100 protein-coding genes, 1 pseudogene, 1 riboswitch and 1 other annotated feature (1 of these 103 running past the window's edge) are annotated in these 115,343 nt (G+C 53.7%); of the genes and pseudogenes, 37 read left to right on the forward strand and 64 right to left on the reverse strand.

Translation table 11 applies throughout. From position 1 onward, the window contains the following. The 3 genes and pseudogenes from C5687_RS24555 to C5687_RS02995 form a co-directional block, all read left to right on the forward strand. Positions 1-444: pseudogene (locus C5687_RS24555) on the forward strand (AAA family ATPase); the annotation flags it as partial. A gap of 30 nt (positions 445-474) precedes the next feature. Beyond that, on the forward strand, positions 475-1,305 hold the full coding sequence (locus tag C5687_RS02990; RefSeq protein ID WP_087450423.1) for a DNA adenine methylase: 831 nt from the start codon (positions 475-477) through the stop codon (positions 1,303-1,305). Between the two features lie 7 nt (positions 1,306-1,312). After that, on the forward strand, positions 1,313-2,053 hold the full coding sequence (locus tag C5687_RS02995) for a hypothetical protein (protein WP_087450422.1): 741 nt from the start codon (positions 1,313-1,315) through the stop codon (positions 2,051-2,053). Positions 2,054-2,164: 111 nt separating this feature from the next. On the opposite strand, the gene C5687_RS03000 is transcribed toward C5687_RS02995, so the two are convergent. The 6 genes from C5687_RS03000 to C5687_RS03025 all read right to left on the reverse strand — a co-directional run bounded on the left by C5687_RS03000 (position 2,165) and on the right by C5687_RS03025 (position 9,263). After that, complete coding sequence (locus tag C5687_RS03000) at positions 2,165-2,719, reverse strand: recombinase family protein (protein WP_085036383.1); 555 nt, start codon at positions 2,717-2,719, stop codon at positions 2,165-2,167. 499 nt (positions 2,720-3,218) lie between these two features. Continuing rightward, complete coding sequence (locus C5687_RS03005; RefSeq protein ID WP_133060311.1) at positions 3,219-3,614, reverse strand: hypothetical protein; 396 nt, start codon at positions 3,612-3,614, stop codon at positions 3,219-3,221. Between the two features lie 126 nt (positions 3,615-3,740). Beyond that, complete coding sequence (locus C5687_RS03010) at positions 3,741-4,058, reverse strand: hypothetical protein (RefSeq protein ID WP_024558698.1); 318 nt, start codon at positions 4,056-4,058, stop codon at positions 3,741-3,743. A gap of 70 nt (positions 4,059-4,128) precedes the next feature. Beyond that, positions 4,129-5,142, reverse strand: a complete 1,014-nt coding sequence (locus tag C5687_RS03015) for a hypothetical protein (protein WP_104556385.1) — start codon at positions 5,140-5,142, stop codon at positions 4,129-4,131. A 978-nt stretch (positions 5,143-6,120) separates the two neighbouring features. Continuing rightward, complete coding sequence (locus C5687_RS03020; protein ID WP_087450419.1) at positions 6,121-7,563, reverse strand: DEAD/DEAH box helicase family protein; 1,443 nt, start codon at positions 7,561-7,563, stop codon at positions 6,121-6,123. Between the two features lie 143 nt (positions 7,564-7,706). Further along, a complete protein-coding gene (locus tag C5687_RS03025) occupies positions 7,707-9,263 on the reverse strand; it encodes a recombinase family protein (protein WP_104556386.1) in 1,557 nt (518 codons plus the stop codon). A gap of 41 nt (positions 9,264-9,304) precedes the next feature. Here C5687_RS03025 and ppdD point away from each other — a divergent pair, with 41 nt between their 5' ends. Genes ppdD through hofC form a run of 3 tightly spaced genes read left to right on the forward strand, consistent with a single transcriptional unit; the run spans position 9,305 to position 12,273 of the window. Then, on the forward strand, positions 9,305-9,706 hold the full coding sequence (ppdD, locus tag C5687_RS03030) for a prepilin peptidase-dependent pilin (RefSeq protein ID WP_104556387.1): 402 nt from the start codon (positions 9,305-9,307) through the stop codon (positions 9,704-9,706). A gap of 10 nt (positions 9,707-9,716) precedes the next feature. Beyond that, positions 9,717-11,099, forward strand: coding sequence for a type II secretion system protein GspE (gspE, locus tag C5687_RS03035; RefSeq protein WP_104556388.1), 1,383 nt, complete (start codon positions 9,717-9,719; stop codon positions 11,097-11,099). After that, positions 11,089-12,273, forward strand: coding sequence for a protein transport protein HofC (hofC, locus tag C5687_RS03040; RefSeq protein WP_104556389.1), 1,185 nt, complete (start codon positions 11,089-11,091; stop codon positions 12,271-12,273). The genes gspE and hofC overlap by 11 nt, the downstream gene beginning before the upstream one ends. 41 nt (positions 12,274-12,314) lie before the next feature. Here the strand turns inward: hofC and C5687_RS03045 are convergent, their stop codons facing one another. Continuing rightward, the gene (locus C5687_RS03045; protein WP_104556390.1) at positions 12,315-13,358 is read right to left on the reverse strand and encodes a GMP reductase; all 1,044 of its coding nucleotides are present in this window, start codon (positions 13,356-13,358) and stop codon (positions 12,315-12,317) included. 228 nt (positions 13,359-13,586) lie between these two features. Here C5687_RS03045 and coaE point away from each other — a divergent pair, with 228 nt between their 5' ends. Genes coaE through yacG form a run of 3 tightly spaced genes read left to right on the forward strand, consistent with a single transcriptional unit; the run spans position 13,587 to position 15,154 of the window. Continuing rightward, entirely contained in the window at positions 13,587-14,207 is a 621-nt protein-coding gene (coaE, locus tag C5687_RS03050; protein ID WP_047957755.1) for a dephospho-CoA kinase, read from the forward strand. Continuing rightward, on the forward strand, positions 14,207-14,950 hold the full coding sequence (zapD, locus tag C5687_RS03055; protein ID WP_104556391.1) for a cell division protein ZapD: 744 nt from the start codon (positions 14,207-14,209) through the stop codon (positions 14,948-14,950). Before coaE ends, zapD begins: the two co-directional genes overlap by 1 nt. A 9-nt stretch (positions 14,951-14,959) precedes the next feature. Beyond that, positions 14,960-15,154: a DNA gyrase inhibitor YacG gene (gene yacG / locus C5687_RS03060; RefSeq protein WP_104556392.1), complete on the forward strand. Its 195-nt coding sequence runs from the start codon at positions 14,960-14,962 to the stop codon at positions 15,152-15,154. Positions 15,155-15,188: 34 nt separating this feature from the next. Here yacG and mutT read toward each other — a convergent pair whose 3' ends face one another. From mutT to leuO, 23 genes are all read right to left on the reverse strand, one after another. Continuing rightward, positions 15,189-15,581: an 8-oxo-dGTP diphosphatase MutT gene (gene mutT / locus C5687_RS03065; protein ID WP_025756761.1), complete on the reverse strand. Its 393-nt coding sequence runs from the start codon at positions 15,579-15,581 to the stop codon at positions 15,189-15,191. Positions 15,582-15,638: 57 nt separating this feature from the next. Beyond that, positions 15,639-18,344, reverse strand: a complete 2,706-nt coding sequence (gene secA, locus C5687_RS03070) for a preprotein translocase subunit SecA (RefSeq protein WP_025756760.1) — start codon at positions 18,342-18,344, stop codon at positions 15,639-15,641. A gap of 58 nt (positions 18,345-18,402) precedes the next feature. Further along, positions 18,403-18,906, reverse strand: a complete 504-nt coding sequence (gene secM, locus C5687_RS03075; RefSeq protein ID WP_162299935.1) for a secA translation cis-regulator SecM — start codon at positions 18,904-18,906, stop codon at positions 18,403-18,405. A gap of 280 nt (positions 18,907-19,186) precedes the next feature. Continuing rightward, complete coding sequence (gene lpxC / locus C5687_RS03080; RefSeq protein ID WP_025756758.1) at positions 19,187-20,104, reverse strand: UDP-3-O-acyl-N-acetylglucosamine deacetylase; 918 nt, start codon at positions 20,102-20,104, stop codon at positions 19,187-19,189. A gap of 101 nt (positions 20,105-20,205) precedes the next feature. Then, a complete protein-coding gene (gene ftsZ, locus C5687_RS03085; protein WP_008501978.1) occupies positions 20,206-21,357 on the reverse strand; it encodes a cell division protein FtsZ in 1,152 nt (383 codons plus the stop codon). A 63-nt stretch (positions 21,358-21,420) separates the two neighbouring features. Beyond that, on the reverse strand, positions 21,421-22,677 hold the full coding sequence (gene ftsA, locus C5687_RS03090) for a cell division protein FtsA (RefSeq protein ID WP_025756757.1): 1,257 nt from the start codon (positions 22,675-22,677) through the stop codon (positions 21,421-21,423). Beyond that, positions 22,674-23,516, reverse strand: a complete 843-nt coding sequence (gene ftsQ, locus C5687_RS03095) for a cell division protein FtsQ (protein WP_025756756.1) — start codon at positions 23,514-23,516, stop codon at positions 22,674-22,676. Before ftsQ ends, ftsA begins: the two co-directional genes overlap by 4 nt. 1 nt (position 23,517) lies before the next feature. Beyond that, entirely contained in the window at positions 23,518-24,438 is a 921-nt protein-coding gene (locus C5687_RS03100; protein ID WP_047957753.1) for a D-alanine--D-alanine ligase, read from the reverse strand. Continuing rightward, positions 24,431-25,906: a UDP-N-acetylmuramate--L-alanine ligase gene (gene murC / locus C5687_RS03105; protein ID WP_025756754.1), complete on the reverse strand. Its 1,476-nt coding sequence runs from the start codon at positions 25,904-25,906 to the stop codon at positions 24,431-24,433. The genes C5687_RS03100 and murC overlap by 8 nt, the downstream gene beginning before the upstream one ends. 56 nt (positions 25,907-25,962) lie before the next feature. Then, entirely contained in the window at positions 25,963-27,027 is a 1,065-nt protein-coding gene (murG, locus tag C5687_RS03110) for an undecaprenyldiphospho-muramoylpentapeptide beta-N-acetylglucosaminyltransferase (RefSeq protein ID WP_059385853.1), read from the reverse strand. Continuing rightward, positions 27,024-28,268, reverse strand: coding sequence for a cell division protein FtsW (ftsW, locus tag C5687_RS03115; protein WP_025756752.1), 1,245 nt, complete (start codon positions 28,266-28,268; stop codon positions 27,024-27,026). Before ftsW ends, murG begins: the two co-directional genes overlap by 4 nt. Next, positions 28,268-29,584 (reverse strand): UDP-N-acetylmuramoyl-L-alanine--D-glutamate ligase, encoded by a 1,317-nt coding sequence (gene murD / locus C5687_RS03120; RefSeq protein ID WP_047957751.1) that lies wholly within the window; start codon positions 29,582-29,584, stop codon positions 28,268-28,270. The genes ftsW and murD overlap by 1 nt, the downstream gene beginning before the upstream one ends. 2 nt (positions 29,585-29,586) lie before the next feature. Continuing rightward, positions 29,587-30,669: a phospho-N-acetylmuramoyl-pentapeptide-transferase gene (gene mraY, locus C5687_RS03125; protein WP_104556393.1), complete on the reverse strand. Its 1,083-nt coding sequence runs from the start codon at positions 30,667-30,669 to the stop codon at positions 29,587-29,589. Then, positions 30,663-32,021 carry a UDP-N-acetylmuramoyl-tripeptide--D-alanyl-D-alanine ligase gene (murF, locus tag C5687_RS03130; RefSeq protein ID WP_095441670.1) on the reverse strand — a complete coding sequence of 453 codons (1,359 nt, stop codon included), beginning with the start codon at positions 32,019-32,021 and terminating at the stop codon, positions 30,663-30,665. The genes mraY and murF overlap by 7 nt, the downstream gene beginning before the upstream one ends. Then, positions 32,018-33,505: a UDP-N-acetylmuramoyl-L-alanyl-D-glutamate--2,6-diaminopimelate ligase gene (murE, locus tag C5687_RS03135; RefSeq protein WP_104556394.1), complete on the reverse strand. Its 1,488-nt coding sequence runs from the start codon at positions 33,503-33,505 to the stop codon at positions 32,018-32,020. Before murE ends, murF begins: the two co-directional genes overlap by 4 nt. Continuing rightward, a complete protein-coding gene (locus tag C5687_RS03140) occupies positions 33,492-35,258 on the reverse strand; it encodes a peptidoglycan glycosyltransferase FtsI (RefSeq protein ID WP_047957749.1) in 1,767 nt (588 codons plus the stop codon). The genes murE and C5687_RS03140 overlap by 14 nt, the downstream gene beginning before the upstream one ends. 15 nt (positions 35,259-35,273) lie before the next feature. Further along, positions 35,274-35,639 carry a cell division protein FtsL gene (gene ftsL / locus C5687_RS03145; protein ID WP_025756747.1) on the reverse strand — a complete coding sequence of 122 codons (366 nt, stop codon included), beginning with the start codon at positions 35,637-35,639 and terminating at the stop codon, positions 35,274-35,276. Then, positions 35,636-36,577 (reverse strand): 16S rRNA (cytosine(1402)-N(4))-methyltransferase RsmH, encoded by a 942-nt coding sequence (rsmH, locus tag C5687_RS03150; protein ID WP_023310390.1) that lies wholly within the window; start codon positions 36,575-36,577, stop codon positions 35,636-35,638. The genes ftsL and rsmH overlap by 4 nt, the downstream gene beginning before the upstream one ends. A 2-nt stretch (positions 36,578-36,579) precedes the next feature. Continuing rightward, on the reverse strand, positions 36,580-37,038 hold the full coding sequence (gene mraZ, locus C5687_RS03155; protein ID WP_021240528.1) for a division/cell wall cluster transcriptional repressor MraZ: 459 nt from the start codon (positions 37,036-37,038) through the stop codon (positions 36,580-36,582). Positions 37,039-37,637: 599 nt separating this feature from the next. Then, positions 37,638-38,645 carry a catabolite repressor/activator gene (gene cra, locus C5687_RS03160; protein WP_014168621.1) on the reverse strand — a complete coding sequence of 336 codons (1,008 nt, stop codon included), beginning with the start codon at positions 38,643-38,645 and terminating at the stop codon, positions 37,638-37,640. 179 nt (positions 38,646-38,824) lie between these two features. Beyond that, positions 38,825-39,316: an acetolactate synthase small subunit gene (gene ilvN / locus C5687_RS03165; protein WP_014882536.1), complete on the reverse strand. Its 492-nt coding sequence runs from the start codon at positions 39,314-39,316 to the stop codon at positions 38,825-38,827. 1 nt (position 39,317) lies between these two features. After that, positions 39,318-41,042, reverse strand: coding sequence for an acetolactate synthase 3 large subunit (gene ilvI, locus C5687_RS03170; RefSeq protein ID WP_059385858.1), 1,725 nt, complete (start codon positions 41,040-41,042; stop codon positions 39,318-39,320). Between the two features lie 381 nt (positions 41,043-41,423). Next, entirely contained in the window at positions 41,424-42,368 is a 945-nt protein-coding gene (gene leuO / locus C5687_RS03175) for a transcriptional regulator LeuO (RefSeq protein WP_104556424.1), read from the reverse strand. Positions 42,369-42,973: 605 nt separating this feature from the next. Here leuO and leuL point away from each other — a divergent pair. From leuL to leuD, 5 genes are all read left to right on the forward strand, one after another. Further along, positions 42,974-43,060 carry a leu operon leader peptide gene (gene leuL, locus C5687_RS25320; RefSeq protein WP_071530973.1) on the forward strand — a complete coding sequence of 29 codons (87 nt, stop codon included), beginning with the start codon at positions 42,974-42,976 and terminating at the stop codon, positions 43,058-43,060. 90 nt (positions 43,061-43,150) lie between these two features. Beyond that, positions 43,151-44,722 carry a 2-isopropylmalate synthase gene (gene leuA / locus C5687_RS03185; protein WP_025758002.1) on the forward strand — a complete coding sequence of 524 codons (1,572 nt, stop codon included), beginning with the start codon at positions 43,151-43,153 and terminating at the stop codon, positions 44,720-44,722. Next, on the forward strand, positions 44,722-45,813 hold the full coding sequence (leuB, locus tag C5687_RS03190) for a 3-isopropylmalate dehydrogenase (RefSeq protein WP_025758003.1): 1,092 nt from the start codon (positions 44,722-44,724) through the stop codon (positions 45,811-45,813). The genes leuA and leuB overlap by 1 nt, the downstream gene beginning before the upstream one ends. Positions 45,814-45,815: 2 nt before the next feature. Continuing rightward, complete coding sequence (gene leuC / locus C5687_RS03195) at positions 45,816-47,216, forward strand: 3-isopropylmalate dehydratase large subunit (RefSeq protein ID WP_047957747.1); 1,401 nt, start codon at positions 45,816-45,818, stop codon at positions 47,214-47,216. A gap of 10 nt (positions 47,217-47,226) precedes the next feature. Then, positions 47,227-47,832 (forward strand): 3-isopropylmalate dehydratase small subunit, encoded by a 606-nt coding sequence (gene leuD, locus C5687_RS03200; RefSeq protein ID WP_025758004.1) that lies wholly within the window; start codon positions 47,227-47,229, stop codon positions 47,830-47,832. Between the two features lie 92 nt (positions 47,833-47,924). On the opposite strand, the gene C5687_RS03205 is transcribed toward leuD, so the two are convergent. The 3 genes from C5687_RS03205 to sgrT all read right to left on the reverse strand — a co-directional run bounded on the left by C5687_RS03205 (position 47,925) and on the right by sgrT (position 49,745). Beyond that, a complete protein-coding gene (locus tag C5687_RS03205; RefSeq protein ID WP_104556395.1) occupies positions 47,925-48,077 on the reverse strand; it encodes a Hok/Gef family protein in 153 nt (50 codons plus the stop codon). Between the two features lie 216 nt (positions 48,078-48,293). Beyond that, on the reverse strand, positions 48,294-49,472 hold the full coding sequence (locus C5687_RS03210) for a sugar efflux transporter (protein ID WP_104556396.1): 1,179 nt from the start codon (positions 49,470-49,472) through the stop codon (positions 48,294-48,296). A gap of 120 nt (positions 49,473-49,592) precedes the next feature. Continuing rightward, complete coding sequence (gene sgrT / locus C5687_RS03215; protein WP_032672519.1) at positions 49,593-49,745, reverse strand: glucose uptake inhibitor SgrT; 153 nt, start codon at positions 49,743-49,745, stop codon at positions 49,593-49,595. A gap of 88 nt (positions 49,746-49,833) precedes the next feature. On the opposite strand from sgrT, the gene sgrR reads away from it, so the two are divergent. The 4 genes from sgrR (at position 49,834) to thiQ (ending at position 54,912) form a co-directional block, all read left to right on the forward strand. Next, entirely contained in the window at positions 49,834-51,489 is a 1,656-nt protein-coding gene (sgrR, locus tag C5687_RS03220; protein ID WP_059385865.1) for an HTH-type transcriptional regulator SgrR, read from the forward strand. A gap of 36 nt (positions 51,490-51,525) precedes the next feature. Continuing rightward, positions 51,526-51,626: riboswitch (TPP riboswitch) on the forward strand. A 31-nt stretch (positions 51,627-51,657) separates the two neighbouring features. Further along, complete coding sequence (gene thiB / locus C5687_RS03225; RefSeq protein WP_104556397.1) at positions 51,658-52,641, forward strand: thiamine ABC transporter substrate binding subunit; 984 nt, start codon at positions 51,658-51,660, stop codon at positions 52,639-52,641. Beyond that, complete coding sequence (gene thiP, locus C5687_RS03230) at positions 52,617-54,227, forward strand: thiamine/thiamine pyrophosphate ABC transporter permease ThiP (RefSeq protein WP_104556398.1); 1,611 nt, start codon at positions 52,617-52,619, stop codon at positions 54,225-54,227. Before thiB ends, thiP begins: the two co-directional genes overlap by 25 nt. Next, positions 54,211-54,912 (forward strand): thiamine ABC transporter ATP-binding protein ThiQ, encoded by a 702-nt coding sequence (gene thiQ / locus C5687_RS03235; RefSeq protein WP_104556399.1) that lies wholly within the window; start codon positions 54,211-54,213, stop codon positions 54,910-54,912. The genes thiP and thiQ overlap by 17 nt, the downstream gene beginning before the upstream one ends. Positions 54,913-54,965: 53 nt before the next feature. Here the strand turns inward: thiQ and C5687_RS03240 are convergent, their stop codons facing one another. Next, the gene (locus C5687_RS03240; protein WP_104556400.1) at positions 54,966-55,733 is read right to left on the reverse strand and encodes a DedA family protein; all 768 of its coding nucleotides are present in this window, start codon (positions 55,731-55,733) and stop codon (positions 54,966-54,968) included. Between the two features lie 128 nt (positions 55,734-55,861). Further along, positions 55,862-56,707, reverse strand: a complete 846-nt coding sequence (araC, locus tag C5687_RS03245) for an arabinose operon transcriptional regulator AraC (protein ID WP_047957739.1) — start codon at positions 56,705-56,707, stop codon at positions 55,862-55,864. A gap of 337 nt (positions 56,708-57,044) precedes the next feature. On the opposite strand from araC, the gene araB reads away from it, so the two are divergent. The 6 genes from araB to rluA all read left to right on the forward strand — a co-directional run bounded on the left by araB (position 57,045) and on the right by rluA (position 67,187). Next, positions 57,045-58,754 carry a ribulokinase gene (araB, locus tag C5687_RS03250; protein ID WP_104556401.1) on the forward strand — a complete coding sequence of 570 codons (1,710 nt, stop codon included), beginning with the start codon at positions 57,045-57,047 and terminating at the stop codon, positions 58,752-58,754. Between the two features lie 10 nt (positions 58,755-58,764). Beyond that, the gene (gene araA / locus C5687_RS03255) at positions 58,765-60,267 is read left to right on the forward strand and encodes an L-arabinose isomerase (protein ID WP_104556402.1); all 1,503 of its coding nucleotides are present in this window, start codon (positions 58,765-58,767) and stop codon (positions 60,265-60,267) included. A gap of 86 nt (positions 60,268-60,353) precedes the next feature. Beyond that, positions 60,354-61,049, forward strand: a complete 696-nt coding sequence (gene araD / locus C5687_RS03260) for an L-ribulose-5-phosphate 4-epimerase (RefSeq protein WP_104556403.1) — start codon at positions 60,354-60,356, stop codon at positions 61,047-61,049. A gap of 74 nt (positions 61,050-61,123) precedes the next feature. Then, the gene (gene polB / locus C5687_RS03265) at positions 61,124-63,481 is read left to right on the forward strand and encodes a DNA polymerase II (RefSeq protein ID WP_047957737.1); all 2,358 of its coding nucleotides are present in this window, start codon (positions 61,124-61,126) and stop codon (positions 63,479-63,481) included. Between the two features lie 127 nt (positions 63,482-63,608). Further along, positions 63,609-66,515, forward strand: a complete 2,907-nt coding sequence (rapA, locus tag C5687_RS03270) for an RNA polymerase-associated protein RapA (protein WP_047957736.1) — start codon at positions 63,609-63,611, stop codon at positions 66,513-66,515. A 12-nt stretch (positions 66,516-66,527) separates the two neighbouring features. Further along, positions 66,528-67,187, forward strand: a complete 660-nt coding sequence (rluA, locus tag C5687_RS03275) for a bifunctional tRNA pseudouridine(32) synthase/23S rRNA pseudouridine(746) synthase RluA (protein ID WP_047957735.1) — start codon at positions 66,528-66,530, stop codon at positions 67,185-67,187. Between the two features lie 28 nt (positions 67,188-67,215). Here rluA and djlA read toward each other — a convergent pair whose 3' ends face one another. Beyond that, complete coding sequence (djlA, locus tag C5687_RS03280; RefSeq protein ID WP_025758016.1) at positions 67,216-68,031, reverse strand: co-chaperone DjlA; 816 nt, start codon at positions 68,029-68,031, stop codon at positions 67,216-67,218. 239 nt (positions 68,032-68,270) lie between these two features. Here djlA and lptD point away from each other — a divergent pair, with 239 nt between their 5' ends. The 6 genes from lptD to apaH are packed head-to-tail and all read left to right on the forward strand — an operon-like array spanning position 68,271 to position 75,000. After that, positions 68,271-70,622: an LPS assembly protein LptD gene (lptD, locus tag C5687_RS03285; protein ID WP_104556404.1), complete on the forward strand. Its 2,352-nt coding sequence runs from the start codon at positions 68,271-68,273 to the stop codon at positions 70,620-70,622. Between the two features lie 53 nt (positions 70,623-70,675). After that, a complete protein-coding gene (surA, locus tag C5687_RS03290) occupies positions 70,676-71,962 on the forward strand; it encodes a peptidylprolyl isomerase SurA (protein WP_104556405.1) in 1,287 nt (428 codons plus the stop codon). Then, entirely contained in the window at positions 71,962-72,948 is a 987-nt protein-coding gene (pdxA, locus tag C5687_RS03295; RefSeq protein WP_047957732.1) for a 4-hydroxythreonine-4-phosphate dehydrogenase PdxA, read from the forward strand. Before surA ends, pdxA begins: the two co-directional genes overlap by 1 nt. Next, a complete protein-coding gene (gene rsmA, locus C5687_RS03300) occupies positions 72,945-73,766 on the forward strand; it encodes a 16S rRNA (adenine(1518)-N(6)/adenine(1519)-N(6))-dimethyltransferase RsmA (protein ID WP_104556406.1) in 822 nt (273 codons plus the stop codon). Before pdxA ends, rsmA begins: the two co-directional genes overlap by 4 nt. A gap of 3 nt (positions 73,767-73,769) precedes the next feature. Next, the gene (gene apaG, locus C5687_RS03305; RefSeq protein ID WP_025758021.1) at positions 73,770-74,147 is read left to right on the forward strand and encodes a Co2+/Mg2+ efflux protein ApaG; all 378 of its coding nucleotides are present in this window, start codon (positions 73,770-73,772) and stop codon (positions 74,145-74,147) included. Positions 74,148-74,151: 4 nt separating this feature from the next. Further along, positions 74,152-75,000 (forward strand): bis(5'-nucleosyl)-tetraphosphatase (symmetrical) ApaH, encoded by an 849-nt coding sequence (apaH, locus tag C5687_RS03310; protein WP_025758022.1) that lies wholly within the window; start codon positions 74,152-74,154, stop codon positions 74,998-75,000. 40 nt (positions 75,001-75,040) lie between these two features. Here the strand turns inward: apaH and folA are convergent, their stop codons facing one another. The 3 genes from folA to kefF all read right to left on the reverse strand — a co-directional run bounded on the left by folA (position 75,041) and on the right by kefF (position 78,023). Continuing rightward, positions 75,041-75,520, reverse strand: coding sequence for a type 3 dihydrofolate reductase (gene folA / locus C5687_RS03315; RefSeq protein ID WP_008502023.1), 480 nt, complete (start codon positions 75,518-75,520; stop codon positions 75,041-75,043). A gap of 114 nt (positions 75,521-75,634) precedes the next feature. Continuing rightward, the gene (kefC, locus tag C5687_RS03325) at positions 75,635-77,500 is read right to left on the reverse strand and encodes a glutathione-regulated potassium-efflux system protein KefC (RefSeq protein WP_047957730.1); all 1,866 of its coding nucleotides are present in this window, start codon (positions 77,498-77,500) and stop codon (positions 75,635-75,637) included. Continuing rightward, a complete protein-coding gene (gene kefF, locus C5687_RS03330; protein WP_025758024.1) occupies positions 77,493-78,023 on the reverse strand; it encodes a glutathione-regulated potassium-efflux system oxidoreductase KefF in 531 nt (176 codons plus the stop codon). Before kefF ends, kefC begins: the two co-directional genes overlap by 8 nt. Positions 78,024-78,389: 366 nt before the next feature. On the opposite strand from kefF, the gene C5687_RS03335 reads away from it, so the two are divergent. Then, positions 78,390-81,302 carry an autotransporter family protein gene (locus tag C5687_RS03335; protein ID WP_104556407.1) on the forward strand — a complete coding sequence of 971 codons (2,913 nt, stop codon included), beginning with the start codon at positions 78,390-78,392 and terminating at the stop codon, positions 81,300-81,302. 47 nt (positions 81,303-81,349) lie between these two features. Here the strand turns inward: C5687_RS03335 and C5687_RS03340 are convergent, their stop codons facing one another. From C5687_RS03340 to ribF, 9 genes are all read right to left on the reverse strand, one after another. After that, a complete protein-coding gene (locus tag C5687_RS03340) occupies positions 81,350-81,583 on the reverse strand; it encodes a YgdI/YgdR family lipoprotein (protein ID WP_059385877.1) in 234 nt (77 codons plus the stop codon). Between the two features lie 139 nt (positions 81,584-81,722). Next, complete coding sequence (gene carB / locus C5687_RS03345) at positions 81,723-84,947, reverse strand: carbamoyl-phosphate synthase large subunit (RefSeq protein WP_025758027.1); 3,225 nt, start codon at positions 84,945-84,947, stop codon at positions 81,723-81,725. A gap of 18 nt (positions 84,948-84,965) precedes the next feature. Beyond that, entirely contained in the window at positions 84,966-86,114 is a 1,149-nt protein-coding gene (gene carA, locus C5687_RS03350) for a glutamine-hydrolyzing carbamoyl-phosphate synthase small subunit (RefSeq protein ID WP_104556408.1), read from the reverse strand. A gap of 454 nt (positions 86,115-86,568) precedes the next feature. Next, on the reverse strand, positions 86,569-87,390 hold the full coding sequence (gene dapB, locus C5687_RS03355) for a 4-hydroxy-tetrahydrodipicolinate reductase (RefSeq protein WP_094917895.1): 822 nt from the start codon (positions 87,388-87,390) through the stop codon (positions 86,569-86,571). A 205-nt stretch (positions 87,391-87,595) separates the two neighbouring features. Beyond that, positions 87,596-88,546: a 4-hydroxy-3-methylbut-2-enyl diphosphate reductase gene (gene ispH, locus C5687_RS03360; protein WP_025758030.1), complete on the reverse strand. Its 951-nt coding sequence runs from the start codon at positions 88,544-88,546 to the stop codon at positions 87,596-87,598. Between the two features lies 1 nt (position 88,547). Beyond that, positions 88,548-88,997 (reverse strand): FKBP-type peptidyl-prolyl cis-trans isomerase, encoded by a 450-nt coding sequence (fkpB, locus tag C5687_RS03365; protein ID WP_013095528.1) that lies wholly within the window; start codon positions 88,995-88,997, stop codon positions 88,548-88,550. A gap of 117 nt (positions 88,998-89,114) precedes the next feature. Next, positions 89,115-89,615 (reverse strand): signal peptidase II, encoded by a 501-nt coding sequence (gene lspA / locus C5687_RS03370; protein WP_025758031.1) that lies wholly within the window; start codon positions 89,613-89,615, stop codon positions 89,115-89,117. Then, on the reverse strand, positions 89,615-92,431 hold the full coding sequence (gene ileS / locus C5687_RS03375; RefSeq protein WP_104556409.1) for an isoleucine--tRNA ligase: 2,817 nt from the start codon (positions 92,429-92,431) through the stop codon (positions 89,615-89,617). The genes lspA and ileS overlap by 1 nt, the downstream gene beginning before the upstream one ends. A 45-nt stretch (positions 92,432-92,476) precedes the next feature. Further along, positions 92,477-93,403, reverse strand: coding sequence for a bifunctional riboflavin kinase/FAD synthetase (ribF, locus tag C5687_RS03380; protein WP_025758033.1), 927 nt, complete (start codon positions 93,401-93,403; stop codon positions 92,477-92,479). Between the two features lie 327 nt (positions 93,404-93,730). On the opposite strand from ribF, the gene rpsT reads away from it, so the two are divergent. Next, positions 93,731-93,994, forward strand: coding sequence for a 30S ribosomal protein S20 (gene rpsT, locus C5687_RS03385; RefSeq protein WP_003856458.1), 264 nt, complete (start codon positions 93,731-93,733; stop codon positions 93,992-93,994). A 57-nt stretch (positions 93,995-94,051) separates the two neighbouring features. Here rpsT and nhaR read toward each other — a convergent pair whose 3' ends face one another. The 4 genes from nhaR to dnaK all read right to left on the reverse strand — a co-directional run bounded on the left by nhaR (position 94,052) and on the right by dnaK (position 99,502). After that, positions 94,052-94,951 carry a transcriptional activator NhaR gene (nhaR, locus tag C5687_RS03390; RefSeq protein WP_045284818.1) on the reverse strand — a complete coding sequence of 300 codons (900 nt, stop codon included), beginning with the start codon at positions 94,949-94,951 and terminating at the stop codon, positions 94,052-94,054. A 58-nt stretch (positions 94,952-95,009) separates the two neighbouring features. Further along, positions 95,010-96,185: a Na+/H+ antiporter NhaA gene (gene nhaA, locus C5687_RS03395; RefSeq protein WP_095451954.1), complete on the reverse strand. Its 1,176-nt coding sequence runs from the start codon at positions 96,183-96,185 to the stop codon at positions 95,010-95,012. A 170-nt stretch (positions 96,186-96,355) separates the two neighbouring features. Further along, entirely contained in the window at positions 96,356-97,501 is a 1,146-nt protein-coding gene (gene dnaJ / locus C5687_RS03400; protein WP_014830600.1) for a molecular chaperone DnaJ, read from the reverse strand. 87 nt (positions 97,502-97,588) lie between these two features. After that, on the reverse strand, positions 97,589-99,502 hold the full coding sequence (dnaK, locus tag C5687_RS03405; protein ID WP_045284820.1) for a molecular chaperone DnaK: 1,914 nt from the start codon (positions 99,500-99,502) through the stop codon (positions 97,589-97,591). 296 nt (positions 99,503-99,798) lie between these two features. On the opposite strand from dnaK, the gene satP reads away from it, so the two are divergent. Further along, on the forward strand, positions 99,799-100,365 hold the full coding sequence (satP, locus tag C5687_RS03410; RefSeq protein WP_025758037.1) for an acetate uptake transporter: 567 nt from the start codon (positions 99,799-99,801) through the stop codon (positions 100,363-100,365). Here the strand turns inward: satP and C5687_RS03415 are convergent. The 3 genes from C5687_RS03415 to tal form a co-directional block, all read right to left on the reverse strand. Next, positions 100,342-101,664 (reverse strand): MFS transporter, encoded by a 1,323-nt coding sequence (locus C5687_RS03415; RefSeq protein ID WP_104556410.1) that lies wholly within the window; start codon positions 101,662-101,664, stop codon positions 100,342-100,344. The genes satP and C5687_RS03415 overlap by 24 nt on opposite strands. A 121-nt stretch (positions 101,665-101,785) precedes the next feature. Next, a complete protein-coding gene (mog, locus tag C5687_RS03420; RefSeq protein WP_025758039.1) occupies positions 101,786-102,373 on the reverse strand; it encodes a molybdopterin adenylyltransferase in 588 nt (195 codons plus the stop codon). Positions 102,374-102,482: 109 nt separating this feature from the next. After that, positions 102,483-103,436: a transaldolase gene (tal, locus tag C5687_RS03425; RefSeq protein WP_025758040.1), complete on the reverse strand. Its 954-nt coding sequence runs from the start codon at positions 103,434-103,436 to the stop codon at positions 102,483-102,485. 262 nt (positions 103,437-103,698) lie between these two features. Here tal and C5687_RS03430 point away from each other — a divergent pair, with 262 nt between their 5' ends. Continuing rightward, on the forward strand, positions 103,699-105,129 hold the full coding sequence (locus C5687_RS03430; RefSeq protein WP_104556411.1) for an alanine/glycine:cation symporter family protein: 1,431 nt from the start codon (positions 103,699-103,701) through the stop codon (positions 105,127-105,129). Positions 105,130-105,195: 66 nt separating this feature from the next. Continuing rightward, positions 105,196-105,969, forward strand: coding sequence for a peroxide stress protein YaaA (yaaA, locus tag C5687_RS03435; protein ID WP_025758042.1), 774 nt, complete (start codon positions 105,196-105,198; stop codon positions 105,967-105,969). A gap of 32 nt (positions 105,970-106,001) precedes the next feature. On the opposite strand, the gene C5687_RS03440 is transcribed toward yaaA, so the two are convergent. The 7 genes from C5687_RS03440 to yjjY form a co-directional block, all read right to left on the reverse strand. Beyond that, a complete protein-coding gene (locus tag C5687_RS03440) occupies positions 106,002-106,298 on the reverse strand; it encodes a DUF2502 domain-containing protein (protein WP_059385884.1) in 297 nt (98 codons plus the stop codon). A gap of 247 nt (positions 106,299-106,545) precedes the next feature. After that, on the reverse strand, positions 106,546-107,832 hold the full coding sequence (gene thrC / locus C5687_RS03445) for a threonine synthase (RefSeq protein WP_104556412.1): 1,287 nt from the start codon (positions 107,830-107,832) through the stop codon (positions 106,546-106,548). Positions 107,833-107,835: 3 nt separating this feature from the next. Continuing rightward, a complete protein-coding gene (gene thrB, locus C5687_RS03450; RefSeq protein WP_045284828.1) occupies positions 107,836-108,765 on the reverse strand; it encodes a homoserine kinase in 930 nt (309 codons plus the stop codon). A gap of 1 nt (position 108,766) precedes the next feature. Beyond that, the gene (thrA, locus tag C5687_RS03455; protein ID WP_104556413.1) at positions 108,767-111,229 is read right to left on the reverse strand and encodes a bifunctional aspartate kinase/homoserine dehydrogenase I; all 2,463 of its coding nucleotides are present in this window, start codon (positions 111,227-111,229) and stop codon (positions 108,767-108,769) included. 24 nt (positions 111,230-111,253) lie between these two features. Beyond that, positions 111,254-111,371, reverse strand: a sequence feature (Thr leader region). Then, positions 111,310-111,378 (reverse strand): thr operon leader peptide, encoded by a 69-nt coding sequence (gene thrL, locus C5687_RS03460; RefSeq protein WP_015572623.1) that lies wholly within the window; start codon positions 111,376-111,378, stop codon positions 111,310-111,312. Its footprint overlaps the feature before it by 62 nt. Positions 111,379-111,589: 211 nt before the next feature. Further along, a complete protein-coding gene (locus C5687_RS03465; RefSeq protein ID WP_104556414.1) occupies positions 111,590-112,276 on the reverse strand; it encodes a tRNA/rRNA methyltransferase in 687 nt (228 codons plus the stop codon). A 399-nt stretch (positions 112,277-112,675) separates the two neighbouring features. Further along, a complete protein-coding gene (gene yjjY / locus C5687_RS03470; RefSeq protein WP_085928893.1) occupies positions 112,676-112,816 on the reverse strand; it encodes a YjjY family protein in 141 nt (46 codons plus the stop codon). Positions 112,817-112,911: 95 nt separating this feature from the next. On the opposite strand from yjjY, the gene arcA reads away from it, so the two are divergent. Next, the gene (gene arcA, locus C5687_RS03475; RefSeq protein WP_003856501.1) at positions 112,912-113,628 is read left to right on the forward strand and encodes a two-component system response regulator ArcA; all 717 of its coding nucleotides are present in this window, start codon (positions 112,912-112,914) and stop codon (positions 113,626-113,628) included. Between the two features lie 46 nt (positions 113,629-113,674). Here arcA and creA read toward each other — a convergent pair whose 3' ends face one another. Further along, positions 113,675-114,148 carry a protein CreA gene (gene creA / locus C5687_RS03480; protein WP_045284830.1) on the reverse strand — a complete coding sequence of 158 codons (474 nt, stop codon included), beginning with the start codon at positions 114,146-114,148 and terminating at the stop codon, positions 113,675-113,677. Positions 114,149-114,359: 211 nt separating this feature from the next. Here creA and robA point away from each other — a divergent pair, with 211 nt between their 5' ends. Then, a complete protein-coding gene (gene robA, locus C5687_RS03485) occupies positions 114,360-115,229 on the forward strand; it encodes an MDR efflux pump AcrAB transcriptional activator RobA (RefSeq protein WP_025758049.1) in 870 nt (289 codons plus the stop codon). On the opposite strand, the gene gpmB is transcribed toward robA, so the two are convergent. Beyond that, positions 115,226-115,343, reverse strand: partial view of a 2,3-diphosphoglycerate-dependent phosphoglycerate mutase GpmB gene (gpmB, locus tag C5687_RS03490; RefSeq protein ID WP_008502057.1) — the 3' portion only. 530 nt of this gene lie beyond the right edge of the window; the window shows 118 of its 648 coding nt (coding positions 531-648); its start codon lies beyond the right edge, outside the window; it ends in the stop codon at positions 115,226-115,228. The two genes, robA and gpmB, sit on opposite strands and share 4 nt — an antisense overlap.

Here is a 115,343-nt window from a genome sequence, read left to right on the forward strand (position 1 = left end):
TTAGAGCGATGCACCATGACACTTCCTGGAAATGAGTCTCCTGAGAATATGTTTTTCAATTATATTGAATATTTGTACTCTACAAATGATGCAACATTTTGGCGTAATAAAAATATTTACGGACAAGGCTATACCAAACAAAAATATGTTAATGACATTCGTCCTGAAATACTATCTATTAAAGATAAAGTTGAAGAAAGTAAAAGATTAAATGGGACATCAAAAGGCATTGAAAGAGAATTAAATAAAAATATCTTCAATAGACATTCAAGTTTCTTTAGGCTCGTAATATTACATTGGTTACAAAACCCAACTAACAGTAAAGAAATTCATCTGTTTGCTAAAAATCTAGAGAAATTATTTTATAAAGTATGTATGCCGAATGGCATTGAGCGTAAAGAATGGCAATTTTCATATTCTATTGAAAAACACTCTGAAAATTGATAGAATGTTATATTAAAACAGTGGTGAACGATGAACTATAGCCCTTTGAGATATCCTGGTGGGAAAGCAAAACTTGCTCCTCATATGAAAGATATTATTCGTAAAAATAACCTTGAAGGGTGTCTTTATGTTGAGCCCTACGCTGGGGGGGCAGGTGTTGCCCTTAGTCTTCTTTTAGAAGGTTGGGCCTCTAAAATTCACATAAATGATGCCGATTTGGCTGTTTACTCTTTTTGGAAAACTGCCACTGAGCATACGGAAGATTTAATTAACTTCATAGAAACAGTGAATGTCTCTATGGAAAGCTGGCATGAACAAAAATATATACTTGAAAACCCATCTTTTTTCACTTTGAAAGAATTAGGTTTTGCATCATTTTTTCTTAACCGAACAAACCGCTCTGGAATTTTGAAGGGTGGAGTAATTGGTGGTAAATCACAATCTGGCAACTATAAATTAGATGCCAGATTCAATAAGAAAAACTTAATTAAAAGAATAATTAAAATACAAAAACACGCTGAAAAAATAATCGTATCTAATGATGATGCAGCATTATTGTTGCAACAAATTAAAAACACCCAAAATGAAAAAGTTATTGTATATTTAGATCCTCCCTATTATGTTAAAGGTCAGGGATTGTATAGGAATTATTACAACCATGACGATCATATTCACATAAGGGATATACTATTAGACTCTAATTTTAATTGGATTGTATCCTATGATAATAATGATGAAATCAAATCAATGTACAGTTCATTTAGACAGATAGATTACACTTTAAATTATAGTGCTCAGTTCAAATCTAAAGGAAAAGAGGTTATAATTTATTCTAACAGTTTGAATACACAGGATACTTAAATTTAGCATGGATATTAAGGGAATAATACAATTATTAGGGGAACAATATAGCCCTCTGGCTATTTTCTCTATCATTTCAGTAATGGTAATTTGGACTTTTATTACAGTATTTGTCAAAGAAATAGCCACGAAGAAAGCAAAAGAAAATTATGATAAAGAATTAAAACTTTTAGATAAAACACACACAATTGAAATTGAAAATCTAAAAAATAAGTTACAGGCCGAGAGAGACGAGAAAGCAACAATATTCAAAGAGCGTTTATCAATATATAAAAACTTTATGTCTACTGTGGATAAATTAAACCTGAAGGGCTCGGAGTTTATTCTTTCCGAAGCCAAAGAACTCATGCTTAGTTATTTTGAAATACCTCCTTTTTTCTCTGGAGCTAAGGAATTAGAAAGGCAAATACAAACTGAATTTAATAGAAAAGCCTCTAATTACATTGCCGAATTAACAGGTCTGCAAGCCTCATTGCATAGCCAACTATCTGAATTACTTTTAGTTTCAAGTTCAGATTTGAAGAATGAATTACAAACTTACAAAGAAGGACTAGCTGATTTAATTAGTTATAGCAATGGCATACTGACATTTATGGGCACGAAAGACTTTAGAACTGAACTGATGGTTACTGGTAACGTAAAAATGGAACATTTATACGCTCCCTATGCAGAAAAAATAAAAGAACTAAAAATGTTGCACACAGATTTAATTGATCTCATTAGAGAAGAGTTAAATATTCCAAACTAATCTTTTATGAAACAGTATAGCAAATTTTAACAATGGATATCTAAAGGATTCTATTAATCAATTCCTTTGTTAATTAAACTCCCGCCATCTGCATCTATGTTCATTATTATTTTATACATTCATTCCCTTCTTAACACGGAAAACCGTAGCTCTACCGCAATCGCACAACTTAGCGATCTCGTCCGGTGTGTTCTTCCCAGCCTGTAACATATCGATAATCTTGCTATGTAGTTCTTTGTTTTTTTGCTTGCCTTTGTACTTCTTAGCCTCTTTAGCAAGGGCAATCCCCTCCTGACGGCGTGATGCGATCATGCCTCGCTCAAACTCCGCTACGGCTCCCATCATTGTTAGAATCAGGCGTGATTGAGGGGAATTATCAAAACTCATTGAATTTGCAAGAAACTGCACAGTGATCCCACGTGCTACAAGGCTATCAATTATTTCAAGTAAATCGCGGGTATTACGTGCAAGGCGATCAATTGAATGAGCAATGAGAGTGTCACCTTGGCGTAGGTGAGAAAGAAGGTTCAACAATTCAGGTCTTTCGCTGGTGGACTTGCCTGATTCTTTCTCTGTAACGATTTTGTCACAAACTGGTTCCAGTACTGCCAACTGACGCTCAAGATTCTGATCCTTCGTTGAGACTCTCGCATAACCAAAAATCATTTTCCTTCCCTCGCAACCGATTAGTATCATTTTAACTAACTGAATGATACTGTATCATTTAAATGCATTCAACATCTAAATGATACTAAACGAGACACAAAAGAGGTGTATCACAAGGGACTACCCAAAAGAGATTTTTTGATCGTGCGTTTTTTAGTCGATATCGGATTAGTGAAAAGTTCTGTACTGAGATCTGAGTTCACGGCATTTGGTTGACAGGGTTGAACCTGATCAGACGAACGAGATTTTAAATCGTGCGGAAAAAAACAGACTCTACTTTTATCTGAGTAAACGATCCCTTTAACTTTTTGGTCAAAAAATGGGTGAACTGGGTTTCGATTATTTTATGTTCTAAAGGCTGGTAACTTAGCGGCATTTCCATTTCTGTATACAGAAGGCCACAAAAGCGGCCTTAGATAATGTTTATGCCCGCATATCTGGCATTGCCCTACAGTAGAGTTGATGAGACAATTCCTTACGACAAACTAAATTAGCAAAATCAAGCTGGCGTACATTTATATTGATTTCTAACCACTACAGGTTTCCCTTGAAACTTAATGCGTTGATAATGGTACATTGTTGCTTGATTCACTATCACTATCAAATTCGCATTATCACGAAAAATTCCATTTTTCACTTTCTTTAAATTGTTTTGTATAAGATTTTTATTTTTATAGTATTCAAGCACTACATGATCATCACTACTATATGACCTGAGCACTGTATCTGTTTTGACTGTTCGCATCACAATATTCGCTTGAATATTAGGGTACTTACTGACACCATCCTCAGTAAAATTATAAACGGGAGTATTTTCATAACAAAATAAATCGGCTCGAACTACACCAGAGAATGACAGTCCAACTAAAACCACCGTATATATTAATACATTCATTATCATACCTCCGATTTCCATACAGTTTATATCACCTAATACAAAAAATCATTACAACTACTTACAGCAATGATTAATTATAAGTTAGGGCAATGAATAAGCATTGCCCTTATTATGAACTATTCGCTAAAGGTTATCCTCTTTAAACAACTGTTCTAAGTTCAATGTTATATTCTTTTTATTCAATTCTTTTTCAATACATTCCCAACGCTTACGTTTAGCATCCTTAAGATTTGCTACGGCATTTTTTGCGTCAGCATCGCTCATACTACCGATATTTGATTTAAGCTGATAATCAAGATCATCATATTTTTGATGTTCTGATTTACATACGCCAGAAATCGCTTTAGTTACAAGTTTGCTATCTTTATGCGGATCATATGTTTTGTATGCGGCAAAAGTCGAAGTACTGAATAACAACCCTAAAATTAGTAACTTTTTCATTTTATATAGCCTCTTAGTTATATGTTTCTAAACCAAAATAACAATACAATTTGATACAGAAAACATCATATTATGGATAACACGCATTATAATCACCTCCATTTTTCTGAACGCATTGTAGCTTCTCAGGAAAATATGCCTCTTGAATTACTGGTTTGGCATTAGGACGAGAAAGGTGATTAGTTTGATTAATTAGTGAAAAAACACATTCTCTGAAAATGTTTTCCAGTTCAGTTTTCTTCTTAGAGTAATCGGCATTAACGATATCCCTTCTATACATTTCCTGTTTTAGCATAGACTTAGGAAATTCACTGAATGGTCGCCAATCCTGAGAGTCTTTCCATGCTGTATATGGAGCTAATTGATTTTTCAATTCCTCACGGCAATTAGATTTATCTATTGCCAAATCATACAATTTAAGACTTACCCCATAATCTAAATAGTCCGTTTCTGCCACATCTCTTTCTACTGAATCATTTGAATAAGATGCTATTTCATCAAGTATCTTTTTAGTCAATTCAGTATTTTCTTTTAGATCTTTACTGATTAACTCTTGTGCTCGCTCCTTTCTACCAGAATCGGAAAATATAGCCACATACTTAGCCACCTTATCCTGTTCAGCTTTATCGGCTGCCGCTAACGCATCTTGAGCCGCCTTTTCAGCCTTTATAACTTTTTGCTCTTCTACGAATTTGGCATAATCGGCAACGTTAGTAATGTTATTTTCACGAGCAATAGAAAAGTCTTTTCCGTCTTTAAATCCAAGTTTTTGTGCTCTGGATTCATCACTTGAGGATCGGGCAGCACTCGCCACGAAAGCCAGTACAATGATCAGTACTGGCACTGTATAATTGTTAACAAGTTTATAGGGTAAGTACTCAGCCCGGAGAGTACCTAAACCCAAAACAGCCCAACCTATCGCGGCAGTACTTGCCAGTAGCAGGCACAATCCAGCGAGGGAAAGCATGACTACCGACCAGAAGCCAGTACCGACTGAGAAAAGATCACCAAATTTATCCATTGACGCAAGGAATAAAAACACTCCCCAAATGCCAAAAATTCCTATTTTAAAATATTTACTCACCGAAATTATCCTTTAATAATTGTCCAAATCAATGGTTCGTTCTATTTGTATTATCGACAATAATTCGTTTGCCTTTAGGTAGCTCCCTTAAAAAGGAATCCCCCCAAAGTTTATAGGTTAGCAGTTGTACCACTCTCACCGTTTTGTCACTCCCGTTAGCTTCTCTCAGGCCAAAAGTAAGGACTTAAAGCCGTCCGTATTCAGGTTCTCAAGAGTAACACGCACGTTCGATTTAGATTGATATTAACGATCAATTTGACGACAATTGATCGTTACAAACTATCGATATCTATTAATTCAATACAAATCAATAGGTAAAATCGATCAAGGGGATTAGTAGGACATGAAACTGGCTATATGTCTGATTTCAATACAGGAGTACTGACGATGCCACCACACAAACGCTCTCAAAACATTGCTACGGCGTTTTATGGAGTTTTGTACGTTGAGGTATGCCAGTAATGAACATCACGTTCAGGGGCTTCCTGTGCGTTTTGTCCGAAACACCATCATGGAGCGGGATTAATCGGATCGGGGTGCTTCGCTCTGGTCAGTACTGACAGGGCTTTTCCAGCAACTGAAACAGCAGATACCCCACGAAGTACAAAAGGAATGATTTGTAGAATAAGTAATTAAATAACAGTTAGTTACGCACTTACTGGCAGAACAAGAAACGCAATTGGGTTCGCTCTGCCTGTGACCGAAGGGAACGGGCAGTAGAACCGAATCCAGCGAACAGTACACGCAAAGCGGGTACTGTTTAATTCTTTTATCTATATAAACAATGAGATAACCATCAAGTACTCACTGCGTGAGCACTCTCACTAACTACCCGAAACAGTTCGCTTGCTTCGCCGCTCCCGTTTTCAGGTAGTTAATTCGCTTTCGCTCGTTTTTATGTCCGAAATTTATTACCTAAAGGAATTTAAGGTATTATTTTTCGGACATTTATCCGTTTTTATGATGGTGTTCTGGACTTCAATTTCTGCTTGTTTTTTGTACTTCACTTTCGTATTTGTCCCACATAGCCTTTATTTCTTCAGTATTGAGACCTGCGTTGGTAGCACTGGCAAGAAACGCCCTGAACGCTTCTAACTCAAGCCCTGGGTTGCTGTCTTTCCAGCGGCGGAAACGCTTTGCTTTGGTATCATCGAGTGTGAAACGCTTTTCCTTGTTCATTGAGCCTTGCGGCCTGCCTCTCTGTCCTTGTTCATCATCATCAATACCGAGATCTATGTACTCAATATTGTCTGTAAGAGATCTGGCCTGCCACTCATCAAAAACATAGACTATCTGCGTTTCAGTACTGTCAAAATTCCTCGAAATCCCTCGTAGTACGAACTGGTGTAGACTTTCGTATTCCCTTGCGATGTGTATCGCCTCGCCGTCAATCTTAAAGAACAATTCACACTGTTTAGCTTCTGTTTCAGAGGGACGCATACAGGCCAGCCAAACGCACGTGAGCAAGTGTTGGTACTGGTTGAATCCTCTGGCATCCGGGCTTATCTCTGTGCCATTCTTGAGGCTCTGAGAGTCACTTTTGTTCTTCGTCCAGTAGAAGTCTTGCCCGTCAAGTCTGGCATCGAGGAAGTCGTATATTTTTTGTACTTTATCAGGGTTGTTAGTTTTCCATGTCCTTGATAATTTGAATTTTTTAGAGAAGTAATAAACCTTTAGCCTGTCTTTGAGTTCTGTTTCTCGTGTCTGTAATCCTTCAAGTTCAGTACTTTCAAATAGTTCTTTATTGCCTTTATAGATCAATGAGTTTTCGAAATTAGCTCCGAGAAAGGTGATTGATACGTCTTTGTACTTATTGAGATCTTTCCATGCGGTAATATTAAGCTGTTCCTTTTCCGCATCGATAAAGTACTCATTATTCATTATAAAAAGATCATTATCATTCAATACTGAAAGTTGATTTAAAATGTTCCTTACTACATCCCCCTGTACTTCTGGGTTTCTTTCAGCCGCAATATACATATTTCTGTCATCTAATGGCTGTACTTTGTGGATTAAAACATTACGGATGACGTTTTTTATTTCAGTATTACCTTCATTTATATTCTGAAAAGAGTGAAAATTAGTCACGTCGTCAATATATACATTCCAGTTAGATAACAATTCACGAGGTATTTTGAAAAACGTTTTATCTGTTATGATTAATGTTTTATTACTTCCAGATGAAAGAAATTCAATAACTGAACTAATAACGCTTTCATCTTTTGAAACTGTATCCGTAATAATACACTCACAATCATTAAGTTTCTTCACTGTCTGCTTAATAAGCTCTTGTGTGTTCTGTACTAAAATATATCTTTCAGTACTGTTATTGATTATATTACATATAGCTGTGGTTTTACCTGAACCACACTCAGCAGATACGTACTTAAACTTGTTATAAATAGGTGTAGGATTAATCATTTGTACACGCTCCATATTGATTAATTTAGAAAGGCCGATTCGTTCCAGTGAGTCGGCCTTTCGTCGTTTTAGTTATTAGTATTTAGAGTACACATTATCAAACCTTAATCCCAAGCAATAATAAAACACATAAAAAAACAGAATTAATTACCAATTAGATGCTCAACTGTTTTTAAGTCATCATTCTGGACACCCATGTACAGTATTTCACCATTTTTACTATTAATTACGATAGCTTGTTTTTCGTTAATGGCTATGTAATTAACAACTAAAAATATAGCATCACTATAGCGTTTTACAATAATGTTTTTAATTACACGTCTAATCTTGATATTAAAATCGAGTCTTATATCTACATTCGTTGGATCGCGTAATTCCTCTGAATATTGTTTCAACTCATCAAATGCACTGACATTCACATTCAAATGTTTTAGATTCGATATTTCAGATTCAATTTCTCCTATTTTCTTCTGTAAGTTTTTCAAAATTCTCCTATCATTAGGATCGGGTATATCCTCTTTCTCGATATCTTGTAATATCTCATCTTTATACTTTAAATGTGTTAACAACTCCATTGAAAGATGATTTACTCTAATCTGAACTTTAGATTCATTCGCATTCAATGATGAGAAATCAAAATTCCTTATATGTTGCAATAATGCATTTTCAAAAAATTTGTATTTAAATCCACGTTCCTGACATCTATCAATCTTAACGAGACTTCCACCACAACGAAAGTATGATTCACCATTAGCTTCAATACTGTTAACCTGAACATATCTACCACACTCCATACATATACATAAGCCAGCAAATAAATTATTTGCCTTGCGATGGATTTTACCAACGGGATTCCTCTGTTTCCGTAGTTGATCAACGATATGGAATAGTGATAAATCTACAACTACTGGATAGATAACAAGACCACTCAGTTTTTTCCTGCCAGTTGAATTGAATTTTCCAATCAATCTCTCATCTTTTATTATCTTGTTTAAATGAGCAATAGTTGGTTCACTATCATTGATTAACATTCTCCTTTCTTTTAATACATCGCGTATTGCTGCCGGACCGAAACCGTCAGCATACATCTGGAATATAAGATTGTACTTTTCCCTCTCCCCTTCCTTGATTACATATCCATTGTTTTTTACTTCCAACCATGATGGGACTCGATTAGTCAGTACTGCTTTACCATCAATTGCGTTTTTGATTCTTTCATCCCAATTCTTGATACTCAATCGGGCTTTGCGTTTACTCTCGTTATGAGCACGCTGTAACCCGCCCGTAATGATACTGAGATCGCTACTGGAATGATGTATTGTTTCAGTTTCGACTTCATGGATATCACATCCGGCAGTAATCAAATTGAGGAATAAATTAGCGGCTTTAATTGGTTCTGCTCGACTAAATCGGTCAAGGTTCTCAATAACTAAAACTGCATTGATGATTTTACGATCCAATACATCATCAATAAATGATTTCAGCACTGAACCATCTTCTATGTTCTTACCGCTATACGCCGAGATACCTTCTGCGAACAACCAGTTAACCGATCCTAACTCGTATCCTCGATTATGTAGAGAATCATCGTAAGCAGCAACGTAATCCCGCAGCATTTCTTGCTGTCTCGACATACCATAGCCATCTTTAGCTTGTCCTCTCGAACTGACGCGAGCATAGCAATACACCGCTTTTTTCATTTAATTTTTCCTAAGACCACAACAGTAATAAGCAGTATATCATGGTGGTCATTGGCATTATTGCGATTCTGAGCGCCATCGGCGTCCCCGCCTATCAGAACTACCTGCGCAAAGCGGCGCTGACCGATATGTTGCAAACCTTCGTCCCCTACCGCACCGCCATTGAGCTGTGCGCACTGGATCATGGCGGCGTGACAGGCTGTGACGGCGGCAGCAACGGCATCCCTTCCCCGACGACAACGCGTTATATCTCGGGCATGAGCGTAACGCAGGGCGTCGTGTCATTAACGGGCCAGGAGAGCCTGACCGGGCTGGAGGTGGTGATGACACCCCAGTGGAGCAGCGGCAACGGTATGACGGGCTGGAAACGCAGCTGCAATATCAGTAACGACAGCGAGCTCAAACAGGCCTGCGAAGACGTTTTCCGCTTCGACAATAACTGAGGAGCGGCTAATGAAAACCGATCAACTCGTGGCACTTTGTCTGCGCCATCATGCTCTGCTGCTCACCAGCGACAGTGACAGGGTAAGCATCGCCGTCGTGGGAACCCCCGCCAGTGAACTGATGGAAGCCCTGCGCTTCGCGACCCAGAAACGGGTTGATATCGAGTGCTGGAGCGCAGAACGCATGGAAAAACACCGGCAGCTCATGTCGCAATCGCATCTGCCCGTCGTTTCGCAAACACACTCAACGGTCGATATCCTCAACCACACGCTGCAGCAGGCAATAAACCAGCGCGCATCCGACATTCATATCGAACCGGGAGAGCATGCCTGTCAGATCCGTTTACGTATCGATGGGGTGCTTTACCCACAACCTCCGCTTTCCGCCTCGCTGGCCAGCCAGTTCAGCGCACGTTTAAAAGTGTTGGGTAATCTGGATATTGCAGAGCGCCGCTTACCGCAGGACGGTCAGTTCACGATTGAGCTGGCAAACGCGCCGGTCTCATTTCGGATTGCCACGCTTCCCTGCAACGGTGGCGAGAAAATTGTACTGCGTCTTCTGCATCAGGTTCAGCAGGCGCTGGAACCGAAAGCGCTCGGTATGAGCGCTGAACAACTGGCCCGTTTTAATGGGGTACTCCACCAGCCGCAGGGGTTGATTCTGGTCACCGGCCCCACCGGCAGCGGCAAAACCGTGACGCTCTACAGCGCGTTGCAGGCGCGTAATACTCCGGAGGTCAACATCTGCAGCGTGGAGGATCCCATTGAGATTCCCCTGGCGGGGTTAAACCAGACACAGATAAATCCCCGGGCGGGTTTAACCTTTCAGAGCGTGCTCAGGGCGCTGCTGCGTCAGGATCCCGACATCATTATGGTTGGTGAAATTCGTGACGGTGAAACGGCCGGGATTGCCATTAACGCCGCGCAGACCGGACACCTGGTGCTGTCGACACTGCACACGAACTCAACAACGGAAGCCCTGACGCGTCTGGAGCAGATGGGCGTGGCGCGCTGGATGATATCTTCCGCACTCTCGATGGTAATTGCCCAGCGGCTGGTCCGGCGTCTGTGTCCCCACTGTCGTCGGGAAGCCAGCGAGCATGCGGATTTACCTCGCGCAGTGTGGCCCAGACCGCTTCCCCGCTGGCAGCCCACCGGCTGCGATCGCTGTTATCACGGTTTTTATGGCCGGGTGGCCATTTTTGAAGTGCTCACGATCGACAATGACCTGCGACAGGCCATTACCCGCGGAGCGGGAACAGAAGTGATCGAGGCGAGCGCCCGGCAGACGGGAATGGTTTCTCTTTTTGAGCACGGCTGCATGGCTGTTGAAGAAGGGTTGACCACGATTGAAGAGTTGATTCGCGTCCTGGGCATGCCCGATGCCAGCTAACCGGCTCTGGCGCTGGCGAGCGCTCACCAAAGAAGGAGAACCCCGAAGCGGGACGCTCTGGGCTACAGACCGCAATGCAGCCTACAGCAGGTTGATGCGTCACGATCTTCATCCTCTAACGCTGACCCGCTGCACGCAGAGACACCGCTGGCAGCCACATCACTGCTATGAGATGTTTCGCCAGCTCGCCACGCTGCTGCAGGCTGGGCTGACATTGTCCCACAGCCTGCAAATGCTGGCTGACCAGCATCCGTCAAAACCCTGGCAGGCGCTGCTGCAAAGTCTTGCTGATGAACTCAGTGAAGGATGCCCCTTTTCTGAGTCACTCAAAAAATGGCCTGCGGTTTTTAGCCCACTGCATGTCTCGATGGTAAAGGTCGGAGAACTAACCGGGAAGCTTGAGGCGTGCTGTCGTCAACTCGCGCAGCAACAAAAAGCGCAGCAGCAACTCAGTGCGAAAGTGAAAAAGGCGCTGCGCTATCCGGCGATCGTTCTGACGCTGGCCGTCCTCGTCGTGCTGGCGATGGTCACCCTGGTCTTGCCCGAGTTCGCCGCGATCTACAAAACATTTAACACTCCGCTCCCGTGGCTGACACAAAAGGTTATGGGAATAGCAGCATTTATGCAGTCCTACGCCCTCGCATTGTTTGCCGTGATACTGGCAACCGTCACTGGCGCGTGGGCTCTGCGGCAGAATCCTCGCTGGCAGCGCATTCTGATGCATATGCCAGTGATGGGGTCGCTGGCACAGGGCCAAAAGCTGGGACACATTTTTACCGTTCTGTCGCTCACGCAGCAGGCGGGGATCGCCTTTTTGCAGGGGCTGGAGAGCGCAGAGGAGACCGTTGATAGTCGGTACTGGCAGGGAATACTCCGCACGATTCGGGAGGACGTTGAAAAAGGTTTCCCCGTCTGGTCATCCTTTCAGAGAGCGGCCATGTTTACCCCGCTGTGTATCCAGCTTTTACGAACCGGTGAAATGTCTGGCGCGCTGGACAGCATGCTGGCAAACCTGGCCCGCCATCACACGGAACAGACCTTGCAACGGGCCGATAATCTGGCGGCGCTTCTGGAGCCATTGCTTCTGATTGTAACGGGAGTCATCATCGGCACGCTGGTGGTCGCCATGTACCTGCCGATTTTCCATCTGGGGGATGCGATGAGTGCGGGATAGTGCTGACGTGCTGGCGCACGGAGATGCGCCAGCAAAAGCCCTTACAGGCTGTTGAAAACGCGGTTTTCCTGTTCCTGAACGCGAATAAACGTCGTGCGTTTCGTCAGCTCTTTCAGGCGGGATGCCCCCACGTAGGTGCAGGCGGAACGCAGGCCACCGAGGATATCACGTGCGGTATTTTCAACCGGGCCGCGCAGGGGCAGCTTAACGGTTTTGCCTTCTGCCGCGCGGTATTTTGCCACGCCACCAACATGACGGGTCATTGCAGACTCAGAGCTCATTCCATAGAACAGCATAAATTTCTCGCCGTTCTCTTCAACCACGGAGCCACCGCTCTCTTCGTGGCCTGCCAGCATACCGCCGAGCATCACGAAGTCCGCGCCGCCGCCGAAGGCTTTTGCCACATCACCCGGCATGGTGCACCCGCCGTCACTGATGATCTGGCCGCCCAGCCCGTGCGCCGCATCGGCACATTCAATGACTGCGGAGAGCTGAGGATAACCGACGCCGGTTTTGACGCGCGTGGTGCACACGGAGCCCGGCCCAATGCCCACTTTCACGATATCTGCACCGGAGAGGATCAGTTCTTCACACATTTCGCCGGTTACCACGTTGCCCGCGATGATGGTTTTCGTCGGCCAGGCTTCACGCGCCTTGCTGACGAACTGCACGAAGTGCTCGGAGTAACCATTCGCCACATCAATACAAACGAAGCTGAGTGCCGGGTTCGCATTCAGGATCTGTTTGGTCTTTTCGAAATCGGCATCAGAGGTACCGGTGGAGACCATCACATGCTTAACCACATCAGCAGATGCGGACGCAACAAATGCATTCCACTCTTCAGGGCTGTAATGTTTGTGTACGGCAGTCAGAATGTCGAACTGTGCCAGGGCGGTTGCCATCTCAAAGGTTCCCACAGTATCCATGTTGGCAGCGATGATCGGCACGCCAGACCAGGTCTGACCGGAATGCTTAAAGGTGAACTGACGTTCGAGTTCAACGTCTGAGCGACTTTTCAGTGTAGAGCGTTTAGGGCGGATGAGAACGTCTTTGAAACCTAACTTCAGATCTTCTTCGATACGCATGTGCGGATTCCTGGGGTTAGAGGCAAATATGTTAAAAGCACAACTCCAGTGACGTTATCATACGCACTAATACCTGCTCCGCAAGACTGCGAAATTCTCTTTTTTTACGCTACAATCCTATAAATTTACCTGGTAAAAAGCCGGTAAACAGGGCTAAACAGTTGCTGGCGCACCTTAGAGTTTTAATCAACTGATTTTAATAATGAATAATTCCCAGGATTTGATTTAATGGGGTATATCGTTGCATTAACCGGCGGCATCGGTAGTGGTAAAAGTACCGTTGCGGACGCGTTCTCTCGTCTGGGTATCACGATTATTGATGCCGATATCATTGCCCGTCAGGTGGTAGAACCAGGTACACCCGCGCTAAAGGCTATCGAAAACCACTTTGGTCAGAGCATCCTCACTGCGGATGGCACGCTTAATCGCCGCCAGCTTCGTGAGCGTATTTTTGCTGACGCGTCGGAAAAGCGCTGGCTTAATGCCCTGCTCCACCCCATTATCCACCAGGAAACCCAGCGTCAGATTGCTGCGGCCAACTCTCCCTACGTAGTGTGGGTCGTTCCACTGCTGGTGGAAAATCAGCTGCAGAAGAGAGCCGATCGGGTACTGGTGGTTGATGTCTCTCCCGAAACGCAGATCCAGCGAACCATGACGCGTGACCACGTCTCACGTGAGCATGCTGAACAAATTCTTGCCGCCCAGGCCACGCGCGCTCAGCGCCTTGCCGTTGCGGATGATGTCATTAATAATAACGGCGCACCAGATGCCATTGCATCGGATGTTGCCCGTCTGCACGCGCAGTATCTGACGTTCGCCGCGCAGGCCGTTGCACAGGAAAAACCATAATGTCGACACACATCCTTTTTGAGCATCCGCTCAACGAAAAAATGCGTACCTGGCTGCGCATCGAATTCCTCATTCAACAGCTTTCACAACATTTGCCTGTTAACGATCATGCCACGGCGCTGCACTTCTTCCGCAACGTGGGCGATCTACTGGATGTGATTGAGCGCGGCGATGTCCGCACAGAGTTGCTCAAAGAGCTGGAGCGTCAGCAGCGTAAATTGCAGGCATGGGCTGAAGTTCCGGGAGTGGATGTAAGCCGTATCGATTCCCTTCGTCAGCAGCTTAAAACCAGCAGCAGCAACCTGATGGCTGCGCCGCGCGTCGGGCAGTTTTTGCGTGAAGATCGTCTGATCGGTCTGGTGCGCCAGCGCCTGAGCATCCCTGGCGGCTGCTGTAGCTTCGATTTGCCGACGCTTCACATGTGGCTACATATGCCGCAAGTGCAGCGTGACGCACAGGTAAACAGCTGGCTGAAAAGCCTGGAGCCCATGCAACAGACGCTGTCGCTGATCCTCGATCTGATCCGTAACTCAGCGCCGTTCCGCAAACAAACCAGCCTGAATGGTTTCTACCAGGATAACGGCGATGATGCCGATCTTTTGCGCCTGAATGTATCGCTTGGCGAACAGCTTTACCCACAGATTTCAGGGCATAAGAGCCGTTTTGCAATTCGCTTTATGCCGCTGGACAGTGAGAATGGCACCGTGCCGGAACGTCTCGATTTTGAACTGGCCTGTTGTTAAGGAGTGCCGATGTCTGATATCACCACCGTTAACTGCCCAACCTGTGGCAAAACCGTTGTCTGGGGCGAAGTGAGTCCGTTCCGCCCCTTCTGCTGCAAACGCTGTCAGCTCATTGATCTGGGTGAATGGGCGGCGGAAGAGAAACGTATTCCAAGCGAAGGCGTTCTCTCGGACAGCGATGACTGGAGTGAAAACCAGCAGTAGTCTGTAAAGCCTGCTGGCGCTTCGCTTAGCAGGCCTACGGCTGTGCGACTAACCGCAGGATCACAGGCTCATTGGCCGGCGGGAATTTTTCGGCATCACTTGCCTGAAGTTCAACCCAGTTACCCGGCTGCCCCTCTTTTCCCCAGGGTTCGCCTTCCCAGTTTTCCACCAGCCAGAACCACAGCGTGATGTGCCTGTCCGGGAACTGGTATTCGAGCTTATCAAACAGCGTGGCGCCAAGCGGAGTGATCCCCACCTCTTCCTGAAGCTCGCGAACGAGCGCCTGTTCCGGCGTTTCACCTGACTCGATCTTTCCGCCGGGAAACTCCCATTTGTTTGCCATATGGGCGTCGGCAGCGCGCTGGGTAATGAAGATTTGGTTTTGCGGGTTGCGAATAATCCCGACGGCAATTTGCAGTATTTTCATCGTGTCACTTCCATAAAAAAGGCGCAGATGTCTGCGCCTTTTTGTTTTTTTATGAACTTAGTTCAGACGGCCGTGGCACGCCTTGTACTTTTTACCGGATCCACATGGGCACGGATCGTTACGACCCACTTTACGATCCCCGGTCTGCGCGGCGATTGCTGCGGCGGCTTCGCTGTCGTCAGTCTGGTGGCTAAGCTGCTGCATCTGTGCCAGGCGCTCAGCTTCTTCACGACGCTGCTGCTCCATCGCTTCCACTTCTTCCGGCATACGCACCTGAACCTTGCTCAGGGTGCTGATCACTTCATACTTCAGTGACTCCAGCATAGAGGCAAACATAGCGAAGGATTCACGCTTGTATTCCTGTTTAGGATCTTTCTGCGCATAGCCACGCAGGTGGATCCCCTGACGCAGATAGTCCATCGCGGCCAGGTGCTCTTTCCACAGGGAGTCCAGGGTCTGCAGCATCACACCTTTTTCGAAGTGACGCATCATCTCAGCGCCAACGACCTCTTCCTTACGCTTGTATACGTCCAGCGCGGTTTCAAAGATACGTTCGCGCAGGGTTTCTTCATGCAGTTCAGGCTCTTTGTCCAGCCACTCTTTGATTGGCAGATCGAGGTCAAAGTCGTTTTTCAGACGTTCCTGCAGGCCTTCGATATCCCACATCTCTTCCAGAGACTGCGGTGGAATATGCGCATCGATTGTCGCCTTAAACACATCCTCACGGATGCTGTTGATGGTTTCGCTTACGTCAGACACGTCCAGCAGTTCGTTACGCTGGGTGTAAATTGCGCGACGCTGATCGTTAGCCACATCGTCATATTCCAGCAGCTGCTTACGAATATCGAAGTTGCGGCTTTCCACTTTACGCTGTGCGTTAGCAATCGCTTTGGTGACCCACGGGTGCTCGATAGCTTCGCCAGGTTTCATACCCAGCTTACGCATCATGCCGGACACACGGTCGGAGGCGAAAATACGCATCAGCGCATCTTCCATCGACAGGTAGAAGCGGGAAGAACCGGCATCCCCCTGACGACCCGCACGACCACGCAGCTGGTTATCGATACGACGAGATTCGTGACGCTCGGTACCGATGATATGCAGACCGCCGGAGGCCAGAACCGCGTCATGACGAACCTGCCAGTCGGCCTTGATCTGTGCAATCTGTTCAGGGGTTGGGTTTTCCAGCTCTGCCACTTCCGCCTGCCAGCTACCGCCCAGCATAATATCGGTACCACGACCCGCCATGTTGGTGGCGATGGTCACCGCAGCCGGATAACCCGCCTGTGCAACGATTTCCGCTTCTTTGGCGTGGAATTTAGCGTTCAGAACGTTGTGTTTGATACCCGCTTTCGTCAGCTCGTGAGAGACCACTTCGGATTTTTCGATGGAGATGGTCCCCACCAGCACCGGCTGGCCTTTCGCGGTACGCTCGCGAATATCTTCGATGATGGCCTGAATTTTTTCCGCTTCGGTCATGTACACCAGGTCCGGCATGTCCTTACGGATCATTGGGCGGTTGGTTGGAACGACCACGGTGTCCAGCTTGTAGATGGAGCTGAATTCAAACGCTTCGGTATCAGCCGTACCGGTCATCCCTGCCAGCTTCTCGTAAAGGCGGAAGTAGTTCTGGAAGGTGATGGAGGCCAGCGTCTGGTTTTCGTTTTGAATATCCACGCCTTCTTTGGCTTCAACGGCCTGGTGCAGACCGTCAGACCAGCGACGTCCCTGCATCGTACGGCCGGTGTGTTCATCAACGATAATCACTTCGCCGTCTTTCACGATGTAATCGACATCGCGGGTGAACAGCGCATGGGCGCGCAGGGCGGCAGTCACGTGGTGCATCAGCATGATGTTGCTCGGGGAATAGAGAGATTCACCCTCTTCCATGATGCCTTCAGCCACCAGCAGCTCTTCAATTTTCACCAGACCACGTTCGGTCAGGTTCACCTGGCGCGCTTTTTCATCTACGGAGAAGTGGCCTTCACCCTGGAAGGTGTCGGAGTCTTCTTTTTCCTGACGCAGCAGGTGTGGAATGATTTTGTCGACTTTACGGTACATCTCAGAGCTGTCTTCAGCCGGGCCGGAGATGATCAGCGGTGTACGCGCTTCATCGATCAGGATGGAGTCCACCTCATCCACCAGCGCATAGTGCAGTTTACGCTGGACGCGCTCTTCAGGGCTGAACGCCATGTTGTCACGCAGGTAATCGAAGCCGTATTCGTTGTTGGTGCCGTAGGTGATATCCGCGTTGTACGCTTCACGTTTAGCTGGCGCGGGCAGACCGGACATGTTGATACCCACCGTCATCCCGAGGAATTCGAACAGTGGACGGTTGTTTTCGGCGTCACGCTGTGCCAGATAGTCGTTGACGGTGACGACGTGTACGCCTTTACCGGTCAGGGCGTTCAGGTATGCCGGCAGCGTTGCGGTCAGGGTTTTACCTTCACCGGTACGCATTTCCGCGATGCAGCGCTCATTGAGCACCATACCGCCCAGCAACTGAACGTCGAAGTGACGCATGCCAAATACACGCTTACTCGCTTCACGCACCACGGCGAACGCTTCCGGGATCAGGCTTTCTAAGGTTTCGCCTTTTTCCAGACGCGCGCGGAATTCTGCCGTTTTCGCTTTCAGCTCATCATCAGAGAGCTTCTCCATCGCCGGTTCCATACCGTTGATGACAGCAACAGCTTTGCGCATACGGCGCAGGGTACGATCGTTACGACTACCAAAAACTTTAGTTAACAATTTGATTAGCATAATAAATTCTCAAACGCCCCATTGTGGGCAGATAAATTAAGGTATTGAAAAAGTTAATTTAGCTGAGGCGCTGAGGCCCGGCGCGAATGCCGTGAGCCTGGCTAATCCATGTTGTGACAGAGAATAAGACGGGAGAAACGAGCGCACGTTGCGCTGACTGGCGAACCATGACCGGCGGCTGACTGTCCTGCGTGAGCAGCGCGTTAAGCGTGTCCAGCAGGGCAAGATGCTGCGCCTGGACCGGCAGCGTCTCTTCAGCAACAGGCATCGCCTGCGGTGCCATTGCAAATGACAGATGACGAATTACCGTACGGATTGCGTGCTGGTGCCAGTAATCAACGGAGAAATTCGGGCGGCGATTGGCTTCAAGCCACGCAAGGTTAGTAAAGTTAACCCGCGTGTTGAGATCGTGTTTGGTTGTGGAGGTCTTCGCCGGCGTCGCCGCTTCGGCACTGTTGCTGAGCGCAGGCAAGCCGAGACTCGCCGCGACCATCCCTAATAAGAGATGCGGCCAGAAGTAACGTCTGCCAAATTGTCGCCAGCGCGTCAGTATTCCGCTCACTTGCTCCACCACATAAGCCAGCCCGGTACAGGCTGAATTCAGTTATTTTTTTAAGCGCCCAGATATTACCACTAAAGCCAATATACATCAGCAGGAATGAGGTGCCGCCGCGGGGAAAAACGGTCAAGAATGCAGCTAACGCACACATTTTCTGCGCAGAGTAAATAAGGGATAACGCAGGGGGCAATCAACGAAGGGTAAAAATAAAAACGACTGGTCTTCCTGGTCGGAGAGAGTACCAGGTTAACCAGTCGATTTTTTTACGAAACGGGATGAACCGTTACGCCAGAACCATGTTTGGTGCTTTGAAAGCCAGCGGCAGTTCCGCTTCGTCTTCAAAGGTCACATATTCCCAGGCTTCCTGTTTAGCCAGGACGGCCTGCAACAATTTGTTGTTCAGTGCATGACCGGATTTGAACGCGGTAAATGCACCAATAATGTTGTGACCACACATGAACAGGTCGCCGATAGCGTCCAGCATTTTGTGACGAACGAATTCATCTTCAAAACGCAGGCCGTCTTCGTTCAGTACGCGATAATCGTCAACAACGATGGCACAATCGAAGCTGCCGCCCAGGCACAGGCCGCGGGACTGCAGATATTCGATATCACGCATGAAGCCAAATGTACGGGCTCGGCTGATCTGACGCATAAACGCATCGGCAGAGAAGTTCATCGCATAGCGTTGGGTGCTTGCATCAATCGCCGGATGGTTAAAGTCGATGGTAAAGTCCAACGAGAAACCATTGTACGGTTTGAATTCAGCCCATTTGTCGCCATCTTCGACGCGAACGGTCTCTTTGATGCGAACAAATTTCTTCGCGCAGTTCAGTTCTTCGATGCCGGCATCCAGCAACAGATAAACGAACGGAGCAGCACTGCCATCCATAATCGGGATTTCTGGTGCATCGACTTCAACAATAATGTTGTCGATACCCAGCCCCGCCAGGGCGGCGTTCAGGTGCTCTACGGTAGAAATCCGCACGTCATGCTCGTTCACCAGACAAGTACAGAGCATAGTATCACGCACAGATTTGGCATCGGCCGGAAAATCTACCGGTGGATTCAAGTCAGTGCGACGATAGATGACCCCGGTATTGGCCGGCGCAGGGCGTAACGTCAGTGTGACTTTCTTGCCGGTATGTAAACCGACACCCGTCGCCTGAACGATACGTTTAAGTGTCCTTTGTTTGATCATCGTATAATCTCGCCAAATTAACTATCCAACCGAGAGTGTATATCACTAACGGTGGGCCAGTTTAGCACAAAGAGCGCAAATCCCCAAATTCCAGCCAATTCTTAGTCAGCTTGCTTACGCAGGAACGCCGGGATATCCAGATAATCTGGCTCTTTCGCCGTTTGCGGCGTTGGGTCGTTCACCACTTTCGCGGCCGGTTTCTGCTCCTGAGTCAGAGGAGACATCCCGTGCTGCTGGTAACGATCCATTACCGGTTGCTGAGTCTGTTTGTTGGTCACCAGGGTGATCTCAGGACGCTTGTCCATGCCGATACCGGTCGCCACAACAGTTACGCGCAGTTCGTCGTTCATTTCAGGGTCAAGAGACGTACCGATTACCACCGTCGCATTGTCAGAGGCGAACGCACGGATGGTATTACCCACGGTTTCGAACTCATCCAGACGCAGGTCAAAGCCAGCGGTAATGTTGACCAGCACACCGCGCGCGCCAGACAGATCGATATCTTCCAGCAGTGGAGAAGAGATAGCCATTTCAGCCGCTTCTTCTGCACGGTCTTCACCGCTCGCCACGCCAGAGCCCATCATCGCGTAGCCCATTTCGGACATCACGGTGCGAACGTCAGCAAAGTCAACGTTCATCAGGCCAGGACGGGTAATCAGTTCAGCGATGCCCTGCACCGCGCCTTTCAGCACGTCGTTTGCTGCACCGAACGCGTCCAGCAGAGAGATACCGCGACCCAGAACTTTCAACAGTTTGTCGTTCGGGATGGTGATCAGTGAGTCCACATGCTTGGACAACTCGGTGATACCCTGCTCCGCGAAGGCCATACGCTTCTTGCCTTCAAAATTGAAAGGCTTGGTCACGACAGCAACGGTCAGGATCCCTAAATCTTTCGCCACTTCAGCCACAACAGGTGCTGCGCCGGTACCGGTACCGCCACCCATACCTGCTGCGATGAAGACCATGTCCGCACCTTCCAGTGCAGCGCGCAGTGCTTCACGATCTTCTTCAGCCGCGTTGCGACCCACTTCCGGGTTAGCCCCGGCTCCCAGCCCTTTGGTGATACCACCGCCGATCTGGATAGTCTGGCCTACAGCCGTCTTACGCAGTGCCTGTGCATCGGTGTTAACTGCAAAGAATTCAACACCTTCAATGCGTTCACGCACCATATGCTCTACGGCGTTACCGCCGCCGCCACCGACGCCGATGACTTTAATCACCGCGTCGTTGGTCAGTTCCATAGGTTCAAACATAATTTCTCTCTCCGTTGTGCCTGTCGCCCGAGACCGCTAATTCTCTCCGGTCTCTTAAAAAAATTAAAACTCTTTTCGCAGCCAGTTGTTCAGTCGTTTGACCCACGACCCCACTGAGACGCGTTTTTCCACTTCTGCTTCACCACTGAGATGCGTTTCCTTCCCGTAGTGGAGCAGGCCAACAGCCGTTGAATAATACGGCTCCTGAGCATAATCCGTTAAACCGGTGATATTCAGCGGCGCGCCAATACGTACTTGCGTATGGAACACGCGCTGCGCACAGGCCGCAAGACCTTCAATTTGCGCTGCACCGCCGGTTAATACAATCCCCGCCGCAAGATGATGTTTCACGCCCTGCTGACGAAGCTGTTCCTGTAACTGTAAAATCTCTTCGTTGACCAGATTGAGCAGCTCGGTATAGCGCGGCTCAATGACCTCTGCCAACGTCTGGCGCTGCAGGCTACGCGGTGGACGACCACCGACGCTTGGCACTTCAACGCTCTCATCTTTGCCAACGATAGACCCCAGCGCACAGCCATGACGCACTTTGATCGCTTCTGCATCGCTCGGTGGCGTACCGAAAGCGTAAGCGATATCGCTGGTCACCACGTTCCCCGCATAAGGGATCACTTTGGTGTGGCGCAGCGCACCGCCGGTATACACGGCCATGTCCATTGTACCACCACCAATATCGACCACACAGACGCCCAGTTCACGTTCATCTTCGGTCAGCACGGAATAACTTGCTGCAAGACCGGCGAAAATAAGTTGGTCAACTTTCAGGCCACAACGTTCAACGGCTTTTACAATGTTCTTCGCCATATCGTTGTGACATGTGATCAGGTGCACTTTTGCCTGCATACGTACGCCGGAGAGACCGACCGGGTTTTTAATGCCTTCCTGGTAGTCAATCGCGTATTCCTGCGGGATCACATGCAGCACGCGATGCTCATCGCGCACGCGCACGGACTTCGCCGTATGCACAACATTTTCAACGTCTTCCTGCGTCACTTCTTCTTCGGAAATCGGCACCATACCGATTTCGTTCTGGCAGCTAATGTGCTTGCCAGAAAGGGCCAGATAGACAGAAGAAATCTGGCAATCGGCCATCAATTCAGCCTGATCGATGGCGCGCTGGACGCATTTCACCACCGATTCAAGATCGTTTACCCCACCTTTATCCATACCACGGGACGGGCAACTGCCTACGCCAATGATATTGACCATACCGTCGGGCAGAACTTCCCCTACTAAAGCGGCAACCTTCGCGGTGCCAATCTCCAGTCCAACTACCAGTTTTCTGTCCGTCGCCTTGATCATTGTTGTTCTGCCTGTACCTGTGCCTGATTCTGTTGCTGATTAGGTTCCTCGACCGGAGCCGGTACCCAACCGACTGCTGCGCCTGAGTCATAGCGCAAATCAACGTAGCTTATCCGTTTGCCGTCAGTCTGTGCCTGCTGCTGTAAAACCGGGTAAAGTTCTACAAAACGCGCCAGACGCTTCATTGTGTCCCCGCGACCCAGGTTGAGCTTAATGCCGTTCGTTAACGTCAACTGCCAGGAGCGGCGCGCCGTCATCGCAGCATCTTTTAACGTAAACCTGTCCTTCGCCAGCACCTGACCCATTTCACGAAAACCCTGTAACACTTCGTTTTCGCTACCTTCAGGGCCATACAACATCGGTAAATTTTGCTTGTTGACACGATCGGCCGGGACGCTGAAGGAGTTTCCGTCTACGTCAACCATGTGCTGATCATTCCAACGCGCAATGGGCACATATTCAACCAGATGAATCTTCAATTCATCAGGCCATTGCTTTCTTACACTCGCCTGTTTTATCCATGGCAGACGTTCAATCTGGCTCTGGATAATATTAACGTCCTGAGTCATAAAGGTGCCGGGCGACCCCAGCGCCAGAATTGACTGGCGAATATCATCGTTACGCGTGTAGTGGCGCTCACCGGTGACCACCAGCTTAGAAAGTGGCAACCGCTGCGCATCTTCCATCCAGCCCAGTACCATCCAGCCGCTGATAAACACGGTGCACAGCACCCCGAGCAGGAAAATAATGCCTGCAAGACGCGTTCCATTACTCCGGCGTGAAGAGGCGTATTCTTCTTCGTCATCGCGGTTGCGCGTGTTCAATGCAGCCTGAGACATATCAGCCCGCCTGGTCCAGAATGCGTACGACTAACTGCGAGAAGCTCATCCCCGCCTGACGAGCGGCCATCGGCACAAGGCTGTGGCTGGTCATTCCCGGGGACGTATTCGCTTCCAGCAGATAAAATTGTCCATCACGGTCCTGCATCACGTCGATGCGTCCCCAGCCGCGACAACCCAGAATATGCCAGGCTTTAAGCACCAGGGACTGTAATTCTGCTTCACGCTCAGCATCCAGACCACAAGGGCAGAAATATTGCGTCTCATCAGAGAGATACTTTGCCTCATAATCATAGAAGGTTCCGGCCGGTTGGATACGGATTGACGGTAAAATTTCTTCACCAAGCATTGCGACGGTAAATTCCGGCCCGCTAAGCCATTTTTCAATCAGAACTTCTTCATCATGTTGAAATGCCAGCGCTAAAGCGGAGGCTAAATCGTCAGCTTTGTCGACTTTAGACATCCCCACGCTCGACCCTTCCCGGCTCGGCTTTACAATAACCGGTAAGCCCAGTTCCGCAATGCGTGTATTAACGCTATCCGGAAGGCCCAATTCAAATTCGCGACGCGTCAGTGCCACCCACGGCGCAACCGGTAATCCCGCGCCCTGCCACAGTAACTTACTGCGCAGTTTATCCATAGAGATGGCGGATGCCATCACGCCACTACCGGTGTACGGCATGCCGATTAATTCCAGCAATCCCTGCAGGGTACCGTCTTCACCGCCCCGGCCATGTAACGCGATAAAGACTTTATCGAAACCCAGCGCTTTTAATTGCGTTACGTCGACCTCTCTTGGATCAACCAGGTGGGCATTAACGCCGCCCTCACGCAGGCCCGCCAGCACCGCAGCGCCGGAATTCAGGGAAACCTCACGCTCTGCGGAGGTACCACCAGACAGGACAGCAATCTTATCAGCCATGATGCTCATCCTCCTGGTTTTGCGGCTTCAGTTTGATTTCCGCTAAGGTACGGGCGATTTTACCGATATTTCCCGCGCCCTGAATCAGAATCAAATCGTTACCGGTGAGGACCGGTGCCAGAATTTCCGCCACCTGTGCCGGGTCAGAAACCAGAATAGGATCAACTTTACCGCGTCCGCGAATCGTGCGACACAGGGAACGGCTGTCCGCGCCCGGAATCGGTGTTTCGCCTGCGGAATATACGTCCAGCATCAGCAGCGTATCCACCTGTGACAGGACGCTGGCGAAATCGTCGTACAGATCGCGCGTACGCGTGAAACGGTGCGGCTGGAAGATCATCACCAGATTTTTGTCAGGCCAGCCTGCACGTGCGGCTTTAATGGTGGCGTCGACTTCAGTCGGATGGTGACCGTAGTCGTCCACCAGCATCGCAGTGCCGGTTTTACCGTTTACGGCATCCAGCGGGAATTCACCGAGGAAGTCGAAACGACGCCCGGTCCCCTGGAAGCTTTCCAGCGCACGCAGGATCGCGTCGTCATCAATGCCTTCTTCCGTAGCCACGGCCACTGCCGCAGCGGCGTTAAGAGCGTTATGACGCCCCGGCGCATTCAGCGTCACGTGGAGCAGCTCTTTGTCCTGACGCGCCAGAGTGAAGTGCCCCTGCGCGCCAATCTGTTTGTACTCTTCCACGCGGACGTCAGCGTCTTCACTGAAGCCGTAAGTGGTGATTTGACGACCCACGCGCGGCAGAAGCTCGCGAATGACCGGATCGTCTACGCACATTACCGCACGTCCATAGAACGGCAGGTTATGCAGGAAGTTGATAAAGGTCTGCTTTAAGTTCTCGAAGTCACCCTGGTAGGTATCCATATGGTCAGCTTCGATGTTCGTGACAATCGCCACCATCGGCTGCAGGTGCAGGAAAGACGCATCGCTTTCATCCGCTTCCGCAATCAGATAACGACTGTGTCCCAGACGTGCATGCACGCCCGCGGCTTTTACCAGACCGCCGTTGACGAACGTCGGGTCAAGACCCGCTTCCGCATAAATACTGGAAACCATCGCCGTGGTCGTGGTTTTACCGTGGGTCCCGGCAATCGCAATGCCGTGACGGAAACGCATCAGTTCCGCCAGCATTTCTGCGCGGCGGATCACCGGAATGCGCGCTTCATGCGCGGCAACGATCTCCGGGTTGTCAGAGGAGATGGCGCTCGATACCACCACCACGCTCGCATCGCGCACGTTTTCCGGGCGATGGTTGAAATAGATAGTCGCCCCAAGTGACGCCAGCTGCTGCGTAACAGGGTTTGGCGCCAGGTCAGACCCGCTGATCTGATAGCCTTCGTTAGCTAACACTTCGGCAATACCGCCCATGCCAGCACCACCGATGCCAACAAAGTGAATGTGCCGGACGCGACGCATCTCGGGCACGATTGAACGCAGTTTTGCCAGTTGTTGTGTATTCATTCTCTAAACGCCATCGACTACTTAAAATTCGTGCCGCGCTTCACGCGCTGCGAGGGTTAAGCCTGGGATGCCAGGCTCACTTCTTTTGCCACCCGTTCAGTCGCATCAGGAATAGCGGTCGCGCGCGCGCGTTCTGCCATCTCCAGCAATACGTCTCTGTTCCAGCCCGCCAGGGTGGTGGCGACCGCGTCGGCGGTAAACTGTGGCTGCTCAAAAATTTTCGCCGCGCCGGCCTTCTCGAGCGGCAATGCGTTCCAGTACTGCTGTCTGTCTTTGTGCTGGAACGGCACAAACAGGGCCGGCAGCCCGGCGGCGGCAATCTCGCTCACCGTCAGCGCACCTGAGCGACAAACGACGACATCGGCCCAGGCATAAGCGGCGGCCATGTCATCGATAAACTCGGTGACGTTATGCTGCGGCTGCCCGGCCTCGGCGTAAGCCTGCTCAACGGTCTGCTGAGCGCCTTTTCCACTCTGGTGCCAGATGGTAACGGCATCGCCCAGCTTTGCGGCAACCAGCGGCATCGTCTGGTTTAAAATGCGCGCCCCCTGCGAACCGCCGACAACCAGCACCCGAACCGGCCCTTCACGACCCGCCAGGCGAGCATCCGGCAGCGGCAGCGCCAGCACGTCGACACGCACCGGGTTACCCACCACGTCTGCTTTCGGAAACGCACCGGGAAACGCCTGCATCACTTTGGTGGCGATTTTCGCCAGCCACTTGTTGGTCAGGCCGGCAATACCGTTCTGCTCATGCAGCACGACGGGAATCCCTAACGACCACGCGGCCAGCCCACCAGGCCCCGAGACATAGCCGCCCATGCCCAGCACCACATCAGGCTTAAAGCGCTTCATGATGGTGCGCGCCTGACGCCAGGCGTTAAAAATACGCACCGGCGCCAGCAGCATTGCCTTGAGGCCTTTGCCTCGAAGGCCAGAAATACGGATAAAGTCGATCTCGATACCGTGCTTCGGTACCAGATCGGCTTCCATGCGGTCTGCGGTTCCCAGCCAGCGTACCTGCCAGCCCTGATCCATTAAATGGTGCGCAACCGCCAGCCCCGGGAACACGTGTCCGCCGGTACCGCCTGCCATCACCATTAACCGCTTCGGTTGATTCATCGTGAACCTCGTGTAAACGCCTGGGCTTTTTCCAGACGCGTTTCATAATCTATGCGCAACAACAGCATGATGGCCGTCGACATAATCAACAGACTGGAACCACCATAACTGATCAACGGCAACGTCAGACCTTTGGTCGGCAGCATGCCCGCTGCGGCCCCGACGTTAACCAATGCCTGGAAACTAAACCAGATACCAATTGAGCAGGCTAAGAAACCTGAGAAGCGGTGATCGATCTCCAGCGCTTTCCGGCCGATGGACATGGCACGGAAAGCGACGAAGAATACCATTAATAACGCTAATACCACACCGATATAACCCAGTTCTTCCGCAATAATGGAGAAGATGAAGTCAGTGTGTGCTTCCGGCAAATACTCCAGTTTTTGAACCGAGTTGCCCAGACCCTGTCCCCAGACTTCACCGCGGCCAAAGGCCATCAGCGACTGCGTCAGCTGGTAACCACTGCCGAACGGGTCTTCCCACGGGTTCCAGAACGAGGTCACACGGCGAATACGGTAAGGCTCAGCGAGGATCAGCAGCACAACCGCTGATATCCCCATCCCGATGATAGCGATGAACTGCCACAGTTTTGCGCCCGCCAGGAACAGCATGGCCAGCGTCGTTACAAACAGTACGACCACCGTACCAAGGTCAGGCTGCGCCAGCAGTAACACCGCCAGCACCAGAATCACGCCCATCGGTTTTAAGAAGCCGCGCAGGTTGTTACGCACTTCATCCACTTTACGCACCAGGTAGTTCGCCAGGTAGCAGAACAGGGAAAGCTTGGTAAATTCCGCAGGCTGAATACGCAGCGGGCCAAAAGCAATCCAGCGGGATGCCCCGTTAACGGAGCTCCCGACGACCAGAACAATCAGCAGCATAATAATCGAGGCGATCAGCATCGCCGTACTGTGCCGCTGCCAGAACTCCATCGGCAGACGCAGGGTGACCAGCGCCAGACAGAACGCCAGGATGATGTACAGGCCATCACGCTTGGCAAACAGGAAGGGATCGTTCGCCAGACGCTGCCCGACGGGCATGGAAGCGGACGTCACCATGATAAAGCCGACCGCCGCCAGTCCCAGCGTGAGCCAGAACAGCGTGCGATCGTACATGATCAGGCTGTCGTTATCTTTTTGACGAGAGCCCATCACCCAGCCTTTGAGTGCCGCAAACAGCCATACCAGGATCCCAAATCCTGGCAGGCGCGGCATTTTCAGGCGAGGGAGAGATAAACGCATCAGCCTAACTCCTTCGCCAGGCGGGTAAAGACATCACCACGCTGTTCGAAATTCTTGAATTGATCGAGGCTGGCACACGCCGGAGAGAGCAGCACCATATCGCCTGGCTTCACGCGAGGGGCAATCAGCCGCATCGCCTGTTCCATGGTTTCGGTCTGCTCGGCAATCTCAGGGCGCAGCTCAGCCAGCTCGCTGCCGTCACGGCCGAAACAGTACAGGCGGATGTTATCACCTGAGAGATACGGCTTCAGGGAGGAGAAATCAGCAGATTTGCCGTCGCCGCCCAGCAGTAAATGCAGAGTACCTTCAACGTGCAGGCCGTTCAGCGCGGCCTCGGTGCTTCCCACGTTGGTGGCTTTGGAGTCGTTAATCCAGCGCACGCCGTTATGCTCCAGCGCGAGCTGGAAACGGTGCGCCAGACCGGAAAACGTCGTCAATGCTTTCAGGCTGGAGGAGCGTGGCAGCCCGACTGCGTCCGCCAGCGCCAGCGCTGCCAGCGCATTGGTATAGTTATGCTGACCAGAAAGTTTCATCTCTTTCACGTTCAGCACTTTCTCACCTTTCACACGCAGCCAGGTTTCGCCCAGCTGACGGTTCAGGTGGTAATCACCCATGGTGATGCCAAAACTGATGCAGCGCTCGTCCGCGCCGCGCACCGGCATGGTCAGCGCATCATCTGCGTTAACGACGCAGACCTTTGCATTCTCATAAACGCGCAGCTTGGCGGCACGGTACTGCTGCAGACCAAATGGATACCTGTCCATATGATCTTCAGTCACGTTGAGGATCGTCGCAGCGGCAGCATGCAGGCTGGAGGTGGTTTCCAGCTGGAAGCTTGAAAGCTCGAGGACATACAGCTCACAGCCTTTGTCCAGCAGCATCAGCGCCGGCAGGCCGATATTACCGCCGACTCCGACGTTCATGCCCGCCGCTTTCGCCATCTCACCCACCAGGGTGGTGACGGTGCTTTTCCCGTTAGAACCAGTAATCGCGATAACCGGTGCCTGCGCTTCGCGGCAGAACAGCTCGATATCGCCGATAATCTCAACGCCTGCATCCGCGGCAGCGCTCAGTGAAGGATGTGCCAGCGCCATACCCGGGCTTGCGACAATCAGATCGGCTGCCAGCAGCCAGTCATCATTCAGACCACCAAGGTGGCGTTCAACCTGTTCCGGCAGTTTTTCCAGACCCGGCGGAGAGACACGCGTATCCATCACGCGCGGCGTCACGCCACGCGCGAGGAAAAAGTCCACGCAGGACAGGCCCGTGAGGCCTAACCCGATGATAACGACCTTTTTGCCCTGGTAATCTGCCATGATTAACGTACCTTCAGCGTTGCCAGGCCAATCAGCACCAGCATCAGCGAAATAATCCAGAAGCGCACAATGACGCGCGGCTCCGGCCAGCCTTTCAGTTCATAGTGATGGTGAATAGGCGCCATACGGAAGATGCGCTGTCCACGCAGCTTGAAGGAGCCAACCTGCAAAATGACCGACAGGGTCTCAACCACAAACACGCCACCCATGATCACCAGCAGGAACTCCTGACGCAGCAGCACAGCAATAATGCCGAGCGCGCCGCCCAATGCCAGTGAACCAACGTCACCCATAAAGACCTGCGCCGGATAGGTGTTGAACCACAGGAAGCCCAGCCCTGCGCCGACAATCGCCGTGCAGACGATCACCAGCTCACCCGCGTGACGCAAATAAGGGATGTGCAGGTAGTTCGCAAAGTTCATGTTACCGGTCGCCCACGCCACCAGTGCAAAACCGGCGGCCACAAAGACGGTTGGCATAATGGCCAGGCCATCCAGACCGTCGGTCAGGTTCACCGCGTTACCGGTACCTACAATCACGAAGTAGGCCAGCAGGATATAAAACAGCCCCAACTGTGGCATCACGTCTTTAAAGAACGGCACGACCAGCTCGGTCGCTGGCGTGTCTTTGCCTGCCAGATACAGCGCGAAGGCCACGCCCAGCGCGATCACCGACATCCAGAAATATTTCCAGCGCGCGATCAGACCCTTGGTATCTTTGCGAACGACTTTACGATAATCATCAACAAAACCGATGATCCCGTACCCCACCAGTACCGTCAGCACACACCAGACGTACGGGTTGGACGGGTACGCCCACAACAGCACGGAAACGACAATGGCGGTCAGGATCATGATCCCACCCATGGTCGGCGTACCGCGCTTGCTGAAGTGCGATTCCGGACCGTCGTTACGCACAACCTGGCCGAAAGAGAGTTCTTGCAGACGGGCAATCATGCGCGGGCCCATCCACAATGAGATGAACAGCGCAGTCAGCAGGCTGACGATGGCGCGAAACGTCAGATAGGAAAAGACGTTAAAGCCTGAATAATATTTGACCAAATGTTCGGCCAGCCAAACTAACATGTCCCGTTCTCCTGTAATGCGTGCACAACCTCTTCCATGGCGGCACTACGTGAACCTTTCACTAACACTGTCACAATTTGTTTTTCTGTAATTAATGCCTTAAGGCGCTCAATCAACGCGGCTTTATCGGCAAAATGTTCACCAACACCGCTGGCCTGGCTTATCGCCTGGCTCAGTTTTCCTGCGCTCAGGACGCAGTCCAGCCCTGCCGCTTTCGCCGCTTCCCCTACCTGGGTATGACAGGCTTCACTTTCGTCGCCCAGCTCTGCCATATCACCGACCACCATGATGCGGTAGCCCGGCATCTCCGATAACACCTGCACCGCCGCCGTCATGGAGCCAACGTTCGCGTTGTAGGAGTCATCCAGCAGCAGTTTGTTTTCCGCAAGCTGGACGGGGAACAGGCGTCCCGGGACGGCTTTTAAGTTTGCCAGCCCGTTTTTAATTGCCTCATGTGATGCGCCCACCGCGGTCGACAATGCCGCTGCCGCAAGGGCATTGGCAATGTTATGGCGGCCCGGAAGCGGCAACAGCACATCCACGCCCCCCGTTGGGGTCATGAGCGTGAATTCCGTCCCCTGCGACGTCACATGAATATTGGTCGCGGTAAAATCACTGTTGGCTGCATTTGGCGAGAAGCGCCAGGTTTTACGCGAGCCAATGATGTTCTGCCAGTTCAGCCAGTCATTGTTATCGGCATTCATAATGGCAATGCCGTTTGCGGGCAGACCGGTGTAGATCTCACCTTTCGCTTTCGCCACACCTTCCAGTGAACCAAAACCTTCCAGATGCGCAGCCGCCAGGTTATTGACCAGCGCGGCTTCCGGGCGAGTCAGGCTCACGGTCCAGGCGATTTCCCCCTGGTGGTTAGCTCCTAACTCGATCACGGCAAATTCATGCTCTTTGGTCAGGCGAAGTAATGTCATCGGCACGCCGATGTCATTATTGAGGTTGCCCGCGGTGTAAAGCGTATTGCCGCACTGACTCAGGATTGCCGCCGTCATTTCTTTCACGGACGTTTTGCCGGATGACCCGGTCAGGGCGACGACGCGCGTCGGCACCTGCTGACGAACCCAGGCAGCCAGTTCACCGAACGCGAGACGCGTATCTTTCACCACAATCTGTGGCAGATCGCTATCCAGCTTGCGGCTAACCAGCAGCGCACCGGCGCCATTTTCTTTGGCGTTATCCGCAAAATCGTGCGCATCAAAACGCTCCCCTTTCAGGGCCACAAACAGACAGCCGGCAGTGACTTTACGGGTGTCCGTCGTCACAGCATCAATGGTGCGATCCTGACCATACAGGTCGCCCTGCAGGATTTGAGCCGCCTGACTTAATGAAAGGCTAATCATGCCACGACTCCCAGCAGACGTGCTGCCGTTACGCGGTCCGAGTAGTCCAGACGGCGGTTGCCAACAATCTGATAATCTTCATGACCTTTACCCGCCAGCAGGACAACATCGTTCTCCTGAGCCTGCATGATGGTGTTCGTTACGGCTTCCGCACGGCCTTCCACGACGCGAGCACGGCCCGCGTCCAGCATGCCCGCCAGAATGTCATTGATGATGGCGCGCGGCTCTTCCGTACGCGGGTTGTCATCGGTGACAACCGGAATATCCGCGAACTGTTCCGCAATAGCCCCCATTAGCGGGCGTTTGCCTTTATCGCGATCGCCGCCGCAGCCAAACACGCACCAGAGTTTACCGGTGCAGTGCAGACGCGCCGCTTCCAGCGCTTTTTCCAGCGCATCCGGCGTGTGGGCATAATCCACCACGACGGTAGGCTTGCCAGGGGCACTAAACACTTCCATACGGCCACAAACCGGTTGCAAACGCGCGGCAGTTTTAAGCAGTTCAGCCATCGGATAACCCAACGCCAGCAGTGTCGCCAGCGCCAGCAGCAGGTTGCTGACGTTAAACGCCCCCATCAGGCGGCTTTCGATTTCGCCTTCCCCCCAGGAGGAGGCAAAGCGGATCGTCGCCCCGCTGTCGTGATAGTGAACCTCAACCGCTTTCAGCCAGCGACCATGGCAGTTCGGATTAATATGATCTTCCATCGACACCGCAACCGCGTCCGGCAGCCCTGCCAGCCAGCGGCGACCGACATCGTCGTCGGCGTTGATGATGGCTTGTCCGTAATGGTGCGTGGAGTAAAGCAGCCATTTTGCAGCTTCGTAATGCTCCATATCACCATGATAATCGAGATGATCGCGGCTCAGGTTTGTGAACACCGAGGCGGCAAACTTCAGAGCCGCTACGCGATGCTGCACCAGACCGTGCGAAGAGACTTCCATCGCCGCAAAGGTGGCCCCCTGCTCTGCCAGACCGGCAAGGACATGCTGTACGTCAACCGCGGAGCCGGTGGTGTTTTCTGTCGGGATGACTTTGCCCAGCAGGCCGTTACCTACGGTGCCCATGACTGCGCCGGTCTCACCCAGTAACTGGGCCCACTGCGCCATCAGCTGCGTGGTGGTGGTTTTTCCGTTTGTCCCGGTCACGCCCACCAGACGCAGCTGGTCAGAGGGCTCATGATAGAAACGCCCCGCCAGCGCGGAAAGACGCTCGTTTAACTGGCTGAGATAGATAACCGGCACACCGTGCATTTCACGGATCTCGCCGTCAGTTGCCTCATCTTTGGCCTCAGCAATAATGGCAGCAACACCTTGCGCAATCGCCTGCGGGATATAACGACGCCCGTCCGCCTGATGACCGACCACCGCCACAAAAAGATCGCCAGAAGCCGCTACGCGGCTGTCCAGTACCATCTCTCGCAGTGCTCGCTCCGGTGCATTTGACACCCACGGAGCGAGAAGGTCGCGCAAATTACGATCTGCCACCTGTACCCTCGCCTTGATTAATTACAAATTCACTTTTTTCGCCCGTCGCCAGCGCATCCGGTTCAACGTTCATGGTGCGCAATACGCCGCCCATGATGGCGCCAAACACAGGCGCAGAGACGGCGCCGCCGTAGTATTTACCCGCCTGTGGATCGTTTATCACGACCACCAGCGCAAAACGCGGATTGCTTGCAGGCGCAACGCCTGCGGTATAGGCAATGTATTTGTTGATGTAGCGACCGTCTGGCCCCACTTTTTTCGCTGTACCGGTTTTGATGGCGATGCGATAGCCTTTAATCGCCGCCTTCACGCCACCACCGCCAGGCAGCGCTACGCTTTCCATCATATGCACGACAGTGCGAACGATAGATTCCGGGAAGATACGCTCGCCCGGAACCGGTGGATCAACTTTGGTAATCGACAGCGGGCGATAGACGCCGTAGCTGCCAATCGTTGCGTAGACTCGCGCTAACTGTAACGGGGTTACCATTAGCCCGTAGCCGAAAGAGAAGGTGGCCCTCTCTATGTCAGACCACCGTTGTTTTTGAGGATATAAGCCACTGCGTTCTCCGACCAACCCCAAATTGGTCGCCTTTCCAAGTCCAAAACGTGAGTAAGTCTCTACTAACGCTGAGGACGGCATCGCTAACGCCAGCTTTGAAACACCGACGTTACTCGACTTCTGTAACACCCCGGTCAGGGTCAATTCGCTGTAGCGCGCCACGTCTTTAATCTCGTGGCCGTTAATACGGTATGGGATCGTGTTCAGAACCGTGTTTTCATTGACGATACCGCGTTGCAGCGCCGTCATCACGACCATCGGTTTTACCGTGGAGCCGGGTTCGAACACGTCGGTAATGGCCCGGTTACGCATCGCATCTTTGGCGGTACCGGTAAAATTGTTCGGGTTGTAGGATGGGCTGTTGGCCATCGCCAGTACTTCACCGGTGCTGACATCTACCAGCACGGCGCTGCCTGACTCCGCCTTGTTGAATGCCACAGCGTTGTTCAGCTCGCGGTAGACCAGCGCCTGCAGGCGCTCGTCAATACTCAGGGCCAGGTTGTGTGCCGCCTGGCTGTCCGTAGACGAGATATCTTCGATAACGCGCCCATAGCGGTCTTTACGGACGATTCGCTCGCCAGGCTGGCCGGTGAGCCACTTATCGAAGCTTTTTTCAACGCCCTCAATCCCCTGGCTGTCGACGTTGGTAAAGCCAATGAGGTGAGCGGTTACTTCGCCGGATGGGTAGTAACGGCGTGACTCTTCACGCAGATGAATACCTGGCAACTTCAGTTTGCGGATGTAGTCTGCCATGTCAGGGTTAACCTGACGCGCTAGATAGATAAAACGCCCTTTCGGGTTGGCATTAACGCGGGAAGCCAGCTGATCGAGCGGCATTTTCAGCGCATCAGACAGCGCTTTCCAGCGATTGTCGAGCGTGATCCCCCCCGCGTCGTGCAGCTCTTTCGGATCGGCCCAGATCGCCTTCACCGGCACGCTCACCGCCAGAGGACGGCCAGAACGGTCGGTGATCATCCCGCGGGAAGTGGCGACTTCCTGGACACGGAGGGAACGCATGTCTCCCTGGCGTACCAGCATGTCAGGCGCGACGATTTGTAACCAGGCCACGCGTCCCAGCAGGAAACCCAGCGCCAGTAAAATGCAGCCGCAAAGCAACGCAAAACGCCAACTGATAAAGTTGGCCTGTTCTTCCTGACGTTTTGGTTTTAGCGTTTTTGCCGCTGCTCTCATGCGTCGCGTTTTCCCTTATTTTTGTACTACGATATTTTCCTGGGAAGGATCAACATGCTGCAGTTGCAGCTTTTCCGTTGCGATCCGTTCAACCCGGCTGTGATCGCCGAGCGCGTTTTCTTCAAGGATCAGATTTCGCCATTCAATATCCAGCGCATCGCGTTCCAGTACCAACTGCTCGCGTTGCGCAGTCAATAAACGTGTATGGTGTGCGGTAGTCACCACCGTAACTGCCGTAACAATGATGCAAATGAACAGGCAGAGTGGCAGTTTCCCGAACCGCAAAAGATCGTCGCCGATCACGCCAGGCAAGGCATGGCGCTCGTTGCTTCCTAACGAATCCTTAACTTTGCTGAGGGTCTCTGTCACTCTGCCGATCATGCGTTCGTCCTCTCTGCAACACGCAGCACTGAACTACGGGCACGTGGATTCTCTGCCACCTCTTCTTCGCCCGGCATCAACTTGCCTAGTGCTCGCAACTGACGGCCACCCAGCTTCCTGAGTTGTTCTTCCGTCATCGGCAGCCCCGCTGGCACCTGTGGACCGCGACTTTGTTCACGCATAAAGCGTTTCACAATACGGTCTTCCAGCGAATGGAAGCTGATGATGGATAACCGCCCACCCGGGGCCAGCACGTCGAGCGAGCTTTTTAGCGCCAGCTCTATTTCCTCCAGTTCACTGTTTACCCAGATGCGAACCGCCTGGAAGGTACGGGTCGCGGGATGTTTGTGTTTGTCCTTCACCGGCGTCGCCGCCGCGATCACTTCGGCCAGCTCTTTGGTGCGAGTCATTGGCTCAATGCGGTTGCGCTCAACAATGGCGCGCGCAATACGTTTGCCAAAACGCTCTTCGCCAAAGGTTTTGATGACCCATGCAATATCCGCTTCGTCAGCGGTCTGTAACCACTCGGCGGCAGACTGACCACGCGTCGGGTCCATCCGCATGTCCAGCGGACCATCGCGCATAAAAGAGAAGCCGCGTTCAGCATCATCAAGCTGAGGTGAAGAGACGCCAAGATCGAGAAGAATCCCGTCGATCTTTCCCGTCAGGCCGCGCTCGGCAACGTATTCCGCGAGCGCAGAGAAAGGTCCATGCACGATGGAAAAACGTGGATCATTGATGGTCTGTGCAACGGCAATCGCCTGCGGATCGCGATCGATTGCCAGCAGACGTCCTTCCTCACCCAGCTGGGAGAGGATCAAACGCGAGTGGCCACCGCGACCAAAAGTGCCATCAATGTAGATGCCATCCGGACGAATATTCAGGCCGTTAACAGCCTCGTCCAGTAACACCGTTTTATGTTTATAATTTTCCATCATATTTATAGAGACAAGTCCTGCAGCCGTTCCGATAATGTCGCGGAATCAGACTGCTCAGCGTCGATATCTTCCTTGACCTGTTGATACCAGGTCGTTTCATCCCACAGTTCAAATTTGTTGAACTGCCCAACCAGCATCACTTCTTTGGTCAGACCGGCATGTTGCCGTAATACAGGCGCAATCAGTAATCGCCCTGCGTTATCCATCTGACATTCACTGGCATGTCCCAATAACAACCGCTGCACGCGGCGTTCCTGCGGGTTCATGCTCGACAGTCGCGACAGCTTTTGCTCAATAATTTCCCATTCAGGCAGGGGGTAAAGCAGCAGGCAGGGGGAGTTAATGTCAATGGTGCAAACCATTTGACCCGCAGCGTTCTCAATCAGCTGGTCGCGGTATCGGGTTGGTACCGATAAACGCCCTTTGCTGTCGAGATTGACTAACGTTGCTCCACGGAACATGCCAGTCTCACCCCTCCTCACCACTTTAACCCACAAATTCCCACCTAAAGGAGTTTACGGAGCGAGGGAAAAGCTTGTCAAGCCAGGACTCTCCCTGTAAGGACCCGAAAGCCCTCTATTTACAGAGATAAACACTCCTGGTTAATAACTGCACAACTGGCGAGGCAAAATTAACGTTATGAATATTTGTAAGAAAAAAACCGAATATGCACACTAGCGTTAAAGCTCACTCAATATCATCGCAGATAAATATAAAGTGTCAGTTTGCGACGCGGGCAGCATTTTATGACAGATTCTCAGGGGATAACAGTGCCAGATTCACCAGGACACACGGTAAACGCGGCGGTTAGCAGGTCAGCTGTCAAAGGAAGAGAAAAAACGTCTGAATATTCATCGACCGAAGAGGGTTTGTAACAAAGTAATACAAAAATAGCCGATTAAAAGGGCTCAGTCGTTCTTAAAAGGACAATTTAAGCGTCAGAATGAATTAAGAAAAATAGGAGATTATGATCCCTCAAGAATTATCCTAATTTCTCTCCGGGAATTATCTTCCCGAATTATCACAACAAAATGGGGCAGATTTCTCCGCCCCGGACATTTCATTTATGACGGCTTAAAATTCCGCGATGGTAGAGATTACGTTTGATACGCGTCAGGCCTGGCTTCGGTTTACGGGGCTCATCCAGACTCGCCAGCACAATCTCCAGCACGCGTTCAGCCACATCACGATGACGCTGCGCTACCGCCAGCACCGGGCACTGGAGAAAGTCCAGCAGCTCGTTATCGCCGAAAGTGGCAATGGCCAGGTCGGAGGGGAGCTTGCCTTCACGCCGTAAGGTCACATCCATTACCCCTTGCAGAAGTGCAAAAGAGGTAGTGAACAACGCCTGAGGCATCGGGTGCGTCTCCAGCCATTTCTCGAACAACTGCGCAGCGGCTTCACGTTCGTAGCTGTTGGCATAGAGGTAATGTACCTCGCGCGGATCGTCTTTCCAGGCGGTTCTGAAACCCTGCTCACGCAAAAAACTCACAGAAAGCTCAGGCAGCGCGCCAAGATAAAGCACGGTTTCTGCCGGGAACGTTCTTAGCTCAGCGGCCAGCATTTCTGCATCATCCTGATCGGCACCCACGACGCTCGTGAAATGCTCGCGGTCCAGGGCGCGATCCAGCGCGACGATCGGGAACGGGTCGTTCGCCCAGCGCTGGTAGAATGGATGCTCCGGGGGTAAGGAAGTCGACACGATAATGGCATCGACCTGACGCTGGAGCAGATGCTCAATACAGCGCATCTCGTTGTCGGGCTGATCTTCCGAGCAGGCAATCAGCAGTTGATAGCCGCGCTGGCGCGCCTGACGCTCAAGATAGTTGGCGATACGGGTATAGCTGGTGTTTTCCAGGTCCGGGATCACCAGACCAATAGAGCGGGTGCGCCCGGCACGCAGGCCGGCTGCGACAGCATTCGGATGGTAGTTATGTTCACGAACCACCGCCATAACTTTTTCAACGGTCTTATCGCTGACACGGTACTGTTTTGCTTTACCGTTAATCACATAGCTGGCCGTTGTTCGTGACACGCCGGCTAGCCGGGCGATTTCATCCAGTTTCACAATTGCCCCTTAAAAAAAGAAAAGAGTCCATGGCCCTGTCAAGGTTATGGTTAAATCTTTTAACATCTAAACGCAGAAAAGCCTTCGCGGCAACCGCTTTTATCTGCGTTGTCGGCTGATTACGCAAAAAAAAGCCCGGCTTTGGTGACCGGGCAGAAAGAGGCGAACCTTTTTGACAACTAACGCATGATTTTCTCGCCGCGTGACAGACCCACTACACCCGATCTCGCCACCTCAACAATTTTGGCTACATCCCGCACGGATGCCAGGAAAGCATCCAGCTTGTCGCTCGTCCCCACCAACTGCACCGTATAAAGAGAAGGCGTGACGTCGATAATCTGTCCGCGGAAAATATCCGCATTGCGTTTGACTTCTTCACGCCCGTAGCCACTGGCCTGAATTTTCACCAGCATAACCTCACGCTCAACGTAAGCCCCCTGCCCCAGCTCGCTCACGCGCAGTACGTCGACCAGTTTATGCAGCTGTTTTTCAATTTGCTCAAGGACTTTCGCGTCGCCGACGGTCTGGATCGTCATGCGCGACAGCGTTGGGTCATCCGTCGGGGCGACAGTCAGGCTTTCAATGTTATAGCCGCGCTGTGCAAAAAGCCCAATGACGCGCGACAGGGCGCCAGACTCGTTTTCCAGTAAAACAGACAATATCCGGCGCATATCAGGTTCTCTCCGTTTTGCTTAACCACATTTCATCCATACCCCCACCACGAATATGCATCGGATAAACGTGCTCGGTGCCATCAACAATGACATCCATAAAGACGAGGCGGTTGTTTTTAACGTGTTCAAGCGCTTCTGCGAGCTTCGTTTCCAGCTCAGCCGGCTCAGTCACACGCATGCCAACATGGCCGTATGCTTCTGCGAGGCGAACAAAATCCGGTAGCGATTTCATGTAAGACTGTGAGTGACGGCCAGAATAGATCATATCTTGCCACTGCTTCACCATGCCGAGGTAGCCGTTATTCAGGTTCAGCACGAGAACCGGCAGTTCATATTGCAGCGCAGTCGACAGTTCCTGAATGTTCATCTGGATACTGCCATCTCCGGTCACGCAGACGACGGTTTCATTCGGCAGCGCCAGCTTCACGCCCAGCGCTGCGGGCAGACCAAATCCCATCGTTCCTAAACCACCCGAGTTGATCCAGTGTCGCGGTTTATCAAATGGATAATACAGGGCGGCAAACATCTGGTGTTGCCCTACATCGGAGGTCACATACGCTTCACCTTTGGTCAGCCGCCACACCGCTTCGATAACCGCCTGCGGCTTAATGTTTTCACTGTGCGTGTCATATTTCAGACACTGACGCGCACGCCACTGTTCAATCTGCTGCCACCAGTCGCGGATCTCATCCAGCGGCTGGGTAGTACTTTCCTGCCCCAGCAGCTCCAGCATTTGCTCCAGGACCTGTCGGGCATCTCCGACGATCGGCACGTCAGCGGACACCGTTTTTGAGATTGACGTCGGATCGATATCAATGTGCAGGACGGTCGCGTTCGGACAATACTTCGCCAGATTGTTGGTCGTGCGATCGTCAAAGCGCACGCCTACGGCAAAGATCACATCGGAATGATGCATCGTCATGTTGGCTTCATAGGTGCCGTGCATACCCAGCATACCCAGTGCCTGACGGTGGGTAGCGGGAAATGCCCCCAGTCCCATCAGCGACGATGCAACAGGAAGGTTAAGCTTTTCAATGAGTTCACGCAGCTGGACCTCGCAGGCAGCATTGATCGCGCCGCCACCAACATAGACAACCGGTTTTTTAGCTGCCAGAAGCGTTTGCAACGCGCGCTTAATTTGACCTTTATGGCCTTGCGTGGTTGGGTTGTAGGAACGCATGCTCACCGATTCCGGCCAGACGTAAGGCAGTTTGTTGGCCGGGTTCAGGATATCTTTAGGCAGATCGACCACGACCGGACCCGGACGCCCGCTTGCCGCCAGCCAGAAGGCTTTTTTCAGTACGCCTGGAATGTCTTCGGTTTGCTTGACCAGGAAGCTGTGCTTCACCACGGGACGCGAAATCCCGACCATGTCGCACTCCTGAAACGCATCGTAGCCAATCAGTGAGGTTGCCACCTGCCCGGAGAGGATCACCAGCGGAATAGAGTCCATATACGCCGTTGCAATGCCGGTAATGGCGTTTGTTGCGCCGGGACCGGACGTGACTAAGACCACGCCCACTTCACCCGTCGCACGCGCCAGGCCGTCAGCCATGTGGACCGCCGCCTGCTCGTGACGTACCAGAACATGGTCAATGCCCCCAACCGTATGCAGCGCATCATAAATATCAAGGACCGCGCCGCCAGGGTAGCCGAACACTTGCTTCACGCCCTGGTCGATCAGCGACCGGACGACCATTTCCGCGCCAGACAACATCTCCATGCTTTGCCTCCAGGCATTGTGTTACAGACGGACTGCCGAAATCATTTCCGCACCGTCTTACGATTGGGATAAACCAATCTTATATTTTTGCAGAGTGTTCTTTACCTTAACCGCTCGTTTTGAGGCAGGCAATTAGCAAACCCGGGGAGACAATCGGTGCCTGAAGCAGAAAAAGCAGCCGTTAACGGAAGATATGGTTAATTCATCTGAGAATGGAGGATGGGATGACGAATCATCGCTGAAAAGCGCGACAATGCAGGAAATCATCTATTTTTGCGAACCAGACAGCCGCCCGAGAAAAAGCACAACAGAATAAAATATCACTACGCTTAATAAACACAGGATAAACCACATAACCTGATGCGATTTATCCTGATGCGTTTACCGGCGACAAATGCTAACAAGCAACTCTTCCATCCACTGATGTCCTTTATCCCGCCCCGCCGCTTCATGCCAGGAGAGATAGCAGGTTCGGCTATTAAGCTTAAGCGGCAGTGGCAAAATTTGCAGATTTAAGGGCTCAGAAAACTCTTCTGCCAGCCAGCGTGGCGCAATGGCCACCAGGTGTGTCTGGGAGACCACATTTAATACGCTGACCATCGCCATGCCCTGATAGGCTACACACGCCTGTTTATCCGCCGTGTCATACCACGGCAGGCTAAAAGAAGCGTACCTGTCGAGAGCAACAACGGCGTGCTGCTCGTTATAAACATCACTTTCTCGTAGCGGAGAAGACAGGCGCGGATGTTTTTTACTGGCGACCAACACCATTTCATCTTTAAACAGCGGTACGCAGGAAAATTCAGGCCGACGGAACTCTTCATATCCCAGGACAAATTCGATCTCCTGATAACGTAGCTGATGTTCGGTGTTTTGATTAAGAGAGGATTTAAAGACCAAATTGATATTCGGTGCGATCTCTTCCACCTTATTATATATTATCGACGTTAAATAATTATCTAATGGGCTACAGACACAAAGATGAAAAACGCGTTCGCTGCTTAAGGGTTCAAACCCCGAGCCCGGCAATTCATTTTGTACCAACTGCAGCGCCTGGCGGATTGAGCCGAATAGCTGAAATGCACGCGCCGTGGGCTGAATCCCCCTGCCATAGCGGACGAACAGTTCATCGTTAAACATAACCTTGAGCCTGGCGACGGCATTACTGACCGCAGGCTGTGACATCCCCAACGTTTGTGCCGCGCGGGTGATATTCTGTTCCTGCATGACAGCATCAAACACCGTCAACAGATTCAGGTCCACGGTACGTAACTGCGGTTTAATCCCATCAGCAGTTTGAGCTTGTTTAATATTATTTTCTGGCACTTCAGACTCCACTGTCACGCTACACTCCCTTTGCCAACGTATTGTAATAATCTCGAAAAATATGATTTATCATGCAAATATAACCAGCGAAAGAGAATTGTTTAAAATTCGGAATATATAAAGACACTAAAAGAACGGCAATAAAAGGTGCAAATGATATGTTTAACTTTAGGGTTAAGATGAAACCATAAACCAAACAAATATACAATTCCCCGAGAGTTAATGATGACTTAAGTATTATTAAACTGTTATTACCGCTGCACCTCATTACGTTAACAAGCTGTTATTCACACTCCTTTACCAAAGGGCCTGGATTGATTCATAGAACTTATAACTTAATGATATTAAAACCATTTACGCCTGCAACACACTTAACAACGGCACCTTTCCGGTTTAAACAAATTATTTTTATTTATTTCTGCAACCTTTTTTCAAGTCCAAAAATAGACAATTAAACAGGTCAAAAAACACAAAACCAGCACAATTAGCTAAAGCAAACAGACTGCACATTTAGGCTGTCAGCGCCGTTTTTATCCTCAGGGGTTGACATGAACGGGCGTATCCAGTACCACTAAAAGCATATTGAATTTAACGGAGCACGATTCATGATTCGCACCATTCGTTTCACCGGTCTACTACTACTAAACGCATCCACTGTGCGCGGTAGACTGGCGGGCGAAATTCAGCGTTGAATCGTCACCAGTAAGACTAAAACCCGCGCCATTGCGCGGGTTTTTTTATGCTCGTAGCAAGGCGCCCTAAGACTGACAAGGACCTAACCCATGAGCCAGCAAGTCATTATTTTCGATACCACTTTACGTGACGGTGAACAGGCATTACAGGCAAGCCTGAGTGTTAAAGAGAAACTGCAGATCGCGCTGGCTCTCGAACGTATGGGTGTCGACGTGATGGAGGTCGGTTTCCCTGTCTCGTCTCCGGGTGATTTCGAATCCGTACAGACCATCGCCCGCACCATCAAAAACAGCCGCGTCTGTGGCCTGGCACGCTGTGTAGAGAAAGACATCGACGTCGCAGCCGAGTCGCTGAAAGTCGCCGAAGCGTTCCGTATCCATACCTTTATTGCGACCTCGCCAATGCATATCGCGACCAAATTGCGCAGCACGCTGGATGAGGTGATTGAACGTGCCGTGTATATGGTTAAGCGTGCACGCAACTATACCGATGACGTTGAATTCTCCTGTGAAGATGCAGGCCGTACGCCAATTGAAGACCTGGCGCGCGTTGTGGAAGCGGCCATCAACGCGGGCGCAAAAACCATCAATATCCCGGACACCGTCGGCTACACCATGCCATTTGAGTTCTCCAGCATCATTACCGGTCTGTATGAGCGCGTACCGAATATTGATAAAGCCATTATCTCCGTTCATACCCATGACGATTTAGGCCTGGCCGTCGGTAACGCCATCGCCGCGGTACATGCTGGCGCACGTCAGGTAGAAGGGGCGATGAACGGCATCGGTGAGCGCGCAGGCAACTGCTCGTTGGAAGAAGTGATCATGGCGATCAAAGTGCGCAAAGACATCATGAACGTGCACACTCGCATTAATCACAACGAAATCTGGCGCACCAGCCAGACCGTCAGCCAGATTTGCAACATGCCAATTCCGGCCAACAAAGCCATTGTCGGTACTGGCGCCTTCGCGCACTCCTCCGGTATTCACCAGGATGGCGTGCTGAAAAACCGCGAAAACTACGAAATCATGACCCCGGAATCTATCGGTCTGAATCAGGTGCAGTTGAACCTGACCTCGCGTTCCGGGCGTGCGGCGGTGAAACACCGTATGGAAGAGATGGGCTATAAGGACAGCGATTACAACATGGATCAGCTGTACGACGCGTTCCTGAAACTGGCCGACAAAAAAGGTCAGGTGTTCGACTATGACCTGGAAGCGCTGGCCTTTATTAACAAGCAGCAGGAAGAGCCGGAGCACTTCCGTCTGGATTACTTCAGCGTTCAGTCCGGCTCCAGCGACATCGCCACGGCGTCCATCAAACTGGCCTGCGGGGATGAGATTAAAGCAGAAGCGGCTAACGGTAACGGCCCTGTCGATGCCATCTACCAGGCGATTAATCGCGTCACCGAATATGACGTTGAGCTGGTGAAATATGACCTGACGGCCAAAGGCCACGGTAAAGATGCGCTGGGTCAGGTGGATATCGTCGTCAATTACAACGGCCGTCGCTTCCACGGCGTAGGTCTGGCGACCGACATCGTGGAATCTTCCGCCAAAGCGATGGTGCATGTCCTGAACAACATCTGGCGCGCCGCCGAAGTCGAGAAAGAGTTGCAACGCAAAGCTCAGAATAAAGAGAACAACAAGGAAACCGTGTAATGTCGAAGAATTACCATATTGCTGTGTTGCCGGGTGACGGTATTGGCCCGGAAGTGATGGCACAGGCGCTGAAAGTACTGGAAGCCGTTCGCGCGCGTTTTGCGATGAAAATCACCACCAGCCACTACGATGTGGGCGGTATTGCGATTGATAACCACGGCACGCCATTGCCGAAAGCCACCGTTGAAGGCTGCGAAAATGCCGATGCCGTGTTGTTTGGTTCCGTCGGTGGCCCCAAATGGGAACACCTGCCGCCCGCAGAGCAGCCCGAGCGCGGTGCGCTGCTGCCGCTGCGTAAGCATTTCAAGCTGTTCAGCAACCTGCGTCCGGCGAAGCTGTATCAGGGGCTGGAAGAGTTCTGCCCGCTGCGCGCGGACATCGCCGCCAATGGGTTCGATATTCTGTGCGTGCGTGAACTGACCGGCGGGATCTATTTCGGTCAGCCCAAAGGACGTGAAGGCAGCGGCCAGCATGAAAAAGCGTTCGATACCGAGGTGTATCACCGTTTCGAAATTGAACGTATCGCTCATATCGCGTTTGAGTCTGCGCGCAAGCGCCGCCATAAAGTAACCTCTATTGATAAAGCGAACGTGTTGCAGTCTTCCATTTTATGGCGCGAGATCGTCAGTGAAGTCGCTAAGCAGTACCCGGACGTTGAGCTGTCTCACATGTACATCGACAACGCGACCATGCAGTTGATCAAGGATCCTTCGCAGTTTGATGTCCTGCTGTGCTCCAACCTGTTCGGGGACATTCTTTCGGACGAGTGCGCAATGATCACCGGCTCGATGGGCATGCTGCCATCCGCAAGCCTGAACGAAGAAGGGTTTGGCCTGTACGAGCCGGCGGGCGGTTCCGCCCCGGATATCGCGGGCAAAAACATCGCGAACCCGATTGCGCAGATCCTCTCTCTGGCCCTGCTGCTGCGCTACAGCCTGGATGCAGGCGATGCGGCAACCGCAATTGAAAACGCCATTAACCGGGCGTTAGAAGAAGGCGTCCGTACCGGTGATTTAGCACGCGGCACGGCGGCAGTCAGTACTGATGAAATGGGCGACATTATTGCCCGCTATGTCGCGCAAGGGGTGTAATCATGGCCAAAACCTTATATGAAAAATTGTTTGATGCGCACGTTGTTTACGAGGCACCAAACGAAACCCCGCTGCTGTATATCGACCGACATTTGGTACACGAGGTGACCTCTCCTCAGGCATTTGACGGCCTGCGTGCGCACAAGCGTCCGGTACGTCAGCCGGGAAAAACCTTCGCCACGATGGATCACAACGTTTCCACCCAGACCAAAGACATTAATGCCTCGGGTGAGATGGCACGTATCCAGATGCAGGAGTTGATTAAGAACTGTAACGAGTTTGGCGTTGAGCTTTACGATCTGAACCACCCTTACCAGGGCATCGTTCACGTGATGGGACCTGAACAGGGGATTACCCTGCCGGGCATGACCATCGTCTGCGGTGACTCCCATACCGCGACCCACGGTGCGTTTGGCGCCCTGGCGTTCGGGATTGGTACCTCTGAAGTTGAACACGTGCTGGCAACGCAGACCCTGAAACAGGGCCGCGCCAAAACCATGAAGATAGAAGTGAAGGGTAAAGCCGCGCCGGGCATTACCGCAAAAGATATCGTGCTGGCGATCATCGGTAAAACCGGCAGCGCGGGCGGTACCGGCCATGTGGTGGAATTCTGCGGCGAGGCTATCCAGGCGCTGAGCATGGAGGGGCGTATGACCCTTTGCAACATGGCCATTGAGATGGGTGCCAAAGCCGGTCTGGTCGCGCCAGATGAAACAACCTTTAACTATGTGAAGGGCCGTCTGCACGCGCCGAAAGGTCAGGATTTTGACGACGCGGTGGCGTACTGGAAAACCCTGAAAACCGACGACGGCGCAACCTTTGATACCGTCGTCACGCTGCAGGCAGAAGAGATTGCACCTCAGGTGACCTGGGGCACCAACCCGGGCCAGGTGATTTCCGTTAACGACACGATTCCTGACCCGGCGTCCTTTACCGATCCGGTGGAGCGTGCCAGTGCGGAAAAAGCGCTGGCCTATATGGGCCTGAAGCCCGGTGTACCGTTAACCGACGTGGCCATTGATAAGGTGTTTATCGGTTCCTGCACCAACTCCCGTATTGAAGATTTACGGGCGGCTGCAGAGATTGCCAAAGGCCGCAAAGTGGCGCCGGGCGTGCAGGCGCTGGTCGTTCCAGGCTCCGGTCCGGTGAAAGCTCAGGCGGAAGCCGAAGGTCTGGATAAGATCTTCATCGAGGCCGGTTTCGAGTGGCGCCTGCCTGGCTGCTCCATGTGTCTGGCGATGAACAATGACCGCCTGAATCCGGGCGAACGTTGCGCTTCCACCAGCAACCGTAACTTTGAAGGCCGTCAGGGCCGCGGTGGGCGTACCCACCTGGTCAGCCCGGCAATGGCCGCCGCTGCGGCAGTCACCGGCCATTTCGCCGATATTCGCAGCCTGAAATAAGGAGACAATCATGGCAGAGAAATTTACCCAACATACCGGCCGGGTTGTCCCCCTGGACGCCGCTAACGTCGATACTGACGCGATCATTCCGAAACAGTTTCTGCAGAAAGTGACGCGTACCGGTTTTGGCGCCCACCTCTTTAATGACTGGCGTTTCCTGGACGACAAAGGCGAAGTGCCGAATCCCGAGTTCGTTCTGAATTTCCCGGAATACAAAGGGGCCTCCATTTTGCTGGCGCGGGAAAACTTCGGCTGCGGCTCATCCCGTGAGCACGCCCCCTGGGCACTGACCGACTACGGTTTTAAAGTGGTTATCGCCCCAAGCTTCGCGGACATCTTTTACGGCAACAGCTTTAACAACCAGCTGCTGCCGGTCACGCTGAGCGACGAACAGGTCGATGAACTGTTCGCGCAGGTTAAGGCGAATCCGGGGATGTCGTTTGAGGTGGATCTGGAAGCAGAAGTGGTTAAAGCGGGCGATAAAACCTACCGCTTTAGCATCGATGCTTTCCGTCGTCACTGCATGCTGAACGGTCTGGACAGCATTGGTCTGACCCTGCAGCATGAAGATGCCATTTCAGCCTACGAGAAAAAACAGCCAGCGTTTATGGGCTAAAGGCAATGGCCCGCAACGAGCGGGCCATTACAAAGGGTGCGTTGAGGCTCAACCACTCTGGAGTGGCGGGGAAACACTCCCCGCCACTACCGCTAACGTCTTGCTTCGTAAGCCAACACTGCCGCCAGCTCCGTTTTCTCCTGTTTGAAGTGCAACTCACACAGCGAGTCGCGCACCATCCAGGTAAAGATCAACAGCGTCGTACAGATCAGAAACAAACCTAACAGCAGAGTACGTTTTGGCATTCCAGCCTCCTTATTGCTTTTCGGCAATGAAGAGACTAACCTCGCAATGTTGGTTGTGAAGTTGGTCTCCCCATCAGTTTATTGATGTGGGACTCTCCACTGTTTGCCTCTTGCGAAAGCCTGAGGCAAACAGCCTCAAGCACCCGCCACGCACTCTATTCCCCTTCTTCGTACCTGTCAGAAAGTCGTTCCATTTCGTGAAGCCGTCTTCCAGAATCAAACGTCTTTGACCCGGCAGGTCAGCCCAAGCGTAACCACCGAAATCACCGCAATCATCCAGTACACCGAGGCATGCCCATAACTTTGCGCCAGCGCCCCCTGAATCACGCCCGCCAGGATCACCCCGGTCGAAATACTGTTGGTAAAAAGCGTCGTTGCCGAGCCCGCGCGGCCAGGCATTAAGTCCTGGAACCAGAGCATGCCAATACCGGCGACAATGCCAATAAACACAGCGTTGAACAACTGCAGCGCCAGTAACGCTTCGCGCGAATGGAAAAGAATCAGCCCCGCGTAAAACAGCACCCCAGCCGCCACCGCCACGATCATCATCCGACGCTTTCCGAAACGCTTAACGTAGTAACCCGCCAGAATCATTGCCGGAATTTCCAGCCCGGCCGCGGTCCCCATTAAGATCCCGGCGAGCTTGTCCGGCAAGCCCAGATCGCTGCTGATCCACAGCGGCATATCGATGATGTACATGGTGTTGCAGGTCCACATCAGCGTGGAGGCAATAAACAGCATCCGGACGTTTTTATCCTGCCAGCCGCTCACCTCGGTGATGGGTTTATCCGTCGTCTGTTCAACGCGTGCCACGGACGGCAGGGCAAAGGCGATCAGGAGCAGACTGATGGCAAAAATCCCTGCGGCGATAGAGAACATGGCGGTAAAGCCATAGTTCAGTGCCAGCATAAAGGCCAGCGGCGGGCCAATGACCCACGCCAGCGAGAGCTGCGCACGCATCACTGAGCTGAACATCACCACTTCCCGCGCCGAGTTATCGGCATATTCCCGGGCCAGGGCGAACAGCTGCGGCATGGCGGTGTTCGCCAGCGAGGCCAGCAGCACGCCACAGGTAATGAGCGTCAGGTAGTGCCGATTGAAAGCAAAGAGCAGCGCGTTACCCACGGCCATGGCGCAGCAAAAGAGGATCAGCTTACGACGATCGCCCTGGCTGTCCGAGCGTTTCGCCAGCGCGAGACTGACCAGGATCCCGGCAACGGCGTTGACGGTATAAAACAGCCCCACCCAAAACGGCTGCGCGCCCACCTCGCGGCTGAGGAACAGGCTCAGCGTCGGTGCCTGCAGCGCCCCCGCCACGCCCATCATAAAGGCCACCAGCATAAAAGCGGCATAGACGCCATTCAGGCGTCGCCCCATCGTCATCAACCAGAGCATGCGCAAGTCCTTGTGAAAGCGGATCAAAACCGGGTGAAAGAATAAACGAAAAAAGCCAGCAAAAACATTTTGCTGGCGGGTGATAAGCACCAATACTCAGTCACACATGATCGAGGCGAGTTAGCGAGAAGAGGTCGGTTTCGTAACATCCCACTGCATCAGGTCTTCCAGTATTTTCAGCCGTTGCTCTGCACACTGGCGGGCCAGCCAGGACGTTCCTTTTGTCGCTGAAAAATAGTGCTGATAAAACTGACGTGCGGTAGACCTCTTCATAATTTACCTCCTCACTTCATCGGTAAGGATTATTGGCTTAATATAGGGATTAATAAATTGCTGATTTTTTGTCAGGAGTTCCCCTTTTATGCCTTCTGGTCGACTGCAACAACAATTTATCCGCCTCTGGCAGTGCTGCGAGGGGCAATCACAGGAGACCACGTTGAACGAGCTGGCCGACCTGCTGAGCTGCTCCCGCCGCCATATGCGCACGCTGCTCAATACCATGCAGCAGCAGGGCTGGTTAAGCTGGGAAGCGGAGGCGGGACGTGGCAAACGATCGCGCCTGACCTTCCTCTATACCGGGCTGGCGTTGCAGCAGCAGCGCGCCGAAGACCTGCTGGAGCAGGACCGAATTGACCAGCTGGTGCAGTTGGTGGGCGATAAAGCCGCGGTGCGCCAGATGCTGGTTTCCCATCTCGGACGCAGTTTCCGCCAGGGCCGTCACATCCTGCGGGTCCTCTACTATCGCCCGATGAAAAACCTGTTGCCCGGCACGGCCTTGCGCCGCTCAGAAACCCACATGGCCCGACAAATCTTCAGCGGCCTGACGCGGATAAATGAGGAAAATGGGGAACTGGAAGCAGATATCGCTCACCACTGGCAGCAACTTTCCCCGCTTCACTGGCGCTTTTTTTTACGCCCTGGCATCCACTTTCATCATGGCCGCGAGCTGGAAATGCACGACGTCATCACCTCTCTGGAACGCGCCCGCACGCTGCCGCTCTACTCGCATATTTCGCGCGTCCACTCGCCAACGGCATGGACGCTGGATATTGAGCTTTCACAGCAGGACCAGTGGCTCCCCTGGCTGCTGGGCTATGTGCCGTCAATGATTTTGCCCGGCGAGTGGGAATCGATGAACAATTTTGCCAGCCTGCCGATAGGTACCGGGCCCTACGCCGTCTCCCGCAATAATAACAACCAGCTGAAAATCCGCGCGTTTGATGACTACTTTGGCTATCGGGCTCTGATCGACGAAGTGAATGTGTGGGTATTACCGGATCTGAATGAAGAGCTGAGCGCCGGCCTGACGCTGGAAGGTCCCACCACGGGAGAAAAGGCTGTGGAGAGTCGCCTGGAGGAGGGATGCTACTATCTGCTGTTCGACAGCCGCACTCACCGCGGGGCCAACCCGGCCGTCCGTAAGTGGATCAGCCATATACTGTCCCCTTCCAACCTGATCTACCATGCGGAAGAGCAGTACCAGACCTACTGGTTCCCGGCGTACGGCCTGCTACCGCGCTGGCACCATGCCCGCCCAGTGCACGCCGACAAACCTGCTGGGCTGGAGTCCATCTCACTGACCTATTACCGCGAGCATGTGGAGCATCGTTTTATCGCCAGGATCATGACCAGACTGCTGGCAGCGGAAGGCGTCAGGCTGGAGATCAGGGAAGTGGATTATCACGAATGGCACCAGGGAGAGATAACCAGTGATATCTGGCTGAACAGCGCCAATTTCACCCTGCCGCTCGATTTTTCATTATTCTCACACCTTTATGAAGTCCCGCTGATCCAGCACTGCATCGACCGTGACTGGCAACAGGATGCCGCCCGGTGGCGTGCGGGCGAGATGAATCTTGCCGTATGGTGCCAGCAGCTGCTGGCTGAACAGGCGATCGTTCCCTTGATCCACCACTGGCTGATGATCCAGGGGCAACGCAGTATGCGAGGCCTGCGGATGAATACCCTGGGCTGGTTCGATTTCAAATCGGCCTGGTTTGCACCGCCGGAACCATAACACTTTCGTAATATTCACCAAATCATTACAATACCGCCGTTCTCAACGGGGTGCTGCATCACAGATGTGCGCTGAGATAATACCCGTCGAACCTGATCCGGATAACGCCGGCGAAGGGATTTGAGGCTGTCGCTCAAAATCCTTTGCCACTCAACCCTGAGGTGCAAAGTGTTAAAAAAAGTTCTTCCCCTGCTGGCGCTGTTTGCGCTGCCTGCTTTAGCTAAGCCCGTTCTGACGGTCTACACCTACGACTCTTTCTCTGCCGACTGGGGCCCAGGCCCGGTCGTCAAAAAAGCCTTTGAAGCGGACTGTAACTGCGAACTGAAGTTCGTGGCGCTGGAGGACGGCGTTTCCCTGCTCAACCGTCTGCGCATGGAAGGAAAAAACAGCAAAGCGGATGTGGTGCTCGGGCTCGATAACAACCTGCTGGAGGCCGCCTCGCAAACCAAACTCTTTGCCAAAAGCGGCGTAGCGGCAGAAGCCGTTAACGTGCCTGGCGGCTGGAAAAACGACACCTTTGTGCCGTTCGACTACGGCTACTTTGCTTTTGTCTATGACAAAAACAAGCTGAAAAACCCGCCGAAGAGCCTGAAAGAGCTGGTGGAAAGCGACCAGAAATGGCGTGTAATTTATGAAGACCCACGCACCAGTACGCCGGGTCTGGGCCTGCTGCTGTGGATGCAAAAAGTCTACGGGGACAAAGCGCCCCAGGCGTGGCAGAAGCTGGCCGCCAAAACCGTGACGGTGACCAAAGGCTGGAGCGAAGCCTATGGCCTGTTCCTGAAAGGCGAAAGCGACCTGGTGTTGAGCTACACCACCTCTCCGGCTTACCACATTATCGCCGAGAAGAAAGATAACTATGCCGCTGCTGATTTTGCTGAAGGGCATTATCTGCAGGTGGAAGTGGCCGCGTGTACCGCCGCCAGCAAACAGCCGGAGCTGGCAGAAAAATTCCTGAAATTTATGGTATCACCTGCCTTCCAGAACGCTATTCCTGCAGGGAACTGGATGTATCCCGTCACGAATGTTGCGCTACCAGCAGGGTTCGAGCAACTGACCAAACCAAAAAACTCGCTGGAATTTACGCCGCAGCAGGTCGCCGCGCAGCGTGCAGCATGGGTAAGTGAATGGCAACGCGCCGTCAGCCGTTAATTCCCGGCTGGTTACTGCCCGGGCTGCTCGCCGCCAGCGTGATGGTGGCGGTCAGTCTGGGTGCCTTTCTTGCGTTGTGGTTTAACGCGCCAGAGAGCGACCTGCTCGCGCTCTGGCACGACAGCTATCTCTGGCACGTCATCCGTTTTTCATTCTGGCAGGCGTTTCTGTCTGCCCTGCTGTCGGTCATTCCGGCCATTTTTCTTGCGCGCGCGCTCTATCGCAGGCGTTTCCCCGGCAGGCAGGCCCTGCTGCGCCTGTGCGCCATGACCCTGATCCTGCCCGTGCTGGTGGCCGTTTTTGGCATTCTGAGCGTTTACGGCCGTCAGGGCTGGCTGGCCTCTCTGTGCGGCCTGCTTGGTCTTGAATGGACCTTCTCGCCTTACGGGCTGAAAGGCATTTTGCTGGCGCACGTGTTTTTCAATATGCCGATGGCGACACGCCTCTTTTTGCAGGCGCTGGAGAACATTCCCGGCGAACAGCGTCAGATTGCCGCCCAGCTTGGTATGCGCGGCATCTCATTCTTCCGCTTTGTCGAATGGCCGTGGCTGCGCCGCCAGCTCCCGCCCGTAGCGGCATTGATCTTCATGCTCTGCTTTGCCAGCTTTGCAACCGTGCTTTCACTCGGCGGCGGGCCGCAGGCCACCACCATTGAGCTGGCGATTTACCAGGCGCTGAGTTACGACTACGATCCCGGACGCGCCGCGCTGCTGGCGATAGTCCAGATGACGTGCTGTCTGGCTCTGGTCATGCTCAGCCAGCGCCTGAGTAAAGCCATTCCCCCGGGCAGTAATCAGATAGCGGGCTGGCGCGATCCGCAGGACAGCCTGCACAGCCGCATCTCCGATTTTCTCCTGATTGTGCTGGCGCTGGCGCTGCTGCTGCCGCCGCTGCTGGCCGTTATCATTGACGGTCTGAACCTCAATCTTCTGTCCGTTCTGCAACAGCCAGTCCTCTGGCAGGCCACCGGGACCTCGCTTCGCATCGCGCTGGCGGCCGGGCTGCTGTGCGTCATGCTGACCATGATGCTGCTGTGGAGCAGCCGTGAACTCTATGCCCGGCACGCCCGAAAGGCCGGACACGCGCTGGAGCTGACAGGCATGCTGATTCTGGCCATGCCAGGCATCGTGCTGGCGACGGGCTTCTTCCTGCTGTTCAACAGCACCCTCGGCCTGCCGGACAGCGCTGACGGCATTGTGATATTTACCAATGCGTTAATGGCCATCCCTTACGCGCTCAAGGTACTGGAAAACCCGATGCGCGATGTCAACAGCCGCTACAGTTTGCTCTGTCAGTCGCTGGGGATGCAGGGCTGGCAACGGCTGAAGGTGGTGGAATTACGCGCGCTAAAACGCCCGCTGGCGCAGGCGCTGGCGTTTGCCTGCGTGCTCTCCATTGGTGACTTTGGGGTCGTGGCGCTGTTTGGCAATGACAATTTCCGTACGCTGCCCTACTGGCTGTATCAGCAAATCGGCTCTTACCGCAGCCAGGACGGCGCGGTTACCGCGCTGTTACTGCTGCTGCTGTGCTTTGCTTTATTTACCGTAATCGAAAAACTTCCGGGGCGTAATGTTAAAACTGACTGATGTAACCTGGCTCTATCAGCATCTGCCGATGCGCTTCACGCTCTCCGTGCGCCAGGGAGAGATGATTGCCGTGCTCGGACCAAGCGGAGCGGGCAAAAGCACGCTGCTTAATTTGATTGCGGGTTTTCTGCAGCCGGCGAGCGGATCGATAGTCATTGAAAACCGGGACCATACCCACACGCCCCCCGCAAAACGTCCTGTCTCCATGCTGTTTCAGGAAAATAACCTGTTTACCCATCTGACAGTGCGGCAGAACATTGCTCTCGGGATGGATCCGGGACTCAAGCTGAACGCAGCCCAACGTCAAAAGCTGGAGAATATTGCCACACAGATGGGGATCATCGGGTTTATCGACAGACTGCCGGGCGAGCTCTCTGGCGGCCAGCGTCAGCGCGTGGCGCTGGCGCGGTGTCTGGTGCGCGAACAGCCGGTACTGCTGCTGGATGAGCCGTTCTCTGCGCTCGATCCCGCCCTGCGCCAGGAGATGCTGGCGCTGGTGCAGGACGTCTGTCAGCGCCAGCAGCTGACGATGCTTATGGTGTCGCACAGCATCGAGGATGCCGCACGGATTGCGCCGCGATCGGTAGTGATCGCGGAGGGACGCATTTTGTGGGATGGAGCAACAGAAGCGCTGCTGAGTGGTAAAGCGGGGGCGTCTTCATTGTTGGGCATTCCTGCGGCCTGATACCCTCACCCTGCCCCTCTCCCATGTACAGTCCGGGGAGAGGGAAAACAACATCAACGGCTCACAACCTTCAACAGGATCTCACCGTACACCGGCATCAGCGGGTGACGAATCAACGCCACCAGCGCCACCACCGCCACGCCCAGCGTCAGCGGCGCCAGCCACAACAGGCGAGCGCGGGGAAGATAGCGCGTCAGGCGATCGATATTCGCTTTCGCGCTGCGCCACAGACGCCAGCACAGCCATGCCGCCAGCCACAGCAGCAGCGCGGTACCCAGCAGCAGCCACTTAAACTCGCCGCTTTGCATACCGTCAGGAATATCGATGGCCGCACCCGCGAGGATCCCCGGCAGGAAGTAGAACGGAGGCCAGAAGACGCAGCCGATGATATTCGGCACTACGAATTTTGCGACCGGCAGATCCAGCATCCCGGCGACCATGGGAACCAGCGGACGCGTGGGGCCGACAAAGCGGCCGACGAGAATGGTAAACATGCTGTGCTGGTGCAGCGCTTGCTCGGTTTTATCCAGCAAGGCTTTGTTCTTTTTCATGAACGACCAGCGGTGCAGCGGCTTCTTAAAGCGCCAGCCCAGCCAGAAGGAGATCCAGTCGCCCAGCAGACAGCCGACGATCCCGGCCAGCCACGCCTGCCAGAAATTGACCTCACCGCTGCCAATCAGCGCGCCAAGCCCTGCCATCATCACGGTGCCGGGCAGGATTAACCCCACGAGCGCCAGCGATTCCAGAAAGGCCACCAGCGCCACGGCGATGAGCGAATACATAACGGACTGGGTGATAAAGTGTTCCAGCAATGCCTGCATAACTATTCCGGTCAGAAAACGAATCAGCGATTCTGCTTAGCGCCCCGCACCGCGTCAAGGCAACAATTGTCTGAATAGTTTACAGGTTGCTTTGAGCATTCACCTGTTTGTTTATCTTTTTTTACCGTTCATTCACAACCCGCACGGAATTCGCTCGGGCTGGCGCCGGTACACTTTTTAAACACGCGAGAAAAATAGAGCTGATCTTCAAAGCCTACGTTGCGCCCCACGGTGGCGATCGGCATCCGGGTGGTGCTGAGCAGAAGCTTCGCCTGGCTTATCCGCTGATCCTCACGCCAGCTCAGCACGCTGACGCCAAGCTGCTGACGAAACAGATGCGACAGCCGCGACGGTGAGAGACAAACATGCTGGGCAACGCTGGCGATATCAAACTGGCTATCGGCCAGATGGTCACTGATGTACTGGCAGGCATCGCGCACGCGGTTATCCAGCGGCGGATTCAGCGACGCGTTAATCGCCTCCATTCGTCGCAGCAGCAGTTGTTCAAGCAGGTTAATCGCCAGCAGTTCGGCATAACGGCCTCCCGCCTGCCCCGCCTCAATAATCTGCGCAAAAAGCTCGCGAAACTGCGCCAGATGCGCCTCATCCGGGCGGTAATAACCGGTGTGCGCAAAAATGGCTGGCCATGAAAGCCACTCCTGCCAGTAGGCGCGCGGACGGAAGTAGACCCACTGGTGATACCACTCCTTGGCATCCGGGTGACGGCCGTAATGGTGGATCTCTCCCGGAGGGAACAGCAGGATGTCACCGGGGCGGCAGATGAACTGCTGGTCGCCATTCTTGATAACTCCCTCCCCTCGCACGGTCAGGTTGAGAATATAACCTTTCATCCCGAGCGGTCGGTCAATGTAAAAATCGAGATATCCCTCAGCCTCGATAGGGGTCAGCCCCGCCACAAGGTGCGCGTTAAACGAGTATCCCGGCAGCAGGGGATCGTTTTGCGTTTCGGCCATAGATTCAGTTCTCCCAAGGGTCCTGAAGGAAACCAATTGTCCATATCATTAAAAGCAGGTCAAAAATGGTCTGCGAAAAGATCTCAAAAGCGTTATGCCTCTTTTACGTCCGCCATGTTTCAGCCTTTCCCCCTGATTTCTCCGCCAGAGCAGGCAGATCAGCAGTAACAAAAGTGTCTATAAGTGCGGCAGAAATGTCCACATTGAATATTTGCACGGCGTCACACTTTCCGTTGTAACAGCAATTTAGTCCATAAGATTAGCGGATCCTGCCTGACGATTTTTGCCCCCAGTCTCTAATGTTCTTCCATACCTGTTTTTTCGATGGAGCAACACCATGGCAATTGCGATTGGCCTCGATTTTGGCAGCGATTCGGTTCGCGCACTGGCAGTGGACTGTATGTCCGGCCAGGAGATAGCAACCAGCGTTGAGTGGTACCCGCGCTGGCAAGAGGGGCGCTACTGCGATGCGCCAAACAACCAGTTCCGTCACCACCCGCGTGACTACATTGAGTCGATGGAAGCGGCAATCAAAACCGTCCTTGCTGACCTGACTGAGGCCCAGCGGGCAGAGATTGTCGGGATTGGCGTCGACAGCACTGGCTCCACGCCCGCCCCTGTGGATGCCGAAGGGCGCGTACTCGCGCTGCGCCCGGAGTTTGCCGACAACCCGAACGCCATGTTCGTGTTGTGGAAAGACCATACCGCCGTGGAAGAGGCCGAAGCTATCACCCGCCTGTGCCATCAGCCAGGTAAAACAGACTACTCGCGCTACATTGGCGGGATTTACTCCAGCGAATGGTTCTGGGCCAAGATCCTGCACGTAACCCGCGCGGACGCATCGGTTGCCCAGGCAGCCGTCTCCTGGATTGAACTGTGCGACTGGGTTCCCGCCCTGCTCTCTGGCACCACGCGGCCACAGGATATCCGCCGCGGCCGCTGCAGCGCCGGACATAAATCCCTCTGGCACGAAAGCTGGGGCGGCCTGCCTCCGGCGGCGTTCTTCGACGAACTCGACCCGATCATCAACAAAAACCTGAAATACCCGCTGTTTACCGACACCTTCACCGCCGATATTCCCGTCGGCACGCTTTGCGAAGAGTGGGCGACGCGTCTCGGCCTGCCGCAGAACGTGGCGATCTCCGGCGGCGCATTTGACTGCCATATGGGCGCCGTCGGTGCCGGCGCGCAGCCTAATACGCTGGTGAAAGTGATTGGCACCTCCACCTGCGACATCCTGACGGCGGATAAAGCCACCGTCGGCGAGCGTGCGGTGAAAGGTATTTGCGGCCAGGTTGACGGCAGCGTGGTGCCGGACTTCATCGGCCTCGAAGCCGGTCAGTCCGCGTTTGGCGATATCTACGCCTGGTTTGGTCGCGTGCTGGGCTGGCCGCTGGATCAGCTGGCGGCCGCGCATCCGGAACTGAAAGCGCACATTGCCGAGAGTAAAAAACAGCTTCTGCCGCAGCTCACGGACGCCTGGGCAAAAAATCCGTCTCTCGATCACCTGCCGGTAGTGCTGGACTGGTTTAACGGTCGCCGCACGCCGTTTGCCAACCAGCGCCTGAAAGGGGTCATTACCGATCTCAACCTCGCGACCGACGCACCAGCGCTGTTCGGTGGCCTGATTGCCGCCACCGCCTTCGGTGCCCGCGCGATTATGGAGTGCTTCACCGAGCAGGGCATCGACGTGAATAACGTGATGGCGCTGGGGGGCATTGCCCGTAAAAACCCGGTAATCATGCAGGCCTGCTGCGACGTGCTGAACCGTCCGCTGCAGATTGTCGCGTCCGATCAATGCTGCGCGCTGGGCGCGGCAATTTTTGCCGCCGTGGCCGCCGGTGTTCATGCCGATATCCCGACTGCGCAGCGGCACATGGCAAGCGCCGTTGAAAATACGCTCCAGCCGCGTACCCAGCAGGCACAACGCTTCGAACAGCTTTATCAGCGCTACCAGCAATGGGCAAAAAGCGCCGAACTTCACTATCTCCCTGTCGCCGCCCCGGCCAAAAGCACCGCGGACACTACGGCAACCCTGACCCATTAAGGACACGATGATGACCATTTTTAATAACTATGAAGTGTGGTTTGTGATTGGCAGCCAGCATCTGTACGGACCACAGGCGCTGCAGCAGGTAACGAAACACGCGGAGCACGTTGTTAACGCGCTGAATGCGGAAGCCAAACTGCCATGCAAACTGGTGCTGAAACCGTTGGGCACGACGCCGGATGAGATCACCCATATCTGCCGCGACGCGAACTACGACGATAAATGCGCCGGTCTGGTGGTGTGGCTGCACACCTTCTCACCGGCCAAAATGTGGATCAACGGTCTCTCCATTCTTAACAAACCGCTGCTGCAGTTCCATACCCAGTTCAACGCCTCCCTGCCGTGGGACAGCATCGACATGGACTTCATGAACCTGAACCAGACCGCGCACGGCGGCCGTGAGTTCGGCTTCATCGGCGCGCGTATGCGTCAGCAGCACGCGGTGGTGACCGGCCACTGGCAGGACAGCCATGCGCAACAGCGTATCGGATCCTGGATGCGCCAGGCGGTCTCTAAACAGGATACCCGCCACCTGAAAGTGGTGCGTTTTGGCGACAACATGCGTGAAGTGGCGGTGACCGACGGCGACAAAGTGGCCGCGCAGATCAAGTTTGGCTTCTCCGTCAACACCTGGGCCGTGGGCGACCTTGTACAGGTAGTCAATGAAATCAGCGACGGCGACGTCAGCGCGCTGGTGGATGAGTACGAAAGCAGCTACCGCCTGACGCCTGCGGCACAAATCAACGGCGACAAGCGCCAGAACGTGCTGGATGCGGCGCGCATTGAGCTGGGCATGAAGCGCTTCCTGGAACAGGGCGGTTTCCACGCCTTTACCACGACGTTTGAAGATCTACATGGCCTGAAACAGCTGCCCGGCCTGGCAGTACAACGTCTGATGCAGCAGGGCTACGGCTTTGCCGGGGAAGGCGACTGGAAAACTGCCGCTCTGCTTCGCATCATGAAGGTGATGTCAACCGGTCTGCAGGGCGGCACCTCCTTCATGGAGGACTACACCTACCACTTCGAGAACGGCAACGATCTGGTGCTCGGCTCGCACATGCTTGAAGTGTGCCCTTCTATCGCGGTGGAAGAGAAGCCGATCCTCGACGTGCAGTACCTCGGCATTGGCGGTAAAGCCGATCCGGCACGTCTGATCTTCAACACCCGTACCGGCCCGGCCATCAACGCCAGCCTGATCGATCTGGGGGATCGTTTCCGCCTGCTGGTGAACTGCGTTGATGCCGTTGAAACGCCCCATTCTCTGCCAAAACTGCCGGTCGCTAACGCCCTGTGGAAAGCACAGCCGGATCTGCCAACCGCGTCAGAAGCGTGGATCTTGGCCGGCGGCGCGCACCATACCGTCTTCAGCCACGCGCTGGATCTGAACGACATGCGTCAGTTCGCCGAGCTGCACGATATCGAGCTGACTGTGATTGATAACGATACCCGCCTGCCGGCTTTCAAAGACGCGCTGCGCTGGAACGAAGTTTATTACGGTTCAAAACGCTAAGCCCTGAATGCCCGGTGGCGCTGCGTTGAACGGGTCTACGGTTCTGTAGGCCGGATAAGCGAAGCGCCATCCGGCAGGAGACAACAATGTTAGACGATCTCAAACGTCAGGTTCTCGAAGCTAACCTGGCGCTGCCGAAACACAATCTCGTCACCCTCACCTGGGGCAACGTGAGCGCCGTTGACCGTGAAAAAGGCGTCTTCGTGATCAAGCCTTCCGGCGTGGATTACACAGTGATGACCGCAAACGATATGGTCGTTGTCAGCATCGAAACGGGTGAAGTGGTGGAAGGGAACAAAAAGCCCTCCTCCGATACGCCAACCCACCGGTTGCTGTATCGTTCATTTCCGACCATCGGCGGTATTGTGCATACCCATTCGCGCCATGCCACCATCTGGGCGCAGGCGGGCCAGTCTATCCCGGCGACCGGCACCACCCACGCAGACTACTTTTACGGCACCATCCCCTGCACGCGCCTGATGACCGACGCTGAAATTAACGGCGAGTACGAGTGGGAAACCGGCAACGTGATTGTTGAAACCTTCGAGAAACAGGGAATCGACGCGGCGCAAATGCCCGGCGTGCTGGTACACTCCCATGGCCCCTTTGCCTGGGGTAAAAACGCGGAAGATGCGGTGCATAACGCGATTGTGCTTGAAGAAGTTGCCTATATGGGGATCTTCTGTCGCCAGCTGGCGCCACAGCTGCCGGACATGCAGCAAACCCTGCTGGATAAACATTATCTGCGCAAGCACGGTGCAAAGGCCTACTACGGCCAGTAAGCTGTATATATCCCCAGCATAAAACATTCAACCAGGCTATAATCAGGCCTGGTTTTGTTTTATGGGATAACGGCGTGGCGCAGGCGCAAGAAGGCTTTTTACTGACCCGACACTGGCGGGATACCCCCCAGGGCACTGAAGTTGAATTCTGGCTGGCAACGGACAACGGCCCGCTGCAGGTCACGCTGCCCCCACAGGAGTCCGTAGCGTTTATTCCTGAAGCGCATGTCGGGAAAGTAAAGCAGTTGCTGCGCGGCGAAAACGGCTGGCGTTTGACGCCGCTTGAACTGAAAGACTTCCACCGTCAGCCGGTTTTCGGCCTCTACTGCCGCGCACATCGCCAGCTGATGCGCTATGAAAAACTGCTTCGTGAAGCGGGCGTGACGCTCTACGAAGCCGATATCCGCCCACCTGAACGCTTTCTGATGGAGCGGTTTATTACCGCTCCCGTCTGGGTCGATGGCTCATTGCAAAACGGCAAAATTAGCAACGCGCGCCTGAAGCCGAACCCGCACTACCGCCCGCCGCTAAAATGGGTGTCGCTGGATATCGAAACCACCCGCCACGGTGAACTGTACTGCATCGGTCTTGAAGGCTGCGGCGATCGCGTTGTCTATATGCTTGGGCCGCCGAACGGTGATGCCTCCGCGCTGGATTTCCGGCTTGAGTATGTTAACAGCCGGCCACAGCTGCTGGAGAAGCTCAACCAGTGGTTTGCCGACTACGATCCCGACGTCCTGATCGGCTGGAACGTGGTACAGTTCGACCTGCGCGTACTGCAAAAACACGCCGAGCGGTATCGCATCCCGCTGATGCTCGGGCGCGGCAACAACGAGCTGGAGTGGCGCGAACACGGTTTTAAAAACGGCGTCTTCTTCGCCCAGGCGACTGGCCGCCTGATTATCGACGGCATTGAGGCGCTGAAATCCGCCTTCTGGAACTTCTCTTCCTTCTCCCTTGAAGCGGTCGCACAGGAGCTGCTTGGCGAGGGCAAATCCATTGACAACCCCTGGGACAGAATGGATGAGATTGACCGGCGCTTTAATGAAGATAAACCGGCGCTCGCCACCTATAACCTGAAAGATTGCGAGCTGGTCACGCAGATTTTCCACAAAACCGAGATCATGCCCTTTCTGCTGGAGCGTGCGACGGTGAACGGTCTTGCGGCTGACAGGCACGGCGGCTCCGTGGCGGCCTTTAGCCACCTCTACTTCCCCCGGATGCACCGGGCAGGCTATGTCGCCCCTAACCTCGGCGAGGTGCCGCCGCAGGCCAGCCCTGGCGGCTACGTTATGGATTCCAGGCCAGGACTGTATGACTCCGTTCTGGTGCTCGATTACAAAAGCCTCTATCCGTCGATTATCCGCACCTTTCTGATCGATCCCGTCGGGTTGATTGAGGGCATGGCCCAGCCGGATGATGAACACAGCACAGAAGGCTTCCTCGGCGCCCGCTTCTCGAGGGAAAAACACTGCCTGCCTGACATTGTGGGAAATATCTGGCATGGCCGCGACGAGGCAAAGCGCCACGGCAACAAGCCACTCTCACAGGCGCTGAAAATCATCATGAATGCCTTTTACGGTGTGCTGGGCACCAGCGCCTGTCGCTTCTTCGACCCACGGCTAGCTTCCTCGATCACCATGCGCGGGCACGAGATTATGCGCCAGACCAAAGCGCTGATTGAATCTCAGGGCTATGACGTTATCTATGGCGACACGGACTCCACTTTTGTGTGGCTTAAGGGCGTGCATTCAGAAGAGGACGCCGCGCACATCGGCAAAACGCTGGTCGAATTCGTGAACGGCTGGTGGCAGGAGCATTTGCAAAAAGCGCGGTTAACCAGCGCGCTGGAGCTGGAATTTGAAACCCATTTCGCCCGCTTTTTAATGCCCACGATTCGCGGGACCGAACAGGGCAGCAAGAAGCGCTACGCCGGATTGATTCAGGAAGGCGACACGCAGCGGATGGTCTTTAAAGGGCTGGAGACCGTACGTACCGACTGGACGCCCCTGGCGCAGCAGTTCCAGCAAACGCTCTATCTGCGGGTGTTTCGCAATGAGCCCTATCAGGATTACGTGCGCGAGACGATAGCCAGCCTGATGGCGGGTGAGCTTGACGCACAGCTGGTCTATCGCAAGCGCCTGCGCCGCCCGCTCGCAGAGTACCAGCGTAACGTCCCTCCCCACGTTCGCGCCGCGCGGCTGGCGGATGAAGAAAACGTGCGCCGGGGTCGTGCACCGCAGTATCAGAACCGGGGAACCATTAAATATGTCTGGACGATTAACGGCCCGGAACCTGTGGATTATCAACACTCTCCTCTGGATTACGATCACTATCTGACGCGTCAGCTTCAGCCCGTCGCAGACGGAATTTTGCCCTTCATCGACGACGATTTTGCTACACTGGTTACAGGGCAACTTGGCCTATTTTGACGCGTGACGAAATGGCTGCCATCCAGTACCATAGCGCCCTTTCCATTCCCGGACCCATTTTTCGATGACCGTCTTTTTTGACGGGGTCGAACTATTGCCTGCAATTAAAGATTAGAGCCGAACAACTATGCCTTTTACACTTGGTCAACGCTGGATCAGCGATACAGAAAGCGAACTTGGATTGGGAACCGTCGTTGCTGTCGATGCGCGTATGGTTACCCTCCTCTTCCCCGCCACCGGTGAAAACCGCCTGTACGCTCGCAATGACTCCCCTGTGACCCGCGTAATGTTTAATCCGGGTGACACCGTGACCAGCCATGATGGCTGGCAGCTCAAGATTGAAGACGTAAAAGAAGAGAATGGACTGCTCGCCTACATTGGCACTCGCCTGGATACTGACGAGACCAATGTCGTCCTGCGTGAAGTGCTGCTCGACAGCAAACTGGTTTTCAGCAAACCGCAGGATCGCCTGTTTGCCGGGCAAATCGATCGAATGGACCGCTTCTCGCTGCGCTATCGCGCGCGTAAGTTCCAGAGTGAACAGTACCGTATGCCGTGGAGCGGCCTGCGTGGCCAGCGTACCAGCCTGATACCCCACCAGCTGAACATCGCTCATGACGTGGGCCGTCGTCACGCCCCGCGCGTGCTGCTGGCAGATGAAGTGGGCCTGGGTAAGACCATTGAAGCAGGTATGATCCTGCATCAGCAGCTGCTTTCCGGCGCCGCCGAGCGCGTGCTGATAGTGGTTCCTGAAACCCTGCAGCACCAGTGGCTGGTCGAAATGCTGCGTCGCTTTAACCTGCGCTTCTCCCTGTTTGATGACGAGCGCTATGCCGAAGCCCAGCACGACGCGGATAACCCGTTCGAAACGGAACAACTGGTGATCTGCTCCCTGGACTTTGTGCGCCGCAGCAAGCAGCGCCTTGAGCACCTGTGTGATGCCGAATGGGATCTGATGGTGGTCGATGAAGCGCACCATCTGGTCTGGAGCGAAGAGGCACCGAGCCGCGAATATTTGGCTATTGAGCAGCTTGCCGAGCGCGTGCCTGGCGTCCTGCTGCTGACCGCAACGCCGGAACAGCTGGGTCTGGAAAGCCACTTCGCCCGTCTGCGTCTGCTCGACCCTAACCGTTTCCACGATTTTGCGCAGTTCGTCGAAGAACAAAATAACTACCGTCCGGTCGCGGATGCCGTCGCCCTGCTGCTGGCGGGCAAGCGCCTCTCTAATGACGAACTTAATACCCTGAGCGATCTGATTGGCGAGCAGGACATTGAGCCGCTGCTGCAGGCTGCCAACAGTGAAAGCGATAACGCAGAATCCGCGCGTAAAGAGCTGATCGACATGTTGATGGACCGCCACGGCACCAGCCGCGTGCTGTTCCGTAACACCCGTAACGGTGTGAAAGGGTTCCCGAAACGCGAACTGCATACCATAAAGCTGCCGCTGCCGACACAGTATCAGACGGCGATAAAAGTCTCCGGCATCATGGGCGCACGCAAAACTCAGGAAGAGCGTGCTCGTGACATGCTCTATCCGGAACAAATCTACCAGGAATTCGAAGGTGATACCGGCACCTGGTGGAACTTCGATCCGCGCGTGGAGTGGTTGATGGGCTACCTGACCGCCCACCGTTCCCAGAAAGTGCTGGTGATCTGTGCCAAAGCGGCGACTGCGCTACAGCTGGAACAGGTCCTGCGTGAACGCGAAGGTATCCGCGCCGCCGTGTTCCATGAAGGCATGTCCATCGTTGAACGCGACCGCGCCGCGGCGTGGTTTGCCGAAGAGGACAGCGGCGCTCAGGTGATGCTGTGCTCTGAAATCGGTTCTGAAGGCCGTAACTTCCAGTTCGCCAGCAACCTGGTCATGTTCGATCTGCCGTTCAACCCGGATCTGCTGGAACAGCGTATCGGCCGTCTCGATCGTATCGGCCAGGCGCATGATATCCAGATCCATGTCCCTTATCTGGAAAAAACCGCCCAGTCCGTGCTGGTACGCTGGTTCCACGAAGGTCTGGATGCGTTTGAACATACCTGCCCGACGGGCCGCACGATTTACGATCAGGTGCATGGCGATCTGATCGGCTATCTTGCCGCACCGGAAAACGTGGACGGGTTCGATGAGCTGATCGCCACCTGCCGTGAGAAACACGAGGCGCTGAAAGCGCAGCTGGAACAGGGCCGCGACCGTTTGCTGGAGATCCACTCCAACGGCGGTGAAAAAGCGCAGGCGCTTGCCGAGAGCATTGAAGAGCAGGATGATGACACCAGTCTGATCAGCTTCTCCATGAATCTGTTCGACATCGTGGGCATTAACCAGGACGATCGCGGCGAGAACCTGATTGTCCTGACCCCGTCCGATCACATGCTGGTTCCGGATTTCCCGGGCCTGCCGGAAGATGGCTGCACCATCACCTTCGAGCGTGATGTGGCGCTCTCCCGAGAAGACGCCCAGTTCATCACCTGGGAACACCCGCTGATCCGCAACGGCCTGGACCTGATCCTGTCCGGCGATACCGGCAGCAGCACTATCTCCCTGTTGAAAAACAAGGCGCTGCCTGTCGGCACCCTGCTGCTGGAGCTGATTTATGTTGTGGAAGCGCAGGCGCCGAAACAGCTGCAGCTCAACCGCTTCCTGCCGCCAACGCCTGTCCGTCTGCTGCTGGACAAAAACGGCACTAACCTGGCAGGACAGGTTGAATTTGAGAGCTTCAACCGCCAGCTGAGCGCGGTGAATCGCCATACGGGCAGCAAACTGGTTAACGCAGTTCAGCAGGATGTCCACGCCATTCTCCAGCTGGGTGAAACCCAGATTGAAAAATCGGCCCGAGCGCTGATTGATACCGCGCGCAATGAAGCCGACGAGAAACTGTCTGCGGAGCTGTCACGTCTGGAAGCGTTAAAAGCGGTTAACCCCAACATCCGTGACGACGAACTGACGGCGATTGAAAGCAACCGTCAGCAGGTGCTGGAAAGCCTGAATCAGGCGAGCTGGCGTCTGGACGCCCTGCGTCTTATCGTTGTGACGCATCAGTAAACGGAGCGCAAGATGGTGATGGAGCCGTACAATCCACCGCAGGATCCCTGGCTGGTCATTCTGTATCAGGATGAGCATATTATGGTGGTCAACAAGCCCAGCGGCCTGTTGTCCGTGCCGGGGCGTCTGGATGAGCACAAAGACAGCGTGATGACGCGTATTCAGCGTGATTATCCTCAGGCGGAGTCCGTCCATCGCCTGGACATGGCCACCAGTGGTGTGATTGTGGTGGCGCTGAATAAAGCCGCGGAACGCGAGTTAAAACGCCAGTTCCGCGAGCGTGAGCCGAAGAAACAGTATGTCGCCCGCGTCTGGGGCCATCCTGCGCAGGCGGAAGGGCTGGTGGATTTACCCCTGATTTGCGACTGGCCGAACCGGCCAAAGCAGAAGGTGTGCTATGAAACCGGCAAGGCCGCGCAGACCGAGTATGAAGTGCTGGAGTACGCAACGGATAACACCGCGCGCGTCCTGCTTAAGCCGATTACCGGACGTTCACATCAGCTGCGCGTGCATATGCTCGCCCTGGGGCATCCGATTCTGGGCGACCGGTTTTACGCCCCGCCTGAGGCGCTGGCGTTAGCGCCGCGTCTTCAGCTCCATGCGCAGACGCTCACCATCACCCATCCGGCCTTCGGTAACGCGATGACGTTTAAAGCCCCGGTGGATTTCTAAAAAAAAGCCCGACATCGTCGGGCTTTTTTTATTTGAAACCTTTCTTCTCTTTAATGAGCTCGTAGGCCTTCTGGATTTCCTGCGCTTTTTGCTTCGCCATCTCCATCATTTCCGGCGGTAAACCTTTCGCGACCAGTTTGTCCGGGTGATGTTCACTCATCAGCTTGCGATAGGCACGTTTAATGGTGGTCACATCGTCGGTGGGCTTCACGCCTAGTACGTTGCAGGCATCTTCCAGCGTCGGGCCACGCTGCGCCTGCTGCCAGGTGCCGCCAGACGACTGCTGGTGATAACCGCCGCCAAACTGTGCCCCGCCCTGCATCATGCGCAGGAACTGGTCGAACTGCATACGGGAGATACCCAGCTCTTCCGCAATGACGTACAGTACGTCGCGTTCATTGGGGTGCAGGGAACCGTCGGCAAAGGCCGCCTGGATCTGGATTTCCAGAAACATCCGAATTAAATCAAAACGTCCGAAGCAGATGCTGCGGAACTGACGCATTTTTTCGCGCAGCGGATAGTTGTCCGATTTGCCAATGCGAAACGCATTCTGCGCGGCCAGACGGGAGTCACCATGCAGGTTCATGCGATCCATAAAGACGCTGGCAATCTGAATATCGGCTTCTGTTACCCGCCCTTTGGATTTGGTTAAGTGCCCCATCACCTCAAAGGTGGTAGAGAAAAAGAGCGACTGACGCTCGCGCTGATTGGCAAACCAGGCCATTTTGCGGCTGCGCGCCTTATCAAACATATGCCCGATAATCAGCCCAAGCACGATTCCCCAGAACCCGGCACCCATGATGATGGCGAACGCAACGCCGATTATTTTACCCCAATACTGCATATACTCCCCGGATAGTCATATTCCTTGCCGACGCAACGTCATCATCACTGTGTTCAAGTCACGGTCAATTGAAGGACATCGCCTATAATTTGCTTTATCATACTCGTCATTCGATAGCGAGCCTAACACTCTGGCACGCAAACAGGCAGGATTAACGCTGGTACTGCGCAGATGAGTAAGATAGTCTCTGAGCGTTTGTAAGCCGTAGCCACTGATGACGGAACAATAAAATACAACGTATGAAAAAACGTATCCCCACCCTCCTGGCCACAATGATTGGCTCCGCCCTGTACAGTCAACAGGGGCTGGCGGCCGATCTCGCCTCGCAATGTATGCTTGGCGTCCCAGGCTATAATCGTCCACTGGTGAAGGGCGATACAAATAGCTTGCCGGTAACCATTACTGCCGACAGTTCGAAAGGTACCTATCCTGACAATGCCACGTTTACGGGCAATGTGGATATTAACCAGGGCAACAGCCGCCTGCAGGCAGATGAAGTGCAGTTGCACCAGAAGCAGCCGGAAGGTGCGGCCGAGCCGGTACGAACGGTGGATGCGCTGGGTAATGTGCACTATGACGACAATCAGGTCATCCTGAAAGGTCCGAAAGCCTGGTCAAACCTGAACACCAAAGACACTAACGTCTGGGAAGGTGATTACCAGATGGTGGGTCGTCAGGGGCGTGGTAATGCAGACCTGATGAAACAGCGCGGTGAAAACCGTTATACGATCCTGGAAAATGGCTCCTTTACCTCCTGTCTGCCGGGTTCTAATACCTGGAGCGTGGTCGGAAGCGAGGTTATCCACGACCGTGAAGAGCAGGTCGCAGAGATCTGGAACGCCCGCTTCAAGCTGGGTCCGGTGCCCGTTTTCTACAGCCCTTATCTGCAGCTTCCTGTCGGTGACAAACGTCGCTCAGGCTTCCTGATCCCGAATGCCAAATACAGCACCTCGAACTATTTTGAGTTCTACCTGCCGTATTACTGGAACATCGCGCCCAACATGGACGCGACGATCACGCCGCACTATATCCATAAGCGCGGCAACGTCATGTGGGAGAACGAGTTCCGCTACCTGACCCAGGCGGGTACAGGCCTGATGGAGCTCGATTATCTGCCGTCAGATAAAGTCTTCCAGGATGAGCATCCGACCGAAGGCGATAAACATCGTTGGTTGTACTACTGGCGCCATGCGGGTGTGATGGATCAGGTCTGGCGTTTTAACGTCGACTACACCAAGGTCAGCGATCCTTACTACTTCAACGACTTTGACTCCAAATACGGTTCAAGTACCGATGGTTATGCGACGCAGAAATTCAGCGTTGGCTATGCTCTTCAAAACTTTAACGCCACGGTCTCAACGAAACAGTTCCAGGTCTTTAGTACCCAGACGCGAAGCACTTACGGCGCAGAGCCGCAGCTGGATGTGAACTGGTATCAGAACGATGTTGGGCCATTTGACACCCGCGTTTACGCGCAGGCGGTACATTTCGTGAATACCAACTCGGATATGCCGGAAGCCACACGTATCCACCTGGAGCCGACCATCAACCTGCCGTGGTCTAACGACTGGGCAAGCCTGAACACAGAAGCCAAGCTGATGGCGACACACTATCAGCAGAAAAATGTGGATGATTACAACGCCACTAACAACACCGATCTTCAGGAATCGGTTAACCGTACCCTTCCGCAATTTAAAATGGACGGTAAGCTGATCTTTGAACGTGATATGGGGTTACTGGCTGATGGCTATACGCAAACGCTGGAACCGCGGATGCAGTATCTCTACGTTCCGTATCGCGACCAGAGCAAAATCCAGAACTACGACTCGTCCTTCCTGCAGTCTGACTACAGCGGCCTGTTCCGTGACCGTACCTACGGCGGTCTTGACCGTATTGCCTCCGCTAACCAGTTAACGACCGGTGTCACAACGCGCGTATATGATGACGCTGCCGTTGAACGTTTTAACGTTTCTGTTGGTCAAATCTACTATTTCACCGAGTCTCGCACCGGTGATGACAACATTAACTGGGAGAAAGACAACAAGACCGGTTCCCTGGTCTGGGCGGGCGATACCTACTGGCGCATGACGGACCGCTGGGGCTTACGCGGTGGGCTGCAGTACGATACGCGTCTCGACAACATTGCGACCAGCAGTGCGGCAATTGAGTACCGTCGTGATGAAGACCGTATGGTGCAGCTGACGTACCGTTATGCCAGCCCGGAATATATCCAGGCGACATTGCCAGACTATGCGAACAGAGAACAGTATAAAGACGGTATTTCGCAGGTCGGTGGCGCAGCAAGCTGGCCTATCGCCGACCGTTGGTCAATCGTAGGTGCTTACTACTTTGACACCAACACCAGTAAGCCTGCCGACCAAATGGTCGGTTTGCAATATAACTCCTGCTGTTACGCGCTGCGCGTCGGTTACGAACGTAAGCTTAACGGCTGGAATACTGACAACAATCAGAGCAAATACGATAACGTGATTGGCTTCAATGTCGAGCTGCGCGGCCTGAGCTCCAACTATGGCCTGGGCACGCAGCAGATGCTGCGCTCGAACATTCTGCCTTACCGCAGTTCCTTGTAATGTGCTTGATTTGCAACGTAATCCGCTTTGCGGTTAATTGAAATGGAAAAAGTATGAAGAACTGGAAAACGCTGCTGCTCGGTGTCGCTATGGTTGCGAATACCAGCTTCGCGGCCCCCCAGGTTGTTGATAAAGTCGCCGCTGTGGTTAACAACGGCGTTGTACTCGAAAGTGACGTTGACGGTCTGATGAAGTCGGTGAAGCTCAATTCCGGCGAAGCAGGTCAGCAGCTGCCGGATGACGCCACATTGCGCCACCAGATCCTGGAGCGTCTGATCATGGATCAGATCGTTTTGCAGATGGGTCAGAAAATGGGCGTGAAGGTCACTGACGAGCAACTCGATCAGGCCATCGCTAACATCGCGAAGCAGAACAATATGTCTTTAGACCAGATGCGCAGCCGTCTGGCCTATGACGGTATCAGTTATGCCACCTACCGTAACCAGATCCGTAAAGAGATGCTGATTTCAGAAGTGCGTAACAATGAAGTGCGTCGCCGCGTCACGATCCTGCCGCAGGAAGTGGACGCGCTGGCAAAACAGATGGGCAACCAGAATGACGCCAGTACAGAGCTGAACCTGAGCCACATTCTGATCCCGCTTCCTGAGAATCCAACCTCCGACCAGGCTGCGGAAGCCGAAAGCCAGGCGCGTTCCATTGTCGAGCAGGCGCGTAATGGCGGTGACTTCGGCAAGCTGGCCATTACCTACTCCGCTGACCAGCAGGCGCTGAAAGGCGGCCAGATGGGCTGGGGTCGTATTCAGGAGCTGCCTTCCATCTTCGCCCAGGCACTGAGCACCGCGAAGAAAGGTGATATCGTCGGTCCAATCCGTTCAGGTGTGGGCTTCCATATTCTGAAAGTGAACGATCTGCGTGGACAGAGCCAGAGTATTTCCGTCACCGAAGTGCATGCTCGCCACATTCTTCTGAAACCGTCACCGATCATGACTGACGATCAGGCTCGTGCAAAGCTTGAGCAGATTGCTGCTGACATTAAGAGCGGTAAAACCTCGTTTGCAAATGCGGCAAAAGAGTTTTCTCAGGATCCCGGCTCTGCTAACCAGGGTGGCGATCTGGGTTGGGCGGCTGCAGATATTTACGATCCTGCGTTCCGTGATGCCCTGATGAAGCTGAACAAAGGCCAGATCAGTGCGCCAGTACACTCTTCATTTGGCTGGCACCTCATCGAGCTGATGGACACCCGTAACGTGGATAAAACCGATGCGGCGCAGAAAGACAGAGCCTACCGTATGCTGTTTAACCGTAAGTTCTCTGAAGAAGCGGCAACCTGGATGCAGGAACAACGCGCCAGCGCTTACGTAAAAATTCTGAGCAACTAATGAAACAGCATCGTGTTGTGATCACGCCCGGCGAACCCGCCGGGATTGGGCCTGACCTCGTCGTTCAGCTTGCCCAGCGCAGCTGGCCGGTGGAGCTGGTCGTCTGCGCTGATGCAACACTGTTACAAGACCGGGCAACGCTGCTCGGTCTGCCTTTAACGCTCATCCCCTACGTTGAAGGCCAACAGCCTGCACCACAGCAAGCCGGTACGCTCACGCTCCTTCCTGTTCCCCTGCGTACACCTGTTATTCCGGGCCAGCTCAGCACGGAAAACGGTCACTATGTCGTTGAAACTCTTGCGCGCGCCTGCGACGGTTGTCTGAAGGGTGAATTTGCTGCCCTGATTACCGGCCCGGTCCACAAAGGCGTCATTAACGAAGCGGGTATTCCCTTTACCGGGCATACAGAGTTTTTTGAAGAGCGCTCGCACAGCCCGAAAGTCGTCATGATGCTGGCAACGGAGGCGATGCGTGTTGCGCTTGTCACAACCCATCTGCCCATCAAGGCCATTCCGGATGCCATTACCCCGGAACTGCTGCGGGAGATCATCGGGATCCTGCATCATGATCTGCAAACCAAATTCGGCATCAAGCAGCCGCACGTTCTGGTTTGCGGCCTGAATCCGCACGCCGGTGAAGGCGGGCATATGGGTACCGAAGAGATCGACACCATTATTCCGGTCCTTGAAGAAATGCGCGCAAAAGGGATGCACTTAAGCGGGCCGCTGCCTGCTGATACCCTTTTCCAGCCGAAATACCTGGATAATGCCGACGCCGTGCTCGCGATGTACCACGATCAAGGCCTGCCCGTGCTAAAATACCAGGGCTTTGGCCGCGGGGTGAATATCACTCTCGGTTTACCCTTTATTCGAACGTCCGTTGACCACGGTACTGCGCTGGATCTGGCAGGCCAGGGAAAAGCGGATGTCGGCAGTTTTATTACGGCGCTTAATCTCGCCATCAAAATGATTGTTAATACTCAATGACTAATCGAGTCCATCAGGGCCACTTAGCCCGTAAACGTTTCGGGCAAAACTTCCTTAACGATCAGTTCGTGATCGAAAACATTGTCTCGGCTATCAACCCGCAAAAAGGTCAGGCGATGGTCGAAATCGGCCCGGGTCTTGCCGCACTGACCGAGCCGGTCGGCGAACGCCTTGACGCACTGACCGTCATCGAACTGGACCGCGATCTGGCCGCACGCCTGCAAACGCACCCGTTCCTTGGGCCGAAGCTGACCATTTATCAGCAGGATGCCATGACCATGAACTTTGGCGAGCTGTCAGAGAAAATGGGTCAGCCGCTGCGCGTGTTCGGCAACCTGCCGTACAACATTTCCACCCCGCTGATGTTCCACCTGTTTAGCTATACTGATGCCATTGCCGACATGCACTTCATGTTGCAAAAAGAGGTTGTGAACCGTCTGGTTGCAGGCCCGAACAGTAAAGCGTATGGTCGTTTAAGCGTGATGGCGCAATATTACTGCAACGTGATCCCGGTTCTCGAAGTTCCGCCATCCGCCTTTACGCCACCACCGAAAGTGGATTCTGCGGTTGTACGCCTGGTGCCGCATAAAACGAAACCGTACCCGGTAAAAGATCTGCGTGTACTGAGCCGCATCACCACAGAAGCCTTTAATCAGCGCCGGAAAACGATCCGCAACAGTCTGAGCAATTCGTTCACCGTTGAGGTGTTAGCGGAACTGGGGATCGACCCGGCAATGCGAGCGGAAAACATTTCCGTAGAGCAGTACTGCAAGCTGGCTAATTACATCAGCGAAAATGCGCCGCCGAAGGAGAGTTAAGCCATGATTGATTCGCCCCGCGTATGTGTCCATGTACAAAGCGTCTATGTTGAATCGCAATCCTCGCCGGATGAAGAACGTTTTGTCTTTGCTTACACTGTGACCATTCGTAACCTGGGGCGGGTGCCTGTGCAGCTGCGTGGGCGCTACTGGCTTATTACCAACGGCAATGGCCGCGAAATCGAAGTTCAGGGAGAAGGTGTGGTCGGTGAACAACCCCACATCGCCCCTGGTGAAGAGTATCAGTACACCAGCGGTGCAGTGATTGAAACGCCGATGGGTACCATGCAAGGCCATTATGAAATGGTCGACGTCGATGGCAATGGATTCCGCGTTGCCATTCCTGTGTTCCGTCTCGCCGTTACAACACTCATTCATTAATCTAATGTCTACATATCTGATTGGCGACGTTCACGGTTGCTACGATGAACTGATCGCATTATTAAAACAGGTCGACTTTACGCCAGGGCAGGACACGCTCTGGCTGACGGGCGATCTGGTCGCGCGTGGCCCTGGCTCACTGGAGGTTCTGCGCTTCGTAAAATCACTCGGCGACAGTGTACGCATGGTGCTGGGCAATCACGATCTGCATCTGCTGGCGGTCTTCGCCGGGATCAGTCGCAACAAGCCTAAAGATCGCCTCACTCCGCTGCTGGATGCGCCGGACGCCGACGATCTGATTAACTGGCTGCGCCGTCAGCCCTTGCTGCAGATCGACGAAGAGAAAAAGCTGGTCATGGCGCATGCCGGGATCACGCCACAATGGGATCTGGAGACGGCGAAAACCTGTGCGCGTGACGTGGAGGCAGTGCTGGCGAGCGACTCCTATCCTTTCTTCCTTGATGCCATGTACGGCGATATGCCGAACCACTGGAGCGAGGATCTCAGCGGCCTGGCCCGTCTGCGCTTTATCACCAACGCCTTCACCCGGATGCGTTTCTGCTTCCCGAACGGGCAACTGGACATGTATTCCAAAGAGACGCCGGAAAGCGCGCCAGCCCCGCTCAAGCCGTGGTTTGCCATTCCGGGGCCGGTGACAAGCGAGTACAGCGTGGTATTTGGTCACTGGGCGGCACTTGAAGGAAAAGGGACACCGGAGGGGATCTACGGTCTGGATACCGGATGCTGCTGGGGTGGAGAGTTAACCTGTCTGCGCTGGGAAGATAAAGCTTACTTTGTTCAGCCATCCAACCGACAGCTGGACTTAGGGGAAGACGAGGCCGTTGCCTCCTGATACGTCATTCCCTCTCCCGGCCGGGAGAGGGAAAAATCACTTAACGACGTTCCAGAATCTCGAAGCAGTAGCTGTGGGAGTTCTGAGCATCCGCGTCGTGGAATTCGCTGAATACGGATTCCCACTCGTCCGGATCGTAGTCCGGGAAATGGGTATCCCCTTCCACTTCCGCATCAATGTGGGTCAGATACAGCTTCTGCGCTTTTGGCAGGAACTGCTCGTATACACGCCCACCGCCAATCACCATGATCTCTTCGGCATTGCCACACGCAGCAATCGCCTCGTCGACAGATTTTACCCATTCGACGCGATCGTCAGTGCCTGGCTGGCTACTGATAACGATATTCTTCCGGCCCGGCAATGGACGACCAATCGACTCCCAGGTCAGGCGGCCCATCACTACCGGCTTGTTTAACGTAGTACGTTTAAACCATGCAAGATCGGCAGGCAGGTTCCACGGCATGGCATTTTCCATACCGATAACGCGGTCCACCGCCAGCGCTGCAATCAGACTGATCATTGAAAATTTCCCGGATGCAAAAAATTGCCGCCACTATACGGAAAGCTTAATCTTTCGTCGACTGGCGGCAGGGTAAAGATAAAGAAATTTTTTATTATTGCTGGCAACTCCACTTCACGCGGAAGGTTTACTCTCAGGCTCATCAGCCGGATCGCCGGTATGCTTGCCCTCTTCCGTGCCCTGCCAGCCATGACGCTGGATCAGCGACAGATGATTGCGGTCCTCATTAATGATTTCCGTCAGCATCGCACTGGTGCGTTTGAACACGGCCGCGCGCTCCGTGGCCGAGCTGCCAGCCATTGCCGCCATCTCTTCCACCATCCCGGTATTAAAGCGGCGGAACAAGTCTGCACGCTCGCGCGCTTCATACGCGCCGAGCCCCAGATTTTCCAGCGCCATACGGCCAGATTTCAGCGCACCTTCAAATGTTTCACGCTCCGGTGCTTCTACCCCCGCCTGCCGCAGCCGGATATAGTGATCTACATCGCGGGCGCGGGAGATAATGGTCAGCGCCGGGAAGTGCTCTTTGACCAGTTCCACCATCTGCATGCTGGTTTCCGGATCGTCAATGGCGTTAATCAGTACCTCGGCTTTTGCCGCGCCAGCAGATTCCAGCAGATCGACGCGCGTTGCGTCGCCGTAAAAGACTTTCATGTCGAACTTACGCAGGGTATCGACATGGTCGGGATCGTGATCGAGGATGACCATTTTCACGCCGCTCGACAGCAGTAAACGTCCCACGATCTGCCCATAGCGACCAAATCCGGCGATGATCACGCGCGGCTGCTCCTCGTCGATCTCATCAGCTTCGCGCTCCTGTTCGCTGCCCGATTTTTCCAGGCGCGTCAGTACGACCAGCAGGACGGGCGTCGCCGCCATCGACAGGGCGACCGCCAGCGTCAGGGCTTTCGCCCACTCCGGATCGAGAACATTTGCCATCTGCGCTGCGCCGAAGACCACGAACGCAAATTCGCTCCCCTGCCCCAGCAGAACCGCAAACCAGCTGCGCTGCTTATTTGGCACCTTCAGCGGACGCGCAATCAGCCACAGCATCGCCATTTTAATGACCAGGAAGCCGACAAGCAGGATGACAATACGCAGCGGGTGCGTCACCAGCGTGCCGAAGTCAACGGACATCCCCACGCCGATGAAAAACAGCCCCAGCAGCAACCCTTTGAACGGCTCGATATCGCTTTCCAGCGCGTGACGATATTCAGAACTCGCCAGCAGAACGCCGGCGAGGAACGCCCCCATCGCCATTGACAGCCCGGCCTCTTCCAGCAGCAGACCAAAGCCAAACACCAGGAACAGCGCCACGGCGCTGAACACTTCGCGCAAACCGGAGCGGGCAACAAACCGCAGCAGCGGACGGGTGACATAGCGTCCAAGCAGAACCACCAGCGCCAGCGCACCCACCACTTTCAGTGCGGACAGCGCGAAAGCGCCCAGCGTCGTCGAGGACCCACTGGCCGCCAGCAACGGGATCATCGCCACCAGCGGAATAGCGGCAATGTCCTGGAACAGCAGCACCGAGAACGCGCTGCGCCCCATCTGCGAAACCGTCAAATTGCGCTCGTTCATCGCCTGCATGGCAATCGCCGTCGAGGAGAGCGCCAGCGTCATGCCGATAAGCTCTGCCACTTTCCAGTCCATTCCCAGCAGGATACAGAACCCACCCAGCAGCAGGCCGCAGGCCACCATCTGTAACGCCCCACCACCAAATACCGAAGCGCGAAGTTTCCACAGGCGCTGCGGATCGAGTTCCAGGCCAATCACAAAGAGCATCAGCACGACGCCAATCTCTGCGAAATGGAGAATCGCCTCGGCATCCGTCACCAGACGAAAGCCCCAAGGACCAATAACGCAGCCCGCAATCAGGTAGCCAAGAACAGAACCCAGCCCCAGGCGAACCGCGACAGGCACAATCAGCGCCGCCGCGCCGAGGTAAATCAGCGCCTGTATTAGCGTATGGCTATCCATGATGCGTCTCCTGCCATTCAAGTAAGCGTTGTTTATAATGACGAGCCTGCGCCTGCAGCGTTTCATCATCGCAGACAAACGTACAGTGCATCGCAAATGGCGGGAGCCAGTTCAGACCGCAGTAGAGCGCCGTCGCCTGCAGCGGCTGCGCCAGGACGTCAAACCCCGGGAAGGTGCCAATATCAAAATGGCTTTCCCCGCCGCCGGTGGTAACCGCCCACATCAGGCTTTTCCCTTTTAGCGCATGGCCATTGTGACCATACGCCCAGCCGTGGGAGAACACTTTATCAATCCACAGTTTCAGGAGCGGGGGCGTGCTGTACCACTGCATGGGATGCTGCCAGACGATCAGATCGGCACGGGAAAGCGCCTCCTGCTCGGCGGCGATATCGATATTAAAATCGGGATAGAGTTGATACAGGGAACGTATCTCTACGTTATCAAGCGTCCTTACCTGCTCAAGCATCCGCTTATTCGCATGCGAGTGTTGCGGATAAGGATGGGCGTAAATTATCAGAATCATCAATGGGCCTGCGTTGACTGGCTTATCTCTCTTGTAGGTGTGAGTGTAGACAGTTAACCAGCCTGCTGAAAGTGTTGATTGGCATCGCAGATGCAAAACGCAAGTATTGCTACTCACGGCGCCCCATTCACATGATTATGCCAGCACTTATCTGAACATCGTTAATCTTATTAACCTCACCAATAAATGACTCTTTTTCATTTGCACATATGAAATATTAAGAATAATTAAAATCGCATTTTAATAAATAGATGTATACATAACCCATTGAAAATATAATAATTTAACCCCTTTCCGAATAACAACTCTCTTTAAAAGAGAACATACTTCTTTGTTCTTCAACTTTCATTTTAAATGGATGTGAATATGAGTGACAAACACCACATATTAAACAGGACAACCCAATTACTGGGAAAGTTATTTCCCGTCCTGTTAGTTTTTACGCCAATAATAAGCCATGCAGTAACCATTGATCAGTCGACTTCTGTCCCGCAAGATTTTTCCTCAGAATCTGAATATATCATTAATAAAAACGTCACGATTTCCTCTCTTGATAATGTTGCCGCAGTAACTGTTTCTGGTATGGACGTTACCTCTGTCACCAATAAAGGAAAAATCACCGCAAAAGCGGACGGACTTGATATTAATACTAACGCACAGCGTGTTGTGATTAACAACGAGGAGGGGGCAACTATTTCCTCAACAACCGCAAACGCACTAAACATTCAATCCATGCAGGGCGAACTTAATAACAAAGGAAGTATCATTGGTTTTGAAAATGGTATTTATATTGATGAAGAGTCCTCAGCAGTAAATATTTCAAACAGCGCAACAGGCCTTATTGAAGGCAAGACGGGTATGCTGGTGAACATCGGCACGCCCATTAATAACGAGGGTTCTATCAAAGGCACTCAAAATGATGGAATTGCCCTAAGTGACGGAAACTCGAAAATTATCAATAGTGGTATTATTGATGGTTATCAGAATGGTATTAACGTCATGGGCTCATCCAAAATTGAGATCATTAATACTGGTTCAATTGGCGGCGGTAGTACCGCAATCCTGTTCGCCAGCAACAAAAATAATACACTGACGCTTAACACAGGATCGTCACTGTCAGGTGATGTCATTTCTACCCTCTCAAAAGGGAACATCCTTAGGCTTGTGGGAACCGGCGCCGAGGACAGCAATTTCATTGGGCTAAACGAAGGTGACGGTTTCGCTTCTCTTACTATGGACGGTGAAGACTGGACGCTCACTGGTGATGTCGACATTATCGGCACGGGTGATTCACTGCAGGTCAATAGCGGCAATCTGACCCTGGCTGGAACCGTCGCAAATGCGGGGAACACGCTGATCGCTGAAAAAGCGGTTCTGCAGTTGGGTAATGGCGAAAGCGTCGCAAACCTGAGTGGGGGACTCACGAATAACGGCTCGGTTATCTTCAACCAGGGCGATAATTTCACCTTCACCACTAACATGACCGGCAGCGGGAGTGTTGAAAAAAGGGATTCGCATACGCTGACGTTGACCGGTAACAACAGCTATAGCGGTGATACTACCCTGTATAGCGGCACCACGCTGGTCGCGTCCGGTGCGACCCTGGGCGTTGAAAACAGTCATGCCACGGTGACCGTGCAGAGCGGAGCAACGTTTGCCACGGCAGGGACGGTATACGATAACATCTCTATTCTTGGCGGCGGCACGCTGGCTGCATGGAATGCCATTCAGGGCAACCCGACATTGCGCAACTCGGGCGCGGATACCATCAACGGCAACGTGACCAACAGCGGTACGCTTTTACTGAGCGCAGCGGATAATTCAGTCGGCAACGACTTTACCATCAATGGAGATTATATCGGCACTGCGGGGAGCCAAATCGTATTGAACAGCACGCTGGGCGCGGATGATGCACCTACCGATCATCTTACGATTACGGGCAGCAGCTTTGGGCAGTCAGGCGTTTCTGTCACCAATATGGGTGGGTTAGGCGCTCAAACGGTCAATGGCATGGAAATTGTCAGCGTGAATGGAAGCTCTGAAGCGCAGTTGACGCTTGCCAAACCCGTCGTTGCCGGCGCGTGGGAATATAATCTTTATCAACACAGTAATGGCAACTGGTATCTGGAATCGAAGGCTTCGCCTTCCGACGATCCGGCTGACGATCCCGATAACGGAGATAACGGCGGCAATGGTGACAACGGCGACAACGGAAGCAACGGCGACAACGGCAGCAACGGCAGCAACGGCGACAACGGAGACAACGGAGACAACGGAGACAACGGTGGTAGCGGTGACAACGGCGGCAATGGAGACAACGGCGGTAATGGCAGTAACAATAGCCCTGAAGTCATGGCTCCGGAAGTCGGCGCATATTTAGGCAACTACCTTGCTGCTCAAAGCATGTTCCTCCACAAGCGCGACGATCGCGATCAAATCACCTTCCGCAATGAAGATAACCTCAATACCTGGATGTACGTAAAGGGCCGCTATCATGAAAACGACGCAGGTGGCGACAGAGTCAATTATGACACCACCACTACCGTGCTTCAGATAGGCAGCGATTTCATGAGCAAGCCACTGGATAACGGTATCCTGCGGGCGGGCGGCATGTTTGGTGCGGGTCAGGCAAAAACCCACTCGGAGGCCAGACACAATGTGCGTGATGCGCAGGGTAAAGTCGACGGCTTCAATGCAGGTTTATACGCCACCTGGCAGGAAGATCAGAACTTACGCCTTGGCAGCTACATTGATACCTGGGCCGCCTATAGCTGGTACAACAATAAAGTGACCAGCAACCGTAATGACGAAGATTACGACAGTGAAGGTTTCGCTGCCTCTGTCGAAGTGGGTCATGCGTGGGTGATTAATTCAGAAAATGAGCGCACCTGGAAAATCGAGCCTCAGGCGCAGTTCGTTTACAGCTACCTTGATCAGGAAAACCATACCGACCGTGACGGCGTCCGGGTGACAACCCTGGACAACGACGGTCTGTTTGGTCGTCTGGGCGTCAAATCAAGTTACTTCCAGCAGAAGGATGTCAAAGCCTGGCAGCCGTACGTTGCCGTGAACTGGCTGAAAGGCGCGGGTCAAAACGATATGGCGTTTAACGGTGAAACTGTCAGCAACGACACGCCGGAAGATCGTGGCCAGCTAGAGCTGGGCGTTACCGGGAATTTGAACGAGACTACCACGGTTTCTCTGCGGGCCAGCGGCGAATGGGGTGAAAACAGTTATGCTGCCTATGGCGGTCATATTCTGTTGAACCACCGCTGGTAAGTGTTCCTGAAAGGCTAAAAGCCGTGGCATTTGCCACGGCTTTTTTATTAGTTATCCAGTTCGCCCATGGATTTCACCTGGTCACGGTTAATCTGCTCGGTTTGACCGGTTTCGGCGTTTTTATACGACACCAGACCGGTATCGTCATCCACCTGCGGTTTGCCGTCGGTAACAATGGTTTTGCCATCGGTCGTTTTTACAGCCTGGTTGGATGAACAGCCCGCAACGGTAAACAATGTTGTGGCAGACAGAAGAGTAGCGATCAGTAATTTATTTTGCATGGTGTTTTCCCCTGCTCTCAGTTGAATTTCGTTATCGACCTAACAATTTTAGGCTAACTGACTGAATGCGGATGGAAAACCAGAAGGTTCTGAAGAGAGGGAGAGTGCCCGGCAACGCTACGCCGCCGGGCATGTGAACTTACTTATTAATCTGCGCGTGCATTTCCTGAACCGAAATCACCTTCTCGGTGGCATCCGCATTCAGCGCCATGGCCGTCGCGAAACCGCCGTTCAGGGTGGTGTCGTAGTGCACTTTATACTGCAGCGCGCTGCGGCGAATCAGTTTGGAGTCTTCAATCGCCTGGCGGCCCGCAGTGGTGTTGATGATGTAGGTATATTCGCCATTCTTGATGCGATCCTGAATGTGCGGACGACCTTCATGCACCTTGTTCACCAGACGCGGGTTAATACCGGCTTCACCCAGCACAATCGCCGTACCGTGAGTGGCATCCAGCTCGAAGCCCTGCTTAAGCAGCTTGGCAGCCAGGTCAACCACGCGCTCTTTATCGCCTTCGCGAACGGAGAGCAGCGCACGGCCAGATTTCTTCATGGTGGAGTTACTGCCCAGCTGCGCCTTCGCGAATGCTTCAGCAAAGGTGCGGCCCACGCCCATCACTTCCCCGGTAGAGCGCATCTCTGGCCCTAACAGCGGGTCAACGCCCGGGAATTTGTTGAATGGCAGAACCACTTCTTTCACCGAGTAGTACGGCGGAATGATCTCTTTGGTTACGCCCTGCTGAGCCAGCGTCTGGCCCGCCATCACGCGTGCCGCCACTTTCGCCAGCGGAATACCCGTGGCTTTGGAGACAAACGGGACGGTACGCGCCGCACGCGGGTTCACTTCAATCAGGTAAACTTCGTTGTCTTTCACCGCAAACTGAACGTTCATCAGACCACGAACCTGCAGTTCGAAGGCCAGCTTCTGTACCTGCTGGCGCATCACATCCTGAATTTCCTGACTCAGGGTGTACGCTGGCAGAGAACAGGCAGAGTCACCGGAGTGTACGCCCGCCTGCTCGATGTGCTCCATGATGCCGCCAATCAGCACCATTTCGCCGTCGCAGATGGCGTCAACGTCCACTTCCACCGCATCGTCGAGGAAGCGGTCGAGCAGAACTGGCGCATCGTTGGAGACGCTCACCGCCGTCTGGAAGTAGCGACGCAGGTCTGCTTCGTCATAGACGATTTCCATCGCGCGGCCGCCCAGTACGTAGGAAGGACGTACCACCAGCGGATAGCCAATCTCTTTCGCCTTCTCAACAGCCTGTTCAATGGCCGTTACGGTGGCGTTCGCCGGCTGCTTCAGCTTCAGACGATCAACCGCCTGCTGGAAACGCTCGCGGTCTTCCGCACGGTCAATCGCGTCCGGGCTGGTACCGATAACCGGTACGCCAGCGGCTTCCAGGGCGCGCGCCAGCTTCAGTGGGGTCTGGCCACCGTACTGCACGATAACGCCTTTTGGCTTCTCGATACGCACGATTTCCAGCACGTCTTCCAGGGTAACGGGCTCGAAGTAGAGGCGATCAGAAGTGTCATAGTCGGTAGAGACCGTTTCCGGGTTACAGTTGACCATGATGGTCTCATAACCGTCTTCGCGCAGCGCCAGCGAAGCGTGCACGCAGCAGTAGTCGAACTCGATGCCCTGGCCGATACGGTTTGGACCACCGCCCAGCACCATAATCTTGTCACGGTCAACGGACGGGTTCGCTTCGCACTCGTCTTCATAGGTGGAGTACATGTACGCGGTGTCGGTCGAGAATTCCGCCGCACAGGTATCCACTCGCTTGTAGACCGGATGCAGGTCATACTGATCACGCAGCTTGCGGATTTCCGCTTCACGTACGCCCGCCAGTTTCGCCAGGCGCGCATCGGCGAAGCCTTTACGCTTCAGCATACGCAGGAAGTCCGCATCCAGACCGTTAATACCCAGCTCTGCTACTTTCTCTTCGAGACGTACCAGCTCTTCAATCTGCACCAGGAACCAGCGGTCAATGTTGGTCAGGTTGAATACGCCGTCGACGGAGAGGCCTGCACGGAAGGCATCGGCGATGTACCAGATACGCTCCGCGCCCGCGTCTTTCAGCTCGCGGCGGATTTTGGTCAGTGCTTCCGGGTCGTCCAGACTCACTTTCGGATCGAAACCGGTCGCCCCCACTTCCAGGCCGCGCAGCGCTTTCTGCAGGGACTCCTGCTGCGTGCGGCCAATCGCCATCACTTCACCGACAGATTTCATCTGAGTGGTCAGACGGTCGTTCGCGCCGGCGAATTTCTCGAAGTTGAAGCGAGGAATTTTGGTCACAACGTAGTCGATGGACGGTTCGAAGGACGCAGGCGTGCGGCCACCGGTGATGTCGTTCATCAGCTCGTCAAGGGTATACCCCACCGCCAGCTTCGCTGCTACTTTGGCAATCGGGAAGCCGGTCGCTTTGGAGGCCAGCGCGGAAGAACGGGACACGCGCGGGTTCATTTCGATAACGATCAGACGGCCGGTTTTCGGGTTCACCGAGAACTGCACGTTTGAGCCGCCGGTTTCCACGCCGATTTCACGCAGTACCGCCATCGAGGCGTTACGCATGATCTGATACTCTTTATCGGTCAGCGTCTGGGCTGGCGCAACGGTGATGGAGTCACCGGTGTGGATCCCCATCGCATCGAAGTTTTCGATGGAGCAGACGATGATGCAGTTGTCGTTTTTATCACGCACCACTTCCATCTCGTACTCTTTCCAGCCAATCAGCGATTCATCAATCAGCAGCTCTTTGGTTGGAGAGAGATCCAGACCGCGTTCGCAAATCTCTTCGAACTCTTCGCGGTTGTAGGCGATACCGCCGCCGGTGCCACCCATGGTGAAGGATGGACGGATGATGCACGGATAACCCACTTCAGCCGCGACGGCCAGCGCCTCTTCCATATTGTGAGCAATACCGGAACGCGCGGTGTCGAGGCCGATTTTCTTCATCGCCACGTCGAAACGGCGACGATCTTCGGCTTTATCAATCGCGTCGGCGGTCGCGCCAATCATGGTTACACCGAACTCGGCCAGCACGCCCTGACGCTCCAGCTCCAGCGCACAGTTCAGCGCCGTCTGGCCACCCATGGTTGGCAGCACCGCATCCGGGCGCTCTTTTTCAATAATTTTACGTACCACTTCCCAGTGAATCGGCTCGATGTAGGTTGCATCCGCCATTTCCGGGTCGGTCATGATGGTGGCCGGGTTCGAGTTCACCAGGATAACGCGGTAACCCTCTTCTCGCAGGGCTTTACACGCCTGCGCACCGGAGTAGTCGAATTCACAGGCCTGGCCGATGACGATCGGGCCAGCGCCAAGGATCAGGATGCTTTTTATGTCTGTACGTTTTGGCATTGTCTTCTCGGCTCCTGATTATTTAGCGGTCTTACGGTATTGCTCGATAAGTTCGATGAAGTGATCGAACAGCGGCGCGGCATCGTGTGGGCCCGGACTGGCTTCCGGGTGGCCCTGGAAGCTGAACGCTGGCTTATCGGTGCGATGGATACCCTGCAGGGTGCCATCGAACAGTGACTTATGAGTCACGCGCAGGTTAGCCGGCATCGACGCTTCATCGACGGCGAAACCGTGGTTCTGAGCGGTAATCATCACCGTGTTGTTATCAATGTCTTTCACCGGGTGGTTACCACCGTGGTGACCGAACTTCATCTTGATGGTGTTCGCACCGCTCGCCAGCGCCAGCAGCTGATGGCCGAGGCAGATACCGAATACCGGGATGTCTGTCTCCAGGAAGGACTTGATGGCATTGATGGCGTAGTCACAAGGTGCCGGGTCGCCAGGCCCGTTAGAGAGGAAGATGCCGTCCGGATTCATTTTCAGCACCTCTTCAGCGGACGTTTTCGCTGGCACCACCGTCAGGCGGCAGCCGCGGTCAACCAGCATGCGCAGGATGTTGCGCTTGGCGCCGAAATCGTAAGCCACCACGTGGAACGGCAGCTCGCTCTCTTTTTTCGCTTCCGGCAGGTCGCCTTCGAGCGTCCAGCTCCCCTGCATCCAGCTGTAGGCTTCAGCTGTGGTCACTTCTTTTGCCAGGTCCATGCCGTTCAGGCCCGGGAAGGCTTTCGCTTTTTCCAGCGCCAGAGCCGCATCCAGGTTATCCCCTGCGATGATGCAGCCGTTTTGTGCACCCTTCTCGCGCAGCAGACGCGTTAACTTACGGGTATCAATATCGGCAATCGCCACGATGTTATGGCGCTTCAGGTAAGAAGAGAGGTCTTCAGTGTTGCGGAAGTTGCTGGCAATCAGCGGCAGGTCACGAATGACCAGACCTTGCCCATGTACCTGAGAGGACTCTTCGTCAGCCGCATTGGTGCCGACATTGCCGATATGAGGATAAGTAAGAGTAACGATTTGGCGAGAATAGGAAGGATCAGTGAGGATTTCTTGATAACCGGTCATTGAAGTATTGAAAACGACTTCCCCAACCGCCGAACCCGTTGCCCCTATGGCCCGACCGATAAACTGGGTTCCGTCTTCCAGAACCAATAGCGCTGACTTAATCAAAACACCCTCCAGAGAATATTCACTCACTTTATTTGCATATTAATTCATAACCATGTCATGGATCAATGCAAATGTGTTGCCAGCGGATTTTTGGCAAACGGCGGCATTCTGGAGATTTGGTCGGTAAAAGTCAACTTAAAACGGATATTTTGTTTACTCTTTTGCAGGCCTGAAACGCGGAATGCAGCTTAAGCGACAAAAAGATCAGGTAAATCACTGCAGAAAACGCTTGCGCGGTTGGTTTAATAAAAAATCACGAGATGGAACATGATAAAGTAGACCAAATGGTCAAAATTTACATTTTAGCAACGAAAAATCAGAACAATAGACAGATTTTTAGAGACTTAAGGGAGAAAATACAATGTAACAGCAAAAATAAAAGGGCAATAAAATATTGCCCTATGCAATCAATGAATTACGACTGCAATAACCACATCACGATGGGTAATAATGTTTACAGATTATTGAGATCCAGGACATCTCTCATATCAAAAAGTCCCTTTTCTTTATTTTTTAGCCACAAAGCGGAGCGTACGGCGCCATTGGCAAACGTCATTCGGCTGGAAGCTTTATGCGTAATTTCTACACGTTCGCCAATATCGGCGAACATCGCGGTGTGTTCGCCGACGATGTCACCCGCACGGACCGTGGCGAAGCCAATAGTGCCAGGCACGCGTTCACCGGTGTGACCTTCGCGGGTATAGACCGCGCAGTCTTTTAAATCTTTATCGAGTGCATGGGCAATCGCTTCACCCATCGCCAGCGCCGTGCCTGATGGCGCATCCACTTTGTAGCGGTGGTGAGCTTCAACGATCTCAATATCGGTGTAGTCACCCATGACTTTCGCAGCCTTCTCCAGCAGCTTAAGCATGACGTTAACGCCCACGCTAAAGTTTGCGGCAAAGACAATCGCAATCTCTTTTGATGCATCCTGGATAGCCTGCTTACCCGCATCGTCAAAACCAGTGGTGCCGATCACCATCCCCTTGCCGTGCTGACGGCAAAACGCCAGATGCGTGAGCGTCCCTTCCGGGCGGGTAAAATCAATAAAGACATCGAAGTCCTCTTTTACCGCATCCAGGCTGCTTTGTACGGTGACGCCCGTCCTGCCCGCGCCCGCCAGCTCGCCAGCGTCGGTCCCCAGAAGCGATGAACCGTCACGCTCCAGCGCTGCGCCAAGGGCGACGCCCTCCATCTGAAGTGCCGCCTGAATCAGCTGACGACCCATACGTCCACCCGCGCCCGCAATGGCGACACGGATCTGTGCATCATGCATAGTTATTCTCTTACGTTAAAATGATGTAAACCGTTTTCAGATTAACCAGCCTTTCTGAGCACTGCCAACTGAAAACACCAATAATTAGAATTTAACGTGAAACCGACTTAAATATCAGTAAAAGACATGATTTTGTCGTCACGATAAAGTAACGGGTAAAAAAAAGGCCAGCACAGGAGGTGCTGGCCTTTCATCAGAAAAGGGATTATTCGACTTCCCGGGCATCGATTCTCAGTTCTTTCGGGACTTCGAAAACAATGTTCTCTTCACGTCCTTCCAGCGGCACCGCTTCGCCACCGCCCAGCTCCTGCAGACGGGCAATGACGTTCTGTACCAGAATATCCGGCGCAGATGCGCCGGCCGTCACGCCGACACAGGTCGCGTTTTTTACCCACGCTTCCTGAATATCCGTCGCGTCATCAATCAGGAAAGCCGTTTTCCCCATCCGTTGCGCCAGTTCGGCCAGACGGTTTGAGTTAGAGGAGTTTTTCGAGCCGACCACCAGCACCACATCCGCCTGTTCAGCCAGGGCACGCACCGCTTCCTGACGGTTCGTGGTCGCGTAGCAGATGTCATCCTTACGCGGACCGACGATCTTCGGGAAACGCTGGCGCAGGGCGTCAATCACGTCAGAGGTATCGTCGACAGAGAGTGTTGTCTGGGTCATGAACGACAGACGGGCTTCATTTTTCACGTTCAGCGTAAGCACATCTTCTGGCGATTCAACCAGATACATGCCCCCTTCCGGGTTGCTGTACTGGCCCATGGTGCCTTCGACTTCCGGGTGACCCGCATGGCCAATCAGAATCGACTCTTCACCACGACGGCTGGCGCGTGCCACTTCCATATGCACTTTCGTGACCAACGGACAGGTAGCGTCAAACACCGTCAAATCGCGGCTTTTCGCTTCGTTACGTACTGCCTGAGAGACACCATGCGCAGAGAAAATCAGGATGGCACCGTCCGGCACTTCGCTGATTTGCTCGATAAAAATAGCACCGCGCTCGCGCAGACTGTCGACCACGTAACGGTTGTGCACCACTTCGTGACGCACGTAAATCGGCGCGCCGTAAATCTCCAGCGCGTTTTCAACAATGCTGATAGCGCGGTCTACACCGGCGCAGAAGCCGCGCGGGTTAGCCAACAGGATCTGCATTTCAGGCCTCCAGTACCGGATCAATCTCCAGCACTTCAATATCAAAATGGACAGTGCGCCCGGCAAGCGGATGGTTGAAGTCAACGGTAATAGAGTCGCCGTTAATTTCGCGGATCACGCCAGGCATTTCGCTGCCGTCCATAGCGGTAAAGAGCATAATAGCCCCGATTTCAGGTTCCCCCGCGTCCATAAACTCACGACGGGAGAAGTACTGGATCAGATCCGGGCTTGGCACGCCAAACGCCGCATCCGGCTCAAGCGAAAAGGCTTTTTTCTCCCCCTCTTTCAGGCCCAGAAGCTGCTGTTCAAGTCCTTCAGACAGGGAGGTATCGCCAAGACGAAACAGGGCCGGTTTGCCATTATTGCGGGTGGATTCAGCCGTGGAGCCGTCATCCAGTTTCAGCGTGAAGTGAACGAGAACCGCGCTGTTGCTCTGTACGGATTTAGACATGCACATTGCTCTTTATGTTGTCTCGCCTGTGTGCCGGGTGGCGCTTCGCTTACCCGGCCTACAAGTGTCGGCATATTCGGTAGGCCGGGATCGCTACGCGTCACCCGGCTGGTTTTGTTACGCCTGCTCTTTCGCGGTCGGTTTCGGTAAGAAACCTTCCAGCACGATTAACGCCGCACCGATACAAATTGCGCTGTCGGCGAGGTTAAAGGTCGCGAAGTGCCAGTCGCCGACGTAGAAGTCGATCATATCGACCACAAAGCCGTGCCACAGGCGGTCAAACAGGTTACCTAACGCGCCGCCAATAATCAGCGCGTAGGCGATGTTGTTCAGCTTTTGCGTCGCTTTCGAACGGTACATCAACAGCGTTAGCACCACACAGATACCGATTGCAATACCTGCAAAGAACCAGCGCTGCCAGCCACCGCTGTCAGCAAGGAAACTAAACGCCGCACCATAGTTACGTGCGTAGTGCAGGTTAAGCGACGGGAACAGCGAAACCGTATCCCCCAGCGCAAAATTCTGGAGGATCAGGAATTTGCTGCCCAGATCAATAATCAGCACCACCACAACCAGCCACAGCCAGCGCAGTCCTGTTGAACAGAGAGTTTTACTCATCAGGCAAACTTACGTTTTTCGCCGTCACCGGCGACGTTGCTTACACAGCGTCCGCAGATGTCTGCGTGTTCCGCCACCTGGCCAACATCGGTAGTGTAATGCCAGCAACGCGGGCATTTCTCACCGTCGGCTTTGCTCAGCGCGACTTTCAGTCCCTTGAGCAGTTCGCTCTGCTGAGCATCAGCAGTAGCTTCGGCATAATCCGCAACTTGCGCGCCTGAGGTCAACAGGACAAATCGCAATTCATCGCCCAGCGCCGTCAGTTTCGCCGCCAGCTCAGGTTCGGCGTACAGGGTTACTGCCGCTTCCAGAGAGCCACCGACTTTCTTGTCAGCACGCGCCTGCTCAATCACCTTGTTCACTTCACCACGCACTTTCAGCAGCTCGTCCCAGAAGGCATCGTTCATCGCTTCGGTGCTGGAGAGGTCGAACAGACCTTCGTACCACTCGCCGGTGAAGACATACTTCTCACGGTCGCCTGGCAGATAACCCCAGATTTCATCCGCGGTGAAGGACATGATCGGCGCCATCCAGCGCACCAGCGCTTCTGCGATGTGGAACAACGCGGTCTGGCAGCTACGACGCGCCACGCTGTCCGCTTTCGCGGTGTACTGACGGTCTTTGATGATGTCGAGGTAGAACGAACCCATCTCGATGGAGCAGAAGCGCATCAGACGCTGCACCACTTCATGGAAGTCGTAAGATTCATAGGCTTTCAGGATATCTTCCTGCGCCGCTTTCGCGCAGCCTACCGCCCAGCGGTCCAGCACCACCATCTCTTCCGGTTTCACCATGTCTTTAACCGGATCAAACCCGTTCAGGTTCGCCAGCAGGAAGCGCGCGGTGTTACGGATACGACGATAGCTGTCGGCGGCACGTTTCAGGATCTCGTCAGACACCGCCATTTCGCCGGTGTAGTCGGTGGAAGCCACCCACAAACGCAGAATGTCTGCGCCCAGCTTGTTCATCACATCCTGCGGAGACACGGTGTTGCCGATAGATTTGGACATCTTACGGCCCTGACCATCCACGGTGAAGCCGTGGGTCAGTACCTGACGGTAAGGCGCTTTTCCTTTCATGGCGGTGGAGATCATCAGGGATGACATGAACCAGCCGCGGTGTTGGTCAGAACCTTCCAGATACATATCGGCGGCGTGACCGGCAAACTCAGGACGCACGTCAACCACGGAAGAGTGAGTGGATCCGGAGTCGAACCATACATCCAGGGTATCCGGCACTTTCTCGTAGTTGTCGGCGTCAGCGCCCAGGATGTCGCGGGCGTCGAGATCCCACCATGCCTGAATGCCGTCAACTTCGACGCGCTTCGCCACTTCTTCCATCAGTTCCAGGGTGTTCGGATGCAGTTCCTGCGTCTCTTTATGCACGAACAGCGACATCGGCACGCCCCAGGTACGCTGACGGGAGATACACCAGTCAGGGCGGTTAGCAACCATGGATTCGATACGCGCCTGGCCCCAGTCTGGGATCCACTGCACGCCTTTGATCTCTTTCAGAGACTGCGCACGCAGGCCTTTCTGATCCATGCTGATGAACCATTGTGGGGTCGCACGGAAGATGATCGGCGTCTTGTGACGCCAGCAGCACGGATAGCTGTGCTGCATTTTCTCAACGTGCAGCAGTGCGCCGCTGGTGCGCAGCATATCAACGATAATGTCGTTAGCTTTAAAGACGTTGATACCGTCCAGCGCCGGGTAAGTGCCAGGCAGGTAAGAACCGTCCGGCCCCACCGGGTTAGCGATTTCCAGACCGTATTTCAGGCTGATATTGTAGTCGTCAGGACCGTGGCCACCGGCGGTATGGACCGCACCGGTACCGGCTTCCAGCGTGACGTGGTCGCCCAGGATCGCTGGCACATCAAAGTCCAGGAACGGGTGTTTAAAGCGCATCAGCTCAAGCGCGTCGCCTTTCACGGTGCCCAGCACGGTGTAGTCGGTGATATTCGCGCGTTTCAGCACGCTCTCAACCAGATCTTTTGCCAGGATAACCGCCTGACCGTCAACCTGCACCAGCGCGTAGTCGAACTCACCGGACAGGGAGATCGCACGGTTCGCAGGCAGGGTCCACGGGGTAGTGGTCCAGATCACCAGTGAGATCGGGCCATTAACGGAGGAGACGCCAAATTTGGCTTTCACCGCATCCTGATCAACGGCGTGGAACGCCACGTCGATAGACGGAGAGGTTTTGTCGTAATACTCCACTTCCGCTTCTGCCAGCGCAGAACGGCAATCCACACACCAGTGTACAGGCTTAGCGCCTTTGTGCAGGTGGCCATTACCGATGATTTTGCCCAGCGCACGGATGATGTTGGCTTCGGTTTTGAAGTCCATGGTCAGGTAGGGGTGCGACCAGTCGCCCAGCACGCCCAGACGGATGAAATCCGTGCGCTGACCTTCAACCTGCGTAGCGGCGTATTCGCGGCATTTCGCACGGAACTCAGCGGCGGTGAATTTCTCACCTGGCTTACCGAATTCCTGCTCCACTTTCAGTTCGATTGGTAGACCGTGGCAGTCCCAGCCCGGAACGTATGGCGAGTCATATCCCGCGAGGCCTTTCGACTTCACGATAATGTCTTTCAGAATCTTGTTAACCGAGTGACCAATATGAATGCTGCCATTCGCATAGGGAGGGCCATCATGCAGAATGAAGGTTTTTTTGCCTTTTTTGGCTGCACGAATGATGCCGTACAGGTCATCATCAGTCCAACGCGCCAGCATTCCCGGTTCACGCTTGGCGAGATCGCCGCGCATCGGGAACCCTGTTTCCGGCAAATTCAGGGTTGATTTATAGTCACTCATCAGATTCTCGGTTCCGTATTTATCACGTAGGCAGTTAAGCCGGTTCTAAAGCCCAAAAAACTCGCGGGCCGTCAATTCATCTCGCGCAATTTGCGCTTTGAGTTCATCCAGCGAACCAAATCGCTGCTCGTTGCGTATTTTTTTACGCAGTATCACATCTATATGGCGACCATAAAGGTCCATTACAACGTCCAGCAGGTGCACTTCCAGCTGTTGACGCACACCGGCGACGGTCGGACGTGTGCCAATGTTGGCAACACCGTAAAACGGCTTATCGCCCAGTCCTGCCACTTCCACCGCATAGACCCCTTTGACCGGGGAAACCTGACGGCGTAGCGGTATATTCGCCGTCGGGAAACCAATGGTGCGGCCGAGAGCATCGCCATGGACGACGCGACCGGAGATAGTGAACGGATGCCCAAGCAGGGTTTCTGCCGTCCCCAGTTCATCATCGGCCAGCGCCTGACGTACCGCCGTGCTGCTGACGCGAACGCCGCCTTCACAGAAGGTCATCGCACTGGTGACGTCAAAACCGTACTCCAGACCAGCCTTCTGTAATAGCAAGAAATCGCCCTGACGACCAGCGCCAAAGCGGAAATCATCCCCCACGGCCAGAAACTGCACGCCAAGACGTTCAACCAGCAGGTCGCTGACGAAATTTTGTGCTGTCAGCGCGGCAAAGCGACGATCGAAACGTACGCACAACACGTAGTCCACGCCGGACTCGGCCAGATAGCGCAACTTCTCGCGCAGGCGAGTAAGACGGGCGGGAGATTTATCGCCCGCAAACAGCTCCAGCGGCTGTGGTTCGAAAATCATCACTACCACGGGCAGGCCACGGGCCTCCCCTTCTTTACGCAATCCCTGCAACAGCGCCTGATGACCACGATGCACGCCGTCGAAATTACCAATGGTCAGCACGCACCCGTGCGGTGCTCTGCTGAGATTATGTATGCCGCGTATCAGCTTCATGTCTGGCTCAAAACAGTGAAAATCGCCAAAGTATACCTTGTACAGCGGTCAAGGTTAACCGGCGATTGTTCGCGCAAAACAGAAAGCCGTAATGATTTCATCAGGCTGACCTTTCACAGCGAAAAAATCTGCTCCTGAACTGCGATTTTTATGCCGAAAGGCTGTATTCAGGGAAGACAAGCTGGTAGAATCCTGCGCCATCACTACGTAACGTAGCGTCGCTAATTAACGGCGCTTATTTGCACAAATCCATTGACAAAAGAAGGCAAAGAGGGCATATTCCTCGGCCTTTGAATTGTCCACATAGATCATATTTGGGAGTTGGACTTGGCTAATATCAAATCAGCTAAGAAACGTGCCGTTCAGTCTGAAAAGGCTCGTAAGCACAACGCAAGCCGTCGCTCTATGATGCGTACTTTCATCAAGAAAGTATACGCAGCAATCGAAGCTGGCGACAAAGCTGCAGCGCAGAACGCATTTAACGAAATGCAACCAATCGTGGATCGTCAGGCTGCTAAAGGTCTGATCCACAAAAACAAAGCAGCGCGTCATAAAGCAAACCTGACCGCGCAGATCAACAAACTGGCTTAATTGCCGCTTGTTGTTGCTTGTTTAAAGAACCCGCTTAACGCGGGTTTTTTTATGCCTTCAGATTGCCGGTGGCGTAAACAGCGCCGAGTAGTCGCGGTTACAGATACGCTGCACCGCCGGGTGCTGAATCATCCTTTCGGCAAAAATCGCGTGATACTCTTCCATTACGTTATCGACCCGACCAATCTCCGTAATCTTGCTATCTGAATAGAGATCGTGCGCGTAGAGTGTCGGTGCAACGAAGATCGCATTGTGCGCTTCGCCAAAGGCTTTCATCAGCGCCGCATCGTCGAACTCACCGAGGATTTCGACATTCAGCCCCTGAGAGTTAAACCAGTTCAGCAGCTTTCGTCCCAGCATGGAACGTCTTCCTGGCACCAGCAAGCGACGCTCTTCCAGGCAGGCCGGGAAGGGTTTTTCCGGCGGCGGGTTAATACACCAGAAGCTTACGCCGCATTCACCAATCTTCACCGAAAACAGCCCTTCCTGCTGCGTGGAGTCGATCGGACAATCCGAGATGATCATGTCCAGCTTGTGCTGGCTCAGCTGTTCCAGCAGCATCTCGTGGGTGGATTCAAAACAGCGCAGATGGATTTGCTCATCTTCGACCACAGCCGCATCCAGCACGCCGCTCACCAGTCGTTTTGACAGCGCGTCCGCCACGCCAACATCAAAGAGCAGGTTCGACTCTTTGCGGTAGTTGACGATATCCAACATCTCCTGGCTCAGGGTGAACATTTTGTCCGCGTAGCGGAAAACCAGCTCACCCAGCTCGCTGGGTTCAATTCCGCGTCCCTTACGCTTGAACAGCTTACCCTGCAGACGTTCTTCCAGCGCCTTGATCTGCCCGGTGATGGTTTGCGGCGTCAGGTAAAGCGCCTCTGCCGCCCCGACCACCGAGCCCTGTTTGTAGACATGCCAGAAGTAGTAAAGATGGTTGTAATTCAAATGAGACATCGCGTCTTCTCTCCCTGAGTGCCTGTCGGGAGAAGGTTACCCTCCTCCCGGTTTTCCGTTATGCCTGGACGGCCTGTCCGGACAACTTCACCTTCAACAAGGTGTAACCGATCACCGCGGCCAGTAATGACCCGATGAGAATGCCGAGTTTCGCCCAGACGATAAGCTCAGGTGCATGCGCACCAAACGCCAGCGTCGAGATAAAAATCGACATCGTAAAGCCTATCCCGCACAGCACGCCCACGGCCATGATCTGCGTAAACGTGGTGCCGTGCGGCAATGACGCCAGCTTAAGCTTCGTCGCCAGCCAGCAGAACAGGCTAATGCCCAGCGGCTTGCCGATAAACAACCCGGCGATGATACCCAGCGGCAGCACGGAGGTCAGCCCGTCCAGCGTCACGCCGCCAAGGGAAACACCCGCGTTAGCAAATGCAAACAGAGGCAGGATCATAAAGGCGACCCAGGGGTGCAGCACATGCTCCAGCTGCTTCGCAGGTGATTTACCCTCCTGCGGTTTAAGCGGCACGAAGAAGCCGACGATCACTCCTGCCAGCGTGGCATGCACGCCCGATTTCAGAACCGCAGTCCACAGCACCATCCCCACGAGGATATAGATACCGATGCGACGAACATTCAGGAGGTTCAGCAGCGCCAGAACCGCAATCGCCCCTGCAGCCACGCTCAAAGACAGGATCGACAGATCGCTTGTGTAAAACAGCGCGATAATCACAATTGCGCCCAGGTCATCGATGATCGCCAGCGCCATCAGGAAGATTTTCAGGGCAACCGGAACGCGGCTTCCCAGTAAGGCCAGCACCCCGAGTGCAAAGGCGATATCCGTTGCCGCCGGGATCGCCCAGCCGTGACGTGCAACCGGATCCTGCCAGGTAAACGCGAGGAAGAGCAGCGCCGGAACCACCATCCCACCGAGCGCGGCAATGACCGGGAACGCCGCTCGCTGGCGACTGGCAAGCGAACCCAGTACCAGCTCCCGCTTAACCTCAAGCCCGACAAGCAGGAAGAACACCGCCATGAGCGCATCGTTGATCCACAGCAGCATGTTCTTGTGGATTTCCAGCGCCCCAACCTTCAGCTCGACGGGCGTTTCCAGAAAAGCATGATACAGATCGCGGGTAAATCCCACGTTTGCCAGCACCATCGCGGCGGCGGCAGCCAAAATCAGGATCACGCCCCCGGATGCTTCGCTACTAAAAAAACGGTGTAGTAATTTCACTTTAATTCTCTCTTATACAGCAATACCTCGGTAAAACCATAATACCAAGCCTTATAGCTCGGCAAAAACAGATTAATATTGAGTATTGATTCAGTTTAACCGAACAATACCGATAAACAAAAAAGCCCGGAATCTCTTCCGGGCTTTTGCGAATACCTGCGACAAACAGGTTAGCGGGTCAAATCATCGAAGAATTTTTTGACGCCATCGAAGAAGCTTTTGGAGCGTGGGCTGTTTTTCTCACCCGTCGGGCCACCAAAGCTCTCCTGCAACTCTTTCAGCAGCTGTTTCTGCTTATCGTTCAGGCCAACCGGTGTTTCCACAACGACGCGGCACAGCAGGTCGCCCTGTGCGCCCCCGCGAACGGATTTAACGCCTTTACCGCGCATGCGGAACAGCTTACCGGTCTGGGTTTCGCCAGGAATTTTCAGGTTCACGCGGCCATCCAGCGTCGGGACTTCAATTTCGCCACCGAGGGCTGCCATCGCGAAGTTGATCGGCACTTCACAGTACAGGTTGTTGCCTTCGCGCTCGAAGATAGCGTGCTGCTTGACCTGCACCTGAACGTACAGATCGCCCGCCGGTGCGCCGTGTTCGCCGGCTTCGCCTTCGCCAGCCAGACGGATGCGGTCGCCCGTATCGACCCCAGCCGGGATTTTAACGGACAGGGTTTTGGTTTTCTCAACGCGACCGTGACCATGGCATTTGGTGCAGGGATCTTTGATCAGCGTACCGCGACCATGGCAGTGCGGACAGGCCTGCTGCACCGCGAAGAACCCCTGACGCATCTGTACCTGGCCAGAACCGTGACAGGTTGGACAGGTCTGCGGCTGAGTGCCCGCTTTCGCGCCGCTGCCGTGGCACACGTCACACTCTTCCAGCGTTGGAATACGGATCTCTTTGGTGACACCGCGAACGGCCTCTTCCAGCGTCAGCTCCATGTTGTAGCGCAGGTCCGCGCCACGCGCCGCGCGCTGACGTCCACGACCACCACCGAAGATGTCGCCAAACACATCGCCAAAGATGTCGCTGAAGTCAGCGCCGCCGCCAAAGCCGCCGCCGCCGAATCCACCGCCGCCCATGCCGCCCTGTTCAAAGGCTGCGTGACCGTACTGGTCATAGGCTGCACGTTTTTGTGCATCGGTCAGGACTTCGTAGGCTTCTTTGATCTCTTTAAATTTGGCTTCAGCCTCTTTGTCACCCTGATTACGGTCCGGGTGGAATTTCATGGCCAGGCGCTTATACGCCTTTTTGATTTCACGCTCTTCCGCAGTTTTCGGAACGCCTAAAATCTCGTAATAGTCTTGCTTTGCCATTGGTTTTTTTAAGCCCCTTAACATGCGAGCACGGGCGTGGAGAATTCTCCTACGCCCGTGCCGATTAATTACCCTGCATCAGGGCGATTATTTTTTATCTTTAACTTCTTCGAACTCAGCGTCGACAACGTCGTCGTCTTTCGCGTTGTTCGCTGAAGCGTCAGCACCTGCCTGCTGTTGCGCGTGCTGCTGCTGAGCGATTTCCATCAGCTTCTGAGAAGCCTGAGCCAGTTCCTGCATCTTCGCTTCGATGTCCGCTTTATCTTCACCTTTCAGTGAGGATTCCAGCGCACTCAGTGCAGCGTCGATAGCCGTTTTGTCTTCCGCTGGCAGTTTATCGCCTGCTTCTTCAACCTGCTTACGGGTGCTGTGCAGCAGATGGTCGCCCTGGTTACGGGTCTGAACCAGCTCTTCGAACTTACGGTCAGATTCCGCGTTAGCTTCCGCTTCACGAACCATTTTCTGGATCTCTTCCTCATTCAGACCGGAAGAGGCCTTGATGGTGATCTTCTGCTCTTTACCGCTGTTTTTGTCTTTCGCAGACACGTGCAGAATACCGTCAGCATCGATGTCGAAGGTGACTTCGATCTGAGGCATACCGCGCGGCGCCGGGTTGATACCGTCCAGGTTGAACTGACCCAGAGATTTGTTATCAGATGCGCGCTTACGTTCACCCTGCAGCACATGGATGGTTACCGCAGACTGGTTGTCTTCGGCGGTAGAGAATACCTGGCTGTGCTTGGTTGGGATAGTGGTGTTTTTGTTGATGAGCGCAGTCATCACACCGCCCATGGTTTCGATACCCAGAGACAGCGGGGTAACGTCCAGCAGCAGTACATCTTTCACTTCACCGGTCAGTACGCCACCCTGAACCGCAGCACCGATAGCAACCGCTTCGTCCGGGTTAACGTCTTTACGTGGCTCTTTACCAAAGAACTCCGCCACTTTCTTCTGAACCATTGGCATACGGGTCTGGCCGCCAACGAGGATAACGTCGTTGATGTCAGACACGGACAGGCCAGCGTCCTGCAGCGCTACTTTCAGCGGCTCGATAGAACGGTTCACCAGGTCTTCTACCAGGCTTTCCAGTTTCGCACGGGTCACTTTGATGTTCATGTGTTTAGGACCGGTCGCGTCTGCAGTGATGTACGGCAGGTTCACGTCGGTCTGCTGAGCGGAAGACAGTTCGATCTTCGCTTTCTCAGCGGCTTCTTTCAGGCGCTGCATAGCCAGCGGGTCATTACGCAGGTCAATGCCCTGATCTTTCTTAAACTCGTCAACGAGGTAGTTGATCAGACGGGTATCGAAGTCTTCACCACCCAGATGAGTATCACCGTTGGTTGCCAGAACTTCGAAGGTTTTTTCGCCGTCAACGTCGTCGATTTCGATAATAGAGATATCGAAGGTACCACCACCCAGGTCGTAAACCGCGATAGTACGGTTGCCGACTTCTTTATCCAGACCGTAAGCCAGTGCAGCCGCGGTAGGTTCGTTGATGATACGTTTGACTTCCAGACCTGCGATACGGCCAGCATCTTTGGTTGCCTGACGCTGAGCATCGTTGAAGTAAGCAGGTACGGTGATAACAGCTTCGGTTACCGGCTCACCCAGGTAATCTTCAGCCGTTTTCTTCATTTTTTTCAGCACTTCAGCAGAGATCTGCGGTGGTGCAGTTTTGGTGCCTTTCACATCAAGCCACGCATCGCCGTTGTCTGCCGCGATGATTTTGTAAGGCATGATAGAAACGTCACGCTGAACTTCTTCGTCCTGGAAGCGGCGGCCGATCAGGCGTTTAATCGCAAACAGGGTGTTTTGCGGGTTTGTCACTGCCTGACGTTTAGCCGGCTGACCAACCAGAGTTTCACCATCCTGGGTATAAGCAATGATAGAAGGCGTGGTGCGATCGCCCTCGGCGTTCTCCAGCACACGAGCAGTAGTGCCATCCATAATCGCTACACAAGAGTTGGTCGTACCCAGGTCGATACCAATAATTTTACCCATCTAAACGTCTCCACTAAAAATTCAGTCAACATGTGGTTGTGTACCTGTAATAAGGGCAGATCGTGCTTTTTCAACTGCCCAGATTTGATTTTTTTCAGGTCCACACACTGCGGTTGACTACAAGATGGGGTCGCTGCGACATCCATCAAGGGGGAATGATAAAAAAAATTTTAATTTCACCCTGATGAGATCATAGACGCCATCGATTGCGCCCATTATGATGCCGCGCCCCGTCAGGGAGAACTGACGCGGGTTTAACCATTTCACCATTTTAATGATGATTTTTTTGAGGACTTATGGGCAACACTAAGTTGGCTAATCCGGCTCCGCTGGGCCTGATGGGTTTTGGCATGACCACTATTCTGCTGAACCTGCACAATATCGGGATGTTCCCGATGGATGGCATCATCCTGGCGATGGGCATTTTTTACGGCGGTATCGCGCAAATCTTCGCGGGCCTGCTGGAATATAAGAAAGGTAACACCTTCGGCTTAACCGCCTTCACCTCTTACGGTTCATTCTGGCTGACCCTGGTAGCCATTCTGCTGCTGCCTAAAATGGGTATGGCAGAGGCGGCAAACGCCCACTTCCTGGGCGTCTACCTGGGACTGTGGGGCGTTTTCACCCTGTTCATGTTCTTCGGTACTCTGAAAGGCAACCGCATGCTGCAGTTCGTTTTCCTGAGCCTGACCGTGCTGTTCGCCCTGCTGGCGATTGGCCACCTGGTGGATAACGAAGGCATCGTTCACGTTGCCGGCTGGATTGGTCTGGTTTGCGGCGCAAGCGCTATCTACCTGGCAATGGGTGAAGTGCTGAACGAACAGTTTGATCGCACCGTTCTACCGATTGGTGAAAAACACTGATCCTTCTGTCGTGCCCGCCTCGCGGGCACGACATCCCCACGCCTGACGAAGCCACATCCCCAGTATCAGTCCCATCACCGAAAGTGCGAGCACATACCAGGCGGGCGCCATCGGTGACACGCCCATCAGCACGGTAACCGCAATCGGCGTCAGTCCGCCAAAAATGGCATACGACACGTTGTAAGAGAATGAGATCCCGGTGAAGCGAACCTCTGGCGGGAACGCACGCACCATCACATAGGGCACCGCGCCGACAACGCCCACACACAGCCCGACCACGCCGTACAGCAGGAACAGCTGTTCAGGATGACTGCCTGCAAGGTGGTAAAACGCCCAGCTGGAGGCAGCCAGTAACAGGCTACCGACGATAAAGGTGATGCTGGCACCGAAACGATCCGCCGCCAGCCCGGCGGCCAAACAGCCAAAACAGAGCATAATGGTTGCGATACTGTTCGCCTGTAACGTCACGGCTGGCGCGAAACCATACTGTTTCTGCAGCCAGACCGGCGACATTAATATCACCACCACAATCCCTGCTGAAAGCAGCCAGGTGAGCAGCATCGACACCACCACCGCTTTTTTATGGCGTACCACGACGGCTTTCACCGGCAGCTCCTGCGCCAGCGCCTTACGCTGCTGCATCTCGAGGAATATTGGCGTTTCCTGCAGCCAGCGACGCAGATACATCGCCACCAGACCAAACGCCCCGCCCAGCAGGAACGGCACACGCCAGCCCCAGTCGAGAACGGCCTGCTGCGTCATGCTGGTGTTTACAATGGTCGCGACCACCGACCCCAGCAAGATCCCGACGGTCAGACCCGCCGTTAAGGTTCCACAGGCGATACCTATCCGCCGCGCCGGAACATGCTCCGCCACAAACACCCAGGCTCCAGGAACCTCACCACCAATGGCTGCCCCCTGCAGCACGCGCATCAGTAACAGCAGCAATGGCGCGAGTATGCCCATCGAGGCATAGGTGGGCAACAGACCAATGGCCAGCGTGGGTACCGCCATCAGCAGAATGCTGAGGGTAAACATCTTCTTACGGCCAACCAGATCGCCAAAGTGAGCCATGATAATGCCGCCCAGCGGACGCGCCAGATACCCGGCGGCAAAAATGCCGAAGGTTTGTACCTGACGCAGCCACTCGGGGATATCCGCCGGGAAGAAGAGTTCTCCCACCACGGCGGCGAAGAAGACGAAGATGATAAAATCGTAAAACTCCAGCGCGCCGCCTAAGGCCGCAAGCGTAAGGGTTTTATAGTCCTGTCGATTCAGAGGTCGGGTGTTATGTGACATAGCGAACCCTTTAGCATAGTTGTGGATTTATTTTTACAGCAAACGTAAAGAAAAAATTACTATACCGTAAAACCTTTACCACGCCATCGCCGCTTCAGCTAATGTCACATAATCATTATTTTCAGGAGATTGTTTCGCGACGCGCGCTTTTAGGACGAAATGCTGCTACCACTTTCTCATCGGTTTCCACATAAGGACCGTCAAGCAGCTGTATACAATACGGTACACTGGCGAAAATGCCCTGCACGATGACGTTACCGTCGTCCGATTTCAGCCCTTCCAGCGTCTCTTTGATCGACTTCGGCTGGCCAGGCAGGTTCAGAATCAACGCCTGTTTGCGGATTACGCCCACCTGACGGGAGAGAATGGCCGTCGGGACAAAGTGTAGACTGATCTGCCGCATCTGTTCGCCAAAGCCCGGCATTTCACGATCGGCGATGGCCAGCGTCGCGTCCGGCGTCACATCGCGACGCGCAGGACCGGTTCCGCCGGTGGTCAGCACGAGGTGGCAGCTCATCTCATCCACCAGCTCACAAAGCGTCTGCTCAATGATTGGCTGTTCGTCAGGGATCAGGCGGGTCTGGATTTCAAACGGCGTGGTCAGCGCGTTGCCAAGCCACTCTTCAAGCGCAGGGATGCCTTTATCCTGATATACACCGCTGGAGGCGCGGTCAGAAATCGACACCAGGCCGATGCGTAAGGTATTCATATTCATTCCATTCAAAAGTACTGATTAAAGGGAATGATACACGCAGAGGGGAATTTCAGACAGAGTACGTAAGAAGTCGCGTGGCCGGGAACCCAGCCACGCGGAATGATTACAGCAGGTCGCCGATCATTTTTTCCAGTTTTTCCTGGTCGATAGCAAACTTACGGATACCGTCCGCCAGTTTGTCTACCGCCATTGGATCCTGGTTGTGCTGCCACAAGAACTCGGACTCAGTGATGCGCTCCGGACGTGCTTTCACTTCACCGGTGTAAGACAGTTTACGCTCCAGGGTACCTTCGCTTTCAGCCAGCTCTTTCAGCAGTGCAGGCGCGATGGTCAGGCGGTCACAGCCAGCCAGCTCAATGATTTCGCCGACGTTACGGAAGCTTGCGCCCATAACGACAGTCTCATAGCCGTGCTGCTTGTAGTATTCGTAGATTTCAGTCACGGAAATCACGCCTGGATCTTCAGACGCCGCGTACTCTTTCTTATCGGTGTTGGCTTTGTACCAGTCCAGAATACGGCCCACGAACGGAGAAATCAGGTACACACCGGCTTCGGCACACGCACGCGCCTGCGCGAAGGAGAAGAGCAGAGTCAGGTTACAGTTGATACCGTCTTTTTCCAGCTGCTCTGCCGCACGGATGCCCTGCCAGGTCGAAGCCAGTTTGATCAGGATACGGTCGTTGCTGATGCCCGCATCGTTGTACATTTTGATCAGGCGTTTTGCTTTCGCGATAGACGCTTCGGTGTCGTAGGACAGACGCGCATCCACTTCGGTAGAGATACGGCCAGGCACCAGCTTCAGAATTTCCAGACCGATGTTCACGGCCAGTTTGTCAGTGGCATCCACAACCTGCTGCGCGCGGTCGTTGCTCTGCGCTTTCGCCCAAGTCACAGCGTCGTCAATCAGTTTGCGATACTCAGGGATCTGTGCGGCGTTAAGGATCAGAGAAGGGTTAGTTGTGGCATCCTGCGGCTGGTACAGCTTCATTGCCGCGATATCTCCGGTGTCAGCTACGACAGTGGTGAACTGACGAAGGGAGGTCAATTTATCCGTCATGATAGTGTTTCTCTTTTAACGTGCCCTGGATAATTCACGCTACCGACAGCATGCCTGCAGCGGAAAAATGACAGGTTTACTTGTTAGGGGGATGTAACCGGTCTGCCCTGATGATAACACGACAGAGGGGTAGCGCAACCGCAGACAGTGCGCTTAGGCAGAGTATGATAAACTCGGAATATTAACAGCCTGCTAAGCAACAGCATGCTCAATCAGTGGTAGCGCTTACATATTCACTTTGGCATCAACAAGAGGGACGTTAATGCCTGATTTCTTTTTCTTTATTAACGAAGTCCTGTGGGGTTCGATAATGATTTACCTGCTTCTGGGAGCAGGTATTTGGTTTACGCTACGCAGCGGGTTTATCCAGTTTCGCTATATCCGCAAGTTTGGCAGAAGTCTGAAAAACAGCGTCACGCCCCAGCCGGGTGGATTAACCTCGTTCCAGGCACTCTGCACCAGCCTTGCGGCACGCCTCGGTAGCGGAAATCTGGCGGGGGTGGCGCTGGCCATCAGCGCCGGCGGGCCAGGCGCAGTGTTCTGGATGTGGGTGACGGCGCTGCTCGGTATGGCCACCGCTTTTGCCGAAAGCGCGCTCGCACAACTCTACAAAGAGAAAGATAAAAACGGTCAGTTCCGCGGCGGCCCTGCCTGGTACATGGCGCGTGGCTTAGGGATGCGCTGGATGGGCGTCCTGTTCTCGCTTTTTTTACTGCTCGCTTACGGTCTTATCTTTAACACCGTTCAGGCTAACTCGGTCGCCCATGCCCTGCGCTATGCCTTCGCGTGTCCGGAGTGGCTCGCTGGTAGCGTTTTAGCCCTCGTCGTTCTGCTCGCCCTTTCTGCCGGTCTTAAAGGTATCGCCCGCCTGATGCAATGGCTGGTTCCTCTCATCGCGCTGATCTGGATCGCCGCGAGCCTGCTCGTCGCGGCAATGCATCTCGATCAGGTGCCCGGCGTCATAATGACCATCGTCAAAAGCGCCTTTGGCTGGCGTGAGGTCGCATCCGGCGCGCTGGGCTACACCTTCAGTCAGGCGCTGATGGCGGGTTTTCAGCGCGGCATGTTTTCCAATGAAGCCGGTATGGGGTCAACACCCAATGCAGCCGCAGCCGCGGCTTCGTGGCCGCCGCACCCGGCCGCACAAGGCATTGTGCAGATGATCGGCGTCTTTACCGATACCATCATTATCTGTTCCGCCAGCGCCATGATTTTGCTGCTGGCAGGCCCTGTCTCACATTCGTCGGGAACGGCCGGAATACAGCTTCTCCAGCAGGCGCTCGTGAACCTCACCGGCGGCTGGGGAGCGGGGTTTGTCTCGCTCATCCTGCTGCTGTTTGCCTTCAGTTCGATCGTGGTAAATTACCTCTACGCCGAAAACAACCTTATTTTCCTGAAGTTTGACTCCCGCGCCGCCATCGGCACGCTTCGCCTGGGCGTCATACTGATGGTGGTAGCAGGCTCCCTGCTCAGCATGCCGCTGGTCTGGCAACTGGCTGATATCATCATGGCTCTGATGGCGATCACTAACCTCACGGCGATCCTGCTGCTCTCGCCCGTAGTGACCCTGATTGCGAAAGACTACCTTCGTCAGCGTAAACTGGGTGTGTCACCGGTCTTTGATCCCGCGCGTTATCCGGATATTAAAGCGCAACTTGCCCCCGGCACGTGGGATGATTTGCCGCGGCAATAACAGCTATCGATCAATTCAGGGCGATTTTTTGCTAAAGTCGCTCTAAATTTCCTGCAAGGACTGGATATGCTGATTCTGATTTCACCTGCAAAAACGCTCGACTACCAGAGCCCGCTCGCCACCGAGCGCTATACCCAGCCTGAATTGCTGGACTATTCCCAACAGCTGATTCACGAAGCGCGCAAGCTCTCCGCACCGCAAATCGCCTCGCTGATGAGCATCAGCGATAAGCTGGCAGATCTTAACGCAACCCGTTTTCACGAGTGGCACCCGGATTTCACCCCCGCTAACGCCCGCCAGGCCATTCTGGCATTTAAAGGCGATGTCTATACCGGCCTGCAGGCGGAAGATTTTAGCGAAGCTGATTTCGATTTTGCCCAGCAGCATCTGCGCATGCTGTCGGGTCTGTATGGCGTACTGCGTCCGCTGGATTTGATGCAGCCGTACCGTCTGGAGATGGGCATTCGCCTGGAAAATGCCAAAGGCAAAGACCTGTACCATTTCTGGGGCGATATCATCACCGACAAGCTAAATGCGGCGCTGCGCGCTCAGGGCGATAACGTGGTGATTAACCTGGCGTCGGATGAATACTACAAGTCGGTGAAACCGAAAAAACTGGATGCGGAAATCATCAAGCCGGTATTCCTCGACGAGAAGAACGGTAAGTTCAAAGTGATCAGCTTCTACGCCAAGAAAGCGCGCGGCCTGATGAGCCGTTACATCATCCAGAACCGCCTGACGAAGCCGGAGCAGTTAACCGCCTTCAACAGCGAAGGCTATTTCTTTGACGAGGCGTCGTCAGGGAAAGGTGAACTGGTGTTTAAGCGCCACGAGCAGTAAAACAGAACCCCGCCAGCTGGCGGGGTTTTGCATTAATGGTGTTTCCAGTCCGGGCCCGGACGATGATCGCCATGGCGACGATCGTCATGATGGTGGTCACGCTCGCGATGTTCATCGTGGGGACGCCAGTGGTTATCGCGCCAGTCATAATGCGCCTTCCACCAGTCATGATCGCGCCAGCGACCGCCATCCCAGTAGTGACCGTTATTATCCCGATCGCCAATCTGCAGTTTGACCGCCGGAACCAGAGTAATTTCGGATGCCTGTACCGCCATGGGAGCGACCAGCATCAGTGAAAGCGCAATCAGCGCAGGTTTCAGTTTTGACATCGGTGACTCCTTATTCTCTGTGCCCGATATGGGCCGATGTAAGGAGATTACGCGAGGGGAACGGGGGATGTTATTCTCTGCAATCCTAAACGCTAAGTGACCGCATTTATTGGGAATTTCTGCTTTTTCCCTGCTATTTTTCTCCTTAATTTCTTCACAAAAAAAGCCGGGTGGCGGCTTCGCCTTACCCGGCCTACGTTATGAGCTGTTGTAGGTCGGGTAAGGCGTAACCGCCACCCGACAAAAATCACGCTCGAGCCATCATCAGCTTACGCAACGCGGCAAAATCCGCCGGCAGCTCATGGGACAGCAGCGGCAGGTCAGCACGCTCGGCCAGCTCTTTCGGCAGCGGCAGCGTTTCGCCGAGGATCGCTTCCACGCTCTCTTTGAACTTAGCCGGATGCGCGGTGCCCAGGAACAGGCCATATTCACCCGGATTCAGCTGGTCGCGCAGCGCACGGTAAGCAATCGCCGCGTGCGGTTCAGAAGTGTATCCAACCGCTTTTAACTCACGCATGGTGGATTTAGTGGTGTCATCCGTCACCGCCGCGTAGCCCAGGTCACCCAGACGCCAGATCTTACGGCGGAACAGCTCTTCCACGCGCGGCCAGTTGTTCGGCTGGGAAACATCCATCGCGTTGGAGAGCGTCGCCTGCGTCGCGTTTGGTGCCCATTTACCGTCTTTCAGGAAGCGCGGCACGGTATCGTTGGCATTGGTGGCGGCGATAAAGCGTTTCACCGGCAGCCCCAGGGATTTCGCCAGCAGACCTGCCGTCAAATCGCCGAAGTTACCGCTTGGCACAGAGATCACCAGCTGGTTGCGGGCTTCCTGCGGCAGTTGCGCCACCGCTTCGAAGTAGTAGCAGATCTGCGCCAGCAGACGGCTGATGTTGATGGAGTTGGCGGAGTTCAGACCCAGCGCCACCTTCAGCTCTTCGTCGTCGAAGGCCTGCTTGACCAGCGCCTGGCAGGCATCGAAGTCACCGTCGATCGCCACGGTTTTAATGTTGCCGCCGAGGGTACAGAACAGTTTTTCCTGCAGCGGACTGATTTTGCCTTTCGGATAGAGGATCACCACGCGGACGTTTTTCAGGCCGTAGAAGGCATGGGCGACCGCCGCGCCGGTATCACCGGAAGTTGCCGTCAGGATGGTTACCGGTTTGTCGCCGCTGATGTGGGTCAGCATCTGCGCCATGAAGCGGCCGCCGAAGTCTTTAAACGCCAGGGTTGGGCCGTGGAACAGCTCCAGACAACCCACGTCAGGCTCAACCTGCTGAACCGGTGCCGGGAACGCGAACGCCGTACGCACGCGTTCTTCCAGCAGTTCCTGCGGAATTTCGTCGCCGATAAACGCCGACAGAATTTTGGTGCTGCGGGTGACAAAGTCCAGCTTCAGCAGTTCATCAATCTCGGTCAGCTGAAATTCCGGCAGGTCATGTGGGAAGAACAGCCCCTGATTTTTGCCCAGTCCCTGCGTTACAGCCTGCGCGAAGCTGACCTGCTCGTTATGATCTTTAAGATTGTAGAGTTTCATTAATTATCCCAGTACTCGTGCGCCAGCCGTGTCCAGACGGCAAATATGAACAAAGCCTTCCTGATTTTGCAGGTAGTGTTTAGAGAGCCAGTCCGCCACGCGCTGCGCAGTGTCTGGCTTATCGCATAAGGCAAACAGCGTCGGGCCGGAGCCGGAAATGCCGCATGCCTGCGCGCCAATATCCATTGATGCCTGTCGCGCCTCGTTAAAGCCAGGCAGCAGCCTGGTGCGATACGGCTCGGCAATAACGTCTTTCATCAGTTTTGCCGCCAGCTGTGGCTGACGGGTGTAGCAAGCGTGGATAAAGCCCGCCAGATGACGTCCGTGGGCGATACAATCCTGACGTCGATACTGCGCGGGCAGGATCGCACGCGCTTCGGCCGTAGACACTTTGATGCCCGGATAGGCCAGCACCCACAGCCACTCATCAAACCCTGGCACCTGCTGGCTAATGATGCCATTTTCTTCGATCATCAGCTGCATGCCGCCGAGGAAGCACGGTGCAACGTTGTCGTAGTGAATGCTGCCGGAGATACGGCCTTCCAGCTCGCCCATTAGCCCCAGCAGACGGCTATTGTTGAGGGGCTTACCGCAGTGCTCGTTCATCGCCACCAGGGCAGCCACCACGGAACAGGCGCTGGAGCCCAGCCCGGAGCCAATCGGCATACTTTTTTCCAGCGTCATGGCGACCGGCACGTTTTTACCGATCTCCTGACAGAAGCGCTCCCAGCACTGATAGACGATATTCTCGCGTGGCTCCGACGGCAGCTTGCTGGCAAAACGCCCTACGTTATTCAGGCTGAAGCTTTCTGCCGCTTCAACCGTCACCGTGTCGCCCAACAGCGAACCGTCTACCGGCGTAACCGCCGCACCCAGCACATCAAATCCGACGCTCATATTGGCGCTGGAAGCCGGGGCATAAACTTTGACCATGTTAAACTCCTAACTTCCATGACAGGGTACGCAGCAGATCGGCAAACACACCCGCCGCTGTAACATCGTTCCCTGCGCCATAGCCGCGAAGCACCAGCGGCAATGGCTGATAATAGTGGCTGTAAAACGCGAGGGCGTTTTCGCCGTTTTTGACTTTGTACAGCGGATCGTTGCCGTCAACTTCGGCAATCTTTACCCGGCACACGCCATCTTCTTCAATGTTGCCAACATAGCGCAATACCTTACCTTCATCACGGGCTTTCTCAACGCGGGCGGCAAAAACGTCGTCAAGCTGCGACAGCCTGGCCATAAAGGCGCCGACATCACCGCTGCTGTCAAATTCTGCCGGCAGTACCGGTTCAATCACGATATCAGAAAGCTCAAGCTCGCGGCCCGTTTCACGCGCAAGGATCAGCAGCTTGCGCGCCACGTCCATACCGGAAAGATCGTCGCGCGGATCCGGCTCGGTGTAGCCCAGCTCACGCGCGGCGCGGGTCGCTTCCGACAGGCTCATGCCTTCGTCCAGTTTGCCGAAGATAAACGACAGCGAGCCGGATAGAATACCGGAGAATCGCTGCAGCTCGTCACCCGCGTTCAGCAGGTTCTGCAGGTTCTCAATCACCGGCAGGCCTGCCCCGACGTTGGTGTCGTAGAGGAACTTGCGGCGCGACTTGCTCGCCGCCAGACGCAGCTGGTGGTAGTAATCCATCGACGAGGTGTTGGCCTTTTTGTTCGGCGTGACCACGTGGAAACCTTCACGCAGGAAGTCCGCGTACTGGTCGGCAACGGCCTGGTTTGACGTACAGTCAACAATCACCGGGTTAAGCAGGTGATACTCTTTTACCAGACGGATCAAGCGGCCCAAATTAAACGGCTCTTTTGCCTCCTTCATCTCGGCCTGCCAGTTTTCCAGATTCAGACCGTGAACGTTGGTCAGCAGCGCTTTTGAGTTGGCAATCCCGCAGACGCGCAGATCGATATGCTTCTTCTTCAGCCACGCCTGCTGACGCTTCACCTGCTCCAGCAGTGCACCGCCCACGCCTCCGACGCCGATCAGGAACAGCTCGATGACCTGATCGGTGTTGAACAGCATCTGATGAACCACGCGAACGCCGGTGGTGGCATCGTCGTTATCCACCACCACGGAAATAGAGCGCTCTGACGAGCCTTGGGCAATTGCCACGATATTGATATTAGCCCGCGCCAGCGCGGCAAAGAATTTGGCAGAGATACCGCGCAGGGTGCGCATGCCGTCGCCCACCACGGAGATGATCGCCAGCCGCTCCTGAATCGCGAGCGGCTCCAGCAGCTCTTCTTTCAGCTCCAGATAGAACTCTTCCTCCAGCGCGCGGCGGGCGCGCAGGCAGTCGCCCTGCGGCACGCAGAAGCTGATGCTGTATTCGGAAGAGGACTGGGTGATCAGCACCACAGAGATACCGTTGCGGGACATGGCCGCAAACACGCGGGCGGCCATGCCGACCATCCCTTTCATCCCCGGACCGGAGACGCTGAACATCGCCATGTTGTTCAGGTTGGAGATACCTTTCACCGGCAGACCGTCTTCATCGGTGCTGGCGCCAATCAGCGTACCCGGCGCTTGCGGGTTACCGGTGTTTTTTATCAGGCAAGGGATCTGGAACTGGGCAATCGGGGAGATGGTACGCGGGTGAAGGACTTTAGCGCCGAAGTAGGAGAGCTCCATCGCCTCCTGGTACGACATCGACTTCAGCAACCTGGCGTCCGGTACCTGGCGCGGGTCGCAGGTGTACACACCGTCAACGTCAGTCCAGATTTCACAACAGTCCGCGCGTAAACAGGCGGCCAGTACGGCGGCGGAGTAGTCGGAGCCGTTACGGCCCAGCACCACCAGCTCGCCCTTCTCGTTCCCGGCGGTGAAACCAGCCATCAGGATCATATGGTCAGACGGAATTTTGCTGGCGGCGATACGGCGGGTTGATTCGGCAATATCAACGGTGGATTCGAGGTAGTGGCCCACCGCCAGCAGTTTTTCAACCGGATCGATCACGGTCACGTTGTGGCCTCGCGCTTCCAGCAGGCCGGCCATGATGGCAATCGACAGTTTTTCACCGCGGCAGATCAGCGCCGCGTTGATGCTGTCCGGGCACTGACCCAGCAGGCTAATACCGTGCAGCACGTGCTTAATTTGCGCGAATTCCTGCTCCACAAAAGACTTAAGCTGTGCCAGCGGGAAGCCCGGTTGTGCCTCAGCCAGCCCCTGCAGCAGCTCAGCGAAGATCCGCTCGGCGTCGCTGATGTTCGGGAGTGCATCCTGGCCACCGATGGTCTTTTCAATCATTGCCACCAGATGGTTCGTGATTTTTGCCGGGGCAGAGAGCACGGTCGCAACCTGCCCCTGCCTGGCGTTGCTCTCCAGGATATCGGCAACACGCAGAAAACGTTCTGCATTTGCCACTGATGTACCGCCGAACTTCAACACTCGCATGGTTCTACCTCGTTTCCTTTAGCCGAAAAAAAAGCCCGCACTGTTCAGGTGCGGGCTTTTTTCTGTTTTTCCTGTACGCGTCAGCCCGCATCGTTACCTGTGGTAATGATGATGGTTGTGGTAATGGTGGTGATGCTGATGCGTTTCATGGATGTTGTGTACTCTGTCATTATTATCTGTCTGTGCTGTATTCTTTTAGGGTTAAAGGATCGGGACCCTTAAGTCAATGGATTTTTAATTTGATCACATTTCAGAAGACTCTCACGTCCCGCTGCAGGCAGATTTATTTTCATCCGATTCCCCCAGATGCAACCCTTTGCAACAGACTTATCCGCCATAGTAAAAACTTATGGCAGCATTTTACTCGGCCAATTTTTTTTCAATATCGTGCAGCAAACGATGCAACATTGCGGTGTCCCGCTGCTCAAGACGCCCAAGACGTTGCTGCAGCCAGTCTGCCATTTTTCGATCGTCCGCCACCCCTAACCGGGATAACAGATGCTCAACGCGTGTGCGCAGCGCAGCCAGCTGGTTTTCATTTGCCCCTTCCGCCTGAGGCTGGGGAATTTGTATTAGGGAGGCTAATTGATAGCAGTAGACCATGACCGCCTGCCCTAAATTCAGGGAGGGGTAATCGGCCACCATGGGTGCCCCCGTTAGCACGTCAGCGAGTTCCAGCTCTTCGTTTGTTAATCCGGCATCCTCACGACCAAATACCAGCGCCGCTCTCTCCAGCCACTGGCTTTTCTCACTCAGCATCGGCACCAGCTCCGCGGGCGTAGCGTAATAGTGGAACTTCGCCCGGCTGCGCGCCGTGGTGGCAACGGTAAAGGAGATGTCGTGCAACGCCGCGGCAAGCGTGTCGTAAGTGGTTATATTATCGAGAATATCGCCTGAACCATGTGCCACCCAACGTGCCGCAGGCTCCAGATGGGCGGTGCTGTCCACAATACGTAAATCGGTAAAACCCATGGTCTTCATGGCGCGCGCGGCAGCACCAATATTTTCTGCTCTGGCTGGGGCGACCAGTACAATCGACAGATGCATTTATGCTCTCTTTTTAATCGGTTAGCGGGTAGAAATGTGATGCGCTTCAACATATTACGCAGCGCGAATTTACAAAATTGCAACACAAATCACCGAAATAGCGTTTCATAACAAATTAAAAACGCTAAACTATTCCTTGTCTGAACAATCAGTTAGAATGTTAACAGAACACTATTATCCCTATGTTTTATAATGATAATAGCGGTATGAATACCCTATTCTCATTGGATTCGCTTCGTTTATAAATCAATGACCGCAACTAGTTGGTTTATTGAAAAATTGTGACAAAGGCTAGCATTCCGCTACGATGATTTCATCAAACTGTTAACGTGCTACAATTGAACTTGATATATGTCAACGAAGCGTAGTTTTATTGGGTGTCTGGTGTCACTTAGCCTGTTATGTTGCTGTTAAAATGGTTAGGATGACAGCCGTTTTTGACACTGTCGGGTCCAAAGGGAAAGTACCCAAGACCAAGCTAATGATGTTGTTGACGTTGATGGAAAGTGCATCAAGAACGCAATTACGTACTTTAGTCACGTTAAGCCGATCATGTTAATTTGCGACATGCATCAGGCAGGTCAGGGACTTTTGTACTTCCTGTTTCGATTTAGTTGGCAATTTAGGTAGCAAACATGCAGACCCCGCACATTCTTATCGTTGAAGACGAGTTGGTAACACGCAACACGTTGAAGAGCATTTTCGAAGCAGAAGGCTACGATGTCTTTGAAGCGACCGATGGCGCAGAGATGCATCAGATCCTTTCTGAAAATGATATCAACCTGGTGATCATGGACATTAACCTGCCGGGCAAAAACGGTCTTCTTCTGGCGCGCGAACTGCGTGAGCAGGCGAACGTCGCGTTGATGTTCCTGACGGGCCGTGACAACGAAGTTGATAAAATTCTTGGCCTGGAAATCGGTGCGGATGACTACATCACCAAACCGTTTAATCCTCGCGAGTTAACCATTCGTGCACGCAACCTGCTGTCCCGCACCATGAATCTGGGTACGGTCAGCGAAGAGCGTCGTAGCGTTGATAGCTACAAATTCAACGGCTGGGAACTTGATATCAATAGCCGTTCGCTGATTAGCCCGAACGGTGAGCAGTATAAACTGCCGCGCAGTGAATTCCGCGCGATGCTGCACTTCTGCGAAAACCCGGGCAAAATTCAGTCCCGTGCAGAACTGCTGAAGAAAATGACCGGCCGTGAGCTGAAACCGCACGACCGTACCGTAGACGTGACCATCCGTCGTATTCGTAAACATTTCGAATCTACGCCTGATACGCCGGAAATCATCGCCACGATCCACGGCGAAGGGTATCGTTTCTGTGGTGACCTGCAGGAGTAATCCCGCAGTTAACGCATGAAAAAACGGCGCATTAGCGCCGTTTTTTTTATTCCCGCCACGGCATAATCGGTACCGCGCTGATGGCGTTTTTCGGTGATCCCTCCACCACTTTGTCAGAATAGGCCAGGTAAGCCAGCGTATTGCGTTTCGCATCGTAGAAGCGCACAACCTGCAGCTTTTTAAACACCAGCGAGGTCCGTTTCTGGAACACCACGTCGCCCTGCGCTTTGCCGTTTTTAATTTTATCGCTCAGTTCAACCGGACCTACCTGCTGACAGGAGATCGCCGCGTCGGAGGTATCTTCCGCCAGCCCCAGACCGCCCTTAATCCCGCCCGTTTTCGCACGGCTGACATAGCAGGTGACGTTTTTCACGTCCGGATCGTCAAACGCCTCCACCACAATTTTGTGGTCCGGGCCAAACATTTTAAACACGGTATCGACGGAGCCAATCTGTTCAGCCTGCGCGGCGCGCCCGACCATCAGCATCAATGCGGTGAAGATCAAAGTCTTGTATTTCATATTGTTACCATTCTTAAAAATTACGCTGAGCGATTATTCAACACTTTAGACAAAAATGTAGCAAGATCACAGGATTAGAATATATTTGCCCATAATGTGCGCCAAAAAGCATGAATGCGCAAAAAAAACACTGAATGCTAAAACATCAAAAAATGCTATTATCCGCTAACCTGTTATCAGGCACCTGCTGTTTTAAGGATGAGGATAGTATATGGATCAGGCTGGAATTATTCGCGACCTGCTCACCTGGCTGGAAGGTCACCTCGACCAGCCTTTGTCACTGGACAATGTGGCGGCTAAAGCAGGCTATTCCAAGTGGCATCTGCAAAGGATGTTCAAGGATGTCACCGGTCATGCTATCGGGGCCTATATACGCGCACGTCGTCTGTCAAAATCTGCTGTGGCATTGCGCCTGACCGCGCGCCCGATCCTGGATATTGCTCTGCAGTATCGTTTCGATTCGCAGCAGACCTTCACCCGCGCCTTTAAAAAACAGTTCTCGTTGACGCCAGCGCTTTATCGTCGCTCGCCTGACTGGAGCTCGTTTGGTATGCGTCCGCCGCTGCGTCTGGGCGAGTTCGCGATGCCGAAATATGAAATCGTCACGCTGCCTGAAACCCATCTGATCGGGACAACGCAGAGTTACTCGTGCTCCCTTGAGCAGATTTCTGAGTTCCGTCATCAGATGCGCGTCCAGTTCTGGCGCGACTTCCTGAGCCACGCGCCGGCGATCCCGCCGATTCTGTATGGCCTCAACGAAACGCACCCAAGCCAGGAAAAGGATGACGAGCAGGAGGTGTTCTACACCACCGCGCTGACGCCAGACATGGCCAATGGCTACATTCAGGGTTCAAAGCCTGTGGTGCTGGAAGGTGGCGAGTACGTGATGTTCGCCTATGAAGGACTGGGAACGGGTGTTCAGGAGTTCATCCTGACCGTTTACGGGACCTGCATGCCAATGCTGAATCTGAATCGCCGTAAAGGTCAGGACATTGAGCGCTACTACCCGGCGCAGGACGCTAAACCGGAAGAAGGCCCAATCAATCTGCGTATGGAATTCCTGATTCCGATACGTCGTTAACGCTGCAGTTCATCGAGCGCAGGGGCATCAAGATGTGAAATGTCCCCTGCCATCTCCACCACCCAACCCGACGCCAGCCATGCGCTTTCCTGATAATCAATTCGGGAAATGGAG

It is taken from the genome of Enterobacter sichuanensis (assembly GCF_002939185.1).
Taxonomy (GTDB): Bacteria; Pseudomonadota; Gammaproteobacteria; order Enterobacterales; family Enterobacteriaceae; genus Enterobacter; species Enterobacter sichuanensis.

Excerpts from the sequence above, each read along its gene's own strand:
- C5687_RS02990 (WP_087450423.1), top strand. The coding sequence starts at position 475 with ATGAACTATAGCCCTTTGAGATATCCTGGTGGGAAAGCAAAACTTGCT.
- C5687_RS02995 (WP_087450422.1), top strand. The coding sequence starts at position 1,313 with ATGGATATTAAGGGAATAATACAATTATTAGGGGAACAATATAGCCCT.
- C5687_RS03000 (WP_085036383.1), bottom strand. The coding sequence starts at position 2,719 with ATGATTTTTGGTTATGCGAGAGTCTCAACGAAGGATCAGAATCTTGAG.
- C5687_RS03005 (WP_133060311.1), bottom strand. The coding sequence starts at position 3,614 with ATGAATGTATTAATATATACGGTGGTTTTAGTTGGACTGTCATTCTCT.
- C5687_RS03010 (WP_024558698.1), bottom strand. The coding sequence starts at position 4,058 with ATGAAAAAGTTACTAATTTTAGGGTTGTTATTCAGTACTTCGACTTTT.
- C5687_RS03020 (WP_087450419.1), bottom strand. The coding sequence starts at position 7,563 with ATGATTAATCCTACACCTATTTATAACAAGTTTAAGTACGTATCTGCT.
- C5687_RS03025 (WP_104556386.1), bottom strand. The coding sequence starts at position 9,263 with ATGAAAAAAGCGGTGTATTGCTATGCTCGCGTCAGTTCGAGAGGACAA.
- ppdD (WP_104556387.1), top strand. The coding sequence starts at position 9,305 with ATGGTGGTCATTGGCATTATTGCGATTCTGAGCGCCATCGGCGTCCCC.
- gspE (WP_104556388.1), top strand. The coding sequence starts at position 9,717 with ATGAAAACCGATCAACTCGTGGCACTTTGTCTGCGCCATCATGCTCTG.
- hofC (WP_104556389.1), top strand. The coding sequence starts at position 11,089 with ATGCCAGCTAACCGGCTCTGGCGCTGGCGAGCGCTCACCAAAGAAGGA.
- C5687_RS03045 (WP_104556390.1), bottom strand. The coding sequence starts at position 13,358 with ATGCGTATCGAAGAAGATCTGAAGTTAGGTTTCAAAGACGTTCTCATC.
- coaE (WP_047957755.1), top strand. The coding sequence starts at position 13,587 with ATGGGGTATATCGTTGCATTAACCGGCGGCATCGGTAGTGGTAAAAGT.
- zapD (WP_104556391.1), top strand. The coding sequence starts at position 14,207 with ATGTCGACACACATCCTTTTTGAGCATCCGCTCAACGAAAAAATGCGT.
- yacG (WP_104556392.1), top strand. The coding sequence starts at position 14,960 with ATGTCTGATATCACCACCGTTAACTGCCCAACCTGTGGCAAAACCGTT.
- mutT (WP_025756761.1), bottom strand. The coding sequence starts at position 15,581 with ATGAAAATACTGCAAATTGCCGTCGGGATTATTCGCAACCCGCAAAAC.
- secA (WP_025756760.1), bottom strand. The coding sequence starts at position 18,344 with ATGCTAATCAAATTGTTAACTAAAGTTTTTGGTAGTCGTAACGATCGT.
- lpxC (WP_025756758.1), bottom strand. The coding sequence starts at position 20,104 with ATGATCAAACAAAGGACACTTAAACGTATCGTTCAGGCGACGGGTGTC.
- ftsZ (WP_008501978.1), bottom strand. The coding sequence starts at position 21,357 with ATGTTTGAACCTATGGAACTGACCAACGACGCGGTGATTAAAGTCATC.
- ftsA (WP_025756757.1), bottom strand. The coding sequence starts at position 22,677 with ATGATCAAGGCGACGGACAGAAAACTGGTAGTTGGACTGGAGATTGGC.
- ftsQ (WP_025756756.1), bottom strand. The coding sequence starts at position 23,516 with ATGTCTCAGGCTGCATTGAACACGCGCAACCGCGATGACGAAGAAGAA.
- C5687_RS03100 (WP_047957753.1), bottom strand. The coding sequence starts at position 24,438 with ATGGCTGATAAGATTGCTGTCCTGTCTGGTGGTACCTCCGCAGAGCGT.
- murC (WP_025756754.1), bottom strand. The coding sequence starts at position 25,906 with ATGAATACACAACAACTGGCAAAACTGCGTTCAATCGTGCCCGAGATG.
- murG (WP_059385853.1), bottom strand. The coding sequence starts at position 27,027 with ATGAATCAACCGAAGCGGTTAATGGTGATGGCAGGCGGTACCGGCGGA.
- ftsW (WP_025756752.1), bottom strand. The coding sequence starts at position 28,268 with ATGCGTTTATCTCTCCCTCGCCTGAAAATGCCGCGCCTGCCAGGATTT.
- murD (WP_047957751.1), bottom strand. The coding sequence starts at position 29,584 with ATGGCAGATTACCAGGGCAAAAAGGTCGTTATCATCGGGTTAGGCCTC.
- mraY (WP_104556393.1), bottom strand. The coding sequence starts at position 30,669 with ATGTTAGTTTGGCTGGCCGAACATTTGGTCAAATATTATTCAGGCTTT.
- murF (WP_095441670.1), bottom strand. The coding sequence starts at position 32,021 with ATGATTAGCCTTTCATTAAGTCAGGCGGCTCAAATCCTGCAGGGCGAC.
- C5687_RS03140 (WP_047957749.1), bottom strand. The coding sequence starts at position 35,258 with ATGAGAGCAGCGGCAAAAACGCTAAAACCAAAACGTCAGGAAGAACAG.
- ftsL (WP_025756747.1), bottom strand. The coding sequence starts at position 35,639 with ATGATCGGCAGAGTGACAGAGACCCTCAGCAAAGTTAAGGATTCGTTA.
- rsmH (WP_023310390.1), bottom strand. The coding sequence starts at position 36,577 with ATGATGGAAAATTATAAACATAAAACGGTGTTACTGGACGAGGCTGTT.
- mraZ (WP_021240528.1), bottom strand. The coding sequence starts at position 37,038 with ATGTTCCGTGGAGCAACGTTAGTCAATCTCGACAGCAAAGGGCGTTTA.
- ilvN (WP_014882536.1), bottom strand. The coding sequence starts at position 39,316 with ATGCGCCGGATATTGTCTGTTTTACTGGAAAACGAGTCTGGCGCCCTG.
- ilvI (WP_059385858.1), bottom strand. The coding sequence starts at position 41,042 with ATGGAGATGTTGTCTGGCGCGGAAATGGTCGTCCGGTCGCTGATCGAC.
- leuL (WP_071530973.1), top strand. The coding sequence starts at position 42,974 with ATGATTCGCACCATTCGTTTCACCGGTCTACTACTACTAAACGCATCC.
- leuA (WP_025758002.1), top strand. The coding sequence starts at position 43,151 with ATGAGCCAGCAAGTCATTATTTTCGATACCACTTTACGTGACGGTGAA.
- leuB (WP_025758003.1), top strand. The coding sequence starts at position 44,722 with ATGTCGAAGAATTACCATATTGCTGTGTTGCCGGGTGACGGTATTGGC.
- leuC (WP_047957747.1), top strand. The coding sequence starts at position 45,816 with ATGGCCAAAACCTTATATGAAAAATTGTTTGATGCGCACGTTGTTTAC.
- leuD (WP_025758004.1), top strand. The coding sequence starts at position 47,227 with ATGGCAGAGAAATTTACCCAACATACCGGCCGGGTTGTCCCCCTGGAC.
- C5687_RS03205 (WP_104556395.1), bottom strand. The coding sequence starts at position 48,077 with ATGCCAAAACGTACTCTGCTGTTAGGTTTGTTTCTGATCTGTACGACG.
- C5687_RS03210 (WP_104556396.1), bottom strand. The coding sequence starts at position 49,472 with ATGCTCTGGTTGATGACGATGGGGCGACGCCTGAATGGCGTCTATGCC.
- sgrT (WP_032672519.1), bottom strand. The coding sequence starts at position 49,745 with ATGAAGAGGTCTACCGCACGTCAGTTTTATCAGCACTATTTTTCAGCG.
- sgrR (WP_059385865.1), top strand. The coding sequence starts at position 49,834 with ATGCCTTCTGGTCGACTGCAACAACAATTTATCCGCCTCTGGCAGTGC.
- thiP (WP_104556398.1), top strand. The coding sequence starts at position 52,617 with ATGGCAACGCGCCGTCAGCCGTTAATTCCCGGCTGGTTACTGCCCGGG.
- thiQ (WP_104556399.1), top strand. The coding sequence starts at position 54,211 with ATGTTAAAACTGACTGATGTAACCTGGCTCTATCAGCATCTGCCGATG.
- C5687_RS03240 (WP_104556400.1), bottom strand. The coding sequence starts at position 55,733 with ATGCAGGCATTGCTGGAACACTTTATCACCCAGTCCGTTATGTATTCG.
- araC (WP_047957739.1), bottom strand. The coding sequence starts at position 56,707 with ATGGCCGAAACGCAAAACGATCCCCTGCTGCCGGGATACTCGTTTAAC.
- araB (WP_104556401.1), top strand. The coding sequence starts at position 57,045 with ATGGCAATTGCGATTGGCCTCGATTTTGGCAGCGATTCGGTTCGCGCA.
- araA (WP_104556402.1), top strand. The coding sequence starts at position 58,765 with ATGACCATTTTTAATAACTATGAAGTGTGGTTTGTGATTGGCAGCCAG.
- araD (WP_104556403.1), top strand. The coding sequence starts at position 60,354 with ATGTTAGACGATCTCAAACGTCAGGTTCTCGAAGCTAACCTGGCGCTG.
- rapA (WP_047957736.1), top strand. The coding sequence starts at position 63,609 with ATGCCTTTTACACTTGGTCAACGCTGGATCAGCGATACAGAAAGCGAA.
- rluA (WP_047957735.1), top strand. The coding sequence starts at position 66,528 with ATGGTGATGGAGCCGTACAATCCACCGCAGGATCCCTGGCTGGTCATT.
- djlA (WP_025758016.1), bottom strand. The coding sequence starts at position 68,031 with ATGCAGTATTGGGGTAAAATAATCGGCGTTGCGTTCGCCATCATCATG.
- lptD (WP_104556404.1), top strand. The coding sequence starts at position 68,271 with ATGAAAAAACGTATCCCCACCCTCCTGGCCACAATGATTGGCTCCGCC.
- surA (WP_104556405.1), top strand. The coding sequence starts at position 70,676 with ATGAAGAACTGGAAAACGCTGCTGCTCGGTGTCGCTATGGTTGCGAAT.
- pdxA (WP_047957732.1), top strand. The coding sequence starts at position 71,962 with ATGAAACAGCATCGTGTTGTGATCACGCCCGGCGAACCCGCCGGGATT.
- rsmA (WP_104556406.1), top strand. The coding sequence starts at position 72,945 with ATGACTAATCGAGTCCATCAGGGCCACTTAGCCCGTAAACGTTTCGGG.
- apaG (WP_025758021.1), top strand. The coding sequence starts at position 73,770 with ATGATTGATTCGCCCCGCGTATGTGTCCATGTACAAAGCGTCTATGTT.
- apaH (WP_025758022.1), top strand. The coding sequence starts at position 74,152 with ATGTCTACATATCTGATTGGCGACGTTCACGGTTGCTACGATGAACTG.
- folA (WP_008502023.1), bottom strand. The coding sequence starts at position 75,520 with ATGATCAGTCTGATTGCAGCGCTGGCGGTGGACCGCGTTATCGGTATG.
- kefC (WP_047957730.1), bottom strand. The coding sequence starts at position 77,500 with ATGGATAGCCATACGCTAATACAGGCGCTGATTTACCTCGGCGCGGCG.
- kefF (WP_025758024.1), bottom strand. The coding sequence starts at position 78,023 with ATGATTCTGATAATTTACGCCCATCCTTATCCGCAACACTCGCATGCG.
- C5687_RS03335 (WP_104556407.1), top strand. The coding sequence starts at position 78,390 with ATGAGTGACAAACACCACATATTAAACAGGACAACCCAATTACTGGGA.
- C5687_RS03340 (WP_059385877.1), bottom strand. The coding sequence starts at position 81,583 with ATGCAAAATAAATTACTGATCGCTACTCTTCTGTCTGCCACAACATTG.
- carB (WP_025758027.1), bottom strand. The coding sequence starts at position 84,947 with ATGCCAAAACGTACAGACATAAAAAGCATCCTGATCCTTGGCGCTGGC.
- dapB (WP_094917895.1), bottom strand. The coding sequence starts at position 87,390 with ATGCATGATGCACAGATCCGTGTCGCCATTGCGGGCGCGGGTGGACGT.
- ispH (WP_025758030.1), bottom strand. The coding sequence starts at position 88,546 with ATGCAGATCCTGTTGGCTAACCCGCGCGGCTTCTGCGCCGGTGTAGAC.
- fkpB (WP_013095528.1), bottom strand. The coding sequence starts at position 88,997 with ATGTCTAAATCCGTACAGAGCAACAGCGCGGTTCTCGTTCACTTCACG.
- lspA (WP_025758031.1), bottom strand. The coding sequence starts at position 89,615 with ATGAGTAAAACTCTCTGTTCAACAGGACTGCGCTGGCTGTGGCTGGTT.
- ileS (WP_104556409.1), bottom strand. The coding sequence starts at position 92,431 with ATGAGTGACTATAAATCAACCCTGAATTTGCCGGAAACAGGGTTCCCG.
- ribF (WP_025758033.1), bottom strand. The coding sequence starts at position 93,403 with ATGAAGCTGATACGCGGCATACATAATCTCAGCAGAGCACCGCACGGG.
- nhaR (WP_045284818.1), bottom strand. The coding sequence starts at position 94,951 with ATGTCTCATTTGAATTACAACCATCTTTACTACTTCTGGCATGTCTAC.
- dnaJ (WP_014830600.1), bottom strand. The coding sequence starts at position 97,501 with ATGGCAAAGCAAGACTATTACGAGATTTTAGGCGTTCCGAAAACTGCG.
- dnaK (WP_045284820.1), bottom strand. The coding sequence starts at position 99,502 with ATGGGTAAAATTATTGGTATCGACCTGGGTACGACCAACTCTTGTGTA.
- satP (WP_025758037.1), top strand. The coding sequence starts at position 99,799 with ATGGGCAACACTAAGTTGGCTAATCCGGCTCCGCTGGGCCTGATGGGT.
- C5687_RS03415 (WP_104556410.1), bottom strand. The coding sequence starts at position 101,664 with ATGTCACATAACACCCGACCTCTGAATCGACAGGACTATAAAACCCTT.
- mog (WP_025758039.1), bottom strand. The coding sequence starts at position 102,373 with ATGAATACCTTACGCATCGGCCTGGTGTCGATTTCTGACCGCGCCTCC.
- tal (WP_025758040.1), bottom strand. The coding sequence starts at position 103,436 with ATGACGGATAAATTGACCTCCCTTCGTCAGTTCACCACTGTCGTAGCT.
- C5687_RS03430 (WP_104556411.1), top strand. The coding sequence starts at position 103,699 with ATGCCTGATTTCTTTTTCTTTATTAACGAAGTCCTGTGGGGTTCGATA.
- yaaA (WP_025758042.1), top strand. The coding sequence starts at position 105,196 with ATGCTGATTCTGATTTCACCTGCAAAAACGCTCGACTACCAGAGCCCG.
- C5687_RS03440 (WP_059385884.1), bottom strand. The coding sequence starts at position 106,298 with ATGTCAAAACTGAAACCTGCGCTGATTGCGCTTTCACTGATGCTGGTC.
- thrC (WP_104556412.1), bottom strand. The coding sequence starts at position 107,832 with ATGAAACTCTACAATCTTAAAGATCATAACGAGCAGGTCAGCTTCGCG.
- thrB (WP_045284828.1), bottom strand. The coding sequence starts at position 108,765 with ATGGTCAAAGTTTATGCCCCGGCTTCCAGCGCCAATATGAGCGTCGGA.
- thrA (WP_104556413.1), bottom strand. The coding sequence starts at position 111,229 with ATGCGAGTGTTGAAGTTCGGCGGTACATCAGTGGCAAATGCAGAACGT.
- C5687_RS03465 (WP_104556414.1), bottom strand. The coding sequence starts at position 112,276 with ATGCATCTGTCGATTGTACTGGTCGCCCCAGCCAGAGCAGAAAATATT.
- arcA (WP_003856501.1), top strand. The coding sequence starts at position 112,912 with ATGCAGACCCCGCACATTCTTATCGTTGAAGACGAGTTGGTAACACGC.
- creA (WP_045284830.1), bottom strand. The coding sequence starts at position 114,148 with ATGAAATACAAGACTTTGATCTTCACCGCATTGATGCTGATGGTCGGG.
- robA (WP_025758049.1), top strand. The coding sequence starts at position 114,360 with ATGGATCAGGCTGGAATTATTCGCGACCTGCTCACCTGGCTGGAAGGT.